This is a genomic window from Bacteroides sp. MSB163, assembly GCF_036416795.1.
Taxonomy (GTDB): Bacteria; Bacteroidota; Bacteroidia; order Bacteroidales; family Bacteroidaceae; genus Bacteroides; species Bacteroides maternus.
The window spans coordinates 5,061,668-5,177,010 of the sequence record NZ_CP143867.1 but is presented as its reverse complement, the minus strand read 5'-3'; the positions used below and the strand labels follow the sequence as shown (position 1 = coordinate 5,177,010).

General features: G+C 40.1%; 90 protein-coding genes and 5 pseudogenes (2 of these 95 running past the window's edge). 77 read left to right on the top strand and 18 right to left on the bottom strand.

Annotated elements, in window-relative coordinates:
- The 24 genes from VYM24_RS20250 to VYM24_RS20135 form a co-directional block, all read left to right on the top strand.
- Nucleotides 1-890: the 3' portion of a ketoacyl-ACP synthase III gene (locus tag VYM24_RS20250; protein ID WP_291549464.1), read on the top strand. 151 nt of this gene lie to the left of the window's left edge; only the last 890 of its 1,041 coding nucleotides appear in the window; its start codon lies beyond the left edge, outside the window; its stop codon occupies nucleotides 888-890.
- A 2-nt stretch (nucleotides 891-892) separates the two neighbouring features.
- The gene (locus tag VYM24_RS20245) at nucleotides 893-1,654 is read left to right on the top strand and encodes an SDR family NAD(P)-dependent oxidoreductase (RefSeq protein WP_291549462.1); all 762 of its coding nucleotides are present in this window, start codon (nucleotides 893-895) and stop codon (nucleotides 1,652-1,654) included.
- A gap of 1 nt (nucleotide 1,655) precedes the next feature.
- A complete protein-coding gene (locus VYM24_RS20240; protein ID WP_291549460.1) occupies nucleotides 1,656-2,414 on the top strand; it encodes an SDR family NAD(P)-dependent oxidoreductase in 759 nt (252 codons plus the stop codon).
- A gap of 15 nt (nucleotides 2,415-2,429) precedes the next feature.
- On the top strand, nucleotides 2,430-3,827 hold the full coding sequence (locus VYM24_RS20235) for an AMP-binding protein (protein WP_330940780.1): 1,398 nt from the start codon (nucleotides 2,430-2,432) through the stop codon (nucleotides 3,825-3,827).
- Nucleotides 3,828-3,841: 14 nt separating this feature from the next.
- On the top strand, nucleotides 3,842-4,081 hold the full coding sequence (locus VYM24_RS20230; protein ID WP_117988831.1) for an acyl carrier protein: 240 nt from the start codon (nucleotides 3,842-3,844) through the stop codon (nucleotides 4,079-4,081).
- A gap of 11 nt (nucleotides 4,082-4,092) precedes the next feature.
- Nucleotides 4,093-5,151 carry a 3-oxoacyl-ACP synthase III family protein gene (locus VYM24_RS20225; RefSeq protein WP_330940779.1) on the top strand — a complete coding sequence of 353 codons (1,059 nt, stop codon included), beginning with the start codon at nucleotides 4,093-4,095 and terminating at the stop codon, nucleotides 5,149-5,151.
- A 139-nt stretch (nucleotides 5,152-5,290) separates the two neighbouring features.
- Complete coding sequence (locus VYM24_RS20220; protein ID WP_330940778.1) at nucleotides 5,291-5,635, top strand: acyltransferase; 345 nt, start codon at nucleotides 5,291-5,293, stop codon at nucleotides 5,633-5,635.
- Nucleotides 5,636-5,751: 116 nt separating this feature from the next.
- Nucleotides 5,752-5,976: an acyl carrier protein gene (locus VYM24_RS20215; protein ID WP_330940777.1), complete on the top strand. Its 225-nt coding sequence runs from the start codon at nucleotides 5,752-5,754 to the stop codon at nucleotides 5,974-5,976.
- Between the two features lie 2 nt (nucleotides 5,977-5,978).
- Complete coding sequence (locus VYM24_RS20210; protein WP_330940776.1) at nucleotides 5,979-7,037, top strand: 3-oxoacyl-ACP synthase III family protein; 1,059 nt, start codon at nucleotides 5,979-5,981, stop codon at nucleotides 7,035-7,037.
- 6 nt (nucleotides 7,038-7,043) lie between these two features.
- Nucleotides 7,044-7,805 (top strand): SDR family NAD(P)-dependent oxidoreductase, encoded by a 762-nt coding sequence (locus VYM24_RS20205; protein WP_330940775.1) that lies wholly within the window; start codon nucleotides 7,044-7,046, stop codon nucleotides 7,803-7,805.
- A gap of 8 nt (nucleotides 7,806-7,813) precedes the next feature.
- The gene (locus VYM24_RS20200) at nucleotides 7,814-8,791 is read left to right on the top strand and encodes a GNAT family N-acetyltransferase (protein WP_330940774.1); all 978 of its coding nucleotides are present in this window, start codon (nucleotides 7,814-7,816) and stop codon (nucleotides 8,789-8,791) included.
- Nucleotides 8,792-8,804: 13 nt separating this feature from the next.
- On the top strand, nucleotides 8,805-9,683 hold the full coding sequence (locus VYM24_RS20195; RefSeq protein WP_330940773.1) for a polysaccharide deacetylase family protein: 879 nt from the start codon (nucleotides 8,805-8,807) through the stop codon (nucleotides 9,681-9,683).
- 3 nt (nucleotides 9,684-9,686) lie between these two features.
- Complete coding sequence (locus VYM24_RS20190) at nucleotides 9,687-10,295, top strand: sugar transferase (RefSeq protein ID WP_330940772.1); 609 nt, start codon at nucleotides 9,687-9,689, stop codon at nucleotides 10,293-10,295.
- On the top strand, nucleotides 10,296-10,916 hold the full coding sequence (locus tag VYM24_RS20185) for an MBL fold metallo-hydrolase (RefSeq protein ID WP_299093360.1): 621 nt from the start codon (nucleotides 10,296-10,298) through the stop codon (nucleotides 10,914-10,916).
- Nucleotides 10,837-11,655 (top strand): glycosyltransferase family 2 protein, encoded by an 819-nt coding sequence (locus VYM24_RS20180; protein WP_299093358.1) that lies wholly within the window; start codon nucleotides 10,837-10,839, stop codon nucleotides 11,653-11,655. The genes VYM24_RS20185 and VYM24_RS20180 overlap by 80 nt, the downstream gene beginning before the upstream one ends.
- A 43-nt stretch (nucleotides 11,656-11,698) precedes the next feature.
- On the top strand, nucleotides 11,699-12,838 hold the full coding sequence (locus VYM24_RS20175) for a DegT/DnrJ/EryC1/StrS family aminotransferase (RefSeq protein ID WP_330940771.1): 1,140 nt from the start codon (nucleotides 11,699-11,701) through the stop codon (nucleotides 12,836-12,838).
- A gap of 166 nt (nucleotides 12,839-13,004) precedes the next feature.
- Nucleotides 13,005-14,564, top strand: a complete 1,560-nt coding sequence (gene dnaB / locus VYM24_RS20170; RefSeq protein ID WP_330940770.1) for a replicative DNA helicase — start codon at nucleotides 13,005-13,007, stop codon at nucleotides 14,562-14,564.
- Between the two features lie 164 nt (nucleotides 14,565-14,728).
- The gene (pheT, locus tag VYM24_RS20165; protein ID WP_330940769.1) at nucleotides 14,729-17,191 is read left to right on the top strand and encodes a phenylalanine--tRNA ligase subunit beta; all 2,463 of its coding nucleotides are present in this window, start codon (nucleotides 14,729-14,731) and stop codon (nucleotides 17,189-17,191) included.
- A 46-nt stretch (nucleotides 17,192-17,237) separates the two neighbouring features.
- Nucleotides 17,238-17,975, top strand: coding sequence for a YebC/PmpR family DNA-binding transcriptional regulator (locus VYM24_RS20160; protein ID WP_007217994.1), 738 nt, complete (start codon nucleotides 17,238-17,240; stop codon nucleotides 17,973-17,975).
- On the top strand, nucleotides 17,975-18,220 hold the full coding sequence (locus tag VYM24_RS20155) for a TIGR03905 family TSCPD domain-containing protein (RefSeq protein WP_007213740.1): 246 nt from the start codon (nucleotides 17,975-17,977) through the stop codon (nucleotides 18,218-18,220). Before VYM24_RS20160 ends, VYM24_RS20155 begins: the two co-directional genes overlap by 1 nt.
- Nucleotides 18,221-18,350: 130 nt before the next feature.
- Entirely contained in the window at nucleotides 18,351-19,613 is a 1,263-nt protein-coding gene (locus tag VYM24_RS20150; protein WP_007213741.1) for an Nramp family divalent metal transporter, read from the top strand.
- A 62-nt stretch (nucleotides 19,614-19,675) separates the two neighbouring features.
- Nucleotides 19,676-20,440, top strand: coding sequence for an exodeoxyribonuclease III (locus VYM24_RS20145; protein ID WP_291552990.1), 765 nt, complete (start codon nucleotides 19,676-19,678; stop codon nucleotides 20,438-20,440).
- 15 nt (nucleotides 20,441-20,455) lie between these two features.
- Complete coding sequence (locus VYM24_RS20140; RefSeq protein ID WP_044267191.1) at nucleotides 20,456-20,917, top strand: C-GCAxxG-C-C family protein; 462 nt, start codon at nucleotides 20,456-20,458, stop codon at nucleotides 20,915-20,917.
- A gap of 211 nt (nucleotides 20,918-21,128) precedes the next feature.
- Nucleotides 21,129-21,329: a winged helix-turn-helix domain-containing protein gene (locus VYM24_RS20135; protein ID WP_007213746.1), complete on the top strand. Its 201-nt coding sequence runs from the start codon at nucleotides 21,129-21,131 to the stop codon at nucleotides 21,327-21,329.
- 96 nt (nucleotides 21,330-21,425) lie between these two features.
- Here the strand turns inward: VYM24_RS20135 and pdxH are convergent, their stop codons facing one another.
- Together pdxH and VYM24_RS20125 are read right to left on the bottom strand one after the other, a co-directional pair.
- Nucleotides 21,426-22,070 carry a pyridoxamine 5'-phosphate oxidase gene (pdxH, locus tag VYM24_RS20130; protein WP_299088539.1) on the bottom strand — a complete coding sequence of 215 codons (645 nt, stop codon included), beginning with the start codon at nucleotides 22,068-22,070 and terminating at the stop codon, nucleotides 21,426-21,428.
- A 47-nt stretch (nucleotides 22,071-22,117) separates the two neighbouring features.
- On the bottom strand, nucleotides 22,118-23,053 hold the full coding sequence (locus VYM24_RS20125) for a fimbrillin family protein (RefSeq protein WP_291552978.1): 936 nt from the start codon (nucleotides 23,051-23,053) through the stop codon (nucleotides 22,118-22,120).
- 251 nt (nucleotides 23,054-23,304) lie between these two features.
- Here VYM24_RS20125 and lepA point away from each other — a divergent pair, with 251 nt between their 5' ends.
- From lepA to VYM24_RS20100, 5 genes are all read left to right on the top strand, one after another.
- Nucleotides 23,305-25,086 carry a translation elongation factor 4 gene (lepA, locus tag VYM24_RS20120; protein WP_330940768.1) on the top strand — a complete coding sequence of 594 codons (1,782 nt, stop codon included), beginning with the start codon at nucleotides 23,305-23,307 and terminating at the stop codon, nucleotides 25,084-25,086.
- 105 nt (nucleotides 25,087-25,191) lie between these two features.
- Nucleotides 25,192-26,367, top strand: coding sequence for a cation:proton antiporter family protein (locus VYM24_RS20115; protein ID WP_044267201.1), 1,176 nt, complete (start codon nucleotides 25,192-25,194; stop codon nucleotides 26,365-26,367).
- Between the two features lie 53 nt (nucleotides 26,368-26,420).
- Complete coding sequence (gene nhaA, locus VYM24_RS20110; RefSeq protein ID WP_291552969.1) at nucleotides 26,421-27,740, top strand: Na+/H+ antiporter NhaA; 1,320 nt, start codon at nucleotides 26,421-26,423, stop codon at nucleotides 27,738-27,740.
- Between the two features lie 168 nt (nucleotides 27,741-27,908).
- On the top strand, nucleotides 27,909-28,277 hold the full coding sequence (locus tag VYM24_RS20105) for a BlaI/MecI/CopY family transcriptional regulator (protein WP_007213754.1): 369 nt from the start codon (nucleotides 27,909-27,911) through the stop codon (nucleotides 28,275-28,277).
- 32 nt (nucleotides 28,278-28,309) lie between these two features.
- Nucleotides 28,310-30,001 carry a M56 family metallopeptidase gene (locus VYM24_RS20100; RefSeq protein WP_330940767.1) on the top strand — a complete coding sequence of 564 codons (1,692 nt, stop codon included), beginning with the start codon at nucleotides 28,310-28,312 and terminating at the stop codon, nucleotides 29,999-30,001.
- A gap of 95 nt (nucleotides 30,002-30,096) precedes the next feature.
- Here VYM24_RS20100 and VYM24_RS20095 read toward each other — a convergent pair whose 3' ends face one another.
- The 4 genes from VYM24_RS20095 to VYM24_RS20080 are packed head-to-tail and all read right to left on the bottom strand — an operon-like array spanning nucleotide 30,097 to nucleotide 36,974.
- A complete protein-coding gene (locus VYM24_RS20095) occupies nucleotides 30,097-31,413 on the bottom strand; it encodes a DNA recombination protein RmuC (protein ID WP_291552963.1) in 1,317 nt (438 codons plus the stop codon).
- A gap of 2 nt (nucleotides 31,414-31,415) precedes the next feature.
- Complete coding sequence (gene map, locus VYM24_RS20090; protein ID WP_029328380.1) at nucleotides 31,416-32,270, bottom strand: type I methionyl aminopeptidase; 855 nt, start codon at nucleotides 32,268-32,270, stop codon at nucleotides 31,416-31,418.
- Between the two features lie 44 nt (nucleotides 32,271-32,314).
- On the bottom strand, nucleotides 32,315-35,734 hold the full coding sequence (locus tag VYM24_RS20085; protein ID WP_330940766.1) for an AAA family ATPase: 3,420 nt from the start codon (nucleotides 35,732-35,734) through the stop codon (nucleotides 32,315-32,317).
- A 22-nt stretch (nucleotides 35,735-35,756) separates the two neighbouring features.
- Nucleotides 35,757-36,974, bottom strand: a complete 1,218-nt coding sequence (locus VYM24_RS20080; RefSeq protein ID WP_044267217.1) for an exonuclease SbcCD subunit D — start codon at nucleotides 36,972-36,974, stop codon at nucleotides 35,757-35,759.
- Nucleotides 36,975-37,195: 221 nt separating this feature from the next.
- Here VYM24_RS20080 and VYM24_RS20075 point away from each other — a divergent pair, with 221 nt between their 5' ends.
- A complete protein-coding gene (locus VYM24_RS20075; protein WP_330940765.1) occupies nucleotides 37,196-40,306 on the top strand; it encodes an ATP-binding protein in 3,111 nt (1,036 codons plus the stop codon).
- A gap of 69 nt (nucleotides 40,307-40,375) precedes the next feature.
- Here VYM24_RS20075 and VYM24_RS20070 read toward each other — a convergent pair whose 3' ends face one another.
- Together VYM24_RS20070 and VYM24_RS20065 are read right to left on the bottom strand one after the other, a co-directional pair.
- The gene (locus VYM24_RS20070; protein WP_330940764.1) at nucleotides 40,376-41,077 is read right to left on the bottom strand and encodes a DUF4373 domain-containing protein; all 702 of its coding nucleotides are present in this window, start codon (nucleotides 41,075-41,077) and stop codon (nucleotides 40,376-40,378) included.
- 24 nt (nucleotides 41,078-41,101) lie between these two features.
- Nucleotides 41,102-41,464 (bottom strand): SH3 beta-barrel fold-containing protein, encoded by a 363-nt coding sequence (locus tag VYM24_RS20065; RefSeq protein ID WP_044267219.1) that lies wholly within the window; start codon nucleotides 41,462-41,464, stop codon nucleotides 41,102-41,104.
- Between the two features lie 1,189 nt (nucleotides 41,465-42,653).
- Between VYM24_RS20065 and VYM24_RS20060 the strand changes: the two genes are divergently transcribed.
- The 24 genes and pseudogenes from VYM24_RS20060 to VYM24_RS19945 all read left to right on the top strand — a co-directional run bounded on the left by VYM24_RS20060 (nucleotide 42,654) and on the right by VYM24_RS19945 (nucleotide 69,248).
- Complete coding sequence (locus VYM24_RS20060) at nucleotides 42,654-43,190, top strand: UpxY family transcription antiterminator (RefSeq protein ID WP_195357436.1); 537 nt, start codon at nucleotides 42,654-42,656, stop codon at nucleotides 43,188-43,190.
- A gap of 62 nt (nucleotides 43,191-43,252) precedes the next feature.
- Nucleotides 43,253-43,738: a UpxZ family transcription anti-terminator antagonist gene (locus VYM24_RS20055; protein ID WP_330940763.1), complete on the top strand. Its 486-nt coding sequence runs from the start codon at nucleotides 43,253-43,255 to the stop codon at nucleotides 43,736-43,738.
- A gap of 126 nt (nucleotides 43,739-43,864) precedes the next feature.
- On the top strand, nucleotides 43,865-44,917 hold the full coding sequence (locus VYM24_RS20050; RefSeq protein WP_330940762.1) for an NAD-dependent epimerase: 1,053 nt from the start codon (nucleotides 43,865-43,867) through the stop codon (nucleotides 44,915-44,917).
- 21 nt (nucleotides 44,918-44,938) lie between these two features.
- On the top strand, nucleotides 44,939-46,252 hold the full coding sequence (locus VYM24_RS20045) for a UDP-glucose dehydrogenase family protein (protein WP_330940761.1): 1,314 nt from the start codon (nucleotides 44,939-44,941) through the stop codon (nucleotides 46,250-46,252).
- A gap of 105 nt (nucleotides 46,253-46,357) precedes the next feature.
- Nucleotides 46,358-46,645 (top strand): annotated as a pseudogene (locus VYM24_RS20040) (N-acetylmuramidase domain-containing protein); the annotation flags it as partial.
- Between the two features lie 281 nt (nucleotides 46,646-46,926).
- Nucleotides 46,927-48,015 (top strand): GDP-mannose 4,6-dehydratase, encoded by a 1,089-nt coding sequence (gene gmd, locus VYM24_RS20035; protein ID WP_330940760.1) that lies wholly within the window; start codon nucleotides 46,927-46,929, stop codon nucleotides 48,013-48,015.
- Nucleotides 48,016-48,153: 138 nt separating this feature from the next.
- Complete coding sequence (gene rfbC, locus VYM24_RS20030; protein WP_330940759.1) at nucleotides 48,154-48,723, top strand: dTDP-4-dehydrorhamnose 3,5-epimerase; 570 nt, start codon at nucleotides 48,154-48,156, stop codon at nucleotides 48,721-48,723.
- A 69-nt stretch (nucleotides 48,724-48,792) separates the two neighbouring features.
- On the top strand, nucleotides 48,793-50,319 hold the full coding sequence (locus VYM24_RS20025; protein WP_330940758.1) for a lipopolysaccharide biosynthesis protein: 1,527 nt from the start codon (nucleotides 48,793-48,795) through the stop codon (nucleotides 50,317-50,319).
- Between the two features lie 25 nt (nucleotides 50,320-50,344).
- On the top strand, nucleotides 50,345-51,439 hold the full coding sequence (locus VYM24_RS20020; protein WP_330940757.1) for a polysaccharide pyruvyl transferase family protein: 1,095 nt from the start codon (nucleotides 50,345-50,347) through the stop codon (nucleotides 51,437-51,439).
- Between the two features lie 12 nt (nucleotides 51,440-51,451).
- Nucleotides 51,452-52,552, top strand: coding sequence for an NAD-dependent epimerase/dehydratase family protein (locus VYM24_RS20015; protein WP_217716603.1), 1,101 nt, complete (start codon nucleotides 51,452-51,454; stop codon nucleotides 52,550-52,552).
- A gap of 932 nt (nucleotides 52,553-53,484) precedes the next feature.
- Nucleotides 53,485-55,221 (top strand): thiamine pyrophosphate-binding protein, encoded by a 1,737-nt coding sequence (locus VYM24_RS20010; protein ID WP_330940756.1) that lies wholly within the window; start codon nucleotides 53,485-53,487, stop codon nucleotides 55,219-55,221.
- Complete coding sequence (locus VYM24_RS20005) at nucleotides 55,218-56,072, top strand: DUF5672 family protein (RefSeq protein ID WP_330940755.1); 855 nt, start codon at nucleotides 55,218-55,220, stop codon at nucleotides 56,070-56,072. The genes VYM24_RS20010 and VYM24_RS20005 overlap by 4 nt, the downstream gene beginning before the upstream one ends.
- A gap of 132 nt (nucleotides 56,073-56,204) precedes the next feature.
- A complete protein-coding gene (locus tag VYM24_RS20000) occupies nucleotides 56,205-57,389 on the top strand; it encodes a hypothetical protein (RefSeq protein WP_217716608.1) in 1,185 nt (394 codons plus the stop codon).
- 51 nt (nucleotides 57,390-57,440) lie between these two features.
- Nucleotides 57,441-58,235 (top strand): glycosyltransferase family 2 protein, encoded by a 795-nt coding sequence (locus tag VYM24_RS19995; RefSeq protein WP_330940754.1) that lies wholly within the window; start codon nucleotides 57,441-57,443, stop codon nucleotides 58,233-58,235.
- Entirely contained in the window at nucleotides 58,232-59,467 is a 1,236-nt protein-coding gene (locus VYM24_RS19990; RefSeq protein ID WP_330940753.1) for a TolB family protein, read from the top strand. Before VYM24_RS19995 ends, VYM24_RS19990 begins: the two co-directional genes overlap by 4 nt.
- Nucleotides 59,464-60,300, top strand: a complete 837-nt coding sequence (locus VYM24_RS19985) for a glycosyltransferase (RefSeq protein WP_330940752.1) — start codon at nucleotides 59,464-59,466, stop codon at nucleotides 60,298-60,300. The genes VYM24_RS19990 and VYM24_RS19985 overlap by 4 nt, the downstream gene beginning before the upstream one ends.
- Before the next feature lie 43 nt (nucleotides 60,301-60,343).
- A complete protein-coding gene (locus tag VYM24_RS19980) occupies nucleotides 60,344-60,934 on the top strand; it encodes a sugar transferase (protein WP_330940751.1) in 591 nt (196 codons plus the stop codon).
- Between the two features lie 104 nt (nucleotides 60,935-61,038).
- Entirely contained in the window at nucleotides 61,039-62,178 is a 1,140-nt protein-coding gene (locus VYM24_RS19975) for a DegT/DnrJ/EryC1/StrS family aminotransferase (RefSeq protein WP_330940750.1), read from the top strand.
- Between the two features lie 259 nt (nucleotides 62,179-62,437).
- A pseudogene (locus tag VYM24_RS19970) lies at nucleotides 62,438-63,279 on the top strand (MraY family glycosyltransferase).
- Nucleotides 63,280-63,690: 411 nt separating this feature from the next.
- Nucleotides 63,691-64,812 carry an AAA family ATPase gene (locus VYM24_RS19965; RefSeq protein ID WP_330940749.1) on the top strand — a complete coding sequence of 374 codons (1,122 nt, stop codon included), beginning with the start codon at nucleotides 63,691-63,693 and terminating at the stop codon, nucleotides 64,810-64,812.
- Nucleotides 64,813-64,818: 6 nt separating this feature from the next.
- A complete protein-coding gene (locus tag VYM24_RS19960) occupies nucleotides 64,819-65,502 on the top strand; it encodes a TetR family transcriptional regulator (RefSeq protein WP_330940748.1) in 684 nt (227 codons plus the stop codon).
- Nucleotides 65,503-66,043: 541 nt separating this feature from the next.
- Nucleotides 66,044-67,450: pseudogene (gene ltrA / locus VYM24_RS19955) on the top strand (group II intron reverse transcriptase/maturase).
- 171 nt (nucleotides 67,451-67,621) lie between these two features.
- Nucleotides 67,622-68,878 carry an AAA family ATPase gene (locus VYM24_RS19950; RefSeq protein ID WP_330940747.1) on the top strand — a complete coding sequence of 419 codons (1,257 nt, stop codon included), beginning with the start codon at nucleotides 67,622-67,624 and terminating at the stop codon, nucleotides 68,876-68,878.
- 85 nt (nucleotides 68,879-68,963) lie between these two features.
- A complete protein-coding gene (locus tag VYM24_RS19945; RefSeq protein WP_330940746.1) occupies nucleotides 68,964-69,248 on the top strand; it encodes a hypothetical protein in 285 nt (94 codons plus the stop codon).
- 249 nt (nucleotides 69,249-69,497) lie between these two features.
- Here the strand turns inward: VYM24_RS19945 and VYM24_RS19940 are convergent.
- A pseudogene (locus VYM24_RS19940) lies at nucleotides 69,498-69,699 on the bottom strand (DUF1016 N-terminal domain-containing protein); the annotation flags it as partial.
- 1,027 nt (nucleotides 69,700-70,726) lie between these two features.
- Here VYM24_RS19940 and VYM24_RS19935 point away from each other — a divergent pair.
- Entirely contained in the window at nucleotides 70,727-71,236 is a 510-nt protein-coding gene (locus VYM24_RS19935; protein WP_330940745.1) for an HU family DNA-binding protein, read from the top strand.
- A gap of 34 nt (nucleotides 71,237-71,270) precedes the next feature.
- Nucleotides 71,271-71,369, top strand: coding sequence for a smalltalk protein (locus VYM24_RS19930; RefSeq protein ID WP_167332543.1), 99 nt, complete (start codon nucleotides 71,271-71,273; stop codon nucleotides 71,367-71,369).
- A 71-nt stretch (nucleotides 71,370-71,440) separates the two neighbouring features.
- Here VYM24_RS19930 and VYM24_RS19925 read toward each other — a convergent pair whose 3' ends face one another.
- Complete coding sequence (locus VYM24_RS19925; RefSeq protein WP_007218048.1) at nucleotides 71,441-71,980, bottom strand: glutathione peroxidase; 540 nt, start codon at nucleotides 71,978-71,980, stop codon at nucleotides 71,441-71,443.
- Nucleotides 71,981-72,100: 120 nt separating this feature from the next.
- On the opposite strand from VYM24_RS19925, the gene araJ reads away from it, so the two are divergent.
- Genes araJ through VYM24_RS19910 form a run of 3 tightly spaced genes read left to right on the top strand, consistent with a single transcriptional unit; the run spans nucleotide 72,101 to nucleotide 74,162 of the window.
- A complete protein-coding gene (gene araJ / locus VYM24_RS19920) occupies nucleotides 72,101-73,243 on the top strand; it encodes an MFS transporter AraJ (RefSeq protein ID WP_291536494.1) in 1,143 nt (380 codons plus the stop codon).
- A 58-nt stretch (nucleotides 73,244-73,301) separates the two neighbouring features.
- Nucleotides 73,302-73,739: an EexN family lipoprotein gene (locus VYM24_RS19915; RefSeq protein ID WP_195538253.1), complete on the top strand. Its 438-nt coding sequence runs from the start codon at nucleotides 73,302-73,304 to the stop codon at nucleotides 73,737-73,739.
- A gap of 12 nt (nucleotides 73,740-73,751) precedes the next feature.
- A complete protein-coding gene (locus VYM24_RS19910) occupies nucleotides 73,752-74,162 on the top strand; it encodes a hypothetical protein (RefSeq protein WP_224319748.1) in 411 nt (136 codons plus the stop codon).
- A 68-nt stretch (nucleotides 74,163-74,230) separates the two neighbouring features.
- Here the strand turns inward: VYM24_RS19910 and VYM24_RS19905 are convergent, their stop codons facing one another.
- Complete coding sequence (locus VYM24_RS19905) at nucleotides 74,231-75,142, bottom strand: RluA family pseudouridine synthase (RefSeq protein WP_330940744.1); 912 nt, start codon at nucleotides 75,140-75,142, stop codon at nucleotides 74,231-74,233.
- Nucleotides 75,143-75,182: 40 nt separating this feature from the next.
- Complete coding sequence (gene rlmD, locus VYM24_RS19900; protein ID WP_330940743.1) at nucleotides 75,183-76,613, bottom strand: 23S rRNA (uracil(1939)-C(5))-methyltransferase RlmD; 1,431 nt, start codon at nucleotides 76,611-76,613, stop codon at nucleotides 75,183-75,185.
- A gap of 199 nt (nucleotides 76,614-76,812) precedes the next feature.
- Here rlmD and ppdK point away from each other — a divergent pair, with 199 nt between their 5' ends.
- From ppdK to VYM24_RS19875, 5 genes are all read left to right on the top strand, one after another.
- Nucleotides 76,813-79,539 (top strand): pyruvate, phosphate dikinase, encoded by a 2,727-nt coding sequence (gene ppdK / locus VYM24_RS19895; RefSeq protein WP_291551429.1) that lies wholly within the window; start codon nucleotides 76,813-76,815, stop codon nucleotides 79,537-79,539.
- Between the two features lie 197 nt (nucleotides 79,540-79,736).
- Nucleotides 79,737-81,218, top strand: coding sequence for a tyrosine-type recombinase/integrase (locus VYM24_RS19890; RefSeq protein WP_044267286.1), 1,482 nt, complete (start codon nucleotides 79,737-79,739; stop codon nucleotides 81,216-81,218).
- Between the two features lie 67 nt (nucleotides 81,219-81,285).
- Entirely contained in the window at nucleotides 81,286-81,726 is a 441-nt protein-coding gene (gene umuD, locus VYM24_RS19885; RefSeq protein ID WP_060408184.1) for a translesion error-prone DNA polymerase V autoproteolytic subunit, read from the top strand.
- Nucleotides 81,726-82,976: a Y-family DNA polymerase gene (locus VYM24_RS19880; RefSeq protein WP_330940742.1), complete on the top strand. Its 1,251-nt coding sequence runs from the start codon at nucleotides 81,726-81,728 to the stop codon at nucleotides 82,974-82,976. The genes umuD and VYM24_RS19880 overlap by 1 nt, the downstream gene beginning before the upstream one ends.
- A 2-nt stretch (nucleotides 82,977-82,978) precedes the next feature.
- Nucleotides 82,979-83,677 (top strand): SOS response-associated peptidase, encoded by a 699-nt coding sequence (locus VYM24_RS19875; RefSeq protein ID WP_330940741.1) that lies wholly within the window; start codon nucleotides 82,979-82,981, stop codon nucleotides 83,675-83,677.
- Between the two features lie 10 nt (nucleotides 83,678-83,687).
- On the opposite strand, the gene VYM24_RS19870 is transcribed toward VYM24_RS19875, so the two are convergent.
- The 3 genes from VYM24_RS19870 to VYM24_RS19860 form a co-directional block, all read right to left on the bottom strand.
- A complete protein-coding gene (locus tag VYM24_RS19870; RefSeq protein WP_044267320.1) occupies nucleotides 83,688-83,918 on the bottom strand; it encodes a DUF6965 family protein in 231 nt (76 codons plus the stop codon).
- Between the two features lie 277 nt (nucleotides 83,919-84,195).
- Nucleotides 84,196-85,362: an IS256 family transposase gene (locus tag VYM24_RS19865; protein ID WP_330940740.1), complete on the bottom strand. Its 1,167-nt coding sequence runs from the start codon at nucleotides 85,360-85,362 to the stop codon at nucleotides 84,196-84,198.
- A 116-nt stretch (nucleotides 85,363-85,478) separates the two neighbouring features.
- Nucleotides 85,479-85,949 (bottom strand): transposase, encoded by a 471-nt coding sequence (locus tag VYM24_RS19860; RefSeq protein WP_044267291.1) that lies wholly within the window; start codon nucleotides 85,947-85,949, stop codon nucleotides 85,479-85,481.
- Between the two features lie 133 nt (nucleotides 85,950-86,082).
- On the opposite strand from VYM24_RS19860, the gene VYM24_RS19855 reads away from it, so the two are divergent.
- From VYM24_RS19855 to VYM24_RS19835, 6 genes and pseudogenes are all read left to right on the top strand, one after another.
- Nucleotides 86,083-86,586, top strand: coding sequence for a hypothetical protein (locus VYM24_RS19855; protein WP_044267292.1), 504 nt, complete (start codon nucleotides 86,083-86,085; stop codon nucleotides 86,584-86,586).
- 4 nt (nucleotides 86,587-86,590) lie between these two features.
- Nucleotides 86,591-87,691 carry a hypothetical protein gene (locus VYM24_RS19850; RefSeq protein WP_330940739.1) on the top strand — a complete coding sequence of 367 codons (1,101 nt, stop codon included), beginning with the start codon at nucleotides 86,591-86,593 and terminating at the stop codon, nucleotides 87,689-87,691.
- On the top strand, nucleotides 87,679-92,343 hold the full coding sequence (locus tag VYM24_RS19845; RefSeq protein WP_330940738.1) for a putative polyvalent protein kinase domain-containing protein: 4,665 nt from the start codon (nucleotides 87,679-87,681) through the stop codon (nucleotides 92,341-92,343). The genes VYM24_RS19850 and VYM24_RS19845 overlap by 13 nt, the downstream gene beginning before the upstream one ends.
- Nucleotides 92,277-92,459 (top strand): annotated as a pseudogene (locus VYM24_RS25440) (putative polyvalent protein kinase domain-containing protein); the annotation flags it as partial. The gene VYM24_RS19845 and the pseudogene VYM24_RS25440, both read left to right, overlap by 67 nt.
- 12 nt (nucleotides 92,460-92,471) lie before the next feature.
- The gene (locus tag VYM24_RS19840) at nucleotides 92,472-102,614 is read left to right on the top strand and encodes an LPD38 domain-containing protein (RefSeq protein ID WP_330940737.1); all 10,143 of its coding nucleotides are present in this window, start codon (nucleotides 92,472-92,474) and stop codon (nucleotides 102,612-102,614) included.
- 66 nt (nucleotides 102,615-102,680) lie between these two features.
- Nucleotides 102,681-104,642, top strand: a complete 1,962-nt coding sequence (locus VYM24_RS19835; protein ID WP_330940736.1) for a portal protein — start codon at nucleotides 102,681-102,683, stop codon at nucleotides 104,640-104,642.
- On the opposite strand, the gene VYM24_RS19830 is transcribed toward VYM24_RS19835, so the two are convergent.
- From VYM24_RS19830 to VYM24_RS19825, 3 genes are read right to left on the bottom strand one after another with little or no spacing between them, the layout of a single operon-like run.
- Nucleotides 104,639-106,645: a terminase large subunit gene (locus VYM24_RS19830; RefSeq protein ID WP_330940735.1), complete on the bottom strand. Its 2,007-nt coding sequence runs from the start codon at nucleotides 106,643-106,645 to the stop codon at nucleotides 104,639-104,641. The genes VYM24_RS19835 and VYM24_RS19830 overlap by 4 nt on opposite strands.
- Complete coding sequence (locus VYM24_RS25435) at nucleotides 106,632-107,114, bottom strand: rhomboid family intramembrane serine protease (RefSeq protein ID WP_060408193.1); 483 nt, start codon at nucleotides 107,112-107,114, stop codon at nucleotides 106,632-106,634. Before VYM24_RS25435 ends, VYM24_RS19830 begins: the two co-directional genes overlap by 14 nt.
- Before the next feature lies 1 nt (nucleotide 107,115).
- On the bottom strand, nucleotides 107,116-107,508 hold the full coding sequence (locus VYM24_RS19825; protein WP_044267308.1) for a hypothetical protein: 393 nt from the start codon (nucleotides 107,506-107,508) through the stop codon (nucleotides 107,116-107,118).
- Between the two features lie 147 nt (nucleotides 107,509-107,655).
- Between VYM24_RS19825 and VYM24_RS19820 the strand changes: the two genes are divergently transcribed.
- The 7 genes in view from VYM24_RS19820 to VYM24_RS19790 are tightly spaced (at most 52 nt apart) and all read left to right on the top strand, a layout consistent with a single transcriptional unit that may run on beyond the window.
- Nucleotides 107,656-108,420 carry a hypothetical protein gene (locus VYM24_RS19820; RefSeq protein ID WP_330940734.1) on the top strand — a complete coding sequence of 255 codons (765 nt, stop codon included), beginning with the start codon at nucleotides 107,656-107,658 and terminating at the stop codon, nucleotides 108,418-108,420.
- Between the two features lie 27 nt (nucleotides 108,421-108,447).
- Nucleotides 108,448-110,055: an SU10 major capsid protein gene (locus tag VYM24_RS19815; protein WP_330940733.1), complete on the top strand. Its 1,608-nt coding sequence runs from the start codon at nucleotides 108,448-108,450 to the stop codon at nucleotides 110,053-110,055.
- A 52-nt stretch (nucleotides 110,056-110,107) separates the two neighbouring features.
- On the top strand, nucleotides 110,108-110,611 hold the full coding sequence (locus VYM24_RS19810) for a hypothetical protein (RefSeq protein WP_131797158.1): 504 nt from the start codon (nucleotides 110,108-110,110) through the stop codon (nucleotides 110,609-110,611).
- Nucleotides 110,611-111,246, top strand: coding sequence for a hypothetical protein (locus VYM24_RS19805; RefSeq protein ID WP_330940732.1), 636 nt, complete (start codon nucleotides 110,611-110,613; stop codon nucleotides 111,244-111,246). The genes VYM24_RS19810 and VYM24_RS19805 overlap by 1 nt, the downstream gene beginning before the upstream one ends.
- 1 nt (nucleotide 111,247) lies before the next feature.
- Nucleotides 111,248-111,934: a hypothetical protein gene (locus VYM24_RS19800; RefSeq protein WP_330940731.1), complete on the top strand. Its 687-nt coding sequence runs from the start codon at nucleotides 111,248-111,250 to the stop codon at nucleotides 111,932-111,934.
- An 18-nt stretch (nucleotides 111,935-111,952) separates the two neighbouring features.
- Complete coding sequence (locus VYM24_RS19795; protein ID WP_330940730.1) at nucleotides 111,953-114,877, top strand: InlB B-repeat-containing protein; 2,925 nt, start codon at nucleotides 111,953-111,955, stop codon at nucleotides 114,875-114,877.
- A 9-nt stretch (nucleotides 114,878-114,886) separates the two neighbouring features.
- Nucleotides 114,887-115,343, top strand: partial view of a hypothetical protein gene (locus VYM24_RS19790; protein WP_330940729.1) — the 5' end (the start) only. Its footprint extends 1,514 nt past the window's final position; only the first 457 of its 1,971 coding nucleotides appear in the window; its start codon is at nucleotides 114,887-114,889; the stop codon falls past the right edge of the window.

Below are 115,343 nucleotides of genomic sequence, written 5' to 3'. Positions count from 1 at the left end.
CTAATGAATATACAGCATCTGACTTGTGTTATTCTGCTGCGGAAAAGTTGATTAGTGATTTGGAATGGAATAAAACTGATATTGATGCTTTATTTTTTGTATCTCAACATCCTGATTATATTCTACCAGCAACTTCTTGCATTTTGCAAGAGCGATTAGGCTTGAGTAAGGAATGTTATGCGATGGATATCTCTCTTGGATGTTCTGGATGGGTATATGGATTGAGTTCGGTGGCTGCTATATTATCTCAAGGTGGCATAAAGAAAGCATTATTGTTAGTTGGTGATGCGAGAAAAAGAGCACTTTGTGAATTTGACCCATTGTTTGGTTATGCTGGAACTGTAACAGCTTTAGAGTATACAGGAAATGAAAGTGACAAGTTTTCATTTCATTTTGGAACTGATGGTAGTGGATATGATGCTATTATTATACCTGATGGAGGTAGTCGAAATCCAGTAACATTAAGATCGTTTGAAATGGAAGATATAGATGGAAAAAAAATGCATCGTCTGCAAACAAGAATGAAGGGAATGGATGTTTTCGCTTTTGGGATTTCTGTTGCTCCAAAGTCCATCAAGAAAGTTGTTGAATTCAGTGAAAAACAAATGTCTGATTATGATTTTTTTATACTACATCAGGCTAATTTGATGATGAATGAAAAAATAAGAAAAAAACTACAACTCGATTCAGAAAGAGTACCATATAGTTTGACTGAGTTTGGAAATACTTCTTCTGCATCAATCCCCTTAACAATACTAACTCAAACAAAAGGAAAAGTTGAAAAGGAAAAAACTAATTGGATTGCTTGTGGTTTTGGTGTAGGACTTTCTTGGGGAACTGTTGCCTTTACAACAAAAGAAATTGTATTGTCAAATTTGATAGAATTATAAATATGTGTCAATATAATCCGTTTTCGTTAGAAGGTAAAATAATTCTTGTCACTGGTGCATCTTCTGGTATAGGAAGAGCAACAGCCATAGAATGTGCTAAAATGGGTGCCTCTTTAGTTATAACTGGGCGAGATGAGAAACGCTTAAAAGAAACTTTTGTAGAATTAGAGGTCTCTGAAAATAGAGTACATATGCAAATTGTGGCAGATTTGTCAACGGAGGACGGTATAAAAGATTTGGTTTGCCAGATTCCTCTTATTGATGGCTGTGTTAGTAATGCAGGGATTGTTGGACTAACTCCGATTCAATTTGTTACTGCTAAAAAAATGGAAGAAATGCAGCAGATTAATTTAAAGGCTCCTGTTTTATTGATTAAGCAAATTCTGAAACAAAAGAAGATACAGTCTCAGGCTTCTATTGTTTTTACTTCTTCTGTTGCGGGGGTTTACCGTGTTTCTATGGGAAATGCTATTTATTCGATGACGAAATGTGGTATTGATGCATATATGCGTTCATCGGCTTTGGAACTTGCAGCGAAGGGGATTAGATGTAATAGTGTTAATCCAGCAATGGTTGAAACTCGAATTTTAGATAGGGGACAATTGACACCTGAACAGTATGAGGCGGATAAGTTAAGGTATCCGCTTAAAAGATATGGAAAACCTGAAGAGGTCGCTTGGGCTATTATATATTTATTGTCTGATGCATCTTCATGGGTAACAGGCACATCTCTTAAATTAGATGGAGGAATGACATTAAGCTGATATGGAAAGATGTTTATATAATAAAGTTTGTATTATTACCGGTGCTGCACAAGGTATCGGTAAATCTATAGCTGAACGTTTTGCTTCGGATGGTGCAATAGTTTATGCTTGCGACCGTGCTGAAGGAGTTATGGATGAATGGGCGAAAGCTTGTTCAGAAGATAATAATACTCGTGTGCTTCCTTTGTATTTTGATGTGACGGATGCTACAGCTGTAAAATCAGCCTTTATGTCCGTATTCAAGCAAGAAGGTCGTATTGATGCACTGATTAACAATGCGGGTGTGGTATTTAATAAGAAAATCGGTATGATATTGCGCCCGGAAACAGAACTGATGTTCCGTGTGAATGTAATAGCTGTAATTGAAATGATTCAGCTGGTTTCTCGTTTGATGGCTCGCAATCACAGTGGTTCTATTGTAAATATAGCATCGGTAACGGCAGTACTAGGTTCACCGGGACAATCTGCTTACTCTGCAACCAAAGGAGCAATCATGGCTTTTACTAAATCTGCAGCTAAAGAATTGGCTCCTTTGGGGATTCGTGTGAATGCTGTTGCCCCGGGTATTGTCAAAACGGAGCGCTTTTCAGAACTTTATGAAGAAAGTGGTGAAAAAATCGATACTCGTATTCAAAAGATTGCTTTAGGACGCTTGGGAACTCCAGAAGACGTTGCTAATGCTTGTGCTTTTCTTGCTTCAGAGCATTCTTCTTATATTTCAGGTCAGATATTGGGAGTTGATGGCTGTGCTTCCATTTAGAATAAAATAAACCAAATGATATTGAATTTAAATAAGCAGGCGCAGGATGCGTTTGCTGCAGTTGATGCTTTGGGGAATACCTTGAAGTATGGTGAGTTGTTGGATTTTTCCGAGAACATATCTACCATTCTTCCCAGTCGTTCCTTATTATTCTTATTGACAGAAAATAATGTCGGAGGTATAGCTTGGAGTATAGGTTGTATTAATTCCGGCAATGTCCCTTTAATATTGAATGCACATATTGAAAAGGAACTTCTTCATAATCTACTTGATATTTACCGCCCTTCTTATGTTTGTGTGCCCTCGTTGATGGCAGTTGACCTGCATTATGAAATGGTGTGTGAATATTATGGCTATATCCTCTTGCGTACAGGAATGGAAGATTGTGAGATGCATCCTGATCTATCTCATCTTTTGCCTACTTCCGGCTCAACAGGTAGTCCCAAGTTGGTACGGCATAAGTATGGTAATATAGAAGCGGCGGCCTTAAATATCTCTACTTTTTTTGGTCTGACTTCCAATGATCGTCCTTTGCTTGTCCTTCCATTATATTATACTATGGGGTTATCAGTGGTATTCAGTCATCTTTATGTTGGAGCTACTGTGTTGATAACCAATCAAAGTATGACCGACAAAGCTTTCTGGATTTTTATGAAAGAACAGCATGCCACCAGTTTTACAGGTGTTCCTTATAGTTTTGAGATATTAAATCTGATGCGCTTTTTCCGTATGGACTTACCTGATTTGACACTGCTTACTCAAGGAGGCGGAAAAATGCCGCGTCAGTTGAATTTGAAATTTGCAGAATACTGTCGTGATAACGGGAAACGCTGGATTGCTACTTACGGACAGTCAGAAGGTACTGCCCGTATGGCTTATCTTCCACCGGAGTATGCAATTTCAAAGTGTGGCAGTATAGGACGTGCGGTTCCGAATGCAGAATTGTCATTGATAGACAGTGATGGCTCTGTAATAGAATTGCCAAATACGGAGGGTGAGATGTGTTATCGCGGCAAAAATGTAACGATGGGGTATGCTCGTAAGCGCGAGGATTTACTGCTGGGTGATGAGCGTAACGGTTTTATGCGTACGGGTGATCTTGCCTATCGGGATGAAGACGGGTGTTATTTCATTGTAGGCCGTATGGGACGCTTCTTAAAACTGTATGGAATGCGTATCGGATTGGATGAGTGTGAACAGATAATTAAAGGTAAATGCCCGATAGAATGTGCCTGTGTGGGTACAGATGAAAAGATGATTGTTTATCTGACCGATGATAAATATGTGACTGCGGTAAAGGAAATATTGGTAGAAAAGACCAGACTTGTGGCGTCGGCTTTTGAGGTGAGAATAATAGATAGTATTCCTAAGAATGAAGCCGGAAAGATATTATACAGTAAGTTGAATTTATAAAAATAGAGAATGTAATGACGAATATTGAAAAATACAATGATGCTTTTGTTGAGGTGTTTGGTGTGGATAGCTCTGTACTAAATGACGATTTCTCGAAAGAGAACGTTGAATCATGGGACTCTGTTCACCAGTTGAATATCATTGCTTTGTTGGAAGAGTCTTTTGATGTGATGTTCGATCCGGAAGATATTATGGAATTCACTTCCTATGGTAAGGGACGTGAAATTTTGAAAAAGTATGATGTTGAACTCTAACGGGTTGCACTATGGCAAGATGGAGAATTAAGAATGTCGGCATGAAAGGAGTAGCTATGGCTGTTCCTGAGAATGTGGTGAAGACATCTGATTTTGATTTTTTCTCTCAGGAAGAGGCGGAAGTATTTGATAATACAGTCGGGATAAAAAGACGTCATATTGCTCCGGATAATATGTGTGCTTCGGATATGTGCCAAGCTGCCGCTGAGAAGTTACTTGAAGAACTGGGATGGGAGAGGGATAGTATTGATGTTCTGCTGTTTGAATCCGTAACGGGTGATTATCGTACTCCGCCCACTTCTTGTATATTGCAAGATAGGTTGTCACTGTCAGAGAACTGTTTTTGCATGGATATCCCTATGGGATGCTGTGGATGCATGTATGCAATAACAGTTGCGGGCAATCTGTTGACGACTGGTAATGTAAAGCGTGCTTTGTTACTTATTGGTGATACGGCATTGCGTATGGGGTCGATGAAGGACAAGAGTCGCGTACCATTGTTTGGTGACTGTGGTACGGCAATAGCTTTAGAATATGACGAGGCGGCTAATGATATTGTTGTTGATTTTCATACTTATGGTAAGGGATATGAAGCATTGATGACTCCTCACGGTGGTTTTCGTCATCCGGCTACACCGGAATCTTTTGAATACGAGGATTTCGGTAATGGTATTGTTCGTGCTCCTATCCATACTCTGATAAATGGAATGAATGTTTTCTCATTCGCAATATCTCGTCCTCCCAAATCTGTAGAGAAATTTTTGGCAGATTATAAAATTAATCGCGATACGGATATTGATTACTTCTTGATTCACCAGGCTAATAAAATGATCGTTGACCGTATCGTTAAGAAGTTAAAACTTCCTCAGGAAAAGGTCCCTTATAATTTGGAAGAGTTTGGTAATTTGGGAGGTGCTTCTATACCTTCATTGATGGTGACACGACTTCGGGAACAATTAATGTCGAAAGAGACCACATTATTAATGTCCTCATTTGGTTTAGGGTTAACATGGGGAACAATGTGGATGAAGACAAAGAAAATAATTATACCTGAAATAGTTAACTGTTAAAGTGAAGTTTACAAATAGGTATGTGGAAGTATAATCTATTTATAATTTTTTCATTGATATGATACTTAGCAGATGTAGAGTGTGGATATATAAAATATTGATAAGATACAATATTTGGATATACAGAACTCTTTATGGCATGGAAATAGGAGAGGGAACCGCCATATCTCGAAAAGCATCACTTGATAAAAGTATTAATCCTAAAGGAATACATATTGGTAGAAATACAAGGATAGTGGGGGGAGTCATTATTCTTGCCCATGATGCTAGTCGTTGTATGAAAGTTGATACTAGGATTGGTGACAACTGCTTTATTGGTGCTAGGGCTATTATTATGCCTGGAGTAACGATTGGTAATGAAGTTGTAGTTGGTGCTGGGGCGGTTGTTACAAAAGATGTTCCGAACAATTGTATAGTAGTGGGAAATCCGGCAAGAATAATTAAAGAAAATATTCATTGCGGAAAATATGGAGTTATGAGTTAACGTCTTATTTAGAAATAGTTTATCGAGAAAGAGATTATGGATGAATTTTAGCATACTGCATGTTAATACTTAATTTTAATTAATATATGTTGTAAAATAATTTTAATTAATATATTATGGATAGGAATGATTTTATAGTAAAGTTTGCGGAACAGTTTGAAGAAACAGAACCTGGAAAAATAACTTATGAGACCCATTTTAGAGATATTGAAGAATGGAGTTCTTTAGTCCATTTGTCAATAATCATGATGTTGGATAGAGAGTATGATGCTGCTATTGATGAAGATGATTTTAATAAGTTGGAAACTGTAGAAGATATATTTAATTATATAAATAAGTAATTATGGGCTTTTTGCAATTTGAGGGAGTCGGTGTTTCCGGTATGTCTGCTTGCGTCCCTCGACGTATTATTCACAACTATGAATATACTGAGTTTTTCTCACAGGCAGAAGTAAAAGAGGTTGTTGATAAGATTGGTATTGTGGAACGTCGCTTTGTTGATGACAAGACTTGTAGTTCAGATTTATGCTTTGCTGCGGCAGAACGTTTAATAAGCGACATGAATATTGATAAATCAGAGATTGATATGTTGATATTTATTTCTCAGACTCCGGATTATCGTATGCCAGCCACTTCAGTAATATTGCAGGAACGTTTGGGATTGTCGCATAAGACAATTGCATTTGATATAAGTTTAGGTTGCTCTGCATTTATATATGGTTTGACAGTGGCTTATTCATATGCACAGCAACCTAATATACGTAAAGTGCTATTGTTAGATGGTGAGACTAGGTCGAAAGTTTACTCTCCTAAAGACCGGAAAACAGCGTTCTTATTTGGTGATGGTGGAGTTGCAGCAATAATAGAAAAAGGTGAGAAATATGGTAAATCATTTTTTTCTTTAAATTCTGATGGTTCTCGTGAATCTTTAATAAAGATAAATGCGGGTGGTTATCGAATTCCTAGTTCTTCGGAAACTGTAAAAGAGAAAGTTGTGGACGAATATGGTAATATCAGAACAGATGAACAAGGATACATGAAGGGAGGGGATGTATTTAATTTTGTTATTCGTGAAATACCTAATGATATTAAGGCAACATTAGAATTTGCTGGGATGAATATTCAAACTATGGATTATTATATATTTCATCAGGCAAATAATTTTATGAATTCTTATCTTGTAAGCAAATTGAAAATTGATGTTAATAAGGTTCCTTCAACTATTAGTAAGTTTGGAAATGTTTCATCTGTGTCTGTGCCGCTGACTATTGTTTCTGAATTAAAAGATAAACTTATAGGAAATCATACAATACTACTGAGTGCTTTTGGAGTTGGAATGACTTGGGCTACTGGTATTGTATCAATGAGTGATTGTTATATAAGTGATATTGTGGAAATTTGATTTGTTATGAAACATAGTCCATTTTCTTTAGAAGGAAAAGTAGTTCTTGTCACCGGTGCCTCGTCAGGAATTGGAGCTCAATGTGCTATAGATTGTAGTAATATGGGAGCTCGTGTTATTCTTGTTGGCAGAAATGAAACAAGATTAAATGAAACTTTAATTCAAATGACAGGGGATGGTCATACTGCTATCTGTTATGATTTAGGAAATCTGAATGGTATTGCAGAGTTGGTTGAACAAATCCATAATAGTTATATACATATTGATGGGCTGATTCATGGGGCAGGGATTGAGAAGACTATACCTTTGAAATTTTTGCTACCACAGGATTATGAGGAAGTATGGCGAATAAATACTTTGAGTGCTTTTGAACTGATAAAATGTATATCCTCTATAAAATATAAAAATACAGGTTGCCATTTTGTTCTGATATCTTCTATTGCATCTGTCATCGGGAGGTTAGGAGTAACTGCATATGCAGCTTCGAAAGGTGCTATGGTTGCTGCAGTGAAGCCGATAGCTCTTGAATTGGCGGCTAAACAGATGACTGTTAATTGTGTTTCACCTGGTACAGTTTTAACTCCAATGATGAACAAATATTTAAGTTCTTTGTCAGAGGAAAACAAACAAAAAAGACTGTCTGGTTTCCCTTTGGGAGTAGGTACGGTAAATGATGTGTCTAATGTTTGTACCTTTCTGTTGAGTAATGCTGCCCGTTGGATTACAGGGCAAAACATTGTGGTAGATGGCGGTTACACTATACAATAATAATTGTAATGAACCAAATCATTTTAAAAAAAACAACAGAACTGGCGGAAAATGAAATGGAACAAGTTTGTATCTTGTTTCATGAAATATTCCCTAAGCATTCAATGACTGTTGAGTCCTTTCGGAATCGATATTTTCAAACTCCTTTAGGTTATTCTATTCATGCTTTATTGAAAGATGAGAACAATGTAGTAATTGGTAGTCATAATCTGGTTCCTTATTATTATGTTTTTAATGGGGTAAAAACATTGTTTGCTTATGGGGCTGGTACTATGATTAAGAAAGAATATCGTAATTTTTTTACATATGAACGCTTGATCAGAGAAAGTCAAAAATATATTGTAGAAAATGAGAAATGTTCCTTTTTGATGGGTTTTCCCAATGCTAACGCTTATCCGATTCAGAAAAAAGGACTAAAAAGAAAGGATATTGGAAATCTATCTACTTATATATTACCAGTTAGAATTGGTAGTATTAAAAAGCAATTTCGACAATTAAATTTTCTATCTGTATTTTTTGCAGAATTGTGGCTATACTTCTCTGTGCTTTCTTTCTCAACTAAAATCAGCAGACCTCTTGTTCATAAAGAGCGAATGTCTTTCAATAAGTTCAGATATTTAGAAAAGGAGGGGAAAACACCTAAATATTCTTTTATAGAGAATAAAGGAATGCATGGAGTCTATCGTGTAATGGATTATGAAGGGATAAAGACAGCTTTTTTATTGGATGTATATCCTTTGTCGAAGAAAAACTTCGATTGGGCTGTGAGAACTGTATACAAACATTGTAGTACACAATTCCTTGATATGATCATGTATGTCGGGTATCTTCCTTTTACACCAATGACTCTGATAAAGGTGCCGGAGAAATTAGAACCTAAAAAGTTTCATTTTGTAGGTACTATATTTGATCACGATTTGATAGATGAGAGGATATTTGATATTGAAAATTGGGAAGTAAGCCTTGCTGATTATGATTTAATATAATTAAGATGATAAAATGAATATATTATCTTTTGATATTGAGGAATGGTATATTGAAAAGCACTTTAAGGGTGGACGAAAAGAGAAATATCGTCAGTATGATAAGTTGTTTGATTGGATTTTGAATACACTTGATAAAAGTAATTCCAAAGCAACATTCTTCTGTGTGGGTCAATTAGCTGTAGAGTTTCCAGAGGTATTGAAAAGAATTTCTGATAATGGTCACGAAGTAGGTAGTCATTCAAATCGGCATCTGTGGATAAACAAGATGACTAGACAGGAATTTGCAGAAGATACACGTATTGCTGTGCAAGAAATCGAGAATTTGATTGGCAAAAAAGTAAGCAGTTTCCGTGCACCGGCTTTCTCAATAGGGAAAGATAATGACTGGGCATTTGAAATATTGGCAGAAAATGGGATTGAATATGATTGTTCTGTTTTTCCAGCTAGTCGGGATTTGGGAGGATTTCCCCAGTTTACTTCGACTATACCTTCGTTGGTTAAAAAGAACGATTATACGATTAAGGAGTTGCCAGTCTGTCCTGCCAGATTAATGGGAAAAGCGGTACCATTTTCGGGTGGCGGCTATTTCAGATTAGTGCCATTGTGGTTGCATAAGGAACTTATTAGTCACATGGATTATGTGATGTTCTATTTTCATATCAATGATTTAATCGAACAGAGTTCAAAGTTCATGACTAAGCAGGAATTTGAAGAATACTATAAAGAACCTGGTACATTAAAGAACCGTATAACCCGTTATGTAAAGACAAACATTGGTAAAGGAGGAGCGTTGAATAAATTGGATACTTTACTAGGGAATTATTCATTCTGTAATGTACAGCAAGCTGCTGAGTCGATAGATTGGAATAAACAACCGTTAATTGAACTGTAGATTATGTATAAGAACGGATTAAAACGTGCGATAGATTTTCTTATTGTATTATGTGCCTTACTTATCATTTGGCCAATCTTACTTATTATTATCATTTTCCTTTATTTTGCTAATAAAGGTGCCGGTGTCTTCTTTACCCAGGATCGTCCCGGGAAAAATGCCCAGATATTTAAGGCTATTAAATTTAAGACTATGACGGATGAACGGGACGCAGAAGGTAATCTGTTGCCGGATGACGTTCGTCTGACAAAGGTCGGAAAAATAGTTCGTTCTCTTTCCATAGATGAATTGCCGCAGTTAATCAACGTTCTAAAGGGAGATATGGCATTAGTAGGACCTCGTCCTTTGTTAATCAAGTATCTTCCTATATATTCGGAAGAGCAATACCGCCGTCATGAAATTCGTCCGGGAATTACGGGTTGGGCACAAGTGAATGGTCGGAATAGCATATCCTGGACTAAGAAATTTGAACTGGATGTTTGGTATGTGGATCATATCTCTTTCTGGCTGGATATAAAGATAATCTTCCTTACAATCAAAAAAGTATTTATTCGTGAAGGAATAAATATGGAAGGAAGTGCAACTACAGAACCATTTAATGGACATAATTAAATGTATATCCATCGGATCATAAACAGTGTGTTTACTTCAAATACGTATATTCTTACCAGTGAGGGGCCGTCGACTTTTTTAATAGACATCGGTGATGTTCAGCCTGTAAAGGAGTGGCTGGATAACGATGGAAAAGTTGTGAAGGCAGTATTCCTGACTCATACTCACTATGATCATATTTATGGGATCAGGGAACTGATAAAAGCATATCCGGATTGTATCATTTATACTTCCTCTTTTGGAAAGGAAGCTCTGGGCTCTGACAAGTTAAATTTCTCACGTTATCATAATGATCCCATTGTATGGACTGAAAATAATATCAGCATACTGGGAGAGGGTGATAAAATAGAAATTACTACTGGAAATGTTTTGGAAGTACTGGAGACACCGGGACATGATAAAAGTTGCTTAACTTATAAATTGGGTAATGATGTTTTTTCAGGCGATTCATATATTCCCGGTGTGAAAGTAATAGCTTCATTTCCGAACAGCCATAAAACGGATGCCGTAAAATCAAAAGAGCGTATTGTTCGCTTGGCGGATGGACGTAACTTGTACCCCGGACATGGAGATGCTTATATCCATTATAACGGTTGTATTGAACAGGGAGGCAACGGTTGAAGATACGCTTCGGTCTGTTCTGACTCAAACTTATCCTCACATAGAGTGTATTGTTGTTGACGGAGGTTCCGTAGATAATACCGTTTCTACAATAGAAAAGTATGTTCCTTTGTTTGAAGGACGACTGAAATATATCAGTGAAGCAGATTCCGGTGTTTATGAAGCCATGAACAAAGGATTGCGGATGGCTGCGGGAGATGTTGTCGGTTATCTGAATTCTGACGATGTTTTTAAAGACCGGTATGTAATAGAAACAATAGCCCAAACTTTTGAAAAGCCGGAGATTGATGCTGTATTTGGGAATGTGTTGTATAGAAGAAGGAATGACGAACGATTGCTTCGTAGATATTCGGGTAATTATTTTAATCCCGGGATGTTGCCCTATGGCATAATGCCTCCCCATCCTTCTTTTTATGCAAGAAAATCGTGTTATATAAAGTCCGGAGGATTTAATTCGAATTTCCGGATTGCCGGTGACTATGAATTGTTTTTGCGTTTTTTCCTGAAGGAAAGGATTTGCTACCGCTATCTTGATCTTGACGTAGTAGTGATGCGCTTCGGTGGGATTAGCAATAGGAGTTTTTATAGTGTATTATGTGGGAATAGCATTGAACTTATGAAGGCGTGTAGAATTAACGGTATATATACGAATTGGCTTATACTTTTTTCCCGCTTTTTTATGAAAGTGGGAGGAGTTATCCGATGGTTGATAGTGCCTCATTATATTTGGCGGAAATAACCATCCCTCTTTTCGATTTATAGTTTTATAATCACATAATTTTATGGACAAGAGAATTTATCTTTGCCTTGCTCACATGAGCGGCAAGGAGCAGGCTTTTATAAAGGAAGCTTTCGATACTAACTGGGTTGTTCCTTTAGGCCCCAACGTGAATGCTTTCGAAGATGAACTGAAACATTTTGTAGGACAGGATAAGGAAGTTGTAGCTTTGTCTGCGGGTACGGCGGCCATCCATTTGGGATTAATCCAACTTGGTGTAGGAGTCGGTGATGAGGTTATCTGCCAGTCGTTTACGTTCTGCGCGTCAGCCAATCCTGTAGCTTACCAGGGAGCTAACCCTGTGTTTGTCGACAGTGAGGAGGATACCTGGAATATGGACCCTGTTTTGCTGGAAGAAGCCATCAAAGACAGAATCTCGAAGACAGGTAAGAAGCCTAAAGCTATTCTTCCTGTTCATCTTTACGGTATGCCTGCCAGAATTGATGAGATTTGCGCGATAGCCGCTAAATATGATATTCCAGTGCTGGAGGATGCTGCGGAAGCTTTAGGCTCTGAGTTTAATGGCCGGAAATGTGGTACGTTCGGTACCTTTGGCGTGTTGTCTTTTAACGGTAACAAGATGATCACGACTTCGGGTGGTGGCGCTTTGATCGTTCCTGATGAAAGCACCAAGAAGCAGACAATGTTTTACGCTACGCAGGCTCGTGAACCTTTCCCTCATTACCAGCATGAAAAGATCGGTTACAATTATCGTATGAGCAATATTTGTGCGGGTATCGGTCGTGGTCAGATGACCGTATTGGATGAGCATATTGCGCATCACCGTCATGTACATGCTCTTTATGAGAAGGCTTTTGAAGGTGTGGACGGTATTACGTTGAAATCTAATCCTGATGATCGTTTCAACGCTAATTATTGGCTGTCTACTATTCTGATAGATCCTGTGAAGACCGGTACTACCTATGATGAAGTCCGCCGTAACCTGGATGAACGGGGAATTGAGACCCGTCCCTTGTGGAAACCTATGCATTTGCAGCCTGTCTATGCCCATAATCCTTGTTATGTGAATGGTGTTTCTGAACGTTTGTTTAATATGGGTTTATGTATTCCTGCCGGTCCTTGGGTGACGGATGAAGATGTGGCATATATTGTAGAGCAAATAAAGGCATGTTGTAAAGGGTGATAGTTGTTATTTAGAGGTAATGACTATTTAAAAATAACTTTGATAGAATGTAAAGAGCTATTTCTGAATTTCAGGAGTAGCTCTTTTTTTGTTTGGTAGAATAGGGATGATTTTGATTAATAAGCATTATCTTTGCCATCCCTTTAATAATTCATAGTATTAAAAAATGGCAGAACAGAGAAAAGCTCCCCGAAGCAATAGTAAGGCAAAAATACAGCCCGTAAATGACTACGGACGTATCCAGCCGCAAGCACCGGAACTGGAAGAGGCTGTATTGGGAGCATTGATGATAGAGAAAGACGCTTATTCGTTAGTAAGTGAAATTCTTCGTCCGGAGTCTTTTTATGAGCACCGGCACCAGTTGATTTATTCCGCTATCACCGACCTGGCTGTGAATCAGAAACCGGTGGATATCCTTACGGTAAAGGAGCAACTTGCTAAACGCGGTGATTTGGAGGAAGTGGGCGGTCCGTTTTATATAACTCAGTTAAGTAGTAAGGTTGCCTCTTCAGCGCATATTGAATATCACGCCCGCATCATTGCACAGAAGGCATTGGCTCGTGAATTGATTACATTTACCAGCAATGTTCAGAGTAAAGCTTTCGATGAAACTCTGGACGTAGATGATTTGATGCAGGAAGCTGAAGGAAGATTGTTTGAGATCTCTCAGCAGAACATGAAGAAGGATTATACGCAGATTAATCCTGTCATTGCCGAAGCGTATCAGTTAATTCAGACAGCGGCTGCCCGTACGGACGGTTTAAGTGGTTTGGAGAGCGGTTTTACCAAACTTGACAAGATGACTTCCGGTTGGCAGAAATCGGACCTTATTATTATTGCTGCCCGTCCGGCAATGGGAAAGACGGCATTCGTACTTTCTATGGCAAAGAATATTGCAGTGAATTATCGTAATCCGGTAGCTGTGTTCTCTCTTGAAATGAGTAACGTACAGTTGGTGAATCGTTTGATCTCCAACGCGTGCGAAATTCCGAGTGAGAAAATTAAGAGCGGACAGCTGGCGGATTATGAATGGCAACAGTTGGATTATAAGTTGCGTGATCTTTTGGATGCTCCGCTGTATGTAGATGATACACCTTCATTGTCAGTGTTTGAACTTCGTACAAAAGCTCGTCGTCTGGTACGCGAACATGGAGTAAGGATTATTATTATCGACTACCTTCAGTTGATGAATGCGAGTGGGATGTCATTCGGTAGCCGTCAGGAAGAGGTAAGTACGATTTCACGTTCGTTGAAGGGGTTGGCGAAAGAGTTGAATATTCCTATTATTGCTTTGTCGCAGTTGAATCGTGGTGTGGAAAGTCGTGAAGGTGAAGAAGGTAAACGTCCGCAGTTAAGTGACTTGCGTGAGTCGGGAGCCATTGAGCAGGATGCCGATATGGTATGTTTTATTCACCGTCCTGAATATTATAAGATTTATACCTCACAAGATGGAACCGATTTACGTGGTATGGCAGAAATTATTATTGCCAAGCATCGTAATGGTGCGGTAGGTGATGTTCGTTTGCGTTTTATCGGTCAGTACACCCGTTTCCAGAATCCGGAAGATGATATGGTGATTCCGCATCCGGCAGAAGGTGGTGGAGCAACCTTTGGTTCTAAAATGAATGCAGTAAGTGATGGCAGTGTGCCGCCTCCGGCTGAGTTTGCCCCTCAAACAGACAATCCATTTGGTGGGGTGGGATCGGATGGACCGTTGCCATTCTAAATTAATGGTAAAATTACATAAGCATTTTAATATTGCAGCCGGAATTACTTTTTATCATGTAGTTTCGGCTGTTTTCATTATTTTCTTGATGGATAATTCCCTGTCATCCAAAAAAACTTTGTAATTTTGCAGGTCACTTTTGGAAACAATAAAAAATTAATGATATGAATATCTCTTATAATTGGTTGAAGGAGTATGTCGATTTCGATTTGACACCGGAAGAAGTTGCCGCTGCATTAACTTCTATTGGCTTGGAAACGGGAAGTGTAGAAGAAGTGCAAACGATTAAAGGAGGACTGGAAGGTCTCGTTATCGGTGAGGTATTGACATGCATTCCTCATCCGAATTCAGACCACATGCACGTGACTACTGTGAATCTGGGACAGGGGGAACCTGTGCAGATCGTATGCGGTGCACCGAATGTGGCTGCCGGTCAGAAAGTGGTAATTGCCACTTTGGGTGCAAAACTCTATGACGGAGATGAATGTTTTACGATTAAAAAGTCAAAACTCCGTGGTGTTGAGTCCAATGGGATGATTTGCGCTGAAGATGAAATCGGTATTGGTACAGATCATGCGGGTATCATTGTTCTGCCGGCTGATGCAGTTCCGGGAACTCTTGCCAAAGATTATTATAATATCAAGAGCGACTATGTGCTGGAAGTGGATATCACTCCGAATCGTGCCGATGCTTGTTCTCACTATGGGGTAGCTCGTGATTTGTACGCTTATCTGGTGCAAAATAACAAACCGACTTCTCTGAAGAAACCGTCTGTAGATGCTTTTGCCATTGAAAATCATGATCTGGATATCAATGTTACAGTTGAAAACAGTGAAGCTTGCCCTCGCTATGCCGGTGTAACGGTGAAAGGCGTAACAGTAAAAGAAAGTCCGGAATGGTTGCAGAATAAACTCCGTATCATCGGACTGCGTCCTATCAACAATGTAGTGGATATCACGAATTACATTGTTCATGCATTCGGCCAGCCATTGCACTGCTTTGATGCAGATAAAATTAAAGGTGGCGAAGTAGTGGTGAAGACAATGCCTGAAGGTACTCCGTTTGTCACGTTGGATGGCGTGGAACGTAAATTATCTGATCGTGACCTGATGATTTGTGACACGGAAAAGCCGATGTGTATTGCCGGTGTATTCGGTGGTCTGGATTCCGGTTCTACGGAAACTACCAAAGATGTTTTCATAGAAAGCGCTTATTTCCATCCGACATGGGTTCGTAAGACAGCTCGTCGTCACGGACTGAATACAGATGCTTCTTTCCGCTTTGAAAGAGGCATTGACCCCAATATCACTATTTACTGTCTGAAATTGGCCGCCTTGATGGTGAAAGAGCTGGCTGGTGGTACTATTTCTTCTGAAGTAAAGGATGTTTGTGCAACTCCTGCTCAGGATTTCATCGTAGAGTTATCTTATGAGAAGGTGCATTCGTTGGTAGGTAAAGTGATTCCGGTGGAGACAATCAAGAGCATTGTTACCAGTCTGGAGATGAAAATAACCAATGAGACGGCAGAAGGATTGACTTTGGCGGTTCCTCCTTATCGTGTAGACGTGCAACGCGATTGTGATGTTATTGAAGATATTCTCCGTATTTATGGATATAATAATGTTGAAATACCGTCTACGCTGAAGTCTAGCTTGACTACGAAGGGCGAACATGATAAGTCTAACAAGTTGCAGAACCTGGTGGCTGAACAGTTGGTAGGTTGTGGTTTCAATGAGATTCTGAATAACTCACTGACACGTGCCGGCTATTATGACGGTATGGAAACTTATCCTTCTAAAAACTTGGTGATGCTACTGAATCCGTTGAGTACAGACCTGAATGCCATGCGTCAGACTTTGTTGTTCGGTGGATTGGAAAGTATCTCTCATAATGCTAACCGTAAGAATGCCGACCTGAAATTCTTTGAATTCGGAAATTGCTATTATTTCAATGAAGAAAAGAAGAATCCCGAAAAGTCATTGGCTGCTTACACTGAGAATTATCATCTCGGGTTGTGGGTAACGGGTAAAAAAGTATCCAATTCATGGGCGCATGCTGATGAAGAAAGCTCTGTATATGAGTTGAAGGCTTACGTGGAGAATATTTTCCAGCGTTTAGGGCTGAATATGAGAAATCTGGTTGTAGGTAACCTGACGGATGATATTTATGCTGCTGCCTTGTCTGTACAGACTAAGGGTGGAAAGCGTCTTGCTACATTCGGCATCGTAACAAAGAAGATTCTGAAAGCTTTCGACATTGACAATGAAGTATATTACGCTGACCTGAATTGGAAAGAGCTGATGAAAGCCATCCGTTCTGTAAAGATCAGCTATACGGAAGTTTCCAAATTTCCGGCTGTGAAGCGTGACCTTGCCTTGTTGATTGATAAGAAGGTGCAGTTTGCCGAAATAGAGAAGATTGCTTATGAGACAGAGAAGAAATTGCTGAAAGATGTATCTCTCTTCGATGTTTATGAAGGTAAGAATCTGGAAGCCGGCAAAAAGTCGTATGCAGTCAGCTTCCTGTTGCAAGATGAGGCACAGACACTGAACGATAAGATGATCGATAAGATCATGTCGAAACTCGTGAAGAATCTGGAAGATAAGTTGGATGCAAAGCTTCGCTAATTGATAATTAAAACAATTAATAATTAAACATTAAAATATAATTCCAATGGGAAGAGCATTTGAATATAGAAAAGCTGCCAAATTGAAAAGATGGGGTCACATGGCAAAGACCTTTACAAGACTGGGTAAACAAATTGCTATTGCAGTAAAGGCTGGTGGCCCGGAACCGGAAAATAATCCGACTTTGCGTTCGGTTATCGCTACTTGTAAGCGTGAGAATATGCCGAAGGATAACATTGACCGTGCTATCAAGAATGCAATGGGTAAGGACCAGAGTGATTACAAAGGAATGACTTATGAAGGATACGGTCCTCACGGTGTTGCTGTATTCGTAGATACGTTGACTGACAATACTACCCGCACAGTCGCTGATGTACGTTCCGTATTCAATAAGTTTGGCGGAAACTTGGGTACTATGGGATCATTAGCTTTCCTGTTCGACCATAAGTGTATGTTTACTTTCAAGAAGAAGGACGGCATAGATATGGAAGAACTCATTCTTGATCTGATTGACTACGATGTAGATGATGAGTTCGAAGAGGATGAAGAAGAAGGAACAATCACTATCTATGGCGATCCGAAGAGCTATGCAGCTATCCAGAAACATCTGGAAGAATGTGGCTTTGAGGATGTCGGTGGTGAATTTACTTATATTCCGAACGATACGAAAGAGGTGACTCCCGAGCAACGTGAAACTTTGGATAAGATGATAGAACGTCTCGAAGAGTTTGATGATGTGCAAACAGTTTATACCAATATGAAGCCGGAGGGTAGTGAAGAGTAATGAAGTATACTTATAAGACTCAAGGTACATGTAGTTCTCACATTGAATTGGAAATAGAAAATAATATAATAACGGATATTGCGTTTTGGGGAGGTTGTAACGGAAATTTGCAAGGTCTTTCCCGTCTGGTGAAAGGAATGTCAGTAAATGATGTGATTTCCCGTCTGGAGGGGGTTCGTTGCGGAAGGCGTTCAACTTCTTGTCCGGATCAGTTATGTAGGGCACTGCATGAAATGGGATTCTAACTAAATCCCTGTACTTTAAAAATATAGGTTAGCCCTCGGTGTTGTACAATGCCGGGGGCTTCTTTTTTGAACTGAAAGTGTGGCTCGCTTGTTATTATTTCGTAATTTTACGCCATTAAAAGAACGAACGATGAAAAATATTCTGAAAGATTTGAAACGTAGGGACCACAAGCGTTATTTGGGTGGTCTGGACGTTTTTAAATATATTGGTCCCGGATTGCTTGTTACAGTTGGTTTTATTGATCCGGGAAACTGGGCTTCCAACTTTGCAGCGGGTTCCGAATTTGGGTATTCCCTGCTTTGGGTGGTAACTTTGTCAACGATCATGTTGATTGTATTGCAGCACAATGTGGCTCACTTGGGCATTGTTACAGGTTTGTGTTTATCAGAAGCAGCCACAAAATATACGCCAAAGTGGGTCTCACGTCCTATTTTGGGCACTGCGGTGTTGGCATCCATATCGACTTCCCTTGCCGAAATATTGGGAGGTGCAATTGCCTTGGAAATGCTTTTTGATATCCCTATTATATGGGGAGCTGTATTGACAACCGTCTTTGTCGTCATCATGCTTTTTACGAATTCGTATAAGAAGATAGAGCGTTCCATCATTGCCTTTGTTTCCGTTATCGGATTATCCTTTATTTATGAGTTGTTCCTGGTGAAGATTGACTGGCCGATGGCTGTGGAAGGATGGGTGACACCAGCTTTTCCGAAAGGGAGCATGCTGATTATTATGAGTGTGTTGGGAGCGGTGGTGATGCCGCATAACTTATTCTTGCATTCGGAGGTGATTCAGAGCCATGAATATAATAAGCAAGATGATAGTTCTATTCGTAAGGTTTTGAAGTATGAGTTGTTTGATACGCTCTTCTCTATGATTGTGGGATGGGCTATCAATAGTGCTATGATATTGCTGGCTGCTGCTACTTTCTTTAAAAGCGGTATTCAGGTTGAAGAACTGCAACAGGCGAAGTCTTTGCTGGAGCCTTTGCTTGGAAACAGTGCTGCGGTTGTCTTTGCTCTGGCTTTGCTGATGGCGGGTATTTCATCTACCATTACAAGTGGTATGGCGGCGGGGTCTATCTTTGCCGGTATCTTCGGTGAATCCTATCACATCAAGGATAGTCACTCGCAGGTGGGTGTGATCCTTTCATTGGGTATCGCCTTGTTGCTGATATTCTTCATTGGCGATCCTTTTAAAGGGCTGTTGATTTCGCAAATGGTGCTGAGTATACAGTTGCCTTTTACCGTTTTCCTGCAAGTCGGGTTAACATCTTCGCGTAAGGTAATGGGGCAGTATGTCAACAGTAAATGGAGCAGTTTCGTACTTTACGCTATTGCAGGTATCGTGACCGTATTGAATATTATGTTGTTGATATCCGAATTGTCATAAAGCGGATACATTTGAACAATCAGGCTTCTGATATATAAGATATAAACTAAATAAACGATCATATGAAAATTATTACATATAATGTAAACGGGCTGCGTGCAGCTGTTAGTAAAGGTTTGCCGGAATGGCTGGAACGGGAACAAGCTGATGTTGTGTGCATTCAGGAAACTAAATTGCAGCCGGATCAATATCCGGAAGAAGCATTGGGTGCGTTGGAGTATAAGCATTATCTCTATTCTGCGCAGAAGAAGGGGTATAGCGGAGTAGCCATCTTGACTAAAAAAGAGCCGGACCATGTGGAATATGGCATGGGGATAGAAGAATATGATAATGAAGGCCGTTTTATCCGTGCCGATTTTGGCGATATATCTGTCGTAAGTGTTTATCATCCTTCAGGAACGAGTGGTGACGAACGCCAGGCATTTAAGATGGTGTGGTTGGAGAAGTTCCAGGAGTACGTGACGGAGCTGCGAAAATCATGTCCGAAACTTATACTTTGCGGAGATTATAATATCTGCCATGAACCGATAGACATTCATGATCCTATTCGTAACGCTACTAATAGTGGTTTCTTGCCCGAAGAACGGGAATGGATGACGCGTTTTCTGAATGCCGGTTTTATCGATACTTTCCGCTTGTTGCATCCCGAACAGCAGGAATATACGTGGTGGAGTTATCGTTTCAACTCCCGCGCAAAGAATAAAGGATGGCGTATTGATTATTGTATGGTGACCGAAACTGTTCGCCCGTTACTGAAAGAGGCGCGTATTCTGAATGATGCTGTACATTCTGATCATTGTCCCATGTTGTTGGATATAGAAGGCTAAAAAAGGGATAGGGTAATGTTTGAAGAAAGAATAGAGAAAGCGGTAGAGTTTTTTAAGAGTGGTTATAATTGTTCCCAGTCTGTGGTGCTTGCTTTTGCCGACATGTATGGATTTACGCAAGAACAGGCGGCGCGTATGGCAGCTTCCTTCGGTGGAGGTATCGGTCGTATGCGTCAGACTTGTGGCGCTGCATGCGGTATGTTTCTGCTTGCCGGACTGGAAACCGGAGCGACTGATCCCAAAGACCGTGAAGGAAAAGGGGCCAATTATGCAGTAGTACAGGAATTGGCTGCCGAGTTTAAGAAACGGAATGGCTCTACAATTTGTGCTGAATTATTGGGGTTGAAGAAGCCGGAAGGAGTGTCTACTCCCGAAGAACGCACCGACCAATATTATGCTAAACGTCCGTGTGTCAGGATGGTGGAAGAAGCTGCCCGTATTTGGGCGGAATATCTTGAAAACAGATCGTCTATTTAATGTAAACAAACCATCAGTTTCGCTTGAATGAATCATTCTTTTTGGTCTGACCTGCTGAAAAAATGCTCTTATTATGACATATAACATAAAAAAGCAGAGAATAATGTGTTATATAACATAAATATAACTATCTTTGCCGCTGAAATAAAATCTGAACCTCGCTAATGAGAGAATTTAGATTAAAGCATGTATAACTAAAAACAAAAGGAAAATGTTAAAAGAAAAAGCTGGTGAAACTGCAGGAAAAATTTGGAGTGCACTGAATGAGACTGAAGGTTTAACTGCTAAACAAATCAAGAAAGCAACTAAGTTGGTAGACAAAGATTTGTTCTTGGGCCTTGGCTGGTTGTTGAGAGAAGACAAGATCTCTACTCAGGAAGTAGAAGGCGAACTGTTTGTTAAGTTGGTTTAAGAGAGAGATTGACATTTATCTTATAAAAAGAAGCGTTGATACATTTATATGTTATCAACGCTTCTTTTTATGTTCCAGTCCATTGACAAGGGATGTTTAAGGAGCTAGTCTTTCCTGTTTCCAGCTACCATCTTCCTGAAGTATATACTGAATGCGGTCGTGCAGACGACTTTCCCGTCCCTGCCAGAATTCGAAGCGGGTAGGAGTTACGGCAAAACCACCCCAGTTGTCGGGACGTCTGATTTCATGTCCCGCCAGCTTGAAGACCTCTTTTACGAAAGCCCGCATAATCTCCATACGACTACTTATCACCCGGCTTTGTGGAGAAATTCTTGCACCTATCTTGCTTTTATAGGGTCTGCTGGAAAAGTAAGTATCCGATACTTGGTCGAGGCATTTTTCGGCTTTACCTTCAATATGTACCTGTCTTTCCAATTTGTGCCATACAAAAGAGAGGGAAATATATGGGTTATCAGCCAATTGTTTTCCTTTCCGGCTTTCATAATTAGTAAAGAATATAAATTTGTTGTGTTCCACTCCTTTCAGCAAGACGGTGCGTGTAGAGGGATGTCCCTCGGCCGAAACTGTTGCTACTATCATGGCGGTGGGTTCGTCCGCATTGTGGGCAATAGCATCATTCAACCATTCTTCGAATTGCTCGAAAGGATTGTCATTGATGGTGCATTGTGTCAATTTGCCTCTGGTATACTCTTTTCTGATTTCAGATATTTTAGTTTCCATATTTTCTACTTTGTTGTTGTATTTTGGGGATGCAAGAGCGATCTTTATTATTTCTGTGTCGGATAAAGCGGGTTACCGGATTCATCTACTTCGGTCCAGTCTTTGATACTGACATTAGGGAACGATACGGAATTTCCGTCTATAATGGCACTGAAGACGTACGAAAATCCTCCTGCCAGTTTGCCTGGAATGGGAATGCCTACGGTATAGGTACGTGGAGTCGTTTCTCCGTCTGCCAATATCTGTAGTGTCAAAGACATAGGATTGGTGGCTTTTGTCGGTAGAACGATGGCCTGCGTGAGAAAACCGTTTTTTCCCATAGTGAGCGGAGTAGTATCATAGGTGTAGGTGGATTCAATAATTCCAGTCTCTATATCGAGAGTGGCACCCGGAGTGGGAGGAAGTATACTTGCTGAAATCAGACTGTCCAGTTTTATACCGTCACCGGCTGATAAGTCTACTACGACCTGAGTGGCTACGTGCTGGAATACAATGGGCATGTGGATTTGTGAAGTTGTGACTTCTTGATCCAGATTTTCCCACCATAGATAGTCAATGCCATTCTTTAACGGAGCGGATATTCCATCTGTCAGGTCTGGAGGATAAACGGAGGAGTTTTCAGAAAACGCATACATATTATATGATCCGTTACTTAAATACATTTTGTAGCCTTTTAATCCGGTCAATACGCCTGCGGAAGTGGTTGAATACAAACCTTCGGCAAAAGGATCATCAAAATTCCTGTCTGTAGTTTCAAAGGCATAAATCTGACTTACCAGACCTTTAGGCATGGGCGACATGGATCTGGTTACTTTACGACTTTCGAGTGAAGCGGAAAAGGTGATGAGTGCATCTTCTTTCTCCGAAGGCTGACTGTTGTCGGATTCATTGTTTTCGGGCGATGAGCCATAAATGATAATCTCATTCTTGGAGCATCCGGCCAATAATAGGAGGGAACACGCAAAAATAATAAATTTTTTCATTTCAGTTATGCAGTTTAGGTTATTATGCATACATAACAGTGGGATGATAGAATAGTTTTAGGATATATAGACATTTACGCCCTCGGATATTGAATAAATCACTTTCAAAACCTCATATTTTTCATTATCTTTGCGCCCGCAAAAGGAGGCGAGCCCGTTGCGAGATATTACCATTTTGTTTTGCGACTGTACTACGAATTATTCAGCCTCATTTTGTAATATACTTATTTATAGATAGATAATTGTAGAAAATGAAGAATATACGTAACTTTTGCATTATTGCCCACATTGATCATGGTAAGTCTACTTTAGCTGACCGTCTGCTTGAATTTACCAACACCATACAGGTGACCGGAGGACAGATGTTGGATGATATGGATCTGGAAAAAGAGAGAGGTATCACTATTAAGAGCCATGCTATTCAGATGGAGTATACGTACAAAGGTGAAAAGTATGTTTTGAATCTGATTGATACTCCGGGACACGTAGACTTTTCGTATGAGGTTTCCCGTTCTATTGCCGCTTGTGAAGGTGCATTACTGATTGTAGATGCTTCGCAAGGTGTACAGGCACAAACGATCTCCAATCTTTATATGGCAATTGAGCATGATCTGGAAATTATTCCGGTCATCAATAAGTGTGATATGGCAAGTGCCATGCCCGAAGAAGTGGAAGATGAAATCATAGAATTGCTTGGTTGCAAGCGTGATGAGATTATCCGTGCTTCCGGTAAAACGGGTATGGGGGTAGAAGAGATTCTGGCTGCGGTTATTGAACGTATTCCCCATCCTGAAGGGGATGAGGAAGCGCCGTTGCAGGCTTTGATTTTCGACTCCGTATTCAATTCTTTCCGTGGTATCATTGCTTACTTTAAAATCGTGAACGGGGTAATCCGCAAGGGAGATAAGGTGAAATTCTTCAACACTGGTAAAGAATATGATGCCGATGAAATCGGTGTGCTCAAGATGGAAATGGTGGCGCGTCAGGAACTGCGTACCGGTGATGTGGGATATATTATTTCCGGCATTAAAACTTCTAAAGAGGTAAAGGTGGGAGATACGATTACTCACATTGTCCGCCCGTGTAAAGAAGCTATTGCAGGTTTTGAGGAAGTGAAGCCGATGGTTTTTGCCGGTGTATATCCCATTGAAGCGGAAGACTTTGAAGACTTGCGTTCCTCTTTGGAAAAACTGCAATTGAACGATGCATCACTGACCTTCCAGCCAGAATCCTCGTTGGCGCTAGGTTTTGGATTCCGTTGCGGATTCCTGGGACTGTTGCACATGGAGATTGTGCAGGAACGTCTTGATCGTGAATTCGACATGAACGTGATAACTACTGTGCCGAACGTTTCTTATAATATCTATGACAAACAAGGTCATATGTCGGAGGTGCATAACCCAGGAAGTATGCCCGATCCTACTTTGATTGACCATATTGAGGAGCCTTATATCCGTGCTTCCGTTATCACAACCACAGATTATATCGGCCCTATCATGACCTTGTGTCTGGGCAAACGCGGTGAACTGGTGAAGCAGGAATATATTTCCGGTAATCGTGTGGAGATCTATTACGACATGCCTTTGGGGGAAATTGTGATTGACTTTTACGATAAACTGAAAAGTATCTCGAAAGGATATGCCTCTTTTGATTACCATGCCAGTGGTTTCCGTCCGTCCAAGTTGGTAAAACTGGACATCTTGCTGAATGGCGAACCGGTGGATGCCCTTTCAACACTGACACATTTCGACAATGCGTATGATTTGGGACGCCGCATGTGCGAGAAGCTGAAAGACTTGATTCCGAGACAGCAGTTTGATATTGCTATCCAAGCGGCTATCGGAGCTAAAATCATTTCTCGTGAGACGATTAAGGCGGTGCGCAAAGACGTTACGGCGAAGTGTTACGGTGGTGACGTCAGCCGTAAGAGAAAGTTGCTGGAGAAGCAGAAGAGAGGAAAGAAACGTATGAAGCAGATTGGTAATGTGGAAGTGCCGCAGAAAGCGTTCCTTGCGGTGTTGAAATTAGATTAATATAAAAAAGCATAAAAGCTGATTCATATTAGTCCGGGGATTGTTCTCTTTCTGTAGGACTGTCTTGACAATCCCCTTTGTTTTGAAAATTCTAACTAATAATAAATGAGAAAAGTTCTATCATTTTCGGCCTTCCTGGTGGTAGGTCTCTTTATAGCGCAATATCTGCCTGCATGGTCAGGAAGTGATTATGGTACGGTGAAAACTGTATCTAATGTGTTACTGTATATTTGTCTGGGATTCATTATGATTAATGTGGGACGTGAGTTTGAGGTGGACAAGTCCCGATGGCAAACGTACGCAAAAGATTATTTCGTTGCCATGGCTACGGCAGCCATGCCTTGGTTTCTGATTGCTATTTATTATATTTTTGTTTTACTTCCGCCGGAATACTGGAATAGTTGGGAGGCATGGAAGGAAAACTTGTTGCTGAGTCGTTTTGCGGCTCCTACTTCCGCAGGTATATTATTCACTATGTTGGCTGCTATCGGACTAAAGTCCAGCTGGATCTACAAGAAGATTCAGGTGCTGGCCATCTTTGATGATTTGGATACCATCCTCTTAATGATTCCTTTGCAAATAATGATGATCGGACCCCGCTGGCAGTTGTTGGTAATTATCCTTATCGTCTTTCTGTTGCTTTCTTTCGGTTGGAAGAAACTGAGTAAATACAATATGCGGCAGGATTGGAAAGCCATTCTGTTTTATTCCGTTCTGGTGTTTGCCGCCACTCAATCGCTTTATCTTATTACAAAGAACTTATATGGAGAAGATGCCAGCATTCATATTGAGGTGTTGCTTCCGGCATTCGTTCTGGGTATGGTCATGAAACATAAGGATATTGATACAGCCTGGGAGCATAAAGCTTCGACTGGAATTTCATTTATATTTATGTTTCTGGTGGGTATGAGTATGCCCCCGCTTGTGGGAATTAGTCTCCCCGGCGATATGGGATTGAGCTCCATAACCGGTTCTCAGGAAATGATGCCTTGGGCATTGATTATTGTACATGTGGTTGTTGTATCGTTACTTTCCAATGTCGGTAAGTTGTTTCCGGTCTTCTTTTATCGCGATCGTAAATTGAGCGAACGTCTGGCACTTTCCATTGGTATGTTTACCCGTGGTGAGGTAGGAGCGGGAGTTATTTTTATTGCATTGGGCTATAATCTGGGTGGTCCGGCATTGGTAATTTCTGTACTTACTATTGTGCTTAATCTGATATTAACAGGTATATTTGTGCTTTGGGTTAAAAAACTGGCGTTAATGAGCTATCAGGAATAGCTCTTTAACGGTACCGGAGCATCCTTTGGAAATCTAATATTGAAATTGAATATATGATTATTCTACGTACTGTGAAAAACTTTTCGTCACTGAATGTAGTGGCGAGTATCTTATTGTTCTTGACAGCTATTCTGGCTGCGGTTGTGGCCAATTCTTCGCTGTCTTCTGTGTATCAGAACTTTCTGTTGCAGGAACTGCATTTACGTATTGGTGATTTTAACTTGCTTTCGCATGGCGGTCATAATCTGACGATGATTGAATTTATCAATGACTGTCTGATGACAATTTTCTTTTTAGCCGTGGGATTAGAGATAAAACGCGAGTTACTGGTAGGAGAGTTATCCTCTTTCAGGAAAGCTATTCTGCCGTTCATTGCAGCATGTGGAGGAATGATATTTCCGGTTCTGGTTTATTTTTTTCTGGTAACTCCCGGTACTCCTGAAACGCAAGGCATGGCTATTCCTATGGCTACGGACATTGCCTTCTCATTGGGAGTGCTTAGTCTGCTGGGCAAGCGCGTACCGTTGAGCCTGAAGATTTTCCTGACTGCTTTTGCTGTGGTAGATGATATTGGTGGTATTCTGGTGATTGCCATTTTTTATAGCTCCGAGGTTGCTTACGGTTATTTGATTGTAGCTGCCATACTTTATGCTTTCTTATATTATATGGGAAAGTTCGGTATGACACAGAAGATCTTCTTTCTTTTCTTTGGCATTATTATCTGGTATTTATTCCTGCAATCCGGCATCCACAGTACAATATCCGGTGTGATACTTGCATTTGTGATCCCCGCCCGTCCACGGCTGGATGCGGGTAAATATATCCGGCGTATCCGGGCTATTGTCAGCTCTTTCCCGGTGGTACAATCTGATAACATTGTATTGACAAACGAACAGATTGCTATATTGAAGCAAGTGGAGCGGGCTTCGGATCGTGTGATAAGTCCTTTACAATCTTTGGAGGATAACCTGCATGGAGCCGTGAATTTTGTCATTCTTCCTTTATTTGCTTTTGCCAATGCAGGAGTTGTTTTTAGCGGTGGCGGAGGAGTTATAGGAAATGTAGGTCTTGCTGTTGGCTTAGGTCTTCTTTTGGGTAAGTTTTTGGGAATTTATCTCTTCACCTGGCTGACTATTAAAAGCGGGCTTGCCCGTATGCCCGAAGGTATGAACTGGAAAAATATAGCAGGCGTGTCATTGCTGGGTGGCGTTGGATTTACGGTGTCATTGTTTATAGCCAATCTTTCTTTCTCCGGTGTTTATCCGGAACTGCTGAACCAAGCTAAATTCGGTGTGTTGTGTGGTACTATTATTGCCGGAATACTGGGATATGTGGTGCTGAATCAGGTATTGCCTAAGAAAAAGAAAGCATAAATAAGATATTTCTTCTCTTTTTCTATATATAATAAGGTGTATTGACTATCTACTAATAATATTAGTTAAACTACTTCTTTTATTAGTTGAATAACTAATAATATTAGTTGTTTGTTTAAAACAAATCTCTATCTTTGCGTTGTTCACTCAAATAAACTTGAAAATATTATGAAACGATTGACTGCTAAAGAAGAGGAAATCATGCAAATGTTCTGGGAACATGGTCCGATGTTTGTTCGTGAATTGCTGGCTTTTTATGAAGAGCCGAAACCTCATTATAATACCGTATCTACCTTAGTTAGAGGATTAGAGGAAAAAGGCTTTGTGAAATACAAGGCCTATGGTAACACGTACCAGTACTATGCGGCTGTTTCCGATAAAGAATATAAGCGTTCTGCACTGAATGACGTAGTAGCTCAATACTATAATAACTCTTATACCAATGTTGTATCTACATTTATTGAAGAAGAAGGTATGTCGGTAGACGAGTTAAAAGCGTTGATAGCAGAGATCGAAAGTAAAAAGTCGAACAGATAGAAATAGAGTTATACCCGGCAAATAAATAGATCATGGGAACTATATTGTTTTATATATTTGAGTCTACCTTATGCCTGACAATCCTGTACTTTCTGTTCAGATTGTTTTTCAGGAAAGATACGCTGTTCCGTACGAATCGTTTTTTGTTGCTGGTAGGAACGATGGCATGTATGTTACTTCCATTGCTGCAAATAGATGTTCATCAATATACAACTTTGCAGTTGCCAATAACTACTGTAAGACATTTATTGACTGAGAAGGAAGTAAATGTTCAAAGCGAAGGAGGAACGGGTGAAAAGCATTTGTCTGAAGAAGCAAGTCTTTTGATGGCAGAGAAAGGGGAGTGGATAGAGGGAGATCGTGCGAATGTGATTCATACTATTCCTGTGGTCTGGCTGTTGGGCGGTTGTTATTTTATCGGGGCTTTGATAGTGCTTGCTTTCCTCTTGCTTTCTACCATCCGTATGCGCCGGCTTATCCGGAGCTATCCTGCCTGTAATTACGGGAAATATAAGCTGGTCATCTGTCCGGAGAAGATGGTCTCTTTCAGTTGGGGGCATACAATTGTCCTGTCACAGGAGGATTACGAACGGAATCCCGGAGAAATCCTGTTGCATGAGCAAATGCACCTGCAACATAGGCATACATTGGATTTACTTTGGATGGAATGTATCGTTATATTCCATTGGTTCAATCCTGCCGCATGGCTCCTGATGCGTGAACTTCGTGAAGTGCATGAATATGAAGCCGATAATGGCGTTATTAATAGTGGCATCGATGCAACAGAATATCAACTCTTGCTGGTGAAAAAGTCCGTGGGCGCAAGGCTCTACTCTATGGCTTGCGGGTTCAATCACAGCAAACTTAAAAATCGTATCACAATGATGTTAAAAAGAAGAACAAACAATTGGGCACACTTGAAGCTGTTGCTTTTTGTGCCCGTAGCTACCGGAGCGCTTTATGCTTTTGCGCAACCGGAAGTGAAGAAAACAATGGAGCAGGCGATAAACACGCCTGTGAGTGTGAAACAAAATTCAGTTCAGGAGAGCGAATTGCAACAATTGGAGGCATTCTTCGAGCGCAAGGCAAAAGATGCTGTGGGTGGAAAGAAGGAGTATCGGATTGAGAAACCGACGGGAACTTTTTATAGTTTCTTCGTGAACATGAATAATAAGATGATGCTGAATCAGGAATTGATTAAAGAATATGATGTGGAAACCTTATCAGTCCGCCTTAAGGATATCTTGAGGAAAGAGTATCGGAAGGTTACGAATACGGATAAAAGACTGATTTCCGGTTTATTTGTAAGGTACGACCGTGGTTCGTCATCCACCGCTATCACTTCTTATCTGCGCACCATAAAAGAGGCTTATTTACAGGTTCGTGGAGAAATTTCCGGAGAATTGGGTGGAGTTTCCGAAGCTCGTTTAGATAGTTTGCTTCCTATATTCGTTTCTTTTGGAGAGCCTAAGACTTACAGTTCTAAATATAAGACAGCTTCGGATGTACTTTTACCCATAGAAGTATCTTTGTATCCGAAAGGAGGTACAAGCTCGGTGATAAAGAATCCTTCCCTTCAGGAATTGGAATTGAAGCTAAAGGATTACCAAACGATTGCCAACAGCGATGGATTATCAGTGGGACTGAAGTTTGATAAAGATGTTACTATGGGAATCGTGGAAGATGTGAAAGAAGTTATTCGGACAACTTTATCCCATAAATAATGCTTTACTGAATAAAAACATATACTCGGATTATAACGAAACAGCCGGCTTGTTCATGAACCAACAAGCCGGCTGTAAGTTTATAGCTGTATGTCTTATGTATCTTCGGGCAGTAGCCTTGCTGATATTCGTTTTTTAGGAGTCAGACTCATGTTACGCAGCAGTTCGGCCTGTCTTACCACACTGCCGTTGCCATCCGAAAGCTGGTTGTAAGCCTTGTCATAATCTCTTTGCAATCCGCTCAAATTGTCACCGATACGCAGGAATGTATCTGTAAATCCGGCAATCTTTTCGTAAAGCAATGTACCTCGTTTGATAATATCCTGCACATTCTTCACTTGATTTTCCCGTTTCCAGAGATCGAGGGAAAGGCGGAGCGCACTGATCAGATTGGTAGGACTCATCAATACCACCTTTTTATTATAGGCGTATTCCCATAGATTGGTATCCGCTTTGATAGCCGTCAGGTATGCAGCTTCGGTAGGGATAAACATCATCACAAAGTCCGGTGCTTTTGCATCATAATGCGAATAATCCTTCTGGCTGAGTTCATCCACATGCGCCCGTACCGATTGCAGATGTGCTTTCAGCCAGCGAGCCTCTTCCTCTTTGTTTTCGGCGGAATTGTAAGCGGCATAGGCAGTCAGGGATACCTTGGAGTCGATAATCATTTCCCGCTCATCCGGGTACCTGACAATAATATCCGGCTGCATTCTCTGGCCGCTTTCTTCGTTGGTCAGCATTTCACCCTGTTCGTTTTTCAGGAATTCCTGGCGGAAGTAATGTTCGCCTTCTATCAGGCCGGAAGCTTGCAGCAGTCGCTCCAGTATCATTTCCCCCCAGTTGCCCTGTATCTTGGAGTCACCTTTTAGCGCACGAGTCAGGTTGTTGGCATCTTCGCTGATCCGGTTGTTCAGTTCTACCAAATCTTTGATGCGTTCTTCCAGCGAGAAACGTTGTTTCGACTCTTTGTCATATACTTGTTCCACCTTTTCCCGGAAATCTTTCAGGTTTTCTCCCAATGGGCGGAGTAAATTGCTGAGATGCTCCGAATTCAGCTTGGTGAAGTCTTCTGTCTTGCTTTTGAAAATGCGGTTGGAGAGATTCTCAAACTCCGTGCTCATGCGTTTGTGCAAGGCTTCCGCTTCTTCAGTTTGCAATTTCAGACGTTCTTCCCATTGCTTCTGCTGCTCCGCCAGTCTCAGATTGAAAGATTTTTCCTGCTCCGCCAGGCGCTCGGCTGTGATGGTTTTCTCACGTGCAATCCGTTCTTCTACCGTACGATTCAGCAGCTCTTCCCGTTCGCGGGTAGCTTGCAGTTGTGCGGATAACGCGGCACTTTTTCGTCCGGCTATCAGATACCCTACGCCGGCACCTACTATAAGACCGATAATTAGAAAAACAATATCCATGCTTATTCAGTCAATATCTCGTTGCCGTTTTCGGTAATCAGAAGCATACTTTCCCATTGTGCCGATGGCAGTCCGTCGTCTGTGCAGACGGTCCATCCGTCGGCTTCATCAATGAAGACTTCGTAGGTTCCCATATTTATCATCGGTTCGATGGTGAATGTCATTCCCGGAACGATAAGCATACCTGTACCGCGTTTGCCGAAGTGCTCAACGTCCGGTTCTTCATGGAACTTAATTCCTACGCCGTGTCCGCACAGGTCGCGTACTACACTGTATCCGTTTTTCTCCGCATGTTCCTGAATGGCTGCACCGACGTCTCCAAGCCGTGCCCACGGCTGTGCCGTCTGTACGCCTATGTCACGGCATTCCTTTGCCACCTGTACCAGGCGTTGCATTTCCGGTTTCACTTCTCCAATCATATACATTCGTGACGCATCCGAGAAATATCCTTTATAAATGGTAGAAACGTCCACATTCACAATATCTCCGCTACGCAGGAACTCTTTCGTGCTTGGGATGCCATGACATACCACGTCATTGATACTTGTACATACACTTTTGGGGAAACCTTCGTACATGAAAGGGGCAGGTATTGCATCATGATCCGTTGTAAACTCATAGACCATGTGGTCAATTTCCGCAGTGGACATTCCTTCGCGGATGTTTGCGGAAATATAATCCAGCAGCGCGGTGTTGATTTTGGCACTTTCGCGGATACCCGCCAATTGTTCTTCGGTGCGCAATAAGTGGCGCGACGGTAGTTTATAACCTTCCTTTTTATAATGTTGAATCTTCGCTTCTACTTCGTCGGAATAGTTTTTAGGAGCAAACCGGACTCCTTTTATGAACTTCTTCATTGTCTTTTTCTATTAATAGTTGCTGCAAAAGTACACAATAATATTTATAGTGTCCTCACTGTTGTGATTTCACTTCTCGAATTATCAATTCGCTTCACCTGTATCTGGGTCTTGATCCGCTCGCGCAGCCCTTCTACATGGCTGATGATACCCACTTTCTTGCCGCCCATCTGGTGTAGTTTCTCCAGTGTGTCCATTACTGTGTTCAGATAATCACTGCTCAAGGTTCCGAAACCTTCATCAATGAACAATGTATCTACCGACAGGCTATGCCGGCTGAGTGAAGACAGACCAAGTGCCAATGACAAGGAAACCAGGAAACTCTCTCCACCGGACAGTGTACAGGCCGGACGTGCCGCACCTCCCTGATAGAAATCACGCAACAGAATGGTGAGCGAACCCGCCTGACATTCCAATTCGTAACGTTCGGTCAGGCGTTGCAGGTAGAAGTTTGCTCCATTGAGCAATTCTTTCAGTACAAAACTTTGGGCAATGTTCCGGAAGTTCTTTCCTTTCTCGTCACCAAAGTGGTGGCAAAGGCGATCCCATTTCAGGTAAACTTCCCGCAACTCGTCTGCACGTTTCTTCTCATCTTTTATCCGGGCAATGTTTTTCTCATTCTCTTCCAATTGGATTTTCAGTCGTAAGAGGGTCTGATTGCCTGCTGTGATCTTTTCATCCAAAGCAGTGATAAGGCTATCCAGACTTTCGAGGGCTTCTTCTTCCTCCATTTCCGGCTTCTTACTTTGGTGTTCTTCCAGTTGTCCGGTTGTGAGTCTGAAGGCTGTCTGTGCTGCCACTTCTTCTTCTCTAATCTTCTGTTGTCCGCTGCGCAGATATTCTATTTGCTCGTTGGAGTAGGAGGAAAGGGCGATGAGGCGTGCTTCGTCCATATCCGGATATGTGGTATAGAATGCTGTCAGGTTGGTTTGTAGCTCATCGAGATTCTTCCGGACAGACAGGATGTTCTGTTTCAGTCCGCCGGCTTCAGAATTCAGCGTATTCCAGGCCATTCCCAGATTCTTGATTTCCATTTTTTCCTTTGCCGGAAGATCCCTCCATTCGGGGAAAGCTGTGCAGATCAGTTCTTGGGTGGCGGATATGCTGCTCAGTTCTTTATCGATGAGGGCGATGGTAGCTTTTAATTCCGCTTGTCTGTTCTGTGCAAGTTTATAATGCCCTGCGGATTTCTGTAGGCGTTCGATAAAAGCGGTAGGGGAGGTCTGCCACTCGGTTTGCCAACCTTCCCAAAGAATCAGTGGGCTGACGCGTTCCAGCGTAGTACGGACAATATCTTTTTCACTTTCCGCCAGTGAATGTTTATTGGTGATATCGTTTTTCAGCTTTGTCAGATTCTTGTCGGCAGTATCAAATGCCTTACGGGCAGCTTCCACTGCTTTCTGGTACTCGTCTTTCAGATGTTGCAGCCGGGAGATATGGTTGGAGAGGGTTTGTATTTCATTCAGTTGGGTACTGACATTCTCCAGATTCTGTTTATTCTCTTGAAACAACTTTTCCAGTATTTCTTTGGTATTGTCGGAGATACTTGGAATAGAGCACCGACCACATTTCTCTTCTGCTTCCGTTCGGGCAGTATCATGAACTTTCCGCGCTTTTTCTGTTGCCAGACGGCTGCTTGCTATCATATTTTCATAGGTTTTGACTTCTGCCCGGTTACTGTTTAAAGCTTGTTCCGCTTCCTTGTATTCTTTCTCTTTTACTTCCAGCGATTGCCGGATAGGGGCAAGCATCGACTGAAAATCTTCGTCCTTGCTGAGCGCCTCTATCTTCTGGCCGCATACCGGACACATATCTCCTATAGATAGACGGGCACGGGCTTCTTTAGCCCATTCCTCCACAGCCTCTTTTTGTTTGTCATAAAGCTCTTTAAGGCCATCGTATGCTTTCTTTTGGGTGTTGAATTCGTTTTTAAGTTTCTCATGCTGGTTCTTGCCGGTTTGCAGTTTCGTTTCCAGTGATTTCTCGTTTTCCTCGGCAGTGGCAAGAGATGTCTTCTTTTCTTCCAATACTATCAGAGCATTTTGAGCTTTCTGCAAATTCTCCTTGATAATCTCCAATGTACTCTTCTTTTCTTGCAAGGCGCTCCGGTTCATGGAGTCAAGCTGCACATTCAGTTGGTTTATTTCCTGTTGCTTAATCTGATTCTCTTTGTTTTTCAGATTGAAGTCATTCTCTTTATTTGTGCGTTCCTGCTCTTGGGCAGGTTGTTGCCGGGTCAATTCCGCTATCTGTTTCTCGTAAATGGAGATACGGGAATGGGAGGAGAGCACCGCATTCAAATCGGTGATGATAGACTGGCTCTGTTCGAACATGGGCAGGAACGGGGCATGAGTTTGCAGATATTCTTCAGCAAGGATTAGTTTTGCCTGTTGCTCTTTCATGTTTTCCTTCAGCCAAATGCAGCCACTGCTGAGACGGATGAAATTCTGCTTCAAACTTTTGGTTTGTTCGGCATTGATTTCTTGTTGCCGCTGTTGCTGTTTGAAAGAGGAGAGCCAATTGCGGGCATCCGCAGTGTGATTCCAATCCTTTATCAGTAGCTCTTTCTGCCGGAAGTCATCCGATTGCAACAGTTCTTTCTTCACTTCCCAGATTCTCTGTTGGCTTTCTTGAGTAAGGGTGAGTTCAGTATTTCTTTTCAGCCAGTCACGTTTCAGTGCCGCTATGTTCTTTTGCCCGGTATTTCCGTTGATCTCGGTACTTAACGCAGCTATTGTTTCGTTAATTCCGGCCATTTCTTCTTCAGTCAGCACATGGATTCCTTCCAGTTTCCGGTTCTGATTCTCATAGTCTATGCGTTTTTCTTTCGTTATGGCATAAATTCCTGCACCTATTTCAGAATAAATTCCGGTACCTGTCAGTTTTTCCAGAATATCCGATTTTTCACTTTCTTTGCTTTGAAGGAATTTAGTGAAATCTCCTTGAGCCAACAGGGTGGTACGGCAGAATTGCTCGAAGTTTAGTCCTACGGCCTTTTGTATTTCCGCCTTGATTTCGTTTTTCTTGGTGATCTGGAGGTTGGCTTTACGGTTCTCCAAGGTCCACTTTGCATCCTGAATGGCACCGGATGCTTTCCGATGTGCACGGGCCACATACCATTTAGCGGTGTAAGGTATTTCATTTGAACCGATAAATTCCAGTTCTGTCCAAGCTTCATTGGTATTCCGGCGCATCAGTTGGCGGCTGTCGTTTATTGCCACATCTTCTTTTTTAGAAGAAAACATTTGTCCTACATCCCGGTACTTTTCATTTTCCGCACGTTCCATTCGAGGCGTTTCGTTGTAGAGTGCCAGACAAATGGCATCGAGTAATGTCGTTTTGCCGGCACCTGTTTCACCACAGATCAGGAACAGGGATTCTTCACTCAAAGGTCCGTTCTCAAAATCAATGACAGCATCTTCTATGGATGCCAGGTTCTTTATAGTCAGTTTTTGAAGTTTCATAGTTCACCACAGATTACACGGATTAGCGCAGATTGTTCTTTTCTCTTACTTTTTGCACGACACTGCTCATCAGTTCGCAGAGTTCTTCGTCCATCTCTTCTCCTTCTGCCTCCTGATAATAAAGTCTGGCTATTTCCAGCGGAGACATTTCCTGTATTTCCTGAATGGAGATGTGCCGGGCTACATCGTCTGAAGTCCGTTTTTCGCGGTTGGGCTTGATATAGCAGTATTTACAGTTTTTTCCTTTTACAGCATTCGATGCCCGTTCATTGCAATCGGGTGCCAGATAATCTTTTATCAGAACATTCAGGCGGATATAAGCCGGTTTGTCATCCGGATATTCTTCCAATAGCTTTATGGCTTCTTCGAAGACGACCGGTTCTTTGGGGAGGGTGATGAGTGGCGTTGGATTTTCTATTTCTATAGTTCTTATCTGTGGCTCTTCCCATCCTTTCATTTCAACGATAGATACGGAGTGCGGATAAGCTTCGTCGAAACTGACGGGTAGGGGGGTACCGCAATAGCGTGCATGCCGTCCGCTTCCTTTGATGTTCTGCGGGCAATGAATGTGTCCGAGTGCCAGATAATCGTATCCTTCGCCCATCGAACTGATGGGAACGTATTCTATTCCGCCCACAGTTTCGTCATGCCCCGTCCGGTCGCTGCCTTCTATGGAGAGGTGTGCCATTAATACAACAGGCAATCCTTCCGTATTTATTTTTCCTACTTCGTCCAGCAATGCCTGGAAGAAGCGTGCCTGCCGTTCTTCACGTGGTGTTTCAGTGTCCAGCATCGGGAAATTCTGTGGATAGACGTGGGGGACGGCAATGATATATCCTTTCAGTATTGTTTCTTTGTCTCTTACTTCCACGATATGTTTTTCCAGATTCACCTCTTCCCGGGTGCGTTCGATGTTTCCTACGACTTTCACGCCAAAATGGTTCCATAGACTGCTGTCTATTTCCAGTTTAGAACTGCTGTCGTGGTTTCCGGCAGTTACCACAATCGTCATTCCGGGACATGCTCTGTGAATTTCGAGCATACCATCCGTGTACATCTTTTGGGTGGCTGCCGATGGGGTGGAGTAGTGATAGATGTCTCCGCTCACTACCATAGCATCCGGCATTTCTTCTGCTACAATGCGGGTTAGTTGTTGCAAAAATGCTTGTTGCTCGTGGCTGCGGTCATAATTATATAATGTATGCCCCAAGTGCCAGTCGCTGGTATGAAGTATTTTCATGATTCTTCTGTTTAATGCTTTCAAAAGTACGCAGAATATGGAAGATACGCAATCCTCTTTAAAAATCTCTTTTCTAAAAGCTGGGAATTGTCTGATTTTTAATTAGTTTTGCACTATAATTTTTCTGTAATGTAGACCTTTGATTCCTTATGCGGTAAAGAATGGATACACTTATAGAGCAAACTATAACTTAGATGAAATATTTGCAAATAATAATCAGAGTGTTTATTATATTAGTTGTCTTTCTTTTAAATACTGTTAATGTATTTGGCGAAATCTCTTCAGTATTTAAACCAGGGAATGAAGGTAGAATATTGATTCTTAACGCATACAGTGGATCTTCCCGGTGGAGTAACGACTTCATTATCCCTATTTATAATTCTTATCAGCATAAAAATTCTCCTTATGTAGTGGATGTGGAGCACATGGGCAGTCAATTTTTGCATTTACAAAATGCAGAAGAATTATTGGAATATACAGAAAATCTCTTTGGAAAATATGCAGACAATTCTCCAAAACTCCTGATTCTTTTAGGTAGTGCTTCCTGGGGGTTGCTGAGAGATGATATAGAAAAACAATGGAAAGATGTCCCTGTGATTCTTTGTACGGAGATGGATTACGTTGGTCCGCAGGAGGCTTATCTGGAGAGGCGCGCCATTCCGGTAGAAGAGAGAACTCCCTTGAAAGATTATAAAGGAAATTTGTCGCTGACCGTATTCCATGTACCTGCATATCTCAAAGAAACAGTTTCGCTGATGCAGGATTTGATGCCTGAAATGGATGAGTTGATATTTCTGTCGGATGCCCGGTATATAAGTGCCCAATTCCGTTCGGATTTGAAAGAGATTGTGAGCAAGGACTTTCCCGAACTTGAAATAAAGGATTATGTTGCCGGGGTAATGACTACCGATGCATTGGCGGATTCATTGAGCCATGCAGAGGCAAACAGCGGAGTTCTCTTTTGCTCATGGTATCAGGATACTCAAAAAGGGAATGTCGTATTAACCAATAATATTTCCAGAATTCTGAGCTATTATTCCTCTTCACCTATCTTCTCATTAGATAATACCGGATTGCAGCGGAACGGTCTGGTAGGCGGCTATTTCTTTGATGAAAAAACTGTTGGAAGAAAAGTGGTTGAGATCACCAACGGTGTTTTATCCGGTGTCAACGAGAAAGGAGCCCGTATCGTAGACTGTGGTATGCCTACTCCCATGTTCAACTATTACGATCTTATGGAAGCCGGATTGTCGCCTGGTTTGTGTCCTCCCAATTCAGTTTTTTATATGATGCCGCCCTCTTTCTGGGAGCAACATAAATATAGCGTCATAATTGCCATTGTAGTCATCATGCTCTTGTTTATGTGGCTGCGGATGGGGTGGCTGTCCAGAGCAAGAAAAAAGCAGGAAGAACAGATCAGACTGATGACCAGTTATCACAGTTTGTTTGAGAATATGCCTATCGTTTATTTGAAACAGAAACTGATTTACGACTCTGCGGGAAAGATTGTGGACTATATCACAGTGGAAGCCAATCCACGTTTTGAGAAATACTTCAAATCCATGGGTGAGGTTATCGGCAAAAAAGGAAGTGAGGCGGATCCTAAAGGTTTTGAAAGGATGTGCCACCTCTATAGCATGGTTACTTCCACTCAAAAGGAACTTTCTTATCAATACTATTACGAAAATATAGGTAATTATTTCAATGTGATTCTGACGCCCTCCAAGCATAAGGGATTCATTGATGTTTTCTGCGTAGACAATACCGAACTGGCCGAGACACAACAGATGTTGCGTTCCGCTAATCACAAATTGTCAATGTCGCTGGATGTTGCGAATATCGTTCCCTGGAAATGGGACCTGGAGAAGGGTACCATGCTCTGTGATGTGAACCGTCCGGTGGAGCTTAGCCATGACGATAGCATGATGAACGAAGATCAGCTTTCCGTACCCGATTACCAATATTTTGCCAAAATCTGTAAAGAAGATAGGGAACGGGTAAAGAAAGCCTATAAGGAACTGACGGAAGGTAATGTTTCTAAGATTAAGGAAGAATATCGTGTGATAGTCCGCAAGAATGGAGTGGCGCGTTATGAATGGGTTGAGGCTCAGGCCACGGTTGATAAGCGGGATGAAAAGGGCAATCCGATTACTTTGATCGGTTCTTCTCTCGTGATCACCGGGCGAAAGAAAATGGAAGAAGATCTGATTACGGCAAAAGAAAAAGCGGAAGAATCCAATCGTCTTAAATCAGCTTTCCTGGCTAATATGAGCCATGAAATACGTACCCCGCTCAATGCTATTGTCGGTTTTTCCAGTATTCTGGCGGATGCGGAAGAGCCGGAAGAAAAAGAAGAATACATCAATATTATCGAGAACAATAATACCCTGTTGTTGCAACTTGTAGGAGATATTTTGGATCTTTCCAAGATTGAGTCCGGAACACTTGAGTTTGTCTATTCCGATATAGATTTGAATGCCTTGTTTCAGGAGTTGGAAGAATCCGCCCGGCTCCGCCAGAAAAATGATGCGGTTGTCATCCGATATCTGCCGGAAATGCCGGATTGTTTTGTAAACATTGAGAAGAACAGGCTGACGCAAGTGGTAACCAATATGATGAATAATGCTATGAAGTTCACCCCCAGTGGAAGCATCACTTTTGGTTATCATCTGAAAAATACTGATTTTCTCTATTTCTATATCACGGATACGGGATATGGAATTGAAAAAGACAAGAAAGATACTGTGTTCGGTCGTTTTGTAAAGCTTGATTCGTTCTCGCAAGGCACAGGACTGGGACTCTCTATTTGCCAAAGTATTGTAGAGAATCTGGGTGGTGAGATTGGTGTGGAATCGGAACCCGGCAAGGGTTCTACTTTCTGGTTTACTCTTCCTTATCGTCCCGTTGAGCTCAAATCGGTGAGGGAACAGAAAGAGCACCGGTTGAATAAAGTGGAGAGCAAACTCACAGTTCTGATAGCTGAGGATAATGAGAGTAATTTCCTGTTGTTCGAATCTATCCTGAAGCGTCAGTACAACATTCTCCATGCCTGGGATGGGGAAGAGGCGGTAGAGCTATTCAAGAAATACAACCCCCATCTGATATTGATGGATATCAATATGCCTAAAAAGACCGGTTACGAAGCTACACAACTTATACGCGAAATGTCGCCGACGGTTCCGATCATGGCAGTAACTGCTTATGTCTATGCCGAAGATGAAGAACGCATTCTGAACAGTGGTTTTGATGCGTATACTTCTAAACCTATCAATGCGCAGAAGCTGCAAAGTGATATTGTGGACTTGCTTAAGAAGCAGCTGATATTTATGTAGGATGATCAGGGAGAGGTATGTTATAATTAGCTTATACTTGCAAAGTATAAGCTAATTATGATCATCTACTTAATTTTGCAACAACTTCAGAATATATTTTCCGGGCATCACAATCCGTGCTTTCATCTGTGGCGAATTGTTGATGTCATAGATGATTTTCCATATTTTGCCACCCAGTCTTCCGAAATCGGTTAGCCTGAGGATGGCATTTTTTTCTTTTAAGGATGTCACTTTTTGCCGTTCCAGTTCTTCTATCAATCCTTCGTAGTTATGTGTCTGCTTATTGAGCGCATACTCCGGTGGAACAAGAAGAATCTCCTCATTCTTCCTCGTGTCTCCTTGGGGAGATATAGAGGGGATTGTTTCATTCTCTTTATTCTCTTTGTTTATAGCTAAAGCGTTGCTTGCCTTGGCATCCCTGATTTTCTGTTGGTTAGCCAACCCTCCACGACGGCCTGACTCTCTTTTTGCGTCCTGTTGGGCGTCCCATGGTTTCATGCGCAGTGTGAGTCCGGGCGATGAAAAGCTTGTGCCGTTTATCTCGAAGAGTGCATAGTCGTATATGATCCGCTTCAGGGTGGTTACCGTAACTCTCATTTTCTGTGCCAGTATGGGCAATACTCTTAAGTCTGCCTTATATCCGTCCTGTAATCTTAGAAATTCCAACAGCATCCAGTAGATGCCATACCCTTTCATTCCTTCTTTTTGCATCATTATCATCATTTTAAAGTTGTTGCCTGCATTGGCATCATGTAATAGATATGAGTCCATAATTTTTGATTTTTCGTTTTTCATTTAAATCATCGGTTTCCATTCCAGGAAGTTCTCAATCTGGAACGTTCTCCATCCCTGTTGCTCTATATCCCAGTACACTACATGGTTCTGAATACGCTCGATGTCGTATTTGCGGTGGAAATCGGCTTCGTAATGTATCAGTGTTCCCCTTCCCATGTAAAAATCTCCATTTTGTTTTCGATAGGCTATCAGTGCGCATCCGTATGGCATGTAGGCAGTTAATTGTAAAATACGTCGTGCTATCCATGCGATGGTTTCTTCGGATAAGTCCGTTTCCTGTCTAATCAGTTTTCTCCATAGATTTTCCACTCTTTCGTCTTTCGTTACATACTTTTGTTGGTGTCCCAACGTTTGTTTCTTCATTTTAATAAATTTACTAGTTTATAAATAGTTAATAATCAGTTGTCTGCGATGGCTACACCCTTTGCTTCGGATGGCTACACCCTTTTGTGGTTAGGGCTACACCATCCTGGTGAAAGGGTGTAGTCCTTCCACAGTCAGATTGATGGGGCAAAGTTATGCCCTTTCTTTGTAGTAAACTATCAATGATTTATTATTACATCATAGCCGTAAGGATCCAGGTGTTCCGTATCTTCCTTTTGTATCACGGCCCACACTTTTTCGATTTCAGTGTTTAAACTACTGTATTTTAAAGGAATATGTTCTCCTCTTTCATGCTTTCGCATCATTTCTAAACCGTATATCCATTCTATTAAATCGCTGATTGTTTTGATTCCCATGCACTCAAAACCACCTAATTTGAAATGTCTCAGATAACCTATATAAAGGTGAGTATTATCACCATAATATACCCGAAGTGGCAATAGACTTTCATCTATAACACTTGTTCTGTTTCGTTTCTTACTTTGGCTTTTCTTTTGATTTTCAGACTTGTACGATTTACTTCTCAGCTGATTCCCGTTCAGTTTCCTGTTTTTTTAAATTCTGTCATGACTTAAATGATTAATTAACCGTTAGGTAATATTAACGTGGTTAAAAAATGCGAAAGTAGATGATTTAATTGGAATGGGGGAGGAAATAGAGAGGAAAAATGATAGATAAAGATTCGTTTTGTAATAATAATGTATTGATTATTAGTTGGTTAATCTTCGTTTTGCGGGGCGTCCAAAAAACGTTCGTTTAATGTGCACAAAGATAAAGGTGTTTTTTTGAATGACAAAATGTTTGATAAAAAAGATTTTGTGATATAGTGCTTTTTTGACTTAATTATCTGATTATAAGCGATAAAAAACTTGTAAAAATATTAGTTAATATCTATTCCTTTTATTCTTTCTCTGACTTTATCAGATTTAAAAAACTTTACGCACATTAAACGAACGATTAAAAGATAATTTTCTTCTCTAATCCATTAGTTCATAGCTTTTTACCTGTAAGATATTTAAGGTAATGAACAGCTACAGAAAATCAAAAGGCAAGAGGAACACAATACTTGCCATATCTTACATAAAGTGTTCGCAAGTGATTGAAATTCAAGTGTATGCAAGGACTTCAAAGCCCCGAGGGAACACCCTTTTCTGAAATAATCCTTGAAATGGAAGCGGATAAAGAGACTGAAATATGGTATGCGATGCGTGCCACATACCGTAGAGAGCCTGATGCAATGCGTCTGCTTGAAAAGGAAAAAATGGGTTGTTTCGTTCCCATGCAATACAAGATCAGCATAAAGAAAGGTAAGAAAGTCCGTGCTTTGGTTCCTGTTGTACATAACCTGCTTTTTGTCCATGCCCGTCCTTCCGAGGTGAAGCGCATCAAATCACAGGTAAGCTATTTGCAATACATTACGGATACCCGTAGTGGACAGAAGATTATTATCTCTGACAGTGAGATGCAACGTTTTATTGCTGTAGCCGGTACTTACAATGACCATCTCATGTATTTCCAACCTGATGAACTGAATTTGTCCAAAGGTACGAAAGTTCGTATCACGGGCGGTGATTTCGAGGGACAGGAAGGCGTCTTTCTGAAAGTGAAAGGGGCACGTGATCGCCGTGTGGTCATCGAGATACAAGGTGTTATTGCCGTTGCGCTTGCTACGATTCATCCGGATCTTATAGAAGTAATCAAATAATTGACGATCGGCCGTTGTCATTAAACAGCTGATAAATCACAAATTATAAATCATAAATCATTATGTCTCTTTCTGAAGAAACACTTGCCCTTCAGCGTGCTGCGCACGATCTGATGTATTTAGGTATGGACGGGAATCCGGTCTATAGCGACGACCTTTCCCGTCGTAACGGTGAAGTTTATCGCCTGACTACGGCTTTGTATAATTCCGGTGTCAAAGGTTCTACAGTCGAAGAACAGGCTAATGTTTGTCTTGCTCTTCTGATGGGTTATAGTGCCTCGTTCGTAGATCACGGTGAAAAACAGAAGAATATTCAGGAGGTCTTGGATCGTTGTTGGGATATTCTTGATGCTCTTCCTGCTTCGTTGCTGAAACTTCGCCTGCTCACTGCCTGCTATGGCGAGGTATTTGATGAGCCTTTGGCTGACGAAGGCCGTACTATCATTGCTTCTTGGGATTCCACATCACTCACTGTTGAACAGCAAGAAGCTATTGAAGAGTTTCAGAATGTGGTGGACAACCCCTATCCTTGGGAGTATATTAACTAATAAAAAAAACAAAGAAATATGTGTATAGATATGTTATATAGTTATACTAATTTCTTTGTGTACATGTAAAAGTTGTAAAGGTAGATGACAGCGGTGCATTTCGATTAATTGTGGTAAGTATAGAAAATGAAAATTTTAGTTACTGGTTCTGCAGGTTTTATAGGCTCTTATATTTGTAGACACTTGCTTTCTCGCGGAGATGAGGTAGTAGGACTTGATAATATCAACAACTATTATGATGTCAATTTGAAGTATGGACGTTTGGGGACTTTAGGTATTGATAAAAATACAGTTGGTTGGTATAAATTTGTCCAAAGTAGTACATATAAGCATTTTCGGTTTGTCCGTATGAATTTGGAAGACAAACAGGCTATGCAAATGCTTTTTGCCAATGAGCATTTTGATAAAGTTGTGAACCTTGCTGCTCAAGCCGGAGTACGCTATTCCATAGAGAACCCGTATGCTTATGTAGAAAGTAATATAGATGGTTTCTTGAATGTGTTGGAAGGTTGCCGGCATTATCAGGTGAAACATTTGATTTATGCCAGTTCCAGTAGTGTTTATGGTCTGAATGGGAAGGTCCCTTTTTCTGAAAAAGATAGCATCGCGCATCCTGTAAGCCTTTATGCAGCGACAAAGAAATCGAATGAATTAATGGCTCATACTTACAGCCATTTATATGGTATTCCTTCTACCGGTTTACGGTTCTTTACGGTTTATGGTCCTTGGGGACGTCCGGATATGTCACCTTTCCTTTTTGCAGATGCCATGTTGCACGGGAGGCCGATAAAAGTTTTCAATAATGGAGATATGCTGCGTGATTTTACTTATATTGATGATATCGTTGAAGGGATTCTTCGTGTAATAGACCACATCCCTGCTCCTGATATTGACTGGAGTGCCCAGGCTCCTGATCCCAGTTCTTCTACTGCTCCTTACAAAATATATAATATCGGTAATTCACATCCTGTGAAGCTTATGGATTTTATTCAGGCTATAGAAGAAGCGATAGGTCATCCGGCTGAGAAGATATATCTTCCGATGCAGCCGGGAGACGTTTATCAAACGAATGCGGATACTTCGGCTTTGCAGAATGAATTAGGGTTTAAACCTGACAAGCCGATTAAAGAGGGAGTCCAGGAAACGATAGACTGGTATCGTTCTTTTTATCAATTGTAATCAAAGGTAAACTAAGATAGTATGAAAATAGCAATAGTTGGTACCGGCTATGTCGGTTTGGTGACAGGTACTTGTTTCTCGGAGATGGGGATTGACGTGACTTGTGTGGATGTGCAGGACAGTAAGATAGAAAATCTGAAGAAAGGTGTTATTCCCATTTATGAGCCGGGCTTGGAGGATATGGTTCATCGCAATTATACTGCCGGTCGTCTGAAATTTACAACGGACTTAAAGGAATGCTTGGATGAAGTGGAAGTTGTATTCAGTGCGGTCGGTACTCCTCCTGATGAGGATGGCAGTGCTGATTTGAAATATGTGTTGGAAGTTGCGCGTACCATTGGGCACAATATGAATAAGTATGTGCTGGTTGTGACTAAGAGTACGGTTCCTGTGGGTACTGCACAAAAGGTAAAGTCTGCCATTCAGGAAGAACTTGACAAGCGTAATGTAAAGATAGAGTTTGATGTGGCTTCCAATCCCGAGTTTTTGAAAGAAGGTGATGCGGTAGATGATTTCATGAAGCCTGACCGTGTGGTGGTAGGTGTGGAATCGGAAAAGGCCAAGGCTATAATGGAGCGTCTTTACAAGCCTTTTATGATGAATAACTATCGGTTGATATTCACTGATATTCCGAGTGCGGAAATGATAAAGTATGCTGCTAATTCTATGCTGGCTACACGGATTAGCTTTATGAATGATATTGCTAACCTCTGTGAACTGGTTGGTGCTGATGTGAATATGGTTCGCAAAGGTATTGGTGCAGATAGTCGTATTGGCGGTAAATTCTTGTATCCCGGTTGTGGATATGGTGGCTCTTGTTTTCCGAAGGATGTGAAGGCGTTGATAAAGACTGCGGAAAAGAATGGTTATCCGATGCGTGTTTTGAAGGCTGTTGAAGAGGTGAATGAGAGACAAAAGAGTATTCTTTTTGAGAAATTGCTGAAGCATTATAATGGAGACTTGAAAGGTAAGCAAATCGCTTTATGGGGTTTGGCTTTCAAGCCTGAAACGGATGATATGAGAGAGGCTCCGGCATTGGTTTTGATTGATAAATTGATAGAGGCTGGTGCAAGCGTGAAGGTTTATGATCCGGTTGCGATGGATGAATGTAAGCGTAGGATAGGGGATAAGGTTATCTATGCTACGGATATGTATGATGCGGTGCTGGATGCGGATGCGTTGTTGCTGGTGACGGAGTGGAAAGAGTTCCGGATGCCCAGTTGGGGTGTGTTGAAGAAGACGATGAAACAGTCGGTGGTGATTGATGGAAGAAACATCTATGACAAGTCTGAATTGCAAGAGTTAGGGATAGCTTATTCTTGTATCGGTAGATGATAAGTTATGAAAACAATTAAATTAGGCTATGAAGGTAAGGAAGTTACCTTATTGCAACAGGCTTTGAAGTCATCCGGTTATTCGGTGTCTGAAGGCAGAGTTTTCCTTTATTCCAAGTGGGAGAAAGGGCATTACAAAGGAGGTATGGGTGAGTATGACCGTCTGGAACAGGTACGCAAGATTCACCCTGAGGTGGCAGACTCTTCCGCCAGTTGGGGAATGTTCCAGATAATGGGATTCAACTATGCCGCTTGTGGCAAGAAGAGCGTGGAAAGTTTTGTAGCAGCTATGCATGAGAGCGAACTCAAGCAACTGATACTTGCCGTCCGTTTCATCAGACAGGCAGGTATGCTTCCGGCATTGCAGACTAAGAACTGGGCGGAATTCGCCAGATGATATAACGGGCCTGCCTATGCTCAAAACGGCTACGACAAGAAATTGGTGGAAGCTTATATGGGTAAAAAATCTAATATATAATTGGTTTGAATTGAGTTTTTGGAGAAGCGGATGCTTACCCGTAAAATCAACTATAAGGCAGCGTGTCTGAAAAAACAGAGAATTATAAATATTTTTTTTGAATCAATCCGATTTTTGATAAAATTTATAGAGAAATCGCCTAAAAGCGGATTTTATTTTTGTGGGAACTATGTCAAAAATGGTGGTTAACTTTACGTATGAAAAGAGCATTGATTACAGGAATTACGGGACAAGATGGCTCGTATTTAGCAGAATTTCTTCTTGAGAAAGGTTATGAAGTACATGGCATTATTCGCCGTTCCTCAGTAGATTATCGTGAGCGAATTGCTCATCTTGAGGGAGTTCTCAATTTCCATTTGCATTATGCCGATTTAGGTGACTCCATGTCGATGGTACAGGCGGTGAAAAAGGTTAGTCCTGATGAAATATATAATCTTGCAGCACAGAGTCATGTGCAGGTGAGTTTCGATTCGCCTGAATTTACGGCAGATGTAGATGCTGTGGGTGTATTGCGGGTACTTGAGGCAGTACGTCAGTGTGGGCTTGAAAAGACTTGTCGTATCTATCAGGCCTCCACTTCCGAACTATATGGTAAAGTGGAGGAAGTGCCTCAGAATGAGAAGACACCTTTTCATCCATATTCACCATACGCTGTAGCCAAACTTTACGGATTCTGGATTATTAAGGAATATCGTGAGGCTTACAGCATGTTTTGCTGTTCAGGTATTCTCTTCAATCATGAATCAGAACGCCGTGGCGAAACCTTTGTAACTCGTAAAATTACTCTTGCTGCCGCACGCATTGCCCAAGGCAAACAAAATTGCCTGTATCTTGGTAATTTAGATTCTCTCCGTGATTGGGGATATGCCAAGGATTATGTAGAGTGTATGTGGCTTATTCTTCAGCATGATAAGCCCGAAGACTTTGTTATTGCAACAGGGGTACAGCATACTGTTCGTGAGTTTGCTACCCTTGCTTTCCGCTATGCGGGTATTGAACTTCGGTGGGAAGGAGAAGGAATAAATGAAAAAGGCATTGATATCAAAACAGGCAAAGTATTGGTTGCTGTTTCAGAAGACTTTTATCGTCCCACTGATGTGGTAAATCTTTTGGGGGATCCCACTAAAGCCCGAAACGAACTCGGTTGGAATCCGCAAACCACTTCTTTTGAGCGGCTGGTTGAAATAATGGTAAAGCATGATATGCAGAAAGTCGCTGCCGATCATGTGGCTTCTGTCATGCGTACCAATCTTGCTGAATATCTGGAAAAAGGTCTGGTAAAATAACTGATTGATTCTGATTTAAATTCAACCATTCAACTGTTTTCTAAAAACCGTTAAATCACTTATATTTATATATTATTGATGTGATAGAGGTTGGGGAGAAGTGGATGTCTATAGTGGATTGTAATATTTTTTATCGATATGGAAGTTGTGAAAACAGCCATTGAAGGAGTCGTAATCATTGTACCTCGTCTTTTTAAAGATAGTCGCGGTTATTTTTTTGAGTCCTTCAATCAGGGAGAGTTTGAAGAAAAAGTTTGTAAGACGACATTCGTGCAGGATAATGAATCTAAATCATCCTATGGTGTCATTCGTGGTTTGCACTTTCAGTTTCCCCCTTTTGCGCAAAGTAAACTGGTGCGTGTAGTGAAAGGCTCAGTTCTTGATGTTGCTGTGGATATAAGAAAAGGCTCTCCGACTTTCGGACGGCATGTAGCTGTAGAACTTACAGAGGAAAATCATCACCAGTTCTTTATACCAAGAGGTTTTGCGCATGGTTTCAGTGTGTTGAGTGATGAGGTGATATTTCAATATAAGTGTGATAACTTTTATGCTCCGGAGTGTGAAGGGGCCTTGGCGTGGGATGATCCAGATTTGAGAATTGATTGGAGGATCCCGATGGACAAAGTTGTATTGAGTGAAAAAGACCAAAAGCATCCTATATTGAAAAATGCGAATTTAATGTTTGATTATAGCGTTGATCAATATTGACGTAAGAATACAAGACTTCAAAAAGAAAGGGGATAAGGATGAAGGATATCCTAACCGTGAGAATGAAAAATGGCACAAGTCTCTAGCAATAAAAGGGTAGCTAAAAACACTCTTTTACTATATATACGTACGTTTGTAATCTTAATAGTGAATCTATATACTTCAAGAATTGTTCTTGAGGTGTTAGGTGTAGAGGATTATGGAATATACAATATCGTAGGTGGAATGGTTGTGATGTTTTCGATAATCTCAGCTGCTCTGTCGAATTCTATAACACGATTTATTACGTTTGAATTAGGGAAAGGAAACAAAGATAAGCTGAAGCAAATATTTTCTACAAGTGTAAACATTCAATTGAGACTTTCATTAATTGTAGCCATTGCGGTAGAAGGGATAGGTGTATATTTTATGTATGCTTATATGCAGATTCCTGAAGACCGTTTGTCGGCAGCTTTTTGGGTATTGCAGTGTTCACTTCTCAATTTTATTATTTCTTTAGTAAGCTTACCTTATAGCGCGGTGATTATAGCGCATGAACGGATGAACATATTCGCTTATGTAGGGTTACTAGAGGCGGCGTTGAAGTTTGTGTCTGCTTATTTATTATTTATTGTAGCTTTTGATCACTTGATATTGTATGGCGTTTTATTAGCTTTGTCGTCTTTAATTATCCGTTTGATATATGGTCGTTATTGTTCGCTTCATTTTAAAGAATGCAAATATACGGCAAAATTAGATAAAAATCTTACACGTGAAATGTTTGGCTTTGCTGGATGGAATTTTTTAGGAACCGGAGCATATCTTTTCAATACGCAAGGAGTCAACATTGTATCTAATTTGTTTTTTGGCGTTGCAGTTAATGCTGCACGAGGGGTAGCAGGGCAGGCCGAGGCCGGTGTAAAACAGTTTGTGAATAATTTTACAACAGCATTAAATCCGCAGATTATAAAAACATATGCTGATAAAAATTATGAATCGTGTTTTATTCTTGTCCGTCAAGGTGGCAAGTATTCCTACTTGCTGATGCTTGTTTTTTTTATACCTTTTGTATTGGAGGCAGATTTTCTTTTGTCATTATGGTTAAAGGAAGTGCCGCGGCATGCCGTTATCTTTTGGCAATTAGCCATGTTAGGAACTTTGATTGATTTACCGGCAGCTCCTCTTACGACATTAGCTCAAGCTACGGGACATATAAAGAAATTTTATATTTATGTGGGTGGATTAGGGTGTTTAGTGCTACCTTTAACATGTATCTTTTTTTTCTTGGGAATGCCGCCTTATACAGCCTATGTAGCTTATATCACTGTTTATACTTACCTTGTTTTTGTGCGTTTATATTTGATGAATAAACAGGTCGGCTTTCCTATTCGCGTGTTTGTAATACAGGTTTTATTAAGAGTTGCTGTGGTGACGGCTATATCTTTGATTCTTCCTGTTCTCATTGTATATATAATGCCGTATGGTTTTGTGAGATTCATCTTGGTTGCGTCTGTTAGTTTTATTTCCATAGTAGGGAGCACTTTTTTGTTTGGCATGGATCGTGCTGAACGTAAAAGAATAAAGTCCTTTGTCTTAAATAAGATACGGAATAATTAACTATTGTTTTCTTGACTATATGTATGTGAATTTAGTAACATGGCTGGGTACAGGGAATTATGGTACTAGTCTTCAGTCTTACGCTCTTTATGAGATACTGAAAGAGATGGATTACAATGTACGTTTTGTACATTCGTTTTCTCCTGAAAATTTCTCTCTAAAGAAAAGACTATTTTTTCTTTTGAAGATTGTTGTGAAAGAGGCATTAAAAAAGTTTGGGCGTACCGATAAAGATAAGAAGATTCGTTCTTTTAACAAGGAAAATTATAACCATATTCATATACATACTGAAAAGCAGTATCGAAATCTATTAAAAGAATCAGATGTTTTTATTACTGGCAGTGATCAAATATGGAATTGTTATCACAACTTTGACCCGTTTATGTTTTTAGCTTATGCAGGTAATTGTAAACGTGTGGCTTATGCCTCAAGTATTGGAACAATCGATATTCCTCAGGCATATATAGAACAGGTTAAGTGTTTATTAAACAAGTTCACTCACATAGGAGTAAGGGAAGGGGGGATGGCTGATTTTTTGAATACTCTTTTGAGCAGAAATGATGTCAGGCAGGTTTTAGATCCTACATTTCTTCTTTCAAGTTCAAAATGGCTTAGTTTTGCGAAGAAATCGCAGTTATCATTGACTTTGCCGCAGAATTATATTTTATGCTATTTTATAGGGAATCGCGTAGAATACGCTTTACAGCTTGAAGAGGTAAAGCGGATTACTGGAATATCAAATATTGTTTTGATTCCCTCATTGGAGAACGAAACCATTTTGATAAATGAAGCAACTAAATGTCAGGATGCAGGTCCATACGAATTTGTAGAACTTATCGCTCAGTCATCTATGGTATGTACAGATTCGTTTCACGCTTGTGCTTTATCTATCAATCTTTCTAAAAATTTTGTTGCTTTTAAGAGATTTTCTGATAATGATAAAAAGTCTCAAAATTCTCGAATTTATGATTTACTTAATCTGTTTGGATTGAGTAATCGACTTTATAATGGTACAAATAAGTCATTGAAAGAACCTATAGATTATTTTTCTGTTCAGAAAATTCTTCAAGATCATAGGGATGCATCAGTTGATTTCTTGAGAGGTTCGATTGAAAACTAAACTTTTGAAGATATGAATATTTTAGTTTTAGGAGGTACTGGAGCGATGGGTATTCACGTTGTGAAAATACTTTCACAACAAGGACATCATGTCTTTTGTACTTCTCGAATAAAAAGGAAACAAGAGAGGAATATAACATATATTGTAGGTGATGCTCATGATATGATTTTTATGCAAAGCTTGCTCAATGAAAGGTATTATAAAGCTATTATTGATTTCATGACTTATACAACAAGTGATTTTCGAATAAGGCATGAAGTCCTTTTAGGTGCAACAGATCAATATTTTTTTCTTAGTAGCTCCAGAGTATATGCCGATGATTCCATTATTACTGAAGATTCACCATTAATCTTAGATACTGTAGAAGATAAGAAATATCTGAAAACCGATGAATACGCTTTGTGCAAAGCCAGACAAGAAGTCATTTTAAAGAGATCAGGGAAAAAGAATTTCACCATTATTCGCCCCTATATTACATATAGTGAAAACAGATTACAGTTAGGGGTATTTGACAAGGATACTTTTATATATCGGGCATTGAAAGGCAGACCGATTGTCGTTTCAGATGATATAATGCAGCATATCACGACATTAACTTACGGCTATGATGTAGCAACCTGTATAGTACGTTTAATAGGAAATGCTAAAGCTTTTGGTGAGGCTTTCCATATAACAGTGGGGCAATCTATAAGTTGGAATGACGTTTTAGAGGTATATATGGATGCGTTAGGCAAGTATCTTGGGAAACGACCGGATGTGGTAGTCATAAACCAATGTCATCAATTAAATTATCCTATAAGGTGTTATCAAGTGACTTACGATCGGTTATACGATCGTCGGTTTGATAATTCGAAAATACTTGATGCTATTGGGAACTTTACATTTACCTTGCCTAAAGAAGGATTGGCTAAATGTATTGATTCTTTTCTGAATAATCTTTCATTTGGACATATCGATGAAAGCATAGAGGGAACCAATGATTATTACAGTGGTTGTTGGGCATCTCTATCTGAATATAATAGTATAAAAAGAAAATTGAGATATGTGGCTTATCGTTTAAATCCTATAATGGCTTGCCGATTGGAACAATATATTAGAAAATTATTAAGATGAAATGATATGGAAAGCAAACTAAAAGTTAGAGATTCTAATTTTGAGTTGTTGCGTTTAGTGGCAATATTTATAATAATAGTTCATCATCTTGTAATAAAATGTGCCTAGTCATGTGGATATACTAAATCTTATGATAGTGAAATCGATGGAATAATTTGGTTGATAATTAACGGATTAGCTGTGGATAAATCTGTTTATTCTAATTAGTAGATGGCGTGGCATTAAATGTATTGTACCTCAAATTATAAGGTTAATAATAGATTGTTCCATCTATAGCTTGATTACCAATATTTTTTGTATTTTAGTGTTAGGGTATCCTTTTAGTTGGAGCGAGTTATTTTTTAGTTGTATATTTACACACAACTGGTTCGTGATAGCTTTTATTATGTTCCTTTTGATTATTTCATTAGTTGAACGCTCTTTACGCGATATTGATAATAAGACTTTGAATTATTTCGTTATTCTTCTTACTATTTTCAATGTTGTATTCTATTTATAAACGATTTACTTCTAACGGATTACTTTTGTGGCTGATCTGTTGCGTACCGTGGGTGTGGGATATGTAATTTTGACGAATCACATTCCTTGGCAAGAGAATCTTTCCCAGAAATATTTTGGATACAATAATCCTTTTATAATTCTCTCTACTATAATACTGTTTATGTATTTTTTACAAATCAGACTTCAAAATCGTTGGATAAATGAGTTAGCCAAAGGATGTTTCGGCATTTTTCTACTTCATACTACGACCATTTTTATGTACTATCTGTAAATGTAGTAGGTGAGTGGTACCACCAATTCGAGTATGTTGTTATTATTTTATCTTCAGTGGCGCTATTTATGGCTTGTGCCGCAGTAGCTTATGTGGTGGAGCACATCAAAAATCCATATATACAGAGATATTTTTTTGAAAAAATAAAATTGAAATAATTATGAATACCTACTATTCAAGTGAGAGAGGCATACAAATATTGATAAGGCTTCTAAAAGATTTTAGAATAAGAAAAATAGTTACATCTCCGGGCGCCACTAATATGATGCTCAATGCCTCATTGATGTATGACGGAAGTTTTGAAATGATTTCGTCTGTAGATGAACGCTCAGCGGCTTATATGGCTTGTGGCATGGCGGAGGAAAGTGGTGAACCTGTTATGATCACATGTACAGGTGCAACAGCTGCGCGAAACTATATGCCTGCTTTGACAGAAGCCTTTTATCGTAAGCTTCCTATCTTGGTAGTAACAGGTACGCAGGATCTCAGAAGATTAGGTAATTTATATGATCAGGTGACCGACCGCAGTGTACAGCCGAATGACATTGTAACCTTCAGTACGTATATTCCATCGGTGAGAGATGATAAAGACGCTGAATATGCAGCTTTAAAAATTAATCAGGCTATTTCTGCTTTGACACTAAATGGAGGTGGCCCTTCTCATATCAATCTTGAAACGACGTATAGTAGGGACTTATCGGTAAAAGATTTGCCTAAAATAAAAACGGTGAGGCGCATAGATTGGGATGATGACCTTCCTTCTCTACCACAAGGTAAAATAGCTGTATTTATAGGATCTCACCAACAATTTGATGAAAAGTCTACGCAAGCAATAGATGATTTTTGCGCTAATCATAATGCGGTAGTATTTTGTGATCATACAAGTGGATATAAGGGAGAATTTCGGCAAATCGACGCATTATTAACTAAACAGAATGCGGAGTGTTTAAATGATATCAAACTGTTGATACATTTAGGTGAAATATCTGGCGATCATTTTAATATGGGGGATAAAGCTGCCGAAGTATGGCGTGTGAATCGGGATGGACAAATGCGTGATCGCTATGGGAAACTAACCCATCTTTTTGCTATGAGTGAGAAACATTTCTTTGAGCGATATAAAGATAAAGATATTCAACCAGGTATTTCTTTTTTGAACCAATGCCGTACAGAATATACTCGTTGTTATACTGCTATACCTGAATTGCCATTGTCGAATATTTGGATGGCCAAGGAATTAGCCCCAAGCTTGCCAGAAAATAGTGTGTTTCATTTGGGAATTCTCACATCTCTTCGTTCATGGGATTTTTTTGAAGTTTCTAAATCTATTCATTCGGCATGCAATGTGGGTGGCTTTGGTACAGATGGAATGTTGTCCTCTCTTCTCGGGGCATCAATTATTCATCCACAGAAATTATATTTTGGCATTGTTGGTGACTTGGCTTTCTTTTATGATATGAATGCCCTTGGCAATCGACACAAAGGAAATAACTTGCGTATATTATTGGTGAATAATGGTAAAGGATGTGAATTTACTCATTATTTAAATCCTGGTTCTATTTTTAAGGAAGATGTTGATCCTTATATTGCAGCGGCAGGTCATTTTGGAAATCAGTCGCGTACGTTAGTCCGGGATTATGCTAAAAGTTTGGGAATGGATTATTATACAGCTTCTACAAAAGAAGAATTCTTAGCCAGTAAAGATAAGTTTGTCTCACCGGAAATTACACGTTCTTGTATTTTTGAAGTTTTCACTCGTGATATTGATGAGAATGAAGCTTTAAGGTTAATAACAAGCACCGGTATGATGGGGGATATGAAACAGGTTCTGAAAAAGAGTGTAAAAAATGTGCTAGGTGATAAAGGGGTTGGACTTATGAAAAAGCTATTAAAATGACAACATGCGTTGTAGTTATACCGATATATAATGCTAATCCTAAACCGATTGAAATGGCTTCATTGAGACGGGTATTGACGGTGCTAAATGGTCATATAATCCATTTGTTTACTTATGAAGATTTGGATACTACTGTTTATAAAGCGGTATTTGAAGAATATAATAAATCTTTCTTGGTGGATTATTTTGATAAATCCTATTTCTCATCTGTTAAAGGCTATAATAAGTTATGTCTAACTCCGGCTTTTTATTTGCGATATATTGATTATGACTATATGTTGATATATCAATTGGATGCATGGGTGTTTTATGATAGTCTGCAATATTGGTGCGATAAGAATTATGACTATATTGGTGCTCCTCATTTCTATTCGAAAGAGAAAAACGTAACTAAAGAATTTATGGGCGTAGGTAATGGCGGCTTTTCTTTACGGCGTATTAAGTATTGTCTTCAGATACTATATGGAAATAAGTATATGCCATATTTAAAACCTGTAGCTCTGATGAAGTACTACTATAGAAAAGATTTGATTCATTTTCGCAGTCATCCAATTATAGTTGAATGGATTTTATTTCTTATTAAAGTACTATTGAAATCCATAGGCATAAAAAATAATTTGTCTTTTTTTATTCGTACTAGTCTAATTAATGAGGATTTTATTTTTGGTAGTTGGGCTAATCTCGCATGGAATGCAAAAGCTAATATACCTTCCTGTGATGAAGCAGCTGATTTTGCTTTTGAAACTAATCCTTCATATCTCTATAATAAAAAGGGTAAATTGCCCTTTGGTTGCCATGCTTTTGAAAAATGGGAGTATGATTCGTTTTGGAGAAAGTATATAGTAATATAATTTATCCAAAGATTCTTTCATTAAGGTCATGTCTTTGGTATATGGCTCATAATGAAGTGGGTTAACACTGTATTTATGTCTTATAGTAATTTTTGTATAAAGCAATCGAGGCTGTTTTCCGTTTTAATATGGATGATATTAATTGTTGCACATCCATTTGTCTTTTGTTACGCATTGAATTTCCCTGGCTCTCTAATACTTATATTGCTTTCTTTTTTGATGCTTGCTATATATGTTAAATTAGCAAGGACTTTTGTGGTACAATCGTTTTGTGTCTTCTGGGGGATGATAGTTTTTTTTAGTTTCTTAAATGTCTATCACTCTGATTTATGCTCTATATCAAACGTAGTTCAAGTTTTAATCGTTTTTCTAATTTGTACGGTTATCACTAACTGCATTGGTAAAAGAGCATTCTGCAAGCAGTATGTGTATTTATTAACGATTATAGTTTTTTTAGGGTTTATCGGATGGTTGTCTGTGTTGATTTTTAATTATCCTCCTTTGTTTAATTATACAGCTCAAGATGGAAGACCAGTAGCGGCATTCTTTTTCACCGTTTGTAATACTTACATACCTCCGGTACCTCATCCTATAATTAGATATTCTGGTATATTTGATGAACCGGGAACATTGGCTTTTTTTTCAATGATAGCATTATGTATCAATAAATTGATAGTAAAGAATAAAACGTGCGAAGTCGTTTTGTTGGTATTACCAATTATGACTTTTTCTCTGGCTCACATTCTGACTTTACTATTATTTTACTTGTTTTTTTATATAACCTCAATTCAGAGATTGGTAGTTTTTTCTAGTGTGGTTTCAGGATTAATTTTCCTCATTATATCTCAGAAAGATATATCTCCATATGATCGGATTTATGAATTATCCTTGCATAGATTAGAACAGGATGATGAAAGGGGATTTCAAGGTAATAATAGATCGGAATCAACGAGTAATGCTTATAAACTTTTTATCGAAAATAAGTTACTTGGCGTCGGTGTCCAATATGAGGAAGAACATCATGGTATTTCTACTAATCCTTTTACCATCTTAGCATTATATGGCATTGTCGGATATCTTATAGTTCAAATTTTTTTTTGGAGAATTCTTATAAAATCTTTTGTGTCTAAATGGAAATTTTTAAATTGGAATTGTATAAAATGTCTTGTCATACTTTTTGTTAACTTTCAGCAAAGACCATTTACTACTAATGTTTTTACAATGTTTTCTGTCTTGTTATTACTTTCTGTTGTAGAAACTCAATTAAATATGAACTATAAGCGAAATGTCTCTTTATATGATCGCAATTTATTATAAAAGTTGCCTCTATTATACCCTGTTTTTAAAATTATATATTTTCCGATTTTTATGAGATATTCAATAATAACTGTATCCTACAATAGCGAAAAAACTATTGAAAGGACAATAAAATCCATTCTTGCCCAAAGCGAGAAGGACTATGAATATATAATTGTTGATGGTGCTTCCAAAGACTACACTGTGAAACTCATCAAACAATATGAGCCATTGTTTGAGGGTAGGCTTCGTTGGATTAGTGAACCTGATAAGGGGATCTACAATGCTATGAACAAGGGTATTTCTATGGCTAAGGGTGATGTCATAGGAATCGTGAATAGCGATGATTGGCTTGAAACAGATGCTCTTATTACTATCTCTGAAGCGATCAATACTTTAAGGATAAATACAAAATCAAGTTTCGTTCTTACAGGTTGGATGAAATTTCATTATAAAGACGGCTCAGTCCAAGTAATCAAACGTACTTATGAACAGTTTTTGAGTGGTACTAAAAAATATGATATGTATCTAAATCATCCTGCAACATGGGTTTCATCAGAAGCATATAAAGGAATTGGTTACTTTGATGAAAATATAAAAATATTGGCGGATAATGATTTAATGCTTAGATTACATTTTAATAAGATACCTTTTCATTTTATATCTGTAGTCATAACTAATATGGCTGATGGCGGAGTGTCTAATCATTTTTCTACAATTCGCCTGAAAGATAGAAAAATGATTATAAACAAATACGAAAACAGTATTATTAATAAGTTGTATCTGTTGGTTCCTTATTATATTAAAGAGTTAGTGAAATGGATTTTACCATTGAAATTAATACGTAAAATAAAAAATGTGAAATGAATTTAGAACAAAAACTGAACTACCAGTTAAATAAATATCCTGTAGTAAAGAAAATTATAAAGAGAGTTTATCAGTTGGGTATGTATACTATTTCTCCGAAAATAAAATCGGAAGGTAATATTGTGCGCATATCGCCCAATGAGCAAGGGGAGTTCTTCTTTGGTTATTACGACAAGTGTCCATGGGATATTACTGGGCGGTATATGCTGTGTATGAAAGCAAAGGATACATGGAGTGATGTTTCTCCTAAAGATAAGCTTGAAATATTATTGCTTGATACTTTAACTAATACAGTCGTTACTGTAGCGGAGAGCAATAGTTGGAATGTACAACAAGGATGCATGGCTCAGTGGTTAGGACCCGAGTTCAAAGAAAAAATTATTTATAATGATTTCAGAAACGGCCATTATTGTTCGGTGATTTTAAATGTATTTACTGGACACGAAGAAAGAATCATTTCTGTTCCAATATATACTGTTGCTACGGACGGGAAAACGGCATTAACGCTTGATTTCTCACGACTTTATCGTCTTCGTCCTGGCTATGGTTACTATAATGTTCCGGAAGTTACTGCAACAGAACGTATCCCTGACAAGACTTGCATTTGGAGAATCAATCTTGAAAATGGTAATGTGACTCCTTTGTTGAAGTATACAGATTTTGCAAATTTTGAGCAACGTAAAGATATGGTGAATGCCGAGCATAAGGTGAATCACTTAATGTTGAGTCCTAACGGTAAGCGGTTTATGGTACTTCATCGATGGTTTGAGAGGCAACGAAAATACACTCGCTTGGTGACTTGTAATATTGATGGTACAGATATGTATAATCTGAGTGACGATGACATGGTGAGTCACTGCTTTTGGAAGAGTGATGATGAAATTTTGGCATTTGAGAATAAGTATAATGGTGGTCCTGGTTATTATTTAATGCGAGATAAAACAAGGGAATATACTCATTTTTGGCCAGGAATAAGCGGAGATGGGCATCCAAGCTATTCACCGGATGGAACATTGGTGGTAACCGATACTTATCCTGATCGAAAGAGAATCGCTGCGCTTAAAGTAATGAAGGGTGATGACATCAAAATCGTGGCAAAAGTGTTTGCTCCTTTTAAATATGATAATGATACCCGTTGCGACTTGCATCCTCGTTGGAGCAGAGATGGAAAGATGATATGTTTTGATTCGGTTTTCGAAGGAGTGCGCGGACTTTATATTGTTATGTTGTGACGAGTAGTTTTGTTAATAGAACACAGGTGGTTGTCTTGATGTCCGTATATAAAAAAGATGACCCAAGACATTTGCGTTTGTCCATTGAGAGTATTCTCAGTCAATCATATGCAAACTTTAGGTTATTGGTTGGTGTGGATGGAAGTGTAGGCGAAGAATTGGAAAGCGAACTAAAGATGTATGAGGCTAATGATAACGTTGCATCTTTTTGGTTTAAAGAGAACCGTGGTCTGACTGCGGTTCTTAATAACCTTATTGAAGAAGGAAAGAAGCTGAATCCTTTGTATATAGCTCGTATGGATGCTGATGATATTTCTAAATCGGATCGTTTTGAAAAACAAATCAACTATTTGGAGAACCACCCGGATGTGGATGTATTGGGTGGGGCGATTGAAGAGATGGAATATGACGGTAGATTGAATGGTAAGGTGATTCATTACCCATTGACTCATCAGCAATGCTTTGATTTTTTTTCCACACGTAATCCATTGGCTCATCCTGCAGTAATGTTCAGAGCTTCGTTTTTTGATAAAGTAAGCTCATACAACGCTTTATATAAAAAAAACCAAGATACAGAATTGTGGTTTCGAGCATTCAAGGCTGGATGTAGGTTTGCTAACCTTGAAGATATTGTTCTCTCATTTCGGGTGTCCAAAGATATGTATAGACGCCGAGGGGGTACAAAGTTTGCTCTTGAAGTTCTGAGGCTTCGCAAGGAAATAAATAAGAACTTGGGATATGGCGTGAAAGCCCAGCTATTTGCTTATGCTTATTATGCGATGGCCGTTTCTCCAGGATGGGTAAAAAGGTTTGCCTATAAGACTTTTAGATAATATGGCTTTAAAATATTGGTAAGTACTGATATAATCTATTCTTATGTTTTTTAAATCCCTCTTTGACCGTGGAGCTTCGCTCTTTGGTTTAATTTTATTATCTCCTATTTTATTGGTAGTCGGTGCTTTAATCCATATAAAGATGCCGGGCGGTTCTGCGATATTCAAGCAGAAGCGTGTAGGAAAGCATGGACGATTGTTCACTATGTATAAGTTTCGTTCAATGACTGTCAGGCATTCGGGTAGTTCAGTCTCGGTGAAAGGGGAAAGTCGTATCACTCCGTTAGGGGCAGTACTCCGGAAATATAAATTGGATGAATTGCCGGAGCTATGGAATGTTCTGATAGGTGACATGAGTTTTGTCGGTCCTCGCCCCGATGTGCCGGGATATGCGGATAAATTGCAAGGAGAGGACAGGAGGATGTTATTGTTAAAACCTGGTATCACAGGACCTGCGAGTTTGAAATACCGAAATGAAGAAGAATTATTAGCACGACAGGAATATCCTCAAAAATACAATGACGAGGTACTGTTTCCCGACAAAGTGAGAATTAATATAGAATATTTGGATCACTGGTCTTTTTGGAATGACATTAAAATCATTATTTATACAATATTGGGAAAAGATTTGTAGTGTCATAAAATGGTTATTTGTGCCTTATTATCTATGGCGTAAATAACCTTTCTTTTTATACTCTTACTTTTCTATTTATCGTTTTCTTTTAATCATATAATTTTATGGACAAGAGAATTTATCTTTGCCTTGCTCACATGAGCGGCAAGGAGCAGGCTTTTATAAAGGAAGCTTTCGATACTAACTGGGTTGTTCCTTTGGGCCCCAACGTGAATGCTTTCGAAGATGAACTGAAACATTTTGTAGGACAGGATAAGGAAGTTGTTGCTTTGTCTGCCGGTACGGCAGCCATCCATCTGGGATTAATCCAATTAGGTGTTGGAGCCGGCGATGAGGTGATCTGTCAGTCGTTTACATTCTGTGCGTCAGCCAATCCTGTTGCTTATCAGGGGGCGACTCCTGTATTTATTGACAGTGAGGAGGATACCTGGAATATGGACCCTGTTTTGCTGGAAAAAGCCATCAAAGACAGAATCGCAAAGACAGGTAAGAAGCCGAAAGCAATTCTTCCGGTTCATCTTTACGGTATGCCTGCCAGGATTGATGAGATTTGTGCGATAGCCGCTAAATATGATATTCCAGTGCTGGAGGATGCTGCAGAAGCTTTGGGTTCTGAGTTTAATGGCCGGAAATGTGGTACGTTTGGTACCTTTGGTGTGTTGTCTTTTAACGGTAATAAGATGATCACTACTTCGGGCGGTGGCGCTTTGATTGTTCCTGATGAAAGCACCAAGAAGCAGACGATGTTTTACGCTACGCAGGCCCGTGAGCCTTTCCCTCATTATCAGCATGAAAAGATCGGTTATAATTATCGTATGAGTAATATCTGTGCTGGCATCGGTCGTGGTCAGATGACCGTATTGGATGAGCACATTGCACATCACCGCTATGTACATGCTCTTTACGAGAAGGCTTTTGAAGGTGTGGACGGTATAACGTTGAAATCTAATCCTGATGGTCGTTTCAACGCTAATTACTGGCTGTCTACTATTTTGATAGATTCTGCTAAGACCGGTACTACCTATGATGAAGTCCGCCGTAACCTGAATGAACAAGGAATTGAGACCCGCCCTTTGTGGAAACCTATGCATTTGCAGCCTGTCTATGCCCATAATCCTTGTTATGTGAATGGTGTTTCTGAGCGTCTGTTTAATATGGGTTTGTGTATTCCTGCCGGTCCTTGGGTGACGGATGAAGATGTGGCATATATTGTAGAGCAAATAAAAAAGTGCTATAAGAGATGATTTTTTTCAAAAGCACTTTGAACCCCGAAACTTCAATAACTGAAAGTTTCGGGATTTTCTTGTTCGCCCCGCATGGTTCTATTCTAATAGGTGTAAGTCCTTAACACACCCTGATAGCGGGAAGTGTCCAGCCCAAGACAAGGGTGTCCATTGTGAAGTGGAATCTGAAGGAAGTCTGCGGCAACACATCTGGCCTGACGAACAGAAACTTGATATAACCCACATTGCTGCAATGTGGGTTAAAGGGGAAAGTACTGTTATGTATTACCTGATTATATTGGTTCTGCTATTTTTAGCAGAACTTTTTTATTTTAGAGTGGCTGATAAGTGTAATATCATTGGTATGCTTAATGAGCGTAGTTTTCATACGAGGGTCATTTTGCGGGGTGGGGGTATTATCTTTTATTTCGGTGCATTGGCTTATTTTCTAACAAGTGGTTTTGAATATTCCTGGTTTATATTGGCACTGACTTTAGTTACGTTTATCAGTTTCGTGGATGATATTCGTTCCACTTCCCAGAAGCTACGTTTATTGTTCCACTTTTCTGCTATGGCATTGATGTTCTATCAGTGGGGATTGTTTTCTTTATCCTGGTGGTGGCTTATGTCAATAAAGAGATAATTCCTTTTGTGGAAGAGGGGGTTATTTATACGGTTCTTTGTTCTGTATTGGTATTCTGCTTCTTCAATTTCCGTAAGAAAGCTAAGTGTTTTGCTGGTGATGTAGGTTCTGTAAGTATTGCTTTCATTATTCTTTTTCTGATGGGAAGACTTATCATCAAAACGGAGGATTCCAGTTGGATTGTTTTGTTGTGTGTTTATGGTGTTGACAGTGTTTTGACTATTGTCCATCGCTTGATGCTTCACGAGAATATTGGATTGCCACATCGGAAACATCTGTATCAGATTATGGCTAATGAACTGAAAGTTCCTCATGTGGTAGTTTCTTCTATTTATATGGTAGTGCAAGCTGTTATAATAGTAGGATATATAATGTGCTTGAATTATAGTTACTGGTACTTGTCAGGTACTATTCTATTGCTAAGCCTTCTTTATACCTATTTTATGAAGAGATACTTCCGATTGCATCAATCTGTATAAAATCAATCCATTATAACGTCGTCTGAGAAAACAGCTCCTGGCGGGCTGTTTTCTTTGTTTATACCCGCACTTAAAAGAAAAGTTCACTTTTCCAGATCTGTTAAGTAATCATTAAAAAATAAGTTGGTACAAAAACGATAATTTAATTTTAGGCACGGAATTACACGGAATTTCACAGAAGGATAATAACATATCACTTCATCCGTGTCTTTTCCGTGTAATCCGTGCCTAAAAGAAAAATCGCTAAATAAGCATTCGTGTACCAACTTATTTTTTAAGCGTTACTAAGCAAATGATGAAAGCTTTTATTGATACCTTTTCAGAATTCTTTCTGCCAATATTTTGTTGTATTACAAAATTGCTTATCTTTGTTTTTGATACGTAAGTTTTGAATAAATAATATTGTTATATATGATAACTCAGATTACTGTAGAGAATTTTAAGTCCATTGAAAACTTGTCTGTTGATTTAGGGCGTATTAATGTTTTTATTGGAGCAAATGGTGCCGGTAAATCTAATATTTTGGAGGCCGTAGCAATGTTGGCTTCGGAACGTTCGGGACTTATCGAAACCAAAGATATGATTTCAAAAGGAATAAGGATTGCAAAGCCGGATTTAATGATTGGTTCTTTTTTTGGAAAAAAGGTAATTGAAGAGATAGGCTCCTGTATTTATTTCAATAATTTGCGTAATCCGGAATGTCCGCTGAGATATCGTATTTATAATCTGAACTATTTGGATGTTTTCTCAAGGTGGAGCTGCAATGTAAGTTTGCCTCCTAGAGGTGGGATGCCTACTGAGAAGCGTGTTGAAGAATATGATAAGGAAAAAAATGAGAAGAAAAACTATATTTCTCAGTATTTGATTTATTCATTGTCAACAAGTGCGTTGAGAGGAATAACACGGGAGAATTATGAACTTCCTTTAGGTATCAATGGAGAGGGGTTGGATGTTTTGCTGAATAATTTGCCGCAGGAGGAAATTGAAAGAATCAAAGAAATAGCGGAAGACTGTATTTCATGGATTGATGATATTTTGTTGGATAAGGAGGAAACTTATAAAATGCAAGGATATAAGTTAGGACGGAGTATCTCTAATTTATACTTCAGAGATAAGTATATGCAGAAGAAAAATAATCTTTTCTCTGCGGAAAATGCAAATGAAGGGGCATTGCATCTGTTATTTTATCTGACTCTTTTTATAAGTAAACGTACTCCTGATTTCTTTGGTATAGATAATATTGAAACGGGGCTAAATCCCAGGTTGTGCCGTTATCTGATGAAGAATCTGGCAAGTCTTGCTGAGGAAAATGATAAACAGGTTCTGATTACGACACAAAACCCGGCAGTTCTGGATGGGATGAATTTGCATGATGATAATCAGCGTTTATTTGTTGTCACTAGAAAAGATAATGGTGCAACCAAAATAGAACGGATAAAACTGAAACCTGTGCGTGATGGCAAAGATGTGCAGAGTAAACTATCAGATTTGTGGATGAAGGGATTTCTTGGTGGAATTCCTGATAACTTTTAAGTGAAAATGAAAGTAGGAATAATTGCTGAGGGATTTGCTGACATAGCTATAATCAGGGCTATATTGAAGAAATTAAAAGGGATTGATAGCTCTGATATCCTGAATGTCAGACCGGAAGATCAAACCGACGAGACAGAACTTAATGAGAAAAACTTTAGTAACTGGACATTGGTGTTGAAGGAATGTGCTAATTCTGGAAGTTTAAGTGATTTTTTTGATATGTTTGAAGAAGATCGGTATCTTGTCGTTCAAATAGATACAGCAGAACGTGGTGAAAGTGGATATGATGTGCTCTGTCCACAAAGAAGTGGAGTGTCTGACTGGAAGGTGTATAGTGAAGAGTTGCGGAAAAATGTGGTGGCTAAGATAGAGGGTGCTGTCGAGGAAAAGTACCGAGAACGTGTACTATATGCTATTTGTATTGAAGAAACGGATGCGTGGTTAATTCCAATATGGGATAAACATATAAAAGATAGTTCGCAAAAAGTAAGGCCTAAAGAAACTTTAAGTGGGCTAATAGCGAGGTTAAAGGACAAAGAAAAGAATAAGTTAGTGGATACTCGAAAAAGTAACTTGAATTACATTGAGTTGGGACAAGTATTGAAAAAGAATTTGGCAGAATGTCGTAAGAAAAGTGCAAGCTTAGATGCATTTTGTAACTCAGTAGAGGAACAATTGAAAAATGAATAAAAAGCATAATTACTGAAAAAAACAAGCATGTTGAAAGCTATTTGGAGGAATTTTGATGAAACATGCTTCTTTGTATATACCCCGAAACTTCAATAACTGAAAGTTTCGGGGGTTTCTTGGTTCGCCCAGCATGGGTATATTCTAATGGGTGCAAGTCCCTAACACGCCCTGATAGTGGGAAGTGTTTAGCCAACGCCAAGGGTGTCCATCGTGAGTTGGAATCTGAAGGAAGGTAGCGGCAAACATCTGGCCTGACGTACAGAAACCGGATATAAGGCTAAAGGATGTGGGTTAGTCTGCTAAACAAGACAAAGCCTTATAACTATCCGGAAACATCCAAAGTAAATCCGGCAGGTATAAGATGGAAAGAATGTATTCTTAACTGGGGAGGTCTCACAGACGTGCAGATGTTTTTTTTTCAGAAGCACGGAGTAAAGCTTGCTGTGAGAAGTCAGCAGACGACATAGTACCCGAAAAAAAAAATCGGCATTCGGGGAAGGTCTGAACTTTATTTAAGCGAGTAGTCAATGAATGTTACCAAATAAAGGAACGAATGCAGAAAATATCAACATTGAGTGATAACTGCCGGCAAAAGGATAGGACGGAATCCGAAAGCTATGCCGGAGTGCAGACCTTTATTGGGATAACTGAAAACCACCTCGTGGAAGCGCAATTTACCAAAGATGCTTTATTGGAACGTATTGTGTCGCCCGCAAACATGAACCGCGCCTACAAGCAGGTCGTGGCCAACGGTGGCTGTGGAGGTGTCGATAAGATGGAAACGGAAGATTTACTTCCTTACCTGAAACTCCATAAAGACGAACTGATAAACTCTTTGTTGGACGGTAGCTATCGTCCCAATCCCGTCCGGCGGGTTGAAATTCCCAAGGATGGAGGTAAGAAACGTCAATTAGGTATTCCTACCGTTATTGACCGTCTTATTCAACAATCCATCAGCCAGGTGCTTAGTCCGCTTTACGAACGCCAGTTCAGTGACAACAGCTTTGGCTTCCGCCCTAAACGCAGTGCTCACCACGCCTTGCGGCGCGCCCAATCTCATATCAATAGTGGTCATAAATACTGTGTTGACTTGGACTTAGAAAAGTTCTTCGACACAGTTAATCATAGCAAGTTGATAGAGATTTTGTCACGCACCGTGAAGGATGGTCGTGTTATCTCCCTCGTCCATAAATACCTCCTCTCGGGGGCAATGGTAGATGGTCACTACGAGAGCCGTGTTCAGGGAACTGTCCAAGGAGGACCTTTAAGCCCCTTGCTGAGCAATGTTATGCTCCATGAATTGGATACAGAGTTGGAATCCCGTGGGCACAAGTTTGTGCGTTATGCGGACGACTGTATGATTTTCTGTAAGAGTAAACGTTCTGCCCTGCGTGTAAAGAAGAGCATAAGCGCTTTTATTGAGAAACATCTTTTCCTAAAGGTAAATCAAGATAAAACCAGCGTTGGTTATGTTCGTGGCATGAAGTTTCTGGGTTATTCTTTTTATGTAAAGAATGGCGAATGTCGCTTATCTGTCCATCCCAAAAGTTACCTTAAACTGAAAGTTCGCTTGAAAGAACTGACCGGAAGAAGTAATGGTATGGGGTATGAGCAGCGCAAATCAAAGCTTCATCTGTTTATACGTAGCTGGATAGAATACTTTCAGTAGGCAGATATGCAGAGTTATCTGAAACGTATAGATGAATGGCTTCGTCGTAGGATACGCATGTGTATATGGAAATACTGGAAGAAGGTCAAAACTCGGTTTGCCAATTTGCAGAAGTGTGGCATCAGTAAGTTCTATGCCTGGCAACATGCCAATACTCGCTTAGGGTATTGGTGTATAGCTGGGAGCAGAATCCTAACTTCTGCCATGGATAATGACAAATTGAAACTAGTGAGGTACCCTACCTTGATGGAGTATTACAGTAAATTGCATCGTAAGTAAAGAACCGCCACGTGCCGAACGGCATGCGTGGTGGTGTGAGAGGTCGGAAAGCGAAAGTAGGAAGAAAACTACTTCGTTTTCCTCCTACTCGATTTAAAATAGAAAGATGGATTTTAGGATATTTGGAGTGGAATTTGTTTCTCTGCAAGAGATAAATATGAATGTGATAGTATGAGTCGGTTGATTGTAAAAAATATAGGGCCTATCAAGAGTGTGGATATAGAGCTTAAAAAAGTAAATGTATTCATGGGACCACAAAGTTGTGGTAAAAGTACATTGGCGAAGATTATAAGTTTCTGTACTTGGATGGAAAAGACAAATGCATTTGAAGAGAAAATGGCATGGAAAGATGCTTATAAGCGTTTGCAGTCGTATCACAAATTGTCCGGTTCTTATTTTAATGAAGACTCGTTGATATATTATGCCGGTGAAAATTTGACATATGTTTATAATTGGAAAGAAAAAGAAGAAATCCCGGTGTTATATGATGAATATTATACGGAACATTATATTGAGAAAGAGTATTTCTTTCTATCTCTTGATAAGAAAATAAATCCTAAAGTTATTTATATCCCTGCGGAACGTAATTTTGTTTCTGTAGTTCCTAATTTGCGCAATTATGCAGAAGATAATGATAATCTTTTGGATTTTATAAAAAATTGGTATGATGCTAAACGCAAATATCCGGTTGACCACAAGATGAAGGTCTTGAATATGGGAATAGAATATTATTTAGGAGATGGTGATACAGACGTGTTGCAAATGGAAAATGGTAAGAAATTAACTTTGCGTACTGCGTCTAGCGGGTTGCAGTCAATTGTCCCTTTGCTACTACTAATAGATTGGCTCTCAAAAGGGATATATGAAGAGGAAAAACCTTACTCTTATGCTGAAAGTGAGAAGATTACCCAATTGTTAGAAGGATTGCAGACTGGTAATAACCGAACTTCGGATGAATTGGAAGAATTGAAAAGACGTCTGGCAGGTTTTATAAAAGGAAAGGTGTATACTCATACGCAGTTCATAATTGAAGAGCCTGAACAAAACTTATTTCCAGAAGCGCAACGTGATCTTTTATTTTACTTACTTACCGCTATTAATCATGGAAGAAATCATCGTTTAGTTATCACTACTCATAGTCCTTATATTCTATATGCATTGAATAATTGTTTAATGGCTTATGCTGTGAAGAATAAAATGCCGAAAGAGGAGTATCAGGAACTTGATTGTAAAGAAGCCGTATTGGATCCTAAAGAAGTTGCTGTATGGGAAATTGAAAATGGAATGATGCGAGCGGATATTCACAGTGTGAATGGTACAATTCAAGACAAAGATGGGCTGATTCGAGCCAACTATTTTAATAGAATTATGCAAGGAATTATGAGCGATTTTAATAATATGCTTAATTATTGTGAGGAAGATGAATAGTTTATTTTCACACATAAATAGCTTTAGTTCTGACTTATACATAGTTGACTATACTGAATATTCAAAGACACATAATACACCATTTATGGGTGTAACCATATCCGATGTCAAGCCTGATTTGATTGAAGCCTTTTATTTGAAAAATAAACATGGCGTTTCTTTTGACGCTATAAACTTTGAAGAAAATAAGGCGGCTTTGAGAAACAAGGATGGTAAAGTCGTAAAACAGTGTGAATGCATGTGCGTCTCTTCCAAAGCGAAAAATAAAGGGTGGTTATTTCTGCTTGAGTTAAAATATTGTTTGAAGAAAAATGTAGCAATAAATACTAATAATGCATTAAAACAATTGGAAGATACCCATCTTTTTTAAAAGATGAGATGAAGATCATAGATTCCGGACGTTATCGTATATATTGGATAATTTCTATACCGGATCATAGTAGTATAGCTCCTTTTGACGCATTTGTTATGAACCAGGATCAAAAAATAGAATATAAAAAAAGTGGGGAGTTATTATTATAGGAGAAAATGAAGTAGAGATATTAAATGAAGGGTATTTGAGGGGGGACTAAGAGGTAATCCATTGTATGGACCAGCTCTTTCTCCTCTACTACCTTTTATTAGATAGGGTTTGGTGCGCATAAAATAATGCTTCTTCTATGTTTTTACTTGTAATTGTCCCTCAACTTGGGGGACAATTACACTATTGGATGAAAAGTGTACTTTCTCTGCGTAGAATTCATAGAACTTTTATTGTAGTATAGGTTCTGACGAGAAAAAAACTGCATATTAGGAAACTCATTGCGTAAGTCTACTGAAAGCTAAATATTCGTTATCTATTACATTTATAGGATAATCCTTCATGTTACTATGTTTTTTGCAAAGGTAAACAAGTAAATAAATGATGATATGTTTTTGAAATACATTCTTTTAGTCCAACTAGTCAGGTTTATTCTATGTTGAGTGTTGAACTGTGCTACAATTTGGTTGATGGTGATTCTTGCAATGATGGGTAAATTGTCGTTTTTCTTTGTTGCATTTCGTTTTACGAAAAATAAGAGTTTGAAATTACTTCTCATAATCTCACTTTTTTAGTTGCAAGATTACTTTTGCTGGTTGAGAATGAATGTTTGTAGGTCGGATAAATAAGGACAGAAGTTAGTCGATTGGTGACATTCCGTAACCTGTTGTTTAGACTTGACTTTCAGTGATCCGGTCAATATGAAATATTCGAAATGTTAGCGGTCTTGTGAATAATTGAAGCCTCCTTCTGATTATCAAACGGAAGTTTATATCTTTGCCTTAGCCAGAGATATAGTAATGAAAGTGAGTAATCAAACTATTGTAATCGTATGTGAATGCCTTAGCGAGGGTCTTATTAGATAAAGATTAATATTGAGTATGATGGAACAGGTTCGTAATTTGCCAATAGGGATACAGACATTTGAAGATATCCGTAAGGGAAGTTTTTGTATGTAGACAAGACAGATATGATCTATCAGTAAGATTCTGTTTCTCGCTTGGAATCTATGCTTGCCCGACATCTGAATCTGTGGGAAGATGTTTGGGGACGGGAAGAACGTGAGGTGACACTTTCCTGCTGGATAATAAACAGTTGGTGGAGATAGGGGTGAACTTCAGTAAGAAGACGCGGAATATTGATGAATATATAGTGGTCGGTGTTTGATTTATGATCTGATTCATTGTTACTTATAACTTTTCTCAGAAAAACTGCTCTCACTGCTCCTTTTCCTTCTTTTATTAGAGATTTAATCCTCACCTTTGCATTATCGTTGATCAGCGAAGTGAATTAAAACGGAATTTAAATCTCTAAATGAAAAAAGTAGAATGAGTGTAATTTTTAGAACGGTGGAGAGACCGTCTGACCCTCGGGTTGAGAATTCTCCCAAAAAGTATTTCCCGCAATTAGTAACTTTAGGACAAAGTGTGAATCTGGCATTTATTGCCCAAAAGATGCAGGATCGTTCATCGCTGTCTATCGGTGATATCAGAAGTGTAGTACAGAACTTTGTAGAGAAGTTGAAAGAACAGTTGTTGGAAGGTAAGACGGTGAATATTGCCGGATTGGGCGTATTTATGCTGGCTGCCAAGTCGAAAGGATCGGATAAGGCGGAGGATATTACAGCCAAGAGCGTGGATAGTGTCCGTATCTGCTTTCAAGCCAATAAGGAGTTGAAGATAACCAAGACTGCTACCCGTGCCGGTGAAAAGTTGGATCTGGTCAGCTTGGACGATTATCTGAAAGGGTTATCGAATGTTCCTACGGGAGGTGGTTCGGATAGTGGTTCGGGAGACAACCCGGGCGGCGGAGGACTGGATGAAAATCCTCTCGGTTAACGAAAACTAATAATTAAAGCTAAAGAAGATTTCTATGAAGAAAACGAGTTGGAATGTGATATTAAAAGTGATTATTGCCGTAGCCACTGCCATTGCAGGTGTAATCGGAGTACAGGCAATGACGCAAGGATAAGAACTGTTTGAAATAAGCCGGAAGTGCATTTGATTTGCACTCCCGGCTATTTTTTTTAGTAGACTGGAAAGTTACTTTTCAATCCATTTCACTATTTCCTCCGATAACGGATTGGTACTTGAACCATAAGAAGCTACCCATTTCCCGTTTTCATCAATCAGGAATTTATGGAAATTCCAACCGACTTTTGCGTCTTGCACACCGTTCTCGCTCTTCTGGGTTAACCATTTATACAAAGGAGCAATGTCTTTTCCCTTTACAGAGATTTTAGCCATCATAGGAAAGGTTACTCCATAATTCAATGTACAAAATTCTTTGATTTCCTCATTACTGCCCGGCTCCTGACTCAGGAAATTATTAGCAGGAAAGCCGATTATTACAAAATTATCCTTTCCATACTTCTCATATAACTCTTCGAGCTTAGCGTATTGCGGAGTAAATCCACATTTGGAAGCGACATTAACTACCAGCACTTTTTTACCTTTAAAGGTGGAAAGTGATATATCTTCTCCGTCAATGGTCTTGACTGTAAAGTCGTAGAAACTCTTTTGCTGTGCCTGAGCAGCTATTGCCATCATTGCCATAAAAATACTTATAATAATTGTTTTCATCTTTATATTCTGTTTATCTATAAAAACAAAATGGAGACTCAAATAGTTTATCATTGAAATAAAAAAAACACTACCTTTGCGCCCCGGTAAAAGATTAGTTTTTTGTAGGTAAAAATAGGCATGAAGAAGAGTCTTATCGCATTAGCATTCGGCACCTTGGGATTAGGGATTGCCGAATTTGTCATGATGGGTATCTTGCCCGATGTGGCTAAAGATTTAGGTATCAGCATCCCTGTTGCGGGACATTTTATTTCCGCATACGCTTTGGGAGTTTGTGTAGGTGCACCTGTATTGATCTTAGCCCGTAAGCATCCATTAAAACATATCTTACTGGTATTGGTTACCTTGATGATGATAGGAAATACCTGTGCGGCACTGGCACCTAACTACTGGGTATTATTGCTGGCACGCTTTATCTCCGGACTTCCTCATGGTGCATATTTCGGAGTAGCCTCTATTGTGGCGGAAAAGTTGGCTGATAAAGGAAAGGGTTCCGAGGCTGTATCAATAATGATAGCGGGGATGACCATAGCCAATCTGTTCGGAGTTCCACTGGGTACTTCTTTGAGCAATTCCATTTCCTGGCGTGTCACTTTCTTATTGGTGGGTTGTTGGGGCGTGATTATACTTTATTATATCTGGCGTTGGGTGCCTCATGTGGAAGGATTGAAAGATACAGGATTCAAGGGGCAATTCCAATTTCTGAAAACACCGGCTCCCTGGCTGATCTTGGGTGCAACGGCTTTAGGAAACGGAGGTGTTTTCTGCTGGTATAGTTATATCAATCCGTTGCTGACGGAGGTGTCCGGATTTACTGCGGAAAGCATTACCGCGCTGATGGTATTGGCGGGCTTTGGTATGGTGGTAGGTAATCTGGTTAGCGGACGGCTTTCCGACCGTTATACTCCCGGGAAAGTGGGGACTACTGTGCAGGCTATGATCTGTATTGTATTGCTGTTGATATTCTTCTTGTCTCCTTACCCGTGGTTATCTGCATTGCTGATGTGTCTTTGTACGGCCGGTCTGTTTGCGGTTTCCAGTCCGGAACAGGTGCTGATAATCCGTGTGGCAAAAGGGGGAGAGATGTTGGGAGCAGCCTGTGTACAGGTAGCATTCAATCTCGGAAATGCTATTGGAGCCTATGTGGGAGGATTAGCCATTAGTGGTGGATACCGTTATCCGGCACTGGCTGGAGTGCCTTTCGCTATGGTAGGTTTTATCCTGTTTCTGATCTTCTACAAGAAATATCAGGCGAAATATTAAAACATTTCAATATCTTTTCGTATTTTTGTCCGCAAGTATTAACTAAACGAAACGAATTATGAAAACTTTGAATGTTGGAAAAATACTTTTTTTACTGATGATTGTCATGGGGGTGTCATCATGTGGTGATGAGTATTACACTGACGATTATTTGAGAAACAGTGATGAAAAACTATGCGCAAAAAAATGGGTGGAAGAATACACAACAGAGAACAAAGACGGTGTTGAAGTGTTATGTAGTCATCAATTAAAATTTGCTAAGGCTGATTATTCTGGTCAAGAGATTTGGGAATATTATCGTAGTGGAGAAAGTCGCCCTTATGAAACAACTTCACGTACTTTTACGTGGAAATGGATAGATAAGACAATGGAGGGTTTGATTTTGAACTATGGTGCCGGTGAAATAAAGTACTTTGATAATGTATGGGTACGTGAGAACTATTTATCCGGCAAATTGAATGGAATGATTGTGATGATGGTAGGTACTAATTTTTAATAATAATGCCTTATGAAACGCTTAATTTATAAGCTATTTTTTCTTTCAGTCCTTTTCATTGGGCTTACAGCTTGTGATGATCAGGAAGAGACTGAATACAATTTACCAGGTGAGTGGTATACTTCTGAAGAGATTGATTTTGGAGCGTACACTTGGGGGAGAGGAACAGTCATGACATTTAATGAGCGATATCAAGGTACTATTGGCTCAAAAGGTGACCCGAACTATCTTATTTTTAGATGGTACTGGGTTGAAGGAGTGTATAATTTGATGGAATTGGAATTTTTGGATGACGGCAGTATGGCTTATATTTGGGGAGCTCAGGCTGATGCCAATACTTTTAGCGGCACTTGGTATAATAGTTGGAGGGAATACAAGGACGATATGAATGGGCAAAGCTTTTATATGCGTCGTGTTCGATAAATTATATTTTATTACATAAAAAACGCAGATTGATGAGAGTAAAACTTTTCAATCTGCGTTTTTTTATATTATTTCTTCAGAAATAACTTCTTGAATTCATTCAGATAAGGCGTTTCAAACTTCATCAACTCTCCTGTAACCGGATGGTAGAAACAAAGCTTGAAAGCATGAAGGGCCAAGCGTCCAATGGGGTTTACGTCTTCTATTCCGTAGCGGCCATCACCAATAATAGGATGCCCTAAGTCCTGCATGTGCACACGAATTTGGTTCTTACGACCGGTCTCAAGATCCAACTCTACAAGAGAATAACCGTTGGCACGCTTAATTGTGCGATAGTGTGTGATTGCTTTCTGCCCTCCGTCATCTGTTGGACTGGAATAAACATAAAGCGTACGATCAGTAAGCCAGGATATGACACAACCTGCATTCTTTTCCATTTCTCCTGTGACTACGGCTACATAGCGACGGTCGGTTACAATCTCATGCCAGTTGTCGCGCAATGTGCGCTGCGTTTTTTCATCCTTTGCAAACATCATCAGTCCGGAAGTGTCACGATCGAGGCGATGAACGATGTACACGCTGTTACCACGTCCATTAGAGCGTTGAACATATTCATTTAGAATATGATATGCTGTACGTTCCTTCTGGCGTTCACTGCTGACTGACAGCAGGCCTTGCATCTTTTCCACCACTATGATATATGCATCCTCATATACAATCTTCAGCAGGTTATTATGGAATTCTTTCTTGCCTTTATCACGACTGATTTGTACTTTCATACCCGGTTTTAACGGGAAATTATATTGAGTGGTTATCACACTGTCTACGAATACCACTCGCTTGCTGAGCAATGATTTTAGTTTGGTACGGCTGGCATCCGGCATCTTGGCTGCCAGAAACTCCATAAGTTCCATCGGTTCGTTTACTGTGTAGTCCGTATATTGGGTGCGGGCTCGCGCTACTATTTTTCCTTTTGCCACGTTGATAGTGATTAATGGTTAGTGATTAGTGATAAAATTCTCAGTCTTCATTTCTTAATTCCAGGAGCACTACGTTTTCTACGTGGTGGGTGTGGGGGAACATATCTACCGGTTGTATGGCTTTTACTTTATATTTTACGTCGAGCAGTTGCAGATCGCGTGCCTGTGTGGCAGGATTGCAACTTACATATACGATACGTTTCGGTTCGGCAAACAGGATAACATCTACCACATCCTGATGCATTCCTGCACGCGGAGGATCAGTAATGATAACATCCGGGCGGCCATATTGATTGATAAAATCCTGAGTCAGCATGTCTTTCATATCACCGGCAAAGAATAATGTATTCTTAATCCCGTTGATTTCTGCATTTACCTTTGCATCTTCGATAGCTTCGGGTACATATTCGATACCAATAACCTGGCGGGCTTGTTTGGAAACAAAGTTGGCAATGGTTCCTGTACCTGTATAAAGATCGTAAACCAGCTCCTTACCGGTCAGTCCGGCGAAGTTGCGTGCTATCTTATAAAGATTGTATGCTTGTTCGGAGTTTGTCTGATAGAATGATTTAGGACCTATTTTGAAGCGTAATCCTTCCATCTCTTCGAAGATGTGATCTTTCCCCTTGAAAGTGTACACATCCAGGTCGGTAATGGTATCATTACGTTTATTATTAATAATGTATAGGAGAGAGGTGATTTCAGGGAATGTATCTGCTACATATTGCAGGAGTTGCTTGAATAATCTTAATTCTTCTCCCTCTTCTTCTATTTTAGCTATGAGGATAACCATTAATTCTCCGGTGGTAGATGTGCGGATGATCATGTTGCGCAACATGCCTTCCTGTGTGCGAAGGTTGATGAAGGAATAATTGTGTTCGTAAGCATAATCACGTATGGCATTGCGGATACGGTTGGATATGTCATCTTGTAACCAGCACTTCTCTATAGCCAGTACTTTATCGAAAGCGTTGGGGATATGGAAACCTACGGCATTCATCTGTTCGTATACCACGTTTTGTTTTATTTCTTCTTCCGTCAACCAACGTTTGTTAGAAAATGTGTACTCCAGTTTATTTCTGTAGAATTGTGTTTTCTCTGAACCGAGGATCGGAGAAATTTCCGGAAGTTCGATTTTTCCGATGCGGGTAAGGTTGTCCGTTACTTGTTTTTGCTTGTACTTGATTTGCTCAGAATAGGGAAGAACTTGCCATTTGCAACCGCCACATACGCCATAATGTTGGCAAAATGGGACAGCTCTTTCACGAGAATATTCGTGGAACTTCACTACTACAGCTTCAGCATAATGATGCTTTTTTCTCTTAATTTGCAGGTCTACTACATCTCCGGGAACGACATAAGGTACGAAAATAACCAAATCATTAACCTTTGCGATGGCTTTTCCTTCGGCAGCCACATCCGTTATTGTCACTTTCTCCAGTAGAGGAAGCTCTTTTCTATTTCTTGCCACTTTTACACCAGTCTAATAAATTATTCTGCAAAAATAGACATTTTTTCGGGAATTCTCTCTATGAAGTGAAATATTAAAGATTGCAATGTCGAAATTGCATTTTGATAGAAAGTTTTTTCTCAAAAAGTTTTCTAGTATGCGAAATATACTTAGATTTGCGAACAGAAAAAATCACAATTGAGAAACTTAAATTTATATTATGGACAAGAAAAGAGTTTATACCTTTGGTAACGGTCAGGCAGAAGGAAAAGCTGACATGAAAAATCTTTTGGGGGGTAAAGGTGCCAACCTTGCCGAGATGAACCTTATTGGGGTTCCGGTTCCTCCCGGTTTTACAATCACGACTGAAGTTTGTACCGAATATAATGAGATGGGGCAGGAAAAAGTTGTTGCCCTGTTGAAAGGCGAAGTAGAAAGCGCCATAGCAAGAGTGGAAGAATTGATGTCTTCTAAGTTCGGTGATATAGAAAATCCCTTACTGGTTTCAGTACGTTCCGGTGCTCGCGCCTCCATGCCGGGTATGATGGACACAATTCTTAATCTGGGCCTGAACGATGAAGTGGTAGAAGGATTGACACGTAAAACTGGCAATGCCCGTTTTGCATGGGACTCTTACCGTCGTTTCGTACAGATGTATGGTGACGTGGTTTTGGGTATGAAGCCGACTAATAAGGAGGATATCGATCCGTTCGAAGCTATCATTGAAGAAGTGAAGCATGCGAAAGGTGTGAAGCTGGATAACGAATTGGAAGTGGAAGACCTCAAAGAATTGGTGAAGAAGTTTAAAGCTGCCGTGAAGGAGCAAACCGGAAAAGATTTCCCGGCTTGTGCCTATGAGCAGTTGTGGGGGGCTGTTTGCGCAGTATTTAACTCTTGGATGAACGAACGTGCTATTCTGTATCGTAAGATGGAAAGCATACCCGATGAGTGGGGTACAGCTGTCAACGTACAGGCAATGGTATTCGGTAATATGGGCGAAACTTCAGCTACAGGTGTTTGCTTCAGCCGCGATGCCGGTACGGGTGAAGACTTGTTTAATGGTGAATACCTGATCAATGCACAGGGTGAAGACGTTGTGGCAGGTATCCGTACTCCGCAACAGATTACAAAGGTCGGTTCGCAACGCTGGGCAGAACTTGCAGGCGTTAGCGAAGAAGAGCGTGCAGCCAAATATCCGTCCATGGAAGAGGCTATGCCGGAAATCTACAAGGAGCTGGATATGCTGCAAACTAAATTGGAAAACCACTATAAGGATATGCAGGATATGGAGTTTACCGTTCAGGAAGGCAAGCTTTGGTTCCTCCAGACGCGTAACGGTAAACGTACCGGTGCAGCTATGGTGAAGATTGCAATGGATCTGCTGCATCAGGGGATGATTGATGAAAAAACAGCTTTGATGCGCTGTGAACCCAATAAATTGGATGAATTACTTCATCCTGTATTTGATAAGACTGCTTTGAAACAAGCTAAAGTTCTGACTCGCGGTCTTCCTGCATCTCCGGGTGCAGCTACTGGACAAATTGTGTTCTTTGCAGATGATGCTGCAGAATGGCATGCTGCCGGTAAGCGTATTATAATGGTACGTATCGAAACTTCTCCCGAAGACTTGGCCGGTATGGCAGTTGCAGAAGGTATTCTTACTGCCCGTGGCGGTATGACGTCTCATGCAGCAGTAGTGGCCCGTGGTATGGGTAAGTGTTGTGTGTCGGGTGCTGGTGCTTTGAATATTGACTATAAGGCTCGTACGGTAGAAATAGATGGCGTTCTGCTGAAAGAAGGCGATTATATTTCATTGAATGGTAGTACAGGGGTGGTTTATAAAGGTCAGGTAGAAACGAAAGCAGCTGAACTTTCAGGAAATTTCGCAGAACTGATGGATCTGGCTGATAAGTATACGAAACTTCAGGTTCGTACCAATGCGGATACGCCTCATGATGCTGCTGTGGCTCGCAACTTTGGTGCTATTGGTATCGGTCTTTGCCGTACGGAACACATGTTCTTTGAAGGTGAAAAGATTAAGGCTATGCGTGAGATGATTCTTGCGGAAGATGCAGAAGGACGTCGCAAAGCGTTGGCTAAGATATTGCCCTACCAGCAAGCTGACTTTAAGGGTATCTTCCAGGCTATGGAAGGTTGTCCGGTAACTGTTCGTCTGCTTGATCCTCCTTTGCATGAGTTCGTTCCCCACGATTTGAAAGGTCAGCAGGAAATGGCGGATGCTATGGGTGTTAGTCTGCACTATATCCAGCAACGTGTAGAATCGCTTTGCGAACATAACCCGATGTTGGGACACCGTGGATGCCGTTTGGGTAATACATATCCTGAGATTACTCAGATGCAGACGCGTGCCATTCTTGGTGCTGCTTTGGAACTGAAGAAGGAAGGCGTGGAAACACATCCGGAAATCATGGTTCCGCTGACTGGTATCCTGTATGAGTTCAAAGAACAGGAAAAGGTGATTCGTGAAGAAGCTGCTGCACTTTTCGCTGAAGTGGGTGACAGTATTGACTTTAAGGTGGGTACAATGATTGAAATACCTCGTGCTGCCTTGACTGCCGACCGTATTGCTTCTTCTGCTGAATTCTTCTCATTCGGTACGAATGACTTGACACAGATGACATTCGGTTATTCACGTGACGATATTGCTTCCTTCCTCCCGGTTTATTTGGAAAAGAAAATCTTGAAAGTAGACCCGTTCCAGGTTCTCGACCAAAACGGTGTGGGACAGCTGGTACGTATGGCTACTGAAAAAGGTCGTGCTATCCGTCCGGATTTGAAGTGCGGCATCTGTGGTGAACATGGTGGTGAGCCTTCTTCTGTGAAGTTCTGCCATAAAGTTGGTTTGAATTATGTGAGCTGTTCTCCGTTCAGAGTGCCCATAGCACGGTTAGCGGCGGCGCAGGCAGCTATTGAAGACCTGAAATAACGGAATAATAACCCGTAAATAATTGATAATAGGCTATATAACCCTTTTGTGAGGGTTGTGTAGCCTATTTTGTTTTATTGACGAAATGCACGAAAAATATGCCTAATAGTTGGTAGTGTTTAGAAACTGTTTCGTATTTTTGTGCATGAGTTTAGAACATGTTTAGAGTATGTATTAAACTGTAAATCAATATAATTATGGCAACTTTTAAAACTTGTGTTCAGAAACAGAGAAAAGATGGCTTCTATCCGGTGTATATTCGAGTGACTCATAACCGGAAGTCTGCCTATATCAAAACCGACAAATTGATAGATTCTAAAGGATTGAGTGCTGCTGGTGATGTGAAAGATACTTTTGTCCTGAAGTACTGTATTGATAAGATAACGGAATTTATTGATCGGCTTAACAAGGTTGATACGGAGAAGTGGACTATTAATGATGTAGTAGACTTTCTCCAGCAGATAGATGAAGATATTTGCTTCTCTGATTATGCTCGCAAATATAAATTTGAGATGGCTAAGAATGGACAAGAGCGAAATGCCCGGAACTATGAATTAGCTTATCAACATTTAGAGCGTTATGCTGGAACAAATAAGTTAATGTTCTCTCGATTCACAACTAATTTTGTTGATGGATGGATTCAATCTTTGATGTCAAGCGCGAGAGCTAAAGAGATGTACCCAATCTGTATTCGGCAAATATTCAAAGCTGCCATACTTGAGTATAACGATTATGACCGTGGGCTTATAAGGATAAAAACAAACCCATGGTTGAAGGTAAAAATACCTGCTGCTGATGTGCCTGAAAAACGTGCGATTGATCCTGAAAAGGTCAGAGAGTTCTTCTCTGCCGCAATACCGGAAAGCAACTATAAGTTGTCTGTCCCAGAACTTGGTAGAGATGTAGCAATGATGATAATGTGTCTTGCAGGAATTAATACGGTTGACTTGTACCATTTAAAAAAGGCAGATCTGAGAGATGGTATTATACACTATAATAGGCGCAAGACAATGAAGTTCCGTCGTGATCATGCTTATCTTGAAATTAAACTCCCTGATATACTAATGCCGCTTTTTGATAAGTACAAGGCTGGGCCTGATAGCCCCTATTTATTCATGTTTGCGGAGAGATATAGTAGTGAAGACAGTTTTAACGCTAATGTGAATATCGGTATAAGAATTCTATGTGAAAAAAGTCTGGGGATGCAAAAGGGGGAACAATATTGCTGTTATACTTTTCGGCATACGTGGGGGACTGTGGCACAAAATAATTGTGGCGCAACTCTTGAAGAAGTAGGCTTTGCAATGAATCATTCGTCTGCTCACAAGGTGACACAAGGATATATCAAACCTGATTATACTTCTGTTTCTGTTCTAAATCAGAAAGTAATTGATTTTCTTTTTTTCTGTGCACCGGAAGAAAAGAAGAAAGAAGAGAGTGATGGCATGGAACTGAGAATTTCTCCTAAATATCAGGTTAGGGGAGAAGCTTTCTTCCGTGGAAGAAAGATAGCCTCACTTTGTGATATTGGGTTTAATAATAAAGAAGAAGTTATCACTTCATTAGTTGGGCAACTCCCTGATGATATTCCGAACAGATGTATGGTACAGTTCCGGGTGGAAAATGTGGATAAGGACCAGGTAGCTATTTATGAAAGAATGAAAGGGAAAGGTTTTTAACTGAATAGAATGTAAAAAATACAAATACTGGCAACTATATACAAGGTTTCTTTGTTTATTTGCCACAATGAAAAGGAACATAGAAATACATAAGATTGACATTTCTTCAAGTCTGCCCCTGCCTTATGCAGACGAAGGGGTTCGTGCAGGATTTCCTAGCCCGGCACAAGATTATCTTGAACAGGCAATAGATTTGAATAAGGAGCTCATAAAGCATCCGGCCAGCACATTTTACGGCCGTGTTGTTGGTGACTCAATGCGCGATGAAGGCATTGAAGAAGGAGACATTCTCATAATTGATAAATCGTTGGAATTGCTGGATGACGATCTGGCTGTTTGTTTTATAGATGGCGAGTTTACCGTTAAGAGAGTTCGATTAGAGCCGGATGTCGCATGGTTGGTACCATCCAATCCTAATTACCCATTGATAAAAGTCACAAAAGAAAATGAATTTATAGTCTGGGGTATCGTTACCTACACAATAAAAAAGAATCGGAGAAAAAGATAATGTTCGGCCTTGTAGACTGTAACAACTTCTATGCGAGTTGTGAAAGGGTCTTCACCCCCTCGCTAAACGGGAAACCTATCGTTGTTTTATCAAACAATGATGGATGTGTTATAGCCAGGAGCAATGAAGCAAAAGTTCTCGGTATTAAAATGGGAGTGCCAGCTTACCAAATAAAGGATTTAGTAAAGCAACATGATGTAGCTGTATTTTCATCTAACTATGTGCTATATGGCGATATGTCCGGACGAGTGATGTCAATGTTAGCAGAGCTGGCGCCTGAAATTGAAGTCTATTCTATTGACGAAGCATTTCTCAACCTGGCGGGGATTAAAGACCTGCAATCACTCGGAGCAAACATTGTACGGAAAGTATCTCGTGGTACCGGTATACCTGTAAGTCTTGGTATTGCTCCAACCAAAACACTTGCAAAGATGGCTAACAAATTTGCAAAGAAGTATCCAGCGTATAATCGTCTCTGCATCATTGATACTGAAGAAAAGCGTGAGAAAGCATTAAAACTGTTTGAGATTGGCGATGTATGGGGGATTGGCCGTCGTCAAGCTGCAAAGTTGGAAAAACAAGGAGTGAAGACCGCTTTTGATTTTACACAACTGCCCGGCTCATGGGTTAGAAAGAATATGACCGTTGTAGGTGAACGTACCTGGAAAGAACTGAGAGGAATATCTTGCATTGATATGGAAAGTGCACCGCCTGCCAAGAAACAAATATGTACCAGCCGCTCTTTCGGTAAAATGGTAGAAGATATTGATACTATGTCTGAGGCAATCGCTACGCATGCATCTGCATGTGCGAAGAAGCTCAGACAACAAAAGTCATACGCAATGTCTCTGATGGTATTCATCCACACGAATAACTTCCGGGAAGACCTACCCCAATATTGGAAGAACACAATAATCAAACTGCCTGTACCTACGAGTGATACTCTTGAAATAGTACATTATGCTCTTGAAGGACTAAAGAGTATTTTTATGCCAGGTTATCAGTACAAGAAAGCCGGTGTTATCATTACAGAGATAGTAACAAGTGCCCAACTTGGATTATTCGACACAGTAGATCGGGAAAAACGGGAAAAGCTGATGCAAGCCATAGATAAAGTTAATGGTGAACATAGGCATCTTGTGAAATTGGCGGTTCAAGGTAACGGAAGAGACTGGAAGCTAAAACAAGAACAGCTTTCCAAGCGTTATACAACTGATATAAATGAGGTACTAACAATCAAATGTAAGTAGCTATGTGTTTTCATAACTCCATGTCGGCAAAAGCCATTAAGCTGGCGGCCCGCTACGGCCGAAAATCGGATATAGTTGAGATATACCAAGATATTCTCAACGAACAGTATCATGTGAATGCTTTCAATTTCCCGAAATATCCAATCATCACAAGCTTGGGCGAGATTCAGGTATTCAACTGGGGGCTGATTCCTTTTTGGACGAAAGGCGAAACTAATGCTGACGAGATCCGGCGAATGACACTTAATGCCCGGGCCGACACAATATTCGATAAGCCCTCATTTCGGGAGCCAATTATGAATAAACGTTGTATTGTGCCATCGACCGGTTACTTTGAATGGAGACATGAGGGAAGTAAGAAGATACCCTACTATATTTATCTGAAAGATGAGCCTATTTTCTCTATGGCCGGAATATATGATACTTGGCTGGATAAAGTGACTGGAGAGGAACATACAACATTTTCCATCATTACGACAGATACCAATCCTTTGACTGATTATATCCACAACTCCAAGCACCGTATGCCGGCAATCTTATCTCCAGAGGATGAAGAAAAATGGTTGAAATCAGATTTATCAAAAGCAGAAATATCATCTTTATTGAAGCCCTATGATGCAAAACTGATGGACGCCTATATTATAGAGAATGACTTTATAAAAAAAGCACCAACTGATCCATCAATTTTGCAAAGAGCATAAAAAAGGACGGTTACTCCGCCGTCCCTTCTACGAATTCCTTCAGTCTATAAAGTCGGTCAATTGCTGGGTTATAGAATGCATCTGGGTAATGTTGCTTAATGTCGTTGATATTAGCACGAACATATATCTTGGTGTCGGTAATATGTTCAGCCTCACTTAAAGTTACCTCTTGGGGTAACTGCGCGGTCTCAGCCCAGTTAATTAGAGCTTTTACGCTCTCTTCATCATAATTGTATGCCATATTGTTTTTGAAACAAAGATAAATCATAGCAGGGAAAAGGCAAAGGAAAAGGCTGTTTATTCGGTTGTCTTAAGCTTTTCTACCCAATTGGAAATAAGAGCCGATAAAAGGATATTAACCATATCCGGCATATTTCCCTAGTTTTATGAGAAGTAGTTTTCATGCAGCGGCAGTGTCCACAATTTTGTGTAAATGAGAAAACAGGATTCAGGTATATATTCCCTTATATCTGAATTCTGTGCTCAAATATAAGCATAAATTGATTCATAATCAATCCTCAATTAGAAATAGGCATCGTCCATTTCTTTTCAATCTCCATCAGAGACAGATAGACCGTTTTCTTCACGGCATCATCAGAAGGAAAGGAAAGTTTTGATTTCGTGTACTTTCTGATTTTCCCGTTCAGATTTTCAATGAGATTGGTAGTGTAGATTATTTTCCTGATTTCCAAAGGGAACTGGAAAAACACGGTCAGATCATCCCAGTTATTTCTCCATGAAAGTATGGCATAAGGATATTTCCCTCCCCATTTCTTTTCCAGATTGTCCAGTTCAAGGGCAGCAGCTTCCTTGTTGGGTGCGTTGTAGATATTCTTCATGTCAGCGGTAAACTCCTTCTTGTCCTTGTAAACAACGTATTTGCAGGAGTTTCTGATTTGATGCACAACGCAGATTTGTGTGGAGGATTGAGGGAACACGCTACGTATGGTGTCGGTAAATCCGTTCAGATTGTCCGTGCAGGTAATAAGAATATCCTGTACTCCACGTGCCTTCAGGTCGGTAAGGACACCCATCCAGAAAGCGGAACTTTCCGTTTTGCCTACCCACATACCCAAGACTTCCTTCAAACCGTTCTGTTTAAGTCCGACACAAAGGTACACCGTCTTGTTGATAATCTTTCCGTTGTCACGTACCTTGAAAACGATACCGTCCATCCATACTATCAGATATACAGGGTCAAGAGGTCGGTTCTGCCACTCCAGTGCCGCCTGGTTTACCTTGTTGGTGATAACGGATATGGCGGAAGTGGAAAGTTCGATTTCATAAATCTCTCGCATCTCTTCCTCGATGTCTGACACACTCATTCCTTTGGCATAGAGTGAGATGACGAGTTTTTCAATGGATAAGCCACGGCTCTCATGTTTGGGGACGACTATAGGAGCGAACTCACCGTTACGGTCACGGGGAACAGAGATGACGGATTCACCGTGTTCGGTCTGGATTTTCTTGGGATATTTACCGTTACGGGAGTTGCCACTGTTGTTGCCACTTACGGAGTTCTTTTCATAACCTAAGTGAACATCCATTTCACCCTCAAGCATCTTCTCCAATACTTGTGCATGGAGCTGTTTGAGGAACTTGCTTACATCGGCTTCTGTTTTAAATTGGCTCAGAAATTCTTTACTCAGAAATTCATCGGGCACTGCTTGATTCTTTACTGTCATTTTCTTCGGCATTTTGCAAAGTTAGAAATAATAAAAATACGGAACTCATTGCTGAATCCCGTATTCATCATTTACACAAAACGTTGGATAGTGCCCATGCAGCGAAGATGCTATTATTATTGTTGGTTCATCGAATTGCATGCTATAATTGTTTGTTGGATGAGATTATAACTATCGCCTTTTTTTTCTCCTTCTTCTCCTTCATCTGACATCTTACTAAAAAAGTCAGAAATAACCTTTATTGTGTTGTTGACCTTATTGAGGTCTGTTTCTTCTTTCACAAGGTCGATTGCTTTTTTGACAGCTTCCTCAGCAAGCTCATTCATTTTGGTATAGTGTTTATTGATAAAGTTGGTTTTTACCCTTGCCAGATTCAACTCTACACTTTCGGCTATTATCTGTACCTTATTGGTGTTATCAATGTCGTTCATGTATCGGGCAGACCAGTTATGTAGAGATGAGATAGACACACCAGTTTGAGCGGCTGTGAGGTAATGATTGAAGTTGTTTTCCTTCAATAGTCTTACAGCCTGTATCTTTTCTTCTTCAGTGTATGAGTTCTTCTTTTTCTTTATGAGTTTCTTCATGTGGATTGTAATTGTTTAAGTGATAATTTAATTAAATCACAAATATAATTGTAATACAGCATATTATTGTTGTAAAAGCGCAACTATGATATGGCGATAAATCCTTTTTTTTGCTCTTAAAAAAATAGCTATTATGATAGGAACTGCAATTGGAATAGGTGCCAGTTTGATTGGCGGAGTAATGGGAGCAAGCAAGGCGGCAAAAGCGGCCAATGCCCAACAGCAGATGCTTAACCAACAGCGTAATAAGAATGAGGCTTGGTATAACCGTAACTACTATCAGAACTACTTAGATAGTAAAGAGGCTCAGTCTGCTATAAAGAGAGTGGAAGATACATTGCGTCGTAGAAATCAAGAAGCACAAGCAACTGCCGCTGTTACAGGAGGTACTCCGGAGGCTGTGCTTGCACAACAGGAAAATGACCAGAAGATGATGGGAGAAGTTGTTGGAAATCTTGCGACTCGTGGTGATGCTATAAAAAGGCAGGTCGATGCTCAGAAACAAGCTAATGATAATGCATTAATGCAGCAACAGATGGCTCAACTGCAGGCAAACGAAGCGGGTGGTACGCAGTTATTGGGTAATAGTGGATCGTTAATTAGCTCAGCTCTGAGCCTGTTGGATAAGAAAGGGTAGACGTATGGCATTACTAGAATATCTTAATAAACCAGCTCTGGCTTCGATGGATGAAGTTGTAGCTCCGGTAGTACCTGAAGGACATAAAGTTTCTGAAATAAGACCGGCTGGTCCTCATATACCGAAACCTGCCTCAATGGATGAGGTTATAGCACCTGCTCAACCTGTTGCTCATGTTGTATCTGAAATAAGACCTGCTACTCCTGAACAGCCCAATTATGCGGCTGCGATTGGCCAGAAAGGTCTTTATGGCTTTTTCAAGGACTTCTACCGGAAGCCGGATCTTGAAAAAGAAGAGAAGATTACTCGACGGGAACGTGCTCTTTCTCTGTTGGGGGACATTGCAAATTTGGGTGGCCAAATGTTCGCTTCTTCAAAAGGTGCCCGGCAATTCGCTCCGATAAATTCGCAGGTACCTAAGTATAACGAACGGTTACAACGTCTTCGGGATGCTAAACGCGCGAATGATGCTGACTTTCAAAATAAGTCTCTCTCTGCCATTTTTAAAGACTATGAGAATAAACGTGCAGACGATTTGTATGAACGCAAACAAGAGGCGGCAAAGGCAGCTACAGAGTTGAAATATAACCGTGATTTGACCTTAAAACAGATAGACCAGGCATTCCAAATAGGAATGTTGGATGCTAAAGGGAAACAGGCCTTACAGCAACAAGCAATAAAGGCTAAGGATGCGAAAGAACTTGCTGTACTCAACCATAAGTATAGATTAAACGAGATTGAAACAAAAGAAAATAGCAATAATTCCAAGATTGTGGATAGTGTTATTGGAGGTGATGGTAATGTCTATACTCGTAATACAAGACTTACTCCAAATGAAGCCCAACAAATTGTGCTCGGATCTGGAATGGGAGAGGACGACTTGGCTCCGTTCGTTACTTATGAGAGGGACGATAAGGAAAATATCACTAAAACTAAAACAGACTGGCAAGCTGCTGCCGCCTATGCATTGCAGAACGGTATGATACCAGCCGAAGAACTGAAAAGTAGAGGGTTTAAGTTAGGAGGGGCAACAGATAAGAAAGAAGTTGCTCCGTGGATTAGTAACAATCAATCATCCAATAATAAAGCACCATGGCTGAAGTAAACATGAATGAAAATCGTAAGTGGCTTTATGATGTACTTACGAACAAAGGCGTTCAAATGGGCGCCTATGAGGAATTTGATAAAAATGTAGATGCAAATAAAGACTGGTTGTATAATACTGCAAAAAGTAAAGGTGTAGATATTGGGGATTATGATGCTTTTGACAAAGCTATGAGTAATAGTCAGATACCAGCTGTTACTGTTCCTCATCCAGGACAACAACAATTGCAACAGCCACAACCACGTCCGAAATCTCCATACGTTGAGGGTAAAGGTGAGGAAACAATGATATTTGGTGTGCCCTATGCAGATTATCAACAGATGACTCCGGAAGAGCAATCGAAGCAATACAGTGCCGCAATAGAGAAAAGGAAGAATGATGAAAAAGACTTCTTCTCGAATTATATCAGTGGTCAGTTGGGTGAGATTGATAGTGAATTGAACAAAGAGAGAGAGCCGGTACCTATGCCTGCCGGTTCCGCTTTCATACCTTCTTCTGCCGTTGGTGCCGCACAAAGGTTTGGTAATGGTGATACCAAAGAGACGCAGGATCGTTATACATCGCTCCATGCTGCGAAGAACTTACTTGATGATGCTAACAAGCTTGTAGAAGAGGCAAAGAAAGGAGATACGGGCTTTTTCTCTTCACTTGGTAGAGGTTTCAAAGATAAGTTTATGGATACAGACAACTGGACTATGGGACTTACAGATACGGCATATTCCGGTTTGCTTAGAAAGGCGATTGAGAAAGAAGAGAGTGGAGAAGAACTTTCCCCGGAAGAATCGAAGTTACTTGATGCTGCGGCCGTAAATATGGCTACACAGGCTTATTTCTCATCAGATATGAGTAGAGGATATAAAGTCGGCAGTACAACGGCTCAAAGTATACCATTTATGTTAGAGTTTGCAGTCAATCCTATTTCAAGCTCCGGTAATGCGTTGGCAAAAGGTCTTTTGAAACATGGATTGAAACGGTTTGGACGTGCTTCGGCGGAAGCTGCTGGAAGAGGAGCATTGAATGCTTTCGGACGTGCAGCAACAAGTAATGTGGCAAAGGTTACGAGCCGATTGGTCGGTGATGCCGCAGCCGCTGCTGGGATGACAGCTACTACAAGTATAGGGCGTGTTGCTTCTGGAACCAACGAACGGATGATTGGTGATGTCCAAGCGAAAGTCGAGGATGGTGATATTAAGTATGCAGGTCGCGAGAATAGCATGAATTTCGGTGAAGCCTTGGGCAAATCTGCTATCTCTAATTTTCTTGAAAATCAGTCAGAAATGTTTTTCAATGCGTTCGCTGGTGGTGGCAAGTTGGCAAAAGAAGCACTGAACAAGTTTATTCCTGGCTTTTCTAAACTTTCTAATAGCGAGATTGTGCAGTTCATCAGCAAGATAAAGAATAATCCTACTATCAAAAACGTTGCTGAACGTACACAGTTTCATGGGCTGTTAGGAGAATATGCCGAAGAGGTATACAACAACTTTGCCAACATTCCACTGGGAGAGATGACTGTTGAACAAGCTACAGATTTAGACAACAACATTGATACATTTCTGGGACTTGCACCGACGTCTGCTGCCTTTGGTCTGCTAGGACTTGGGGGAATGGCACGTGAGAAATATACTACTCAGAGGAACTTACACAGGTTTAAAGAAGGGCTGAATGAGGAAGACCAAGCTTTATTTGATGAATTGCAGCAAGTAATAAATGCCGGTGACAAAGAAACGACTAAAGCATTTATTAAAAGGACGCTCGCAGATGAAAAACTAACTCAGGAAGAAAAGAAAGAACGTGTCTTTGCTGTTCAGGATATGCAGGAAGAAAGGGCACTAGAAGATGTGCAGAATGAAGATGTGTCTGCTGGCATTACTCCTGAAGATATTGAAGCAAATAAGATTGATATTTACCGCAATTTTAAACGAGCTGAGAGAAAAGTAAATAGTCTCTTGCCTAAGGGAATTGTTTCTCAGTTGGATGCAGTATCAGACCTTGGGCAGTTTGCATCGGCCAATAACCTGAGTGAACAGCAGGTTTCGGCTCTGGCAGATTATCTTCCGGCGAAGGAGATATTCTCGCAGTACGTCGATCATACCAACAAAAGAAAGGAAGAGGCAAAGATGCAGGCCCGCGAACAGGCAATGGCCGACGTCGAAAGGATTAGTAATCCAGAAACAGGCCTTGTTATTCAGGCTAAACATAAGTTTGCCGATAATCCAGTTTATCTTGTAGGTGGTAATCTGTCATTTGGTGAGGATGGCTTTCTGGATCGGGACAATTCAAGCGAGACTATTTATTATGTCGATGAAACCGGTGAGCGAAAGATGGCCCAGGCTGAGGACTTTGATAGCGTTCTGTCCGAGGTCCCTATTGATTATATGATTGTTCAGTCTGAGGTTAATGCTGAACAAGATTTCGTCACTAATGAGGAAGAAAGCCTCCGTTCTCCTGATATTCCTGCACCTGTTCGTGGAGAAACTGTTATGATGGATGGTAGTCGCTATCTAATAGAGGGTGATAATATGGATGACCCAGGTCAAAGTGTAATGGCTATAAAGTTGGATGATGCCGGTGAAATAGATATCGAGAATGGAGATGAACGTCCAATTAGTATTGATGATTATTATAGTCTGAAAGAGTCCGAAATGTGGCAAGATGATATTGTTCCAGCCTCTTTGCAAGAAGAAACCCAGCAAAAGGAAGATACATCATTGGAATCTGAAACAATTCAAGAAGAAACGGACCAGGTGTCTGTTTCTGTTGAGGAAGAATCAGTCAAGGAAGAAACACCGGAACAAAGATTGCAAAAGGTTCTTGATACCCTTCCCAAGAAGAAGGACGGAAGCATTGACTATAAAAGTATGACACCACAGCAACAGTTTGACTATACCAGTGCTGTTGACTCTCCCGAAGTGGCTATCGAGGATTTGAAAGGCGATGTTGCAGCGAAGAATGAAGAACTTGAAAAAATTAATGCTCGCCTGGCAAAAGCAACTGGAGGTGAACGCGTCGAATTACGTGATCTCATACGATCTAAAAAGAAAGAGCTGGACGAATTGAATACTTTCTTCCAGAGCGTCGTTCCTGAACAATCAGATACTTCTGAGAGTATGGAGACTTCACAGGTACCGGAAGAAGTGCGTACTGATGAGGATTATATTAGTTGGGTTGCTGATAACTCAGATGATGCCAATGAGGTTCTTGGTGCTTATTCTGCCGCTAAGGACCTGGCCAGCCATGAACAGACATTGAAACCATGGCAACGTGAGTTACTTGGTAGAAAAGTTAGTACTTCTTCTTTTAATCGCTTTGGCGATCGTAATCAGATAACTGGTGCTTTAGCGAAAGGTTGGCTAAGAAAAGACGGTCAAGAAATAGATACTATTGCTCAGGAATTAAGTGAAAATGGGGTAGAGGTGACAGAACAGGATATAGTTGATTTCATGCTTACTAATCCTTCGAACCATGTCAGTCAGGTATCAGATACAATGCGCTCTTTATCTTCCAAGTTCAGTGAGATAGCCACCAAAGAAATGGGTATTCCTGTTGGTGGTCCGGAAAGTAACACAGGTCGGTTGTACATCAAACTGAAAGAGACGGATCAAAAAATAGATAAATTGACAGATAAACAGAAGAATGAAATAGAGGAGGCTTTGACTGCTGATATGGATGCTTCTGATACGCAGCGCACCGATAGCTATTATGAGGCTTTAGATGATTACATTCAGCAATACGATCAGTTCCGTAATGAGTTTGATGAAGAAGCTGCAGATGAAGCTATAATTCAGTCTATGGAAGAGAATAACTCGGAACTGTATCATGGTGGTTTTACTGCTGATGAATTAGATGACATTTACTCACAAATTGAAAATAACAATGGAACAGAAAGACAGACAGAGGATAGCCGAGAAAATCAATCTCCGTTATCTGGAGAAGAAGTTAAGCAGCACGGAGAACCCGGAACATCGGAAGTTGCTGCAACAGAGAATAGCGAAGGTGAAGAACAAAATAACGGAGTTATCCCAAATGAACAATTAGAAAACATAGATACGCGGAAGCTATTAAATACAGAACAACCTACAGTCAGTGATTTGTCTGTTGTAGAACCATCTTCTTCTATTCAGGAAAATGGTAACAATACTTTGAACTCTGAGGACAATTCTGTATCTTTGCAAGGTGACAATCAAAAAGTTAACGAAAATGACGAAGTATCTGAATCAATTCCACAAGGAGAGCACGGAACGTTGCTTGAAATATCTGGCGAACAGGAAGAACCGGTCTATCAATTACGACGAAGAATTGAAGAGGCATCAAGAAATGCATCGGAAAGCGAAAGAGGCAGAGGTCACCAGCAAGAAGTAAATCAAATGATCGAGGCACAGGCCAAAGAAAGCGGCTTGTGGACTCCTATACAAAATCTTTCCAACCTCGGTACACCATTCCTTAGCGGAAATGAAAATGATACTTATTTAGATCGAGAAAACGATGCTGTTTACAAGATGAATAACTTGGTAAACAGTAAGAATCTTCCAGAATTATTCAAACGCATTGACCTTCATAATGAGCTTTTTCCGCAGACAAAGTATGAATTAGTTGGTTTTACAGGTTTGGTAATGGCGGTGCCATTTATCCAATATATAAACAAGAATATATAGATAATGCAGAGTTTGCCACTCCAGAAGAGATTGGTAACTATATGCAGGCTCTTGGCTTCAATAAAACAGGTGAAGCTGAATATTCAAATGGAGACGTTACCATATCAGATCTGCGCCCACGTAATGTATTGAAAGATACAGAAGGTGATGTTTATGTCATTGACGCTGATTTCAAACGTAATATTCCCACCCCGAAAGAAAACAATCCAGCACAATTTGTTTCTCCCCAATTGGAACCTGGGGAAGATATATTGGATTATACCAATAGAATATCAGAGTCTAAGCGTCTATTTGATGCTGAACAGGAAGTAGATACTAATCCAACTGAAGCACAGAAGTCAGCCGGTAACTATAAGAAAGGGCATATTAAGATTGATGGGTACGACATTACTATTGAGAACCCGAAAGGTAGTGAACGTTCGGGGGTAGATACTAATGGCCAACCGTGGAGTGTTACCATGAACAACACCTATGGTTATATCCGTGGTACGGAAGGAGTGGACGGTGATCATATTGACGTATTCTTGTCGGATAATCCGGCCGGTGGCAAAGTATATGTCATTGACCAGATGAATGAAGACGGTTCCTTTGATGAACACAAGGTAATGTATGGCTTCAATTCTGCTTTGGCAGCAAAGAGGGCTTACATGAAGAACTATTCTCCAGGTTGGAAAGGTTTAGGAAAGACTACAGAAGTATCAAAAGAGGTGTTCAATGAGTGGGTGAAATCTTCAAAACGTAAGACGAAACCTTTTGCTGAATACAAGATTGCAAAAGAAAATGCTGATAATATCGCAGAAATACAGTCAGAAGACGTATTACAAGCCGACACGGTGGAATATGGGGTTTCCAATAAATTGGTGTCTAAGGATAGATACGAAGAATTGAAGAATAAACTTCGTGGAAAGCTTGGACAAATGAATATTGGTTTTGACCCTGAATTGTTTTCCATCGGAGCGGAGATGGCGGCATATCATATTGAAGCTGGTGCCAGGAAATTCGGAGATTTTGCCCAAAGAATGATTGAGGATGTTGGCGATGCCGTTCGTCCATATCTGAAATCTTTCTATGAGGGTGCACGCCAGTTCCCGGGTATGGAAGATTTTCAGAAGGACATGGATGAATACCATGCAGTGAAGGACTTTGATACTGACTCATTTGACAAGCCTGTAGAATCCATAGGTAAAGCTACATTGCCTGCCAAAGAAAGTAAGTCAAATAATAGGAAATCATCTGAGAATACGGTATCTTCGCAAAAGAGTGAAAGTAATAAGCCTGCCGAGATGCAGGATTTGTTTAATCAAAATTTAGAAGATCATGGCGAACGAAGAAACTCCGAAGAGCGAAATCCGGATACGGATAGAAGCATGGGAGGAAAAACACGGGAAGAAACTGTCAGAATTGAACGGCGAAGAAACGATACAGGCGTGCATGGACATAATGTGCCTGACGCGGACAGAAGCGGAAGAATACCTGAGTCAACAGGCCGCGTCGTCTCTCCTGTAAAAGTTCAACGAAATCGAAATAACTATAATTTCGGTGAGAACCACATTGATGTTCCTGCCGGTGATGTTGCCAAATTAAAGGCAAACATTGATGCCATCCGTACACTTAGAGAAGTGGAGAATAGCGGAAAGCCGGCTACGGAACAGCAAAAAGCAAAGTTAGCCCGTTATGTAGGCTGGGGAGGATTGGCTAACGCATTAGATGAAAATAAATTTAAAGCCAGTGAACGTTCTTGGATTGCCGATGCCAACTGGAACGCGAAGTACCTCCCTTACTACAAGCAACTAAAAGAATTACTCTCTCCTGAAGAGTTTAGAAGTGCGGTCCAATCAACTACTACGTCGCATTATACTCCCGAACCTATAATCCGAAATCTTTGGAACATTGCTACACGCGTAGGGTTTACCGGTGGAATGATAAGTGAACCAGCCATGGGAGTGGGGCATATTCTTGGTTTGATGCCTAAAGGTATTGCCGAAAATTCTCAAATCAGCGGTTTTGAGATTGACAGTTTATCTGGGAGGATAAGTAAAGCATTATATCCGGATGCTAATACAAAGGTACAGGGCTATGAGACGGAGTTTGCTCCACAAAGTAAGGATCTTGTTATTACCAATGTGCCTTTTGGTAAAGATGCTCCTTATGATAAGTTCTTGGATAAGTCGCTTAGGAAAAAGCTTGGTGGGGCATACAATCTTCATAATTATTTTATAGCAAAGGGATTACTTGAACTGAAAGAAAATGGTTTAGGAGTATTTATTACGTCGTCTGCAACTATGGATGGTGCTGACAGCCGGTTCCGTGAATTTGTTGCCGGTAATGGTTTTGATATGGTTGGAGCTATACGCTTGCCCAATGATGCTTTCCAAAAAAATGCAGGTACGAGTGTTACGGCTGATATTCTAGTATTCCGTAAGAGAAAAGCAGGTGAGGTGGCTAATGGCGTGAATTATATTTCCACTACTCCTGTGGGAGAGGGTACCTATGAAGAAAAAGGCGAGAAGCGGACGAAACCCATAATGATTAATGAATATTTTGCTGCCCGTCCTGAAATGATGCTGGGAGAAATGATGACGGCATTTGATGCTGGTAGTGGTGGCTTATATAGTGGAGCTTCGCAGACATTAAAGGCTCGGTCTGGTCTGGACTTATCTCAAGCGATTAGTGAAGCTATCGGAAAGTTACCGGAAAATATTTTGGGAAAGGTAGAGAATAGTGCTGTGGTTAAGGATAAAGAACAAACCACCCAGAAAGATGGAACATTGACCGTTAAAGATGGAAAGATATATGTTGCCATGAGTGGGGTTTTAGAACTTGTTCCCGTAAAAGAAACGTTTACCTACAACGGTAAATTGCAGAAAACGGTAGATGCTGTACAGAGTTACAATGATCTTAAATCCACACTAAAGAAACTTATTGCTGCGGAACAGAGCTTAGATATAGACCCTGAACCTATAAGGAAAGAGCTAAATAAGCAGTATGATGCTTTTGCAAAAAAATACGGTACACTCAATCGTAACAAAGCATTAGATAATGTTCTCGTAGAAGACTTTGAACGTTACCTTCCTCTATCATTAGAAGACGTTACCAAAGTGCCATCTGCCACAGGTAAATCATCGGTTTACCAAATAACCAAAGGTAAAGGCATTTTGGATAAACGAGTTAGTTATCCTGTGAAAGAACCATCTAAAGTGGATAATTTGCAGGATGCTGTAAACATCAGTCGCTCCTATCGTGGCGCTATAGATATCCCATATATTTCTCAACTAATAGCGAAGAGTGAGGAGGAAGTTATTGATGATATGTTGCGTGATGGGGTGGCATATCGTGACCCTTTGACTGGTGACTTAATAGATAGGGGTACATATCTTTCCGGTAATGTTAAAGAAAAACTGGAAGAGGCAAGAACAGCAGCGGAACGTGACCCGGCCTTTGAAAAGAATGTGGAAGAACTTATCAATGTCCAACCTGAAATGATACGTTTTGGTGATATAAGTTATCGTCTTGGTACCCCCTGGATACCTACTGAGTTCATTGATAAGTTTGCGGAGGATGTCTTAGGGCTTTCGGATACTGGATTGAATTTTGTTTCAGTATTAAATGAATATGTCACAGGCAAATCTATTAGTGTAGCAGATTATGCAAAAGCCGGCATATATAAAACTGACCGGCTTGGAACGATTAATTTATTCGAGGCTGCATTAAATCAACGGAAACCGAAAGTTTATGATGAGATTAAAAACGGGGAACAAAAGATACGTGTCGTCAATGAGGTGGAGACACAAGCCGCTGCTGAGAAGGTAATGGAAATCTCTGATAAATTCATTGAATACATCGACGGGCAGAAAGCGTTTCATAAAGAGTTAGAACGGATTTACAATGACAAGTATAATAACTTCCGCCTGAAGGAATATGACCTGCCAGCTTTTGAACATTATCCAAATTCTAATTCCCAAATAACATTGCGTATCCATCAAATGAGAGCTGTACAGCGTAGTTTAGGGGAAAGCACTTTGTATGCTCATCAAGTAGGTACAGGCAAAACATTCACGATGATTACCACCGCGATGGAAATGCGGCGTTTGGGAATCGCCAGAAAACCTATGATTGTTGTTCAAAATGCCACATTGGAAGATTTTGTAAAAGACTTCTATAAACTATATCCAGGTGCTAATGTCTTGGCTCCTGGGAAAGACGAACGAAGTGCAGATAATCGTAAACGTTTATTTAATCTGATTGCAACGGGGGATTTTGATGCGATTATCATACCTCAATCATTTATGCAATTTATACCGGATGATGAGGGGCGAAAGAAGAAACTCATTCAACAAAAAATTGAGGAGTATGAGAGAGTTATTGGGGCTACTGAGAATGACTCTTTGAGGCGTAGATTAGAAAAGGAAGTAGCTGACCTTCAAAATCAATTTGAAGGAGTTGAGAAACCTAAAAAACGATCAGTAAAAGATAGGGCCAAGGCTGAGAATCGTATCAAAACTAAAATGGAACGCCAGCTTGATCGGAGAACTGACGATGTATTGACTTTTGAGCAAATGGGCATAGATGCATTGTTTATTGATGAGGCTCATAACTATAAGAAGATTGGGTTTGTTAGTAAGATGAGCAATGTTAAAGGTATTGATACTACTGCATCCCAACGTGCAAACAGCTTGCTACTAAAGGCCAAATGGGTACAGGAGAAGAATAACGGCCGTAATGTAATACTTGCTACCGGTACTCCTATAACGAATACGATGGCAGAAGTCTGGACTATGATGAATTTTGTTGCCCCTGATATTCTTGAAGCTTATAACATTCAGACTTTTGATGAATTTGCAACAACATTCGGTACGGTGGAACCTTCTCTTGAATTTACGGCTACCGGGAACTTCAAAATTGCGGACCGCTTTAAGAGTTATGTCAATGTACCGGAGTTGGTGAAAGCTTTCCGTAGTCATGCCGATGTTGTTTTGACGGAAGATGTAGAAGAGTTTCAGGAAAGTAGTAGTATTCCAAAACTCCGGGATGGAGCGATGACCAATATTGTCATTGATAAAAACGAAGATCTGGAAGACGTAATGCAGATTCTCATAAGTGAGTTGGAAAGATTCAGCAAAATGAGCGGTAAAGAGAAAAGAAGAATGAGCGCACTTCCTCTTGTTGTTTTTACTAAAGCAAAACAAGCTGCGATTGATCTCCGATTACTTAATCCTTCATTTGCAGATAATCCCAATAGCAAGACTAATCAGGTTGTATCAAATGTCGTAAAACTCTATAATGAAAGTAACGCGGATAAAGGGGCACAACTTATTTTCTGTGATAGTTATCAGTCTCCCGGGGAACAGCCCAAAATGGATTTGTTTGACTATGATCCGAATACTCCTCGTTTCAATCTTTATGAGGACATAAAACAAAAACTGATAGCCCAGGGAATACCTGCCAAAGAAATTGCTATCATTAATAACTATGATGGTGAACGTCGGAAAGGTTTGTTTGAGAAAGTACGCTCTGGTGATGTTCGTATATTACTTGGCAGTACTGAGAAAATGGGAGTAGGCGTTAATGTTCAGGATCACTTATATGGTTTGCATCATATTGATGCTCCGGTACGTCCTATGGACTTTGAACAAAGGAATGGTAGAATCCTTCGGCAAGGCAATAATTATGCTCTGTGGGGCAAACCTGTAAATGTAGTGACCTATGGTGTTCAGGGAACTTTGGATGCTACAGCTTATGACCGCCTGAGAATAAAACAGAACTTCATTAATCAAATGATGAAAGGTAATGTTTCTGGCCGTATTATGGAAGAACAGGATGATGAGGACCCCAGCGGAATGACATTTAACCAGATGGCAGCTACATTGTCCGGTGATAAGACGGCTCAACTCCTATTTGTTGCTGAGAATTTATTAAAGAAACTACGTAATTTAAAACGAAGTGATGCAAACAGTAAGAGTGGTATGGCTGAGAGTATTGAGTATGCCAGAAATCGAATTATCCATGATAAAGGTCAGAAGAAAGTATATGAACGTGCCTATAAAACTATAAGTGAGTATTTCCCTGACGGCGTTGAGAGTGTTACAGTTGACGGTAAAACTTATACGGAGAAATTTGGACCTGCATTAGAGCCGGTTATTGCCTCTTATGAAGATGCATATAGCCTTAATCGTGGGACAGCGCCTCTAAAAATAATGTTGAATAATAGCAAGGCGGAAGTCATTGTTCATTTCAATGAGGGTAGGATGGTGTATGAACTGTATGCTGGCAATGAACATATTGTTGAAGGACGCCAATTCAATGGTGGTAAAGGTTTGATGTCAAGTATTGAGCACCAATTGAAGGCCGTGGAGAAAAACTTGTCTGATATTGATGAGAAGATAGCTTCCTATGAAAAGAGGGTCCAGGGACTAACGGAAGCAATGAATACTCCGTGGGGACGCGAAGATGAATTAAAAGCAGCTGAAAAGGAAGTTGAGGGCTTGAAAAAACAATTGGAAGAAAAAGCTAAAGCATCGGATGAAAATAAAAAATATCGTATTGCTGAAGATGAAAGTACAAGGAATAGTAAGCGCCTGTCTTCCGTTATAGTGGAACAGGCGAAGATGTTGAATACTCCTGTACGGATTATAAACAGCATTGATGAATTGCCGAATGATGATGATGCTCGCATCCAAATAGAAAATGGAAGTAATGTGAAAGGATGGTTTGATTCAAAAACAAAAGAAGTTGTCGTTTACCTGCCTAATGCCGTATCTGTTGAAGATGCGCAGGCTACTGTATTGCATGAAACTGTTGGACATCGTGGGCTGAATGAAGTATTCGGGGAACAGTATGATGATTTCATTGATAAGGTTTTTGAAAATGCTATTCCAGCAACAAGAAAGAAAATCATTGACCTTGGAATTAAACGCGGGTACGATTTTCATTTGGCCACAGAGGAATATCTTGCTGAATTGGCCGAAAAAGGTTTTGAACGTGAAAATGGTTTCTTACAGACAATTAAGTCTTTGCTCACAGATATGCTCCGTCGAGCTAAAATCAAACTTGGTTTCAGATTGAATGATGGAGATTTACGATATATGCTTTGGAGAACCTATCAATTGAAGACAGAAGGACACTCGACAGATGCTTTCGCTAAGGATATGTCCATGCGATATAAATTGAAAGTTGGTAATTACCGAGAGACACCGGTTCGGAAAAAATACAGGAGTGATAATGCAACAGCTGAAAAAGATGTAGCTAAACATTTGTATGAGGCCCGTACTTTAGATAGGATGTATAAGTATCAAGAAGCGTATCAAGATAGCATGTTGGGGTTGAAAACTCTGCAAGAAGCACTTGAAAAGGAAACAGATAAACCTATTGCAGATTATGAAAATGCTTATATGGCCGAAAATCAATTAAGCAGTAGGAATTCATTTGAACAGGAATTTTATAAAATGAATTTCTTTGATCCGATAATGTCAGAAGTGAACAAACTAATAAAGACTGGGGTAGAGTATGACGATATATTGGATTATTTGAAAGCTAAACATGGTCTTGAAAGAAATGAAGAATTTGCCAAACGTGCTGCGGAGAAAGCAAAGGAGCCATTTCTTGAAAAGCTTAATGATTTGGAAAAACTTTTGGCCAATGGTGGTATTGATGGGTTAACTTTTGATGAGGAGCGAGATAATTTAAAGTCCGAGATGGAAGAAGCTGCAGAGGATGCATATTTTGAGGCTCGTGGAAAAGACTTCTCCGGCTTGTCTTCTCTTACTAGTGAGAAAGAGAATTTTACTACTGAGGCTGAGAAGTTAGTATCTACTTTTGAAGAAGCTAATGAGACTACTGTTCTTTGGGAAAAGATTAATGCTGCAACAAAAGAAAGTCTCAAAAAGACCTATGAGTGCGGCTTAATGACAAAAGATGTTTATCAGAAAGTTAGTACTATGTTCAAGTATTATATTCCACTACGAGGCTGGAAAGAGGATACTGCAGCAGATGTTTATGATTATATCATGGAAGAACGTCCAATATTCAATGTACCTGTGAAGAAAATGGAAGGTCGGGTGTCTGAGGCTGACGATCCGCTGGCAACAATAGCTAATATGGCCGAAAGTGCCATCATGCAGGGGAATAGGAATCTTATGAAACAACGATTCCTGGCAATGGTTATTAATCATCCAACAAGCCTTGCTACAGTGAAGCAAATGTGGTATACCTATGATGGGGTGCGAGATGAATGGCAGCAAGCTCTACCTGAGATACCGGAAGACGCAACAGGGGAGGAAGTGGCTGCTTTAGTCGAAGAATTTGAAAGAAGAATGGTAGAGCTTGCAAGAGAAGGACTGGCTCGCAAAGGACGGTTAGAGGTACCATATAGGGCATTGCCCAGAGAACAAAGGCAGCACATGGTCATAGTAAAGAAGGATGGCCTTGAATACACTGTTTATATCAATGGTAATCCAAGGGCGGCACAGGCTATGAATGGTTTGACAAATCCAGATAGTGGTTCCCATAAACTTGTAAACTTGGTTAAGCGCATCAATCGGCAAATGGCTGCAAACTTTACGACCAGAAATCCGGCTTTTGTAATTAGCAATTTGGCAAGAGATGTGATATTTTCCACTTCCGCAATAACTATTAAGGAAGATCATAAGTATTCAAGTCGTTTTAGAAGGAATCTAATTAAAAATGGACTGGGGTTAAGACTTGGAGAATTGTTATATAAGTCTGAGAAGAACTCTCTCGACCTGAATAATGAATTGGAACGTTATTTTTCGGAGTTTCTTAAAAATGGTGGAGAAACAGGCTACACGGCGTTACATAGTGTAGAAGAACATCGAAAGATGATAGAGCGTTCAATTATGGATGCTAAAGGCCTTGTCGATTTGGGACGGATATTTGGAGTTAAACCAGGTAAAGTTACCGTACCTACAACAATGGGGATTGTACCTGCTTTCCAGTTTATGGCAAAATGGACTGAGTTTGGTAATAGATGTGCTGAAGATGTAAGTCGTTTCACTACTTATATGACGAGCCGTCAAATGGGACGGAGCATTTCAAGAAGTATTAGTGATGCAAAAGAAGTTACGGTGAATTTCAATAAAAAAGGAGCTGGTGGCCTGGGCGCTACTACATTTAAGTCTCTTTTCTTATTTTTCAATGCTGCTGTACAAAGTTTAGCTAATTTTGCGAATTTAGCAAAGGCTAATCCAAAGCGTTTTTCTGCTGCAATTGGTGGCTTTACTGCAGCTGGGATATTATTGCCTATCATGAATAACTTACTCATTGGTATGTTTGGTGGTGATGATGATAAAGATGCCTATGAAAACCTGCCGGAATGGGTAAGGAAGAATAATTTCTGTTTCTGGTTAGGTGGTGATAAGTTCCTTACTATTCCAATACCAATCGAATTGCGTGCTTTTTATGGAGCTGGCGAACTGTTCCGTTCTTATATGGAAGGTAAAGGGGATAATCGCAATATTGGAATGGAGTTGATGGGACAGTTTACCGAATTACTGCCTATTAACCCATTTGGTGGTGGAGAGTGGAATATTCCCAAAGGTACACCAACGAAAAATATAGTTGGTACTGTTGTTGGCAATCTAATGCCTGATGCTGGTAAACCGGTTTATCAGGTAGCACAGAATAGAAATTTCTTTGGTAAACCCATTTACAAAGATAATTTCAATGAACTTATGCCGGAATGGACTAAAGCTTATGCCGGCACATCTAAGGCTCTTGTTTCCTCTGCCAAATTACTGAATGAAGTAACGGGTGGTGATAAATACGATAGAGGGCTATTAAATATGAACCCGGCAATTTTTGAACATTTCTTTGAAAGCTATTTTGGAGGATTGGGGAAAACCATAAATCAGGTCGGAAAGACGGTTTCAATGATTTGGGACGAAGATGAAAGAATGTGGCGGAGTGTTCCTGTATTAAATCGGTTCTTGAGTGGTGGTGATGAAAGGAATGTTTTCAGTCGCGTAAATGAGGCATACTTTAATTACTTAGGCGATTATAAGGTCGTTGAGAATAGACTTCGCGGCTATAAAAAAGAAATAAAGACTGGGAATGAACAGTATAGAGCGAAGTTGAAAGAATTGGAGAACTCATCTGAATATGAACGTTACTCGGTATTAAAGAAATATCAGAAACGAGTAAAATCATATCAGGATTTGATAAAAGAGGAAACGGATAGGGAGACTCGAAAAGCGTATGAGACTGCCCTGAACCTTCTTAAAGCAGAAATAGTAGAAGAACTTCGGAGCATTAAGTAGCTTTTGTTGTAAATCAACAACTACCTAATGGGTTAACTGTCTTACTTTTGTGAAAAATGTGTTGCTATGAATAAGTTTTTGAATAGAAATGTAAAGCCAGTACGTAAGAAAGATGCTTCTCGTGAACAGAGACGTAACGAGAAGCATCTGGATATTCTGGATGAATTCAGTAAATATTGGGCTTCACTGGATGAGGCTCGTCAAAAGATGCGCCGTAGTGTGATGTACGCTTATGAGGACCAGTGGGGAGATTATATTAAAGACCCGGAAACGGATTTGATGATAAGAGAAGCAGACTTAATCAAAAAGAATGGTAAGGTTCCATTGAAAAACAATATGATTAGTCCCATTCTTAAAAATATTGACGGGCAGTTTCGTAATAATGTAACTCAGTCTATCTGTACGGTCCGGGATCAGAAAGAGGCCAAAATCGGAGAGATGATGAGTATTGCGGTTGAATATGTCCATGATCTTAATGAAATTCGGGAGTTGGACTCTGATAGTCTCAGATTAATGTTATGCGGTGGCTATGTGGGCCAGCGTGTGGAATATGGCTGGAACCCGGCTAAACGGATGAATGATGTTTGGGTTTATGGCTGTAATCCAGCGCGTATGTTTTTCAATACGAATATTGAGGATGTCCGTACCTGGGACTTGAATTGTATCGGTGAAGTGTATGATATGCCACTCGATAAGGTTGTTTCCCTATTTGCTAAAAGCCGGGCTGATAAAGAGTGGATTGAGAACATATATCGTGTGAGCGACACATATCTTACTTATGATGGTTTGCAGGGGAGGGAAACGAAAGATTTAGATTTCTACACCCCATCTCGTCCTGATTTGTGCCGGGTTATCTTTGGGTGGAGGTTGGAGAGCCGGGAGGCATACTTCTGTCATGATACACTGAAAGGTACATTCTACTATATAGGATTGAACGAAAAGAAGGAAATTGATTGGGAGAATCAACAGCGAACGAATGAGGCACTTGCTCATGGTGTTTTGCCGGAGGACATATTGTTGATCGAATATGAGTATGGCAATGAACAGTATTGGTATTACCGGTACATGTCCCCTTGGGGAGACATTCTTCAAGAAGGCCGGAGCCCTTATTGGCATGGTTCGCATAACTATGCTTTCCATGTGTACCCGATGATACAGGGAAAGGTCTTCAATTATGTAGAGGATTTCATAGACCAGCAACGTGCTATCAACCGAACAATGACATTGATTGATTTCATTCGTAGTTCGTCTTCCAAAGGTGTATTGATTGTTGATGAATCGGCTTTTGAAAGTATGACTCGCGAAGAAATAATCGACGAATATGTGCGGTATAATGGAGTTCTGTTCTGTAACCTGAAAAACGGTCAGAATCTTAGTAATGTCGTTCAGCAATATAATGGCCAGGCGGCTGTTGCCGGTGATTATGAGCTATTGAATTTGCAGTTGAAGCTCATCAATGATATTTCCGGCGTGAATAGTGCGATGCAAGGTAAACAACCTAGTGCTGGTACAGCTGCCAGTCTGTATGCGCAACAAGTTCAGAACTCTTCATTGAATTTGAAAGGAATGTTTGAGTCATTCAACTCATTCCGTAAAAGAAGGGATTATATGGTTATGCAAACTATCCAGCAATATTATACTTCAGCCAGACACATTGACTTGTCTGGGAGAGATTATTCGGAAGAAGCAAAGTACTATGATCCGGATAAAGTTCAGAATGCACAGATTGACCTGAAAATCACTGAAGGTACTAATACCCCGTCATTTCAGATGTTACAGAATGACTTCTTGATGCAACTCTTTGAAAAAAATGCAATTGATGTCAAGATTTTGTTAGAAAATTGCTCTTATCCGTTTGCTACAAAGATACTCGAAGCTATTAAACGAAACGAGCAGGCTTTGATGAATCAGCAGGCAATGGGGGGCATTCCGCAAGATGTAATGCCAGGTAATAACAATCTTATGCAGAAAGTGAATAATGACCAATTCGCCACTCCAGAAGATGGTATCGTGAAAACTGCTGCTTAAATTGAAGCTTCGCTGACAATCTTTGTTTTTTTAGACTTCCTAAACTCCCGCATAATTCGCGGGAGTTGCCATTTATAGCAAACATATACAAGGATGGCTGTCGCCATCAGGTAGTCGTCATGACAGCCTTCAGCGGCACCCATCTCCTTGCCATTTTCCTTTAGTTCATACGTATCCATCTCGAACGTGGTTGGCTTACTTCTCTCAATATATAGAAAGTCACGCATTGCGGATTTAAGGAAGTTGATAATAGTAGGCTTAGTTTTGGGATTGGTGTGGAAACCATATTTAACCGGTAGTCCTTGTTTAATTTGTTCTGGTGATGTACGCGAATAAAGGTTGTCGTAATATTCCACCACTTCATCCAATACATAATCGAAGTTGTCACCTTCTGTTCCTTCTGTTTCAAGTGTGTTACTTTCAATAACAAGTACAGCATTTCCGTATGCAGCCGCTATCTGTACGGCTTTCCATATTAATAAATCGTGTTCGATATGCCCATGCCATTCGGCGACAATTTCCGGTAGTCCGCCTTCTTCAAGCATTGGGAGCCGGTCAGCTACTTTAATACATGAGAAATCTGCTGCTGATGATGTACCGCCAATGTCGACACTAACCACGTATCGGTCATAGTACTTCTCTGTATAGTCGGGAAGAGCCCATACCCACAGGATGTTATTTAGGTCCTTTGTAGGTTCTATGTGCTCAAAACGAATATTAGATAGTGCATTCTTACCCTTAATATCGTTTGCTACAAATTCTCCATAAAAACAGGGTGGGAGAGTGGTTGTCCGAACTTGTTCGACGTATTTTTGTGGGAATATTCTCCGGCCCGTGCTTTGGAATGCTTCAGCGGCCGTAGACGGATATTCAGAACACATGCGCCATTTATCTTTAAATTCCAGCGATTTATCTCTGTACCAAGCAATAGCTTCTAAAGTTGCACCAAGCTCAAACAGCCAGTATTCATATTCGGTCATGGTGGCAATAAACGCGTTGTATGTTTTGGGATCGATACGTTTTGAATATATATCAATCATGAACCAGGGAATGAATACCGGAGTGAAATTATTACGTCCTTCGACTGCATCCAACCATGTACGATGAAAATAGTTGCCTACTCCTTTGGCGGTGGATTCCAAAACCTTGATAGTATAGGGTCCGCTGAGTATAGAACCGAATATGGATTGTACAAGGTCTTCCGGTTTCTTTCCCTTAGTTTCTTTCCATAAACCGACTTCTGTCAAGTGGGCCATTGATATATCTTCTGAACGAAGACTTTCCGGTTTCTCAGCAGAACCTATAGAATATCGGCTATTCGTTGTATTGATGGAACGCGTCTTCTGTGAGCCTTGATAAGGATTCGTTTTTAGGCGAATACCGCCCGTTGCCCATGCAGGCATATTGTCGACTGCTTTTTGAAGCATACCAGATACATTCCGGGCTGCGGATTCAATGTGTCCACAGATAGCAGAGTTCCAATTGGAACGGTGTATAAGTTGTATCCACAACATATAAAGTTGGGTAAGAGTGGAACCGCCCCATTGACGGGCTTTACACAGAATAATGTCAATAGGGACACCAGCTATGCGAAGCTTTTCCAGTTCTTTTAAATAGTATCTTTGTGCTCGGTTAAGTAAGAATGCTATGTCTTTTCCTTTTCCTTTCGCCGATATCTGAATACATGAATAGGCCCAGTATTCAAAGTCATAATTTATTCGTTCCTGGCAAAAAGATGTCCAAAGTTCATTCCTTATTTTATCCGATACACCCTGTTTGAGGACGAACTTGATATACCCATTAAATCCAATCTCAATGAGCTTTTTCACAAAACCGGTTTCTGCAAATTGTTCCGGAAGATACATTTCTTCAATGGGACAGTCTTTTATATAGACCTTTTTCCGGGGAATAGATGTTGATCCTTCGCCGGTTATCGGATTATATGGACTTCGTATTATCGCAAGTCGTTCTCTGTTCTTCTGTATTATTTCATTTACGGTCATATATAAACCTCCTGGATAAGAGGCTTATCGCAAATGATATTAGAAAGCTATATACGTGGATAAGCGTATTTATATGTGGAGCGAATAAGCCCGTGGTTAGAAATGAGAATGCGAGTAGAAGAATGACTTTCGGCATATAATGTCTTTCTATTCCGGCAGTAATGATGCCCACCATAGATAAAACTATTGCAGAGGCTCCGACTGTCGGTTCCTGATAGGTTGCAAAGATTGCTGAGAGAATAGAAGTTATAGTTAATATTGGTATAATTATATATAGGTTGAAGTCCCTGAGCCTTTTCCAGTAAAACAAGAATAATGCAGAATTAATACTTAGATGGAAAAAATTAGTGTGGACAAAGCTATAAGTAATATAGTTCCACCATTCGCACCCATTATATATACCTAATTGCGTAGTGTCGCAATAAAAGCCAATGGAGTATATGAATACAAGGAAAATGATAAATATCATCTTATCTATTCTTTATTGATTTATAAATGATGCCTCTCATTGTATCTATTGCCACGTAGTAAGAAGGCGCTGGCTGTTCTATGATATATTTTAATACGCAATAGCCTGGTGCTTTCATTTCTTGTTTGTACTTTAGAAATCTGGCGTATAAGTCTTTATACATACACAATTTATTTTCATTGGAAACTTTGATAGGTTTTCCACGATGCATAAGTGATATAACCCTACGTGCATTATCATAGGTTATGAAAAAACGAGGTGCCTCTTTCTTCATAACTTCCTGAATAATTTCTTCGGTTGAAATATAAGGCATACTTTTTCGTAAGCTTTTCAATGCATCAAAGTATGCTTCTCTTATAGAATTATCTCTTATCTCTCTGAATATATCATCCATTATAATAATGTTTTATGCAAATATAATTAAAGTAATACTTTAAAAGTTGCGATTTTACTAAAAACGCAGCTTTTAGTTGTAAAAACGCAGGTCATGTTTCCCTTTTTAGTGCTTTTTTTGTGCATCAAACAATTTAAGAATTTGCTTATGGAAGATATTAAAGAAAAGAAGGATGAAACGGTGGTTGACAAAACGGAATCAGTTCCGGTCACCGAACAGGTTCAAACTCCAACAAAACGGGATCAGTTAAGGTCACTTCTTACAGACGAAATTCCCGGTTATAATGCAGATGATGATGAGTCTTCGGCTGAAATGTTGATGGGATATATCAACGGAAATAAGGAACAACGCAACAAACTTGCCGAAGCTTTGCAAGAAGATCCTCGTTTGGCCCAGATGCTTGCCGATATTGTAAACAAGAAACGCGGTGCCGGTAATGCAATGGCTCGCTATTTTGGAAAGGATCTGCTAACTGCTGAAGAAGGTACTCCGGAATATGATGATATTCTGGTAGCCGAAGAAGAACGAAAGCAGGAAATGGAGGCGATGGAGGCCAGCAAGAAGGAATATAATGATAACCTTGAAAAGAACATGCCTATTGTAGAGGGATGGTGCCAGGAGAAAGGTTATGATATAGAGGAGTTTCTTGATAAGGTTTGGACGAATGTTATTTCTCCGATCATGTCGGGAAGTTATTCCCGTGAAATATGCGACTTCTTGGACAAAGGTTTGAATTACGACAAGGACACTCAAGATGCTTTGGCCGCTGGTGTAGTGAAAGGCCGTAACGAAAACATCAATAAAATGAAAGAAGAACGTGGGGATGGGTTACCTAAAGGGATAACGAGTGTTCTGGGAAATCCTAATATGCGAAAAAGAAGCTCTATCGTTGAGGCTGCTTTAAATGCTTGATTATTAACTGTTATAAATTTTAAAAAGATGAAAGTATTTAGTTTTTTGAAAAGAGAGAAATGGACGGTTCTTTCCGTCCTGTTGACGCTTATTTGCGTCTTTGTTGGTGGCGGTGTACTTATGGCTGATGCTACTGTAATTACACCGGGTTCCACACCATCTCCGGGAAATGCAGGCGAACCTACTCAATTACCAGGTAGCCCTACAACTGTTTCCGGAGTATCAGATGCTACTGGAGGTGTTGGTGGAGGCAATCTTATCCAACCGGATATTGATGACGATATTTTCCTGATTGGTACGGATGAAACCGTCTTGGATGGTATCATGCGTAAAGCCAAGAAGAAAGTTCGCGTTACAGGGTTTGAAGTGGACCACTTTGTTATCGATGAACAGAAATCTTCTGTGTTCACTACTGAAGATTATACTTCTGCTGGTGACCAGCAAGCTCCTATCAGTGTCCCTTCGGATGATCGTGGATTATTCCAAGAAAATGGTACGGTGTTGGTGAAAGGAGTCAACGGATATACCGAAGATGGAAAAACGGAAATCAAGGGAGTGGATCTTATGCTGTTTATTACCGGAAAAGATTCGAGTGGTAAACCTATTGTTATGGCAATTAACGGCCCGAAGACGAATGAAGGGGATGCTTATTGCAAACTTCCTTCAATTCCAAAGGGTACAGAAATCGTTATTTTGACGAATGCATGTGCCGAAACTCAGAAGGAAGTTGCTCCTGATGTTGTATTCCCGACCCCTAAACGAGTATACCTACAGAAGACTATCATGAATGAGGTGGTTTCTGACTATTTTGATGCTCAAAAGAAACGTATTCCTTTTAACGAAGCTCAAATCGCTGAGGCTATGATTAAGCAACACCGCAGAAAGAATAATCGTTCTTTATGGGTGAGCCATAAGGGCAAATTGATGGTTGATCGTGGCAAAATGGGGCGTCAGTTGGTATATACTACCGAAGGTATTCGTTGGCAATTTAAGCGTGAGTATGAACACATCGGTCCGTGGACATTTGCTGATATTATTGCTTTGGCAAAATTGAAGTTCACAGGTCAGAACTGTTCTAAGGAAGCATGGTGGCTTATGGGACGTGATTTGCTGGAACAAATTCAGAATATTGATTTTACCAAGCATAAGGATATCACAATGACTTCCGATCAGCAATGGGGATTCTCATGTACGAAACTTCACACCGTGTTTGGAGATTTCTATTTGAAACATGAACCGACTTTGGATTATCTGGGGTATTCTTGTAGTGGTGGTATTCTTGATATGTCCGGTATCGTTCGCTATTATATCAAGAACGAAGAAACCAGTTCTGAAAAGATTGAGGGTGAAGAGGCTAAGAGAAAAGCTATCATCTCTATCAACGCTTTGGCGTTGAAAGGCTATTCTCATATCTGGGTCAATGGTGAGGATATTGATGGTGATAATATTCCCGGTGCTTCTGCTATCACTAATTGGAGTAACGCCACTGACGCACCTGAAAATCCGAAGTTGAATGATGTCATTTATTTAACTGTTGCTTGTGCCGGTATTACCGCTTCAAAGGCTGGTGATATTTATCAGTATAATGGTACTTCTTGGGAGAAATATTCGGGTGTAATTTACGCTCAAAACTGATTCTGTGACAATCTAAGGGCGGAGTATTGCTCCGTCCTATAATTTTTATGATATGAAGATTTATAAGAAAAAATACGCAATTTATGGAATGATAGAACAAAGTTGTGTCTTTCCTATGGGTACAGGGCATATCCGTGTTGATTTCCGTCATGGGTCTTTAACGACTGCTGGTATTGTCCCTGCTACATTCACAACCCCAAATCCGGTAATTCAGCAAGCAATTGAAAATTCTCCTAAATTTAAAGCAGGGGTTATCAAAGAGGTAGAATCTGTTTTGATTCGAGATACGGGTACATTGCAAGTTCAAAGAGGAGGAACTCAGAAGTCTGGTAAGCTTGTTGTGGAAAGTATAGGGCAAAATACTACTTCTGGTGTATCAGAATCTGGTGAAACAAGTGAAGGTGCTGGGGTGTATCCAGATGTGAAGAATTCGCAGCAAGCGAAAGATATCTTAATGGGTGAACCTTATAATGTTCCTCTTGGTGATCTTGGAAATAAAACTGCAATACAGGCTAAAGCAGCTGCAATTGGTGTTTCATTCCCTAACTGGAAATAATGATGACTGAACAGGAAATCATAAGTAAAGTCAAAGCAATACTCAATGAAATAGGAGAGGAAGAGACTCTTTCTCTCCTATCCGAAGATACGGTCAAAATAGAAGAGTATATAAAAGCGGTTATACCAGATGCTGTAAGTTTGGTACAAATGAATTCTCCTGTTAGATGTGTCAATAAGAAAAATGGTGTTTCTTCTGATGTTACCGTGACCTCGGATAGTGAGGGGAAATGTCTTATACCTGTTCCTGATGATTTTGTTTCATTGATTGCGATCAAACTTTCTAATTGGAAGAGAACTTGTATTGTGGCTTTTGATTTAAACTCAGAGGAATATAAACAGCAATGCAATTCTTATACAAGAGCTGGGAGTTACAAACCTGTGTGCATAATGGGATATAATAATTCTGGTAATAGAGTACTAATGCTATACTCTGCAAAGTCTGATTCTAAATTAGAAATGTTCGTGTATGAAGCGAAATATACCTCTGGTACAGACTTAGATATTGATCAGAATGAACCTGTATCGCAAGCTATCTGCTATATGGCTGCTAGTTTAGTGTATTCCATTTTTGAGAATAAAGTAACATCTCAAGAGATGAGGAACATTGCAGTCAGTCTTATTCCACAAAAGTAATATGTATCATATAGATGAAGAAAATAGCGACGTTATTTTTGAGGTAAATGGTAATAAGGTTGCCTTGAAAATAGTTTCTTCTCCCGGAGAAGGTGGGGGAGGATCATCTATCTATTTGATAAAAGTAGGGGATACTACAATTCCTACGAATAAAAACACATATTCAGCCTTAAGAATACTGGTTGAGATTGCAAATAACAATGAGATCTTAAAAGATATATTCCTCCGTAAGGACAAAATCGATAGCACTAACTATTTATTAGGACTATTGGGTGGTGCCGTCGTTGAAAATGGTTTGATCGTGCGCCTTCCGAAACAAAACACCCCGGCCTCTTTAATGTCTTGTTTGCTTGAAGAGGATGAAGATACGCTTATCGAAGAGGATGAGGACGCTTTGATGGAGATTGCTCCGGTGGAAGCAACGGATTTATCATTTGGTGGTCTTAGTAATGTCAACTCCTCTGTAGACAGTGCTCCGGTTGGCTCACTTTCCGTTAAGGGAAAAAATGAGTGGAGTTATGCCGCTCCGACATTATATGCTGGAGTTATTGATGCGGATAATATGTTAGTTCCCGTCTATGATAGAAGAATCCAGCAGATGGTGTTTATCCCTATCTCAGCTATTCGTGGCGGTGTTACTCCACCTACAACGGGATTTCCTTATACATTCTCTTTCGCATTAGGTTAATATAAAAAATAAGATGATATGGCAAATTTGAATATACCTATAAAAAATACCGGTGATACATTGTCAGCGGATGAGTTTAATCAGGTGGTTTCCGCTGTTAACAGCAAAGTGGACGCTGTATCAGGCAAAGGGCTGTCAACGAATGACTATACAACTCAAGACAAGCAAAATCTGTCTCAGCTCTTGACGCGTGTTGATAATCTTGAAAACTCCGCAGGCGGGTCAGGTGGGATACTTATATCTGACGTGGAAAGCAAAGTTGGTTCTTACAGATTTGGAGTTACTGAACATGATATATATGCTTGTTCAGTGTCACTGATAGTTCCTCCTACCTCTGTTGGAGAAGAAAAGGAATATATTGTAAGTGACTCACCGCTGGGAAATAATATGTATTTGACAGCGAAAAACATAACCGTGAAAGATTCTGCCGGTAAGTTCTATCCGGGAGCGATTGAAGTCAAACAGATGTATGTGACGGAAGACTTTGAGACAAAGTTATCCGTGATATGCAAATCTGCAATACCGGCCGGTTCAACCTTGATGCTGACCCTCGAATATCTTAAACTTGCAGGAGAGATTATCGAATTTAGTATTGTTCTTCCTTCTGGTGTTAGTGCGGATTCTGTGAACTTGAGTTTTGCACCTCTTAAATATGACAAGCATTTTGCATTTACCTATACGGCCGATGACTCTGTAGAGGGAGCTTATGCACGAATTTGGCGTCGTATCAATCAAAAATGGATTGATGACAGCGAGTTTTTCCATCTTGGCAACACACCGACAACCGGTTATACACCAGAATATCCGTTGGTGTATACTGATGGCTGCGGCAATGATCGCCGTTTCGGTTTTAGCGTTGCATTATGGCCAACTTTGGGAAACGAATATAATCCTAACGGTCTTATAGGAGATGGGACAAATAAAAATAGCATATATATAACTTGGCCTGAACTTGACTTAATGAAAGACTGGGGTGTTTCTATGCTTTACCACAATGTTGATGAGCGTATATATGACAAGACTAATCCGGCAGATATTGTAAAAGGGTTTAAAGCCGATTATGATAAGGTTTTGGATAAACTGAATCGTCGAATGAAAGTAATGGGACTCCCTGACGGTAATACCGCTTATGTTACTGCGGCGGATGAGTCTCCATTGGTTGACTTCTACCGTAGCTCATTACATCATCTGGAAAAGATATATCTGAAATCAACTGGTTCATTATACAAAAAAAGGACTTACGGCGGAACCAATTCTTCCGTTAATGATGTAAAGCTGGAAGAACTGGCTGAACAACATACAAGCGATAACCCCTACTGGGTGGGTATAACGACACACCGCGTAGACCTTTCCCGAATAGAGTTATTAGAAACTATCTATTCACTATACGGGAAAGGTGGTGACGATAGCCTTTGGGTTGCTTCCTGGGATGAGATATACGAGTATATACAGATGCGGTTAAACTCAGTCATTAAGAAGATAGTAAGCAATAATACTGTCACATGGAAGATATTGGTTCCATTTTCTAAGAACTATTATTTTAAGGACTTGTCATTCCTTGTATCCGGAATAACCTCTGTGGATGCATTAACGGTTTCCGACAAGATATTCGGATATAGCTATGCGGCTCATGGTTCAGGAATGCTTGTAAATGTGAATTTCAACGAGTTGCTCCTGGAATGTGCCGAGAAGTATACGGTTAAATTTGAAAGTACATTGTCAGAGGAAGATAAAACGGATGCCTACTATTTCGTGAATCAGTTGAAGGATACTTTGAAGGCTCCATTTGCTGCAAGATTATCAGTTAATGAGGCCGCTCCGGTGCTCAATTCGATATCAATCAATGATGGCGTAACGGTGACTTACAACCAATTGGTTTCTATAACTCTCAATATGCCTGGCGGACTTACTCATTATAAAGTTGGTGAGACTGCCGACTTATCCGGTGCAAGCTGGATTGTCGGCACATCGAAAATTTTTTCTTATCAACTTTCATCCGGTTATGCATCCAAGACTGTATACGTGCAGGTTAAAAACAGTTTTGGCGAGTCTGAAATCAAGTCTTCATCTATCTTATATTCCGAACGTCCGGCCGTATCTTATACAGTAACGGGAAAGGCGAATAACACTACATACGGTACTGTGACGCCTGCCGTTCAAGATGTTGCCGAGGGAGGACAGGCAAGCGTTAACGCGCAGGCTAATGATGGCTATGTTATCGGTAGTTGGAGTGGCGCGGATACGAGTACCGGTGTAGGGACTAATACCGGGACAGCGACCGTTAATAATGTGCAGAGTAATAAAACAATAACTTGCAACTTCCAGAAAGAAGGCGGCAGCGGTACTGCTGGAAAGACTATCGTTTCATTCGCTCAACTTGGCAATAATATATCTTATGATACGGTCAATGGCGAGATCATAAATAATATGTCGATTGTTCAAGGAGCAAGTTATACGACTAATCTGTTGAAGGATACTTCCGGAAATGAGGTGGGTAATTATTTAAAGGCCAAGAATGATTATCCCGGTGAATACGGTGTGGATATATCTACGATAAATACCGGTGTTCGCCAGCCGACAGTAGACGATAGCGGGCCGTATCCGGCAAAATATATCGGTCGATATAATTGTGGCGACAGGGTGGCTTCCGGTATTAAGGCGATGTTGAGATTCCAAGCATTTACCGCGGGAACATATAAAGTCAGAATATTACCCTCTTGTAGCACGGCTATTCAAGAAGACCAGTTCTCATCAATATTTTATTCTGCAAATAATGTTGAGACCAATATATCATTTAGTCCACTGAATAACATGACTCAATTTGTCGAGATTGACAATGTAACAGTTGGTAGCGATGGGCTATTGGATGTATATCTCTGGAATACCTTGGGCGTGAATTATGTGCCAGGAGTAAATCTGATTGAAATAATAAAATTATCGTAATAGATTAAAATGGCAATATTAAGCACTGCGAAAGTTGTTGGTATGCTTGCTTCCGCCAAGAAGACGGGCAGGCAGGTGATGAATGCGGCCGGTGAATGGGTGGCAGAAGCGGTAGAAGACTTCATGTCCGGGTTTGTAGGTTACGGGTGGAAAATCTGGGAGTATGTAAAGGGCAAATGGATGCTTGAAATTGATTCCATCCGGGTGCGTGAACAGTTTATCGTGTTCGAGATGCTGGTAAGCAAGATGCGGGCGATAATCGGTTCTCTGGGTATATCTCAGGCATGTGGTAAGATCGCTACTGTTACTCTCTCCGAAGACGGCACTGAATACCTCGTCACCTTGGAGGATGAGACCATGAGCTTTGTCGCTCATGACTTCATGCGATGTCAGACTTACTCCGGAACTAAACAAACATTCTACCATGTTGAGATTGCGTCCGTTGTGGATGATGTAATTCATGTTT

What these genes read in the sequence shown, in the direction of transcription:
- VYM24_RS20245 (WP_291549462.1), top strand. Translation starts at nt 893, where the DNA reads ATGTGTCAATATAATCCGTTTTCGTTAGAAGGTAAAATAATTCTTGTC.
- VYM24_RS20240 (WP_291549460.1), top strand. Translation starts at nt 1,656, where the DNA reads ATGGAAAGATGTTTATATAATAAAGTTTGTATTATTACCGGTGCTGCA.
- VYM24_RS20235 (WP_330940780.1), top strand. Translation starts at nt 2,430, where the DNA reads ATGATATTGAATTTAAATAAGCAGGCGCAGGATGCGTTTGCTGCAGTT.
- VYM24_RS20230 (WP_117988831.1), top strand. Translation starts at nt 3,842, where the DNA reads ATGACGAATATTGAAAAATACAATGATGCTTTTGTTGAGGTGTTTGGT.
- VYM24_RS20225 (WP_330940779.1), top strand. Translation starts at nt 4,093, where the DNA reads ATGGCAAGATGGAGAATTAAGAATGTCGGCATGAAAGGAGTAGCTATG.
- VYM24_RS20220 (WP_330940778.1), top strand. Translation starts at nt 5,291, where the DNA reads ATGGAAATAGGAGAGGGAACCGCCATATCTCGAAAAGCATCACTTGAT.
- VYM24_RS20215 (WP_330940777.1), top strand. Translation starts at nt 5,752, where the DNA reads ATGGATAGGAATGATTTTATAGTAAAGTTTGCGGAACAGTTTGAAGAA.
- VYM24_RS20210 (WP_330940776.1), top strand. Translation starts at nt 5,979, where the DNA reads ATGGGCTTTTTGCAATTTGAGGGAGTCGGTGTTTCCGGTATGTCTGCT.
- VYM24_RS20205 (WP_330940775.1), top strand. Translation starts at nt 7,044, where the DNA reads ATGAAACATAGTCCATTTTCTTTAGAAGGAAAAGTAGTTCTTGTCACC.
- VYM24_RS20200 (WP_330940774.1), top strand. Translation starts at nt 7,814, where the DNA reads ATGAACCAAATCATTTTAAAAAAAACAACAGAACTGGCGGAAAATGAA.
- VYM24_RS20195 (WP_330940773.1), top strand. Translation starts at nt 8,805, where the DNA reads ATGAATATATTATCTTTTGATATTGAGGAATGGTATATTGAAAAGCAC.
- VYM24_RS20190 (WP_330940772.1), top strand. Translation starts at nt 9,687, where the DNA reads ATGTATAAGAACGGATTAAAACGTGCGATAGATTTTCTTATTGTATTA.
- VYM24_RS20185 (WP_299093360.1), top strand. Translation starts at nt 10,296, where the DNA reads ATGTATATCCATCGGATCATAAACAGTGTGTTTACTTCAAATACGTAT.
- VYM24_RS20180 (WP_299093358.1), top strand. Translation starts at nt 10,837, where the DNA reads ATGGACGTAACTTGTACCCCGGACATGGAGATGCTTATATCCATTATA.
- VYM24_RS20175 (WP_330940771.1), top strand. Translation starts at nt 11,699, where the DNA reads ATGGACAAGAGAATTTATCTTTGCCTTGCTCACATGAGCGGCAAGGAG.
- dnaB (WP_330940770.1), top strand. Translation starts at nt 13,005, where the DNA reads ATGGCAGAACAGAGAAAAGCTCCCCGAAGCAATAGTAAGGCAAAAATA.
- pheT (WP_330940769.1), top strand. Translation starts at nt 14,729, where the DNA reads ATGAATATCTCTTATAATTGGTTGAAGGAGTATGTCGATTTCGATTTG.
- VYM24_RS20160 (WP_007217994.1), top strand. Translation starts at nt 17,238, where the DNA reads ATGGGAAGAGCATTTGAATATAGAAAAGCTGCCAAATTGAAAAGATGG.
- VYM24_RS20155 (WP_007213740.1), top strand. Translation starts at nt 17,975, where the DNA reads ATGAAGTATACTTATAAGACTCAAGGTACATGTAGTTCTCACATTGAA.
- VYM24_RS20150 (WP_007213741.1), top strand. Translation starts at nt 18,351, where the DNA reads ATGAAAAATATTCTGAAAGATTTGAAACGTAGGGACCACAAGCGTTAT.
- VYM24_RS20145 (WP_291552990.1), top strand. Translation starts at nt 19,676, where the DNA reads ATGAAAATTATTACATATAATGTAAACGGGCTGCGTGCAGCTGTTAGT.
- VYM24_RS20140 (WP_044267191.1), top strand. Translation starts at nt 20,456, where the DNA reads ATGTTTGAAGAAAGAATAGAGAAAGCGGTAGAGTTTTTTAAGAGTGGT.
- VYM24_RS20135 (WP_007213746.1), top strand. Translation starts at nt 21,129, where the DNA reads ATGTTAAAAGAAAAAGCTGGTGAAACTGCAGGAAAAATTTGGAGTGCA.
- pdxH (WP_299088539.1), bottom strand. Translation starts at nt 22,070, where the DNA reads ATGGAAACTAAAATATCTGAAATCAGAAAAGAGTATACCAGAGGCAAA.
- VYM24_RS20125 (WP_291552978.1), bottom strand. Translation starts at nt 23,053, where the DNA reads ATGAAAAAATTTATTATTTTTGCGTGTTCCCTCCTATTATTGGCCGGA.
- lepA (WP_330940768.1), top strand. Translation starts at nt 23,305, where the DNA reads ATGAAGAATATACGTAACTTTTGCATTATTGCCCACATTGATCATGGT.
- VYM24_RS20115 (WP_044267201.1), top strand. Translation starts at nt 25,192, where the DNA reads ATGAGAAAAGTTCTATCATTTTCGGCCTTCCTGGTGGTAGGTCTCTTT.
- nhaA (WP_291552969.1), top strand. Translation starts at nt 26,421, where the DNA reads ATGATTATTCTACGTACTGTGAAAAACTTTTCGTCACTGAATGTAGTG.
- VYM24_RS20105 (WP_007213754.1), top strand. Translation starts at nt 27,909, where the DNA reads ATGAAACGATTGACTGCTAAAGAAGAGGAAATCATGCAAATGTTCTGG.
- VYM24_RS20100 (WP_330940767.1), top strand. Translation starts at nt 28,310, where the DNA reads ATGGGAACTATATTGTTTTATATATTTGAGTCTACCTTATGCCTGACA.
- VYM24_RS20095 (WP_291552963.1), bottom strand. Translation starts at nt 31,413, where the DNA reads ATGGATATTGTTTTTCTAATTATCGGTCTTATAGTAGGTGCCGGCGTA.
- map (WP_029328380.1), bottom strand. Translation starts at nt 32,270, where the DNA reads ATGAAGAAGTTCATAAAAGGAGTCCGGTTTGCTCCTAAAAACTATTCC.
- VYM24_RS20085 (WP_330940766.1), bottom strand. Translation starts at nt 35,734, where the DNA reads ATGAAACTTCAAAAACTGACTATAAAGAACCTGGCATCCATAGAAGAT.
- VYM24_RS20080 (WP_044267217.1), bottom strand. Translation starts at nt 36,974, where the DNA reads ATGAAAATACTTCATACCAGCGACTGGCACTTGGGGCATACATTATAT.
- VYM24_RS20070 (WP_330940764.1), bottom strand. Translation starts at nt 41,077, where the DNA reads ATGGACTCATATCTATTACATGATGCCAATGCAGGCAACAACTTTAAA.
- VYM24_RS20065 (WP_044267219.1), bottom strand. Translation starts at nt 41,464, where the DNA reads ATGAAGAAACAAACGTTGGGACACCAACAAAAGTATGTAACGAAAGAC.
- VYM24_RS20060 (WP_195357436.1), top strand. Translation starts at nt 42,654, where the DNA reads ATGGAAGCGGATAAAGAGACTGAAATATGGTATGCGATGCGTGCCACA.
- VYM24_RS20055 (WP_330940763.1), top strand. Translation starts at nt 43,253, where the DNA reads ATGTCTCTTTCTGAAGAAACACTTGCCCTTCAGCGTGCTGCGCACGAT.
- VYM24_RS20050 (WP_330940762.1), top strand. Translation starts at nt 43,865, where the DNA reads ATGAAAATTTTAGTTACTGGTTCTGCAGGTTTTATAGGCTCTTATATT.
- VYM24_RS20045 (WP_330940761.1), top strand. Translation starts at nt 44,939, where the DNA reads ATGAAAATAGCAATAGTTGGTACCGGCTATGTCGGTTTGGTGACAGGT.
- gmd (WP_330940760.1), top strand. Translation starts at nt 46,927, where the DNA reads ATGAAAAGAGCATTGATTACAGGAATTACGGGACAAGATGGCTCGTAT.
- rfbC (WP_330940759.1), top strand. Translation starts at nt 48,154, where the DNA reads ATGGAAGTTGTGAAAACAGCCATTGAAGGAGTCGTAATCATTGTACCT.
- VYM24_RS20025 (WP_330940758.1), top strand. Translation starts at nt 48,793, where the DNA reads ATGGCACAAGTCTCTAGCAATAAAAGGGTAGCTAAAAACACTCTTTTA.
- VYM24_RS20015 (WP_217716603.1), top strand. Translation starts at nt 51,452, where the DNA reads ATGAATATTTTAGTTTTAGGAGGTACTGGAGCGATGGGTATTCACGTT.
- VYM24_RS20010 (WP_330940756.1), top strand. Translation starts at nt 53,485, where the DNA reads ATGAATACCTACTATTCAAGTGAGAGAGGCATACAAATATTGATAAGG.
- VYM24_RS20005 (WP_330940755.1), top strand. Translation starts at nt 55,218, where the DNA reads ATGACAACATGCGTTGTAGTTATACCGATATATAATGCTAATCCTAAA.
- VYM24_RS20000 (WP_217716608.1), top strand. Translation starts at nt 56,205, where the DNA reads ATGATATTAATTGTTGCACATCCATTTGTCTTTTGTTACGCATTGAAT.
- VYM24_RS19995 (WP_330940754.1), top strand. Translation starts at nt 57,441, where the DNA reads ATGAGATATTCAATAATAACTGTATCCTACAATAGCGAAAAAACTATT.
- VYM24_RS19990 (WP_330940753.1), top strand. Translation starts at nt 58,232, where the DNA reads ATGAATTTAGAACAAAAACTGAACTACCAGTTAAATAAATATCCTGTA.
- VYM24_RS19980 (WP_330940751.1), top strand. Translation starts at nt 60,344, where the DNA reads ATGTTTTTTAAATCCCTCTTTGACCGTGGAGCTTCGCTCTTTGGTTTA.
- VYM24_RS19975 (WP_330940750.1), top strand. Translation starts at nt 61,039, where the DNA reads ATGGACAAGAGAATTTATCTTTGCCTTGCTCACATGAGCGGCAAGGAG.
- VYM24_RS19965 (WP_330940749.1), top strand. Translation starts at nt 63,691, where the DNA reads ATGATAACTCAGATTACTGTAGAGAATTTTAAGTCCATTGAAAACTTG.
- VYM24_RS19960 (WP_330940748.1), top strand. Translation starts at nt 64,819, where the DNA reads ATGAAAGTAGGAATAATTGCTGAGGGATTTGCTGACATAGCTATAATC.
- VYM24_RS19950 (WP_330940747.1), top strand. Translation starts at nt 67,622, where the DNA reads ATGAGTCGGTTGATTGTAAAAAATATAGGGCCTATCAAGAGTGTGGAT.
- VYM24_RS19945 (WP_330940746.1), top strand. Translation starts at nt 68,964, where the DNA reads ATGGGTGTAACCATATCCGATGTCAAGCCTGATTTGATTGAAGCCTTT.
- VYM24_RS19935 (WP_330940745.1), top strand. Translation starts at nt 70,727, where the DNA reads ATGAGTGTAATTTTTAGAACGGTGGAGAGACCGTCTGACCCTCGGGTT.
- VYM24_RS19930 (WP_167332543.1), top strand. Translation starts at nt 71,271, where the DNA reads ATGAAGAAAACGAGTTGGAATGTGATATTAAAAGTGATTATTGCCGTA.
- VYM24_RS19925 (WP_007218048.1), bottom strand. Translation starts at nt 71,980, where the DNA reads ATGAAAACAATTATTATAAGTATTTTTATGGCAATGATGGCAATAGCT.
- araJ (WP_291536494.1), top strand. Translation starts at nt 72,101, where the DNA reads ATGAAGAAGAGTCTTATCGCATTAGCATTCGGCACCTTGGGATTAGGG.
- VYM24_RS19915 (WP_195538253.1), top strand. Translation starts at nt 73,302, where the DNA reads ATGAAAACTTTGAATGTTGGAAAAATACTTTTTTTACTGATGATTGTC.
- VYM24_RS19910 (WP_224319748.1), top strand. Translation starts at nt 73,752, where the DNA reads ATGAAACGCTTAATTTATAAGCTATTTTTTCTTTCAGTCCTTTTCATT.
- ppdK (WP_291551429.1), top strand. Translation starts at nt 76,813, where the DNA reads ATGGACAAGAAAAGAGTTTATACCTTTGGTAACGGTCAGGCAGAAGGA.
- VYM24_RS19890 (WP_044267286.1), top strand. Translation starts at nt 79,737, where the DNA reads ATGGCAACTTTTAAAACTTGTGTTCAGAAACAGAGAAAAGATGGCTTC.
- umuD (WP_060408184.1), top strand. Translation starts at nt 81,286, where the DNA reads ATGAAAAGGAACATAGAAATACATAAGATTGACATTTCTTCAAGTCTG.
- VYM24_RS19880 (WP_330940742.1), top strand. Translation starts at nt 81,726, where the DNA reads ATGTTCGGCCTTGTAGACTGTAACAACTTCTATGCGAGTTGTGAAAGG.
- VYM24_RS19875 (WP_330940741.1), top strand. Translation starts at nt 82,979, where the DNA reads ATGTGTTTTCATAACTCCATGTCGGCAAAAGCCATTAAGCTGGCGGCC.
- VYM24_RS19870 (WP_044267320.1), bottom strand. Translation starts at nt 83,918, where the DNA reads ATGGCATACAATTATGATGAAGAGAGCGTAAAAGCTCTAATTAACTGG.
- VYM24_RS19865 (WP_330940740.1), bottom strand. Translation starts at nt 85,362, where the DNA reads ATGACAGTAAAGAATCAAGCAGTGCCCGATGAATTTCTGAGTAAAGAA.
- VYM24_RS19860 (WP_044267291.1), bottom strand. Translation starts at nt 85,949, where the DNA reads ATGAAGAAACTCATAAAGAAAAAGAAGAACTCATACACTGAAGAAGAA.
- VYM24_RS19855 (WP_044267292.1), top strand. Translation starts at nt 86,083, where the DNA reads ATGATAGGAACTGCAATTGGAATAGGTGCCAGTTTGATTGGCGGAGTA.
- VYM24_RS19850 (WP_330940739.1), top strand. Translation starts at nt 86,591, where the DNA reads ATGGCATTACTAGAATATCTTAATAAACCAGCTCTGGCTTCGATGGAT.
- VYM24_RS19845 (WP_330940738.1), top strand. Translation starts at nt 87,679, where the DNA reads ATGGCTGAAGTAAACATGAATGAAAATCGTAAGTGGCTTTATGATGTA.
- VYM24_RS19835 (WP_330940736.1), top strand. Translation starts at nt 102,681, where the DNA reads ATGAATAAGTTTTTGAATAGAAATGTAAAGCCAGTACGTAAGAAAGAT.
- VYM24_RS19830 (WP_330940735.1), bottom strand. Translation starts at nt 106,645, where the DNA reads ATGACCGTAAATGAAATAATACAGAAGAACAGAGAACGACTTGCGATA.
- VYM24_RS25435 (WP_060408193.1), bottom strand. Translation starts at nt 107,114, where the DNA reads ATGATATTTATCATTTTCCTTGTATTCATATACTCCATTGGCTTTTAT.
- VYM24_RS19825 (WP_044267308.1), bottom strand. Translation starts at nt 107,508, where the DNA reads ATGGATGATATATTCAGAGAGATAAGAGATAATTCTATAAGAGAAGCA.
- VYM24_RS19820 (WP_330940734.1), top strand. Translation starts at nt 107,656, where the DNA reads ATGGAAGATATTAAAGAAAAGAAGGATGAAACGGTGGTTGACAAAACG.
- VYM24_RS19815 (WP_330940733.1), top strand. Translation starts at nt 108,448, where the DNA reads ATGAAAGTATTTAGTTTTTTGAAAAGAGAGAAATGGACGGTTCTTTCC.
- VYM24_RS19810 (WP_131797158.1), top strand. Translation starts at nt 110,108, where the DNA reads ATGAAGATTTATAAGAAAAAATACGCAATTTATGGAATGATAGAACAA.
- VYM24_RS19805 (WP_330940732.1), top strand. Translation starts at nt 110,611, where the DNA reads ATGATGACTGAACAGGAAATCATAAGTAAAGTCAAAGCAATACTCAAT.
- VYM24_RS19800 (WP_330940731.1), top strand. Translation starts at nt 111,248, where the DNA reads ATGTATCATATAGATGAAGAAAATAGCGACGTTATTTTTGAGGTAAAT.
- VYM24_RS19795 (WP_330940730.1), top strand. Translation starts at nt 111,953, where the DNA reads ATGGCAAATTTGAATATACCTATAAAAAATACCGGTGATACATTGTCA.